The 115,343-nt window shown below is 61.2% G+C and carries 89 protein-coding genes and 8 pseudogenes (1 of these 97 cut by a window edge); 42 read left to right on the top strand and 55 right to left on the bottom strand.

Translation table 11 applies throughout. The features are described 5' to 3' along the window. From V1278_RS15010 to V1278_RS14995, 4 genes are all read left to right on the top strand, one after another. Positions 1–422 carry the end of an NAD(P)H-binding protein gene (locus V1278_RS15010; protein ID WP_334381291.1) on the top strand. 424 nt of this gene lie to the left of the window's left edge, so only the last 422 of its 846 coding nucleotides appear in the window; the start codon falls outside the window, past its left edge; it ends in the stop codon at positions 420–422. Between the two features lie 942 nt (positions 423–1,364). After that, positions 1,365–1,607 carry a hypothetical protein gene (locus V1278_RS15005; RefSeq protein ID WP_334381290.1) on the top strand — a complete coding sequence of 81 codons (243 nt, stop codon included), beginning with the start codon at positions 1,365–1,367 and terminating at the stop codon, positions 1,605–1,607. A 249-nt stretch (positions 1,608–1,856) separates the two neighbouring features. Next, on the top strand, positions 1,857–2,144 hold the full coding sequence (locus V1278_RS15000) for a hypothetical protein (RefSeq protein ID WP_334384337.1): 288 nt from the start codon (positions 1,857–1,859) through the stop codon (positions 2,142–2,144). A gap of 176 nt (positions 2,145–2,320) precedes the next feature. Then, the gene (locus V1278_RS14995; protein ID WP_334381289.1) at positions 2,321–2,455 is read left to right on the top strand and encodes a hypothetical protein; all 135 of its coding nucleotides are present in this window, start codon (positions 2,321–2,323) and stop codon (positions 2,453–2,455) included. 340 nt (positions 2,456–2,795) lie between these two features. Here V1278_RS14995 and V1278_RS14990 read toward each other — a convergent pair whose 3' ends face one another. Further along, a complete protein-coding gene (locus tag V1278_RS14990; RefSeq protein WP_334381288.1) occupies positions 2,796–3,092 on the bottom strand; it encodes an HU family DNA-binding protein in 297 nt (98 codons plus the stop codon). 538 nt (positions 3,093–3,630) lie between these two features. On the opposite strand from V1278_RS14990, the gene V1278_RS14985 reads away from it, so the two are divergent. Next, on the top strand, positions 3,631–4,257 hold the full coding sequence (locus V1278_RS14985) for a tyrosine-type recombinase/integrase (protein WP_334381287.1): 627 nt from the start codon (positions 3,631–3,633) through the stop codon (positions 4,255–4,257). 139 nt (positions 4,258–4,396) lie between these two features. On the opposite strand, the gene V1278_RS14980 is transcribed toward V1278_RS14985, so the two are convergent. Continuing rightward, on the bottom strand, positions 4,397–5,812 hold the full coding sequence (locus tag V1278_RS14980; RefSeq protein ID WP_334381286.1) for a cytochrome P450: 1,416 nt from the start codon (positions 5,810–5,812) through the stop codon (positions 4,397–4,399). 509 nt (positions 5,813–6,321) lie between these two features. Here V1278_RS14980 and V1278_RS14975 point away from each other — a divergent pair. After that, complete coding sequence (locus V1278_RS14975; RefSeq protein ID WP_334381285.1) at positions 6,322–6,528, top strand: hypothetical protein; 207 nt, start codon at positions 6,322–6,324, stop codon at positions 6,526–6,528. Between the two features lie 117 nt (positions 6,529–6,645). Here V1278_RS14975 and V1278_RS14970 read toward each other — a convergent pair whose 3' ends face one another. Beyond that, positions 6,646–7,557: a LysR family transcriptional regulator gene (locus V1278_RS14970; RefSeq protein WP_334356867.1), complete on the bottom strand. Its 912-nt coding sequence runs from the start codon at positions 7,555–7,557 to the stop codon at positions 6,646–6,648. Positions 7,558–7,674: 117 nt separating this feature from the next. Between V1278_RS14970 and V1278_RS14965 the strand changes: the two genes are divergently transcribed. The 5 genes from V1278_RS14965 (at position 7,675) to V1278_RS14945 (ending at position 11,608) form a co-directional block, all read left to right on the top strand. Beyond that, positions 7,675–8,607, top strand: a complete 933-nt coding sequence (locus V1278_RS14965; protein WP_334381284.1) for a ring-cleaving dioxygenase — start codon at positions 7,675–7,677, stop codon at positions 8,605–8,607. Continuing rightward, positions 8,607–9,272 carry an alpha/beta hydrolase gene (locus V1278_RS14960; RefSeq protein WP_334381282.1) on the top strand — a complete coding sequence of 222 codons (666 nt, stop codon included), beginning with the start codon at positions 8,607–8,609 and terminating at the stop codon, positions 9,270–9,272. The genes V1278_RS14965 and V1278_RS14960 overlap by 1 nt, the downstream gene beginning before the upstream one ends. Positions 9,273–9,564: 292 nt before the next feature. After that, on the top strand, positions 9,565–10,203 hold the full coding sequence (locus tag V1278_RS14955; RefSeq protein ID WP_334381281.1) for a hydrolase: 639 nt from the start codon (positions 9,565–9,567) through the stop codon (positions 10,201–10,203). 323 nt (positions 10,204–10,526) lie between these two features. Next, positions 10,527–10,748 carry a hypothetical protein gene (locus V1278_RS14950; RefSeq protein ID WP_334381280.1) on the top strand — a complete coding sequence of 74 codons (222 nt, stop codon included), beginning with the start codon at positions 10,527–10,529 and terminating at the stop codon, positions 10,746–10,748. A 389-nt stretch (positions 10,749–11,137) separates the two neighbouring features. Next, complete coding sequence (locus V1278_RS14945; RefSeq protein ID WP_334381279.1) at positions 11,138–11,608, top strand: MATE family efflux transporter; 471 nt, start codon at positions 11,138–11,140, stop codon at positions 11,606–11,608. A 618-nt stretch (positions 11,609–12,226) separates the two neighbouring features. Here the strand turns inward: V1278_RS14945 and V1278_RS14940 are convergent. Genes V1278_RS14940 through V1278_RS14930 form a run of 3 tightly spaced genes read right to left on the bottom strand, consistent with a single transcriptional unit; the run spans position 12,227 to position 30,566 of the window. Beyond that, the gene (locus V1278_RS14940; RefSeq protein WP_334381278.1) at positions 12,227–25,306 is read right to left on the bottom strand and encodes a beta strand repeat-containing protein; all 13,080 of its coding nucleotides are present in this window, start codon (positions 25,304–25,306) and stop codon (positions 12,227–12,229) included. A 26-nt stretch (positions 25,307–25,332) separates the two neighbouring features. Then, a complete protein-coding gene (locus V1278_RS14935) occupies positions 25,333–26,037 on the bottom strand; it encodes a calcium-binding protein (RefSeq protein ID WP_442894649.1) in 705 nt (234 codons plus the stop codon). Further along, positions 26,034–30,566: a beta strand repeat-containing protein gene (locus tag V1278_RS14930; RefSeq protein ID WP_334381276.1), complete on the bottom strand. Its 4,533-nt coding sequence runs from the start codon at positions 30,564–30,566 to the stop codon at positions 26,034–26,036. The genes V1278_RS14935 and V1278_RS14930 overlap by 4 nt, the downstream gene beginning before the upstream one ends. A 986-nt stretch (positions 30,567–31,552) precedes the next feature. Between V1278_RS14930 and V1278_RS14925 the strand changes: the two genes are divergently transcribed. Further along, the gene (locus tag V1278_RS14925; protein ID WP_334381275.1) at positions 31,553–32,212 is read left to right on the top strand and encodes a hypothetical protein; all 660 of its coding nucleotides are present in this window, start codon (positions 31,553–31,555) and stop codon (positions 32,210–32,212) included. A gap of 602 nt (positions 32,213–32,814) precedes the next feature. Here V1278_RS14925 and V1278_RS14920 read toward each other — a convergent pair. Next, entirely contained in the window at positions 32,815–33,201 is a 387-nt protein-coding gene (locus V1278_RS14920) for a response regulator (RefSeq protein ID WP_334381274.1), read from the bottom strand. 504 nt (positions 33,202–33,705) lie between these two features. Between V1278_RS14920 and V1278_RS14915 the strand changes: the two are divergent. The 7 genes and pseudogenes from V1278_RS14915 to V1278_RS14880 all read left to right on the top strand — a co-directional run. Then, positions 33,706–34,737: pseudogene (locus V1278_RS14915) on the top strand (transposase); the annotation flags it as partial. A gap of 550 nt (positions 34,738–35,287) precedes the next feature. Next, on the top strand, positions 35,288–37,333 hold the full coding sequence (locus V1278_RS14905; protein ID WP_442893655.1) for a PAS domain S-box protein: 2,046 nt from the start codon (positions 35,288–35,290) through the stop codon (positions 37,331–37,333). A 470-nt stretch (positions 37,334–37,803) separates the two neighbouring features. Continuing rightward, positions 37,804–38,357 (top strand): annotated as a pseudogene (locus V1278_RS14900) (thioredoxin family protein). Positions 38,358–38,501: 144 nt separating this feature from the next. After that, a complete protein-coding gene (locus tag V1278_RS14895; RefSeq protein WP_334381273.1) occupies positions 38,502–38,738 on the top strand; it encodes an antitoxin MazE family protein in 237 nt (78 codons plus the stop codon). 6 nt (positions 38,739–38,744) lie between these two features. Beyond that, positions 38,745–38,825, top strand: a pseudogene (locus V1278_RS14890) (type II toxin-antitoxin system PemK/MazF family toxin); the annotation flags it as partial. A 101-nt stretch (positions 38,826–38,926) separates the two neighbouring features. Beyond that, positions 38,927–40,180, top strand: coding sequence for a radical SAM protein (locus V1278_RS14885; RefSeq protein ID WP_334381272.1), 1,254 nt, complete (start codon positions 38,927–38,929; stop codon positions 40,178–40,180). A 530-nt stretch (positions 40,181–40,710) separates the two neighbouring features. Continuing rightward, complete coding sequence (locus V1278_RS14880) at positions 40,711–41,172, top strand: nucleotidyltransferase domain-containing protein (protein ID WP_334381271.1); 462 nt, start codon at positions 40,711–40,713, stop codon at positions 41,170–41,172. Positions 41,173–41,844: 672 nt separating this feature from the next. On the opposite strand, the gene V1278_RS14875 is transcribed toward V1278_RS14880, so the two are convergent. The 5 genes and pseudogenes from V1278_RS14875 to V1278_RS14860 form a co-directional block, all read right to left on the bottom strand. Then, entirely contained in the window at positions 41,845–42,462 is a 618-nt protein-coding gene (locus V1278_RS14875) for an alpha/beta hydrolase family protein (protein WP_334381270.1), read from the bottom strand. 128 nt (positions 42,463–42,590) lie between these two features. Next, positions 42,591–43,097, bottom strand: coding sequence for an agmatine deiminase family protein (locus V1278_RS14870; protein ID WP_442893764.1), 507 nt, complete (start codon positions 43,095–43,097; stop codon positions 42,591–42,593). A gap of 80 nt (positions 43,098–43,177) precedes the next feature. Then, positions 43,178–43,240: pseudogene (locus V1278_RS36960) on the bottom strand (hypothetical protein); the annotation flags it as partial. After that, a pseudogene (locus tag V1278_RS14865) lies at positions 43,232–43,691 on the bottom strand (NAD(P)H-binding protein); the annotation flags it as partial. The pseudogenes V1278_RS36960 and V1278_RS14865, both read right to left, overlap by 9 nt. A 42-nt stretch (positions 43,692–43,733) precedes the next feature. After that, positions 43,734–43,820 (bottom strand): annotated as a pseudogene (locus V1278_RS14860) (carboxymuconolactone decarboxylase family protein); the annotation flags it as partial. Between the two features lie 1,407 nt (positions 43,821–45,227). On the opposite strand from V1278_RS14860, the gene V1278_RS14855 reads away from it, so the two are divergent. Continuing rightward, on the top strand, positions 45,228–45,443 hold the full coding sequence (locus V1278_RS14855; protein WP_334381268.1) for a hypothetical protein: 216 nt from the start codon (positions 45,228–45,230) through the stop codon (positions 45,441–45,443). 495 nt (positions 45,444–45,938) lie between these two features. Here V1278_RS14855 and V1278_RS36955 read toward each other — a convergent pair whose 3' ends face one another. After that, positions 45,939–46,418: a recombinase family protein gene (locus tag V1278_RS36955; protein WP_442893656.1), complete on the bottom strand. Its 480-nt coding sequence runs from the start codon at positions 46,416–46,418 to the stop codon at positions 45,939–45,941. Between the two features lie 270 nt (positions 46,419–46,688). Then, a complete protein-coding gene (locus V1278_RS14845; protein WP_334381266.1) occupies positions 46,689–46,973 on the bottom strand; it encodes a hypothetical protein in 285 nt (94 codons plus the stop codon). A gap of 197 nt (positions 46,974–47,170) precedes the next feature. On the opposite strand from V1278_RS14845, the gene V1278_RS14840 reads away from it, so the two are divergent. Then, positions 47,171–47,392, top strand: a complete 222-nt coding sequence (locus tag V1278_RS14840) for a hypothetical protein (RefSeq protein ID WP_334368965.1) — start codon at positions 47,171–47,173, stop codon at positions 47,390–47,392. Between the two features lie 8 nt (positions 47,393–47,400). Here the strand turns inward: V1278_RS14840 and V1278_RS14835 are convergent, their stop codons facing one another. Continuing rightward, positions 47,401–47,754: a phasin gene (locus V1278_RS14835; RefSeq protein WP_057844519.1), complete on the bottom strand. Its 354-nt coding sequence runs from the start codon at positions 47,752–47,754 to the stop codon at positions 47,401–47,403. Positions 47,755–48,038: 284 nt separating this feature from the next. Between V1278_RS14835 and V1278_RS14830 the strand changes: the two genes are divergently transcribed. Continuing rightward, complete coding sequence (locus tag V1278_RS14830; RefSeq protein WP_334363923.1) at positions 48,039–48,224, top strand: hypothetical protein; 186 nt, start codon at positions 48,039–48,041, stop codon at positions 48,222–48,224. On the opposite strand, the gene V1278_RS14825 is transcribed toward V1278_RS14830, so the two are convergent. From V1278_RS14825 to mddA, 5 genes and pseudogenes are all read right to left on the bottom strand, one after another. After that, positions 48,225–48,431 (bottom strand): hypothetical protein, encoded by a 207-nt coding sequence (locus V1278_RS14825; RefSeq protein WP_334363924.1) that lies wholly within the window; start codon positions 48,429–48,431, stop codon positions 48,225–48,227. It lies immediately after the preceding gene. 165 nt (positions 48,432–48,596) lie between these two features. Continuing rightward, positions 48,597–49,737, bottom strand: a pseudogene (locus V1278_RS14820) (alpha-hydroxy acid oxidase). Between the two features lie 142 nt (positions 49,738–49,879). Next, on the bottom strand, positions 49,880–51,142 hold the full coding sequence (locus tag V1278_RS14815; protein WP_334381265.1) for a CaiB/BaiF CoA transferase family protein: 1,263 nt from the start codon (positions 51,140–51,142) through the stop codon (positions 49,880–49,882). Positions 51,143–51,434: 292 nt separating this feature from the next. Next, positions 51,435–51,857 carry a GFA family protein gene (locus V1278_RS14810; RefSeq protein WP_334368966.1) on the bottom strand — a complete coding sequence of 141 codons (423 nt, stop codon included), beginning with the start codon at positions 51,855–51,857 and terminating at the stop codon, positions 51,435–51,437. 36 nt (positions 51,858–51,893) lie between these two features. Continuing rightward, the gene (mddA, locus tag V1278_RS14805) at positions 51,894–52,670 is read right to left on the bottom strand and encodes a methanethiol S-methyltransferase (RefSeq protein ID WP_334384181.1); all 777 of its coding nucleotides are present in this window, start codon (positions 52,668–52,670) and stop codon (positions 51,894–51,896) included. Positions 52,671–52,808: 138 nt separating this feature from the next. Between mddA and V1278_RS14800 the strand changes: the two genes are divergently transcribed. Then, a complete protein-coding gene (locus tag V1278_RS14800; RefSeq protein WP_334381264.1) occupies positions 52,809–54,365 on the top strand; it encodes a winged helix-turn-helix domain-containing tetratricopeptide repeat protein in 1,557 nt (518 codons plus the stop codon). 20 nt (positions 54,366–54,385) lie between these two features. Here V1278_RS14800 and V1278_RS14795 read toward each other — a convergent pair whose 3' ends face one another. After that, positions 54,386–55,438 carry a hypothetical protein gene (locus tag V1278_RS14795; RefSeq protein WP_442893657.1) on the bottom strand — a complete coding sequence of 351 codons (1,053 nt, stop codon included), beginning with the start codon at positions 55,436–55,438 and terminating at the stop codon, positions 54,386–54,388. Between the two features lie 237 nt (positions 55,439–55,675). On the opposite strand from V1278_RS14795, the gene bamA reads away from it, so the two are divergent. After that, the gene (gene bamA, locus V1278_RS14790; RefSeq protein WP_334381263.1) at positions 55,676–58,021 is read left to right on the top strand and encodes an outer membrane protein assembly factor BamA; all 2,346 of its coding nucleotides are present in this window, start codon (positions 55,676–55,678) and stop codon (positions 58,019–58,021) included. On the opposite strand, the gene V1278_RS14785 is transcribed toward bamA, so the two are convergent. Genes V1278_RS14785 through V1278_RS14775 form a run of 3 tightly spaced genes read right to left on the bottom strand, consistent with a single transcriptional unit; the run spans position 58,002 to position 59,322 of the window. Continuing rightward, positions 58,002–58,577, bottom strand: a complete 576-nt coding sequence (locus V1278_RS14785; protein ID WP_334381262.1) for a DUF6456 domain-containing protein — start codon at positions 58,575–58,577, stop codon at positions 58,002–58,004. The two genes, bamA and V1278_RS14785, sit on opposite strands and share 20 nt — an antisense overlap. A gap of 47 nt (positions 58,578–58,624) precedes the next feature. Further along, positions 58,625–58,795, bottom strand: coding sequence for a hypothetical protein (locus V1278_RS14780; protein WP_334381261.1), 171 nt, complete (start codon positions 58,793–58,795; stop codon positions 58,625–58,627). Beyond that, positions 58,792–59,322 (bottom strand): GcrA family cell cycle regulator, encoded by a 531-nt coding sequence (locus V1278_RS14775; RefSeq protein ID WP_334381259.1) that lies wholly within the window; start codon positions 59,320–59,322, stop codon positions 58,792–58,794. The genes V1278_RS14780 and V1278_RS14775 overlap by 4 nt, the downstream gene beginning before the upstream one ends. 132 nt (positions 59,323–59,454) lie before the next feature. On the opposite strand from V1278_RS14775, the gene V1278_RS14770 reads away from it, so the two are divergent. The 3 genes from V1278_RS14770 (at position 59,455) to V1278_RS14760 (ending at position 61,889) form a co-directional block, all read left to right on the top strand. Then, positions 59,455–60,093 (top strand): S24 family peptidase, encoded by a 639-nt coding sequence (locus tag V1278_RS14770; protein WP_334381258.1) that lies wholly within the window; start codon positions 59,455–59,457, stop codon positions 60,091–60,093. A 167-nt stretch (positions 60,094–60,260) separates the two neighbouring features. Continuing rightward, entirely contained in the window at positions 60,261–60,536 is a 276-nt protein-coding gene (locus V1278_RS14765) for a hypothetical protein (protein WP_057844512.1), read from the top strand. A gap of 177 nt (positions 60,537–60,713) precedes the next feature. Then, on the top strand, positions 60,714–61,889 hold the full coding sequence (locus tag V1278_RS14760) for an OpgC domain-containing protein (RefSeq protein ID WP_442893658.1): 1,176 nt from the start codon (positions 60,714–60,716) through the stop codon (positions 61,887–61,889). A 42-nt stretch (positions 61,890–61,931) separates the two neighbouring features. On the opposite strand, the gene V1278_RS14755 is transcribed toward V1278_RS14760, so the two are convergent. Further along, the gene (locus V1278_RS14755; protein WP_334381256.1) at positions 61,932–63,233 is read right to left on the bottom strand and encodes a glycoside hydrolase family 3 N-terminal domain-containing protein; all 1,302 of its coding nucleotides are present in this window, start codon (positions 63,231–63,233) and stop codon (positions 61,932–61,934) included. Positions 63,234–63,402: 169 nt separating this feature from the next. On the opposite strand from V1278_RS14755, the gene V1278_RS14750 reads away from it, so the two are divergent. Genes V1278_RS14750 through V1278_RS14740 form a run of 3 tightly spaced genes read left to right on the top strand, consistent with a single transcriptional unit; the run spans position 63,403 to position 67,347 of the window. Further along, positions 63,403–65,019, top strand: coding sequence for a DUF4153 domain-containing protein (locus V1278_RS14750; RefSeq protein WP_334381255.1), 1,617 nt, complete (start codon positions 63,403–63,405; stop codon positions 65,017–65,019). Positions 65,020–65,053: 34 nt separating this feature from the next. Further along, a complete protein-coding gene (locus V1278_RS14745; RefSeq protein ID WP_334381254.1) occupies positions 65,054–65,758 on the top strand; it encodes a response regulator transcription factor in 705 nt (234 codons plus the stop codon). Then, on the top strand, positions 65,758–67,347 hold the full coding sequence (locus V1278_RS14740) for an ATP-binding protein (protein WP_334384178.1): 1,590 nt from the start codon (positions 65,758–65,760) through the stop codon (positions 67,345–67,347). Before V1278_RS14745 ends, V1278_RS14740 begins: the two co-directional genes overlap by 1 nt. A 36-nt stretch (positions 67,348–67,383) precedes the next feature. Here the strand turns inward: V1278_RS14740 and V1278_RS14735 are convergent. The 9 genes and pseudogenes from V1278_RS14735 to urtA form a co-directional block, all read right to left on the bottom strand. After that, positions 67,384–68,227: pseudogene (locus V1278_RS14735) on the bottom strand (aldo/keto reductase). 236 nt (positions 68,228–68,463) lie between these two features. Continuing rightward, positions 68,464–69,504, bottom strand: a complete 1,041-nt coding sequence (locus V1278_RS14730; protein ID WP_334381253.1) for an aliphatic amidase — start codon at positions 69,502–69,504, stop codon at positions 68,464–68,466. A 43-nt stretch (positions 69,505–69,547) separates the two neighbouring features. Continuing rightward, positions 69,548–69,895 (bottom strand): FmdB family zinc ribbon protein, encoded by a 348-nt coding sequence (locus V1278_RS14725; protein WP_334363940.1) that lies wholly within the window; start codon positions 69,893–69,895, stop codon positions 69,548–69,550. A gap of 88 nt (positions 69,896–69,983) precedes the next feature. Further along, positions 69,984–71,213: a formamidase gene (gene fmdA / locus V1278_RS14720; protein ID WP_334381252.1), complete on the bottom strand. Its 1,230-nt coding sequence runs from the start codon at positions 71,211–71,213 to the stop codon at positions 69,984–69,986. 38 nt (positions 71,214–71,251) lie between these two features. Further along, the gene (gene urtE / locus V1278_RS14715; protein WP_334381251.1) at positions 71,252–71,941 is read right to left on the bottom strand and encodes an urea ABC transporter ATP-binding subunit UrtE; all 690 of its coding nucleotides are present in this window, start codon (positions 71,939–71,941) and stop codon (positions 71,252–71,254) included. Positions 71,942–72,007: 66 nt separating this feature from the next. Then, positions 72,008–72,763, bottom strand: a complete 756-nt coding sequence (urtD, locus tag V1278_RS14710; RefSeq protein WP_334381250.1) for an urea ABC transporter ATP-binding protein UrtD — start codon at positions 72,761–72,763, stop codon at positions 72,008–72,010. A 67-nt stretch (positions 72,764–72,830) separates the two neighbouring features. After that, on the bottom strand, positions 72,831–73,976 hold the full coding sequence (urtC, locus tag V1278_RS14705) for an urea ABC transporter permease subunit UrtC (protein ID WP_334381248.1): 1,146 nt from the start codon (positions 73,974–73,976) through the stop codon (positions 72,831–72,833). Positions 73,977–73,994: 18 nt separating this feature from the next. Beyond that, positions 73,995–74,921, bottom strand: coding sequence for an urea ABC transporter permease subunit UrtB (urtB, locus tag V1278_RS14700; RefSeq protein ID WP_334381247.1), 927 nt, complete (start codon positions 74,919–74,921; stop codon positions 73,995–73,997). 120 nt (positions 74,922–75,041) lie between these two features. After that, positions 75,042–76,301: an urea ABC transporter substrate-binding protein gene (gene urtA / locus V1278_RS14695; protein WP_334381246.1), complete on the bottom strand. Its 1,260-nt coding sequence runs from the start codon at positions 76,299–76,301 to the stop codon at positions 75,042–75,044. A 171-nt stretch (positions 76,302–76,472) separates the two neighbouring features. On the opposite strand from urtA, the gene V1278_RS14690 reads away from it, so the two are divergent. Both V1278_RS14690 and V1278_RS14685 read left to right on the top strand, forming a co-directional pair. Beyond that, positions 76,473–79,844 (top strand): hybrid sensor histidine kinase/response regulator, encoded by a 3,372-nt coding sequence (locus V1278_RS14690; RefSeq protein ID WP_334381244.1) that lies wholly within the window; start codon positions 76,473–76,475, stop codon positions 79,842–79,844. After that, a complete protein-coding gene (locus V1278_RS14685; protein WP_334363947.1) occupies positions 79,834–80,763 on the top strand; it encodes a response regulator transcription factor in 930 nt (309 codons plus the stop codon). The genes V1278_RS14690 and V1278_RS14685 overlap by 11 nt, the downstream gene beginning before the upstream one ends. Before the next feature lie 161 nt (positions 80,764–80,924). Here the strand turns inward: V1278_RS14685 and V1278_RS14680 are convergent, their stop codons facing one another. The 6 genes from V1278_RS14680 to V1278_RS14655 all read right to left on the bottom strand — a co-directional run bounded on the left by V1278_RS14680 (position 80,925) and on the right by V1278_RS14655 (position 89,246). After that, positions 80,925–83,630, bottom strand: coding sequence for a molybdopterin-dependent oxidoreductase (locus V1278_RS14680; protein WP_334381243.1), 2,706 nt, complete (start codon positions 83,628–83,630; stop codon positions 80,925–80,927). A 13-nt stretch (positions 83,631–83,643) separates the two neighbouring features. Continuing rightward, entirely contained in the window at positions 83,644–84,861 is a 1,218-nt protein-coding gene (locus V1278_RS14675) for an NAD(P)/FAD-dependent oxidoreductase (RefSeq protein ID WP_334381242.1), read from the bottom strand. Positions 84,862–84,894: 33 nt separating this feature from the next. Beyond that, the gene (locus V1278_RS14670; protein ID WP_334363950.1) at positions 84,895–85,689 is read right to left on the bottom strand and encodes an ABC transporter ATP-binding protein; all 795 of its coding nucleotides are present in this window, start codon (positions 85,687–85,689) and stop codon (positions 84,895–84,897) included. Between the two features lie 13 nt (positions 85,690–85,702). Next, a complete protein-coding gene (gene ntrB, locus V1278_RS14665) occupies positions 85,703–86,611 on the bottom strand; it encodes a nitrate ABC transporter permease (protein WP_334381241.1) in 909 nt (302 codons plus the stop codon). 62 nt (positions 86,612–86,673) lie between these two features. After that, complete coding sequence (locus V1278_RS14660; RefSeq protein ID WP_334381240.1) at positions 86,674–87,993, bottom strand: CmpA/NrtA family ABC transporter substrate-binding protein; 1,320 nt, start codon at positions 87,991–87,993, stop codon at positions 86,674–86,676. A gap of 338 nt (positions 87,994–88,331) precedes the next feature. Then, positions 88,332–89,246 (bottom strand): intradiol ring-cleavage dioxygenase, encoded by a 915-nt coding sequence (locus tag V1278_RS14655; RefSeq protein WP_334381239.1) that lies wholly within the window; start codon positions 89,244–89,246, stop codon positions 88,332–88,334. Positions 89,247–89,373: 127 nt separating this feature from the next. Here V1278_RS14655 and V1278_RS14650 point away from each other — a divergent pair, with 127 nt between their 5' ends. Further along, the gene (locus tag V1278_RS14650) at positions 89,374–90,648 is read left to right on the top strand and encodes a serine hydrolase domain-containing protein (protein ID WP_442894112.1); all 1,275 of its coding nucleotides are present in this window, start codon (positions 89,374–89,376) and stop codon (positions 90,646–90,648) included. A gap of 139 nt (positions 90,649–90,787) precedes the next feature. After that, the gene (locus V1278_RS14645; RefSeq protein WP_334384177.1) at positions 90,788–92,296 is read left to right on the top strand and encodes a sensor histidine kinase; all 1,509 of its coding nucleotides are present in this window, start codon (positions 90,788–90,790) and stop codon (positions 92,294–92,296) included. Here the strand turns inward: V1278_RS14645 and V1278_RS14640 are convergent, their stop codons facing one another. From V1278_RS14640 to V1278_RS14630, 3 genes are all read right to left on the bottom strand, one after another. Next, the gene (locus tag V1278_RS14640) at positions 92,297–93,619 is read right to left on the bottom strand and encodes a TRAP transporter large permease (protein WP_334381237.1); all 1,323 of its coding nucleotides are present in this window, start codon (positions 93,617–93,619) and stop codon (positions 92,297–92,299) included. It lies immediately after the preceding gene. Next, complete coding sequence (locus V1278_RS14635) at positions 93,616–94,131, bottom strand: TRAP transporter small permease (RefSeq protein WP_334363955.1); 516 nt, start codon at positions 94,129–94,131, stop codon at positions 93,616–93,618. Before V1278_RS14635 ends, V1278_RS14640 begins: the two co-directional genes overlap by 4 nt. 81 nt (positions 94,132–94,212) lie before the next feature. Then, positions 94,213–95,211, bottom strand: a complete 999-nt coding sequence (locus V1278_RS14630; RefSeq protein WP_334363956.1) for a TRAP transporter substrate-binding protein — start codon at positions 95,209–95,211, stop codon at positions 94,213–94,215. 902 nt (positions 95,212–96,113) lie between these two features. Here V1278_RS14630 and V1278_RS14625 point away from each other — a divergent pair. Both V1278_RS14625 and V1278_RS14620 read left to right on the top strand, forming a co-directional pair. Further along, the gene (locus V1278_RS14625) at positions 96,114–96,509 is read left to right on the top strand and encodes a helix-turn-helix domain-containing protein (RefSeq protein WP_028347342.1); all 396 of its coding nucleotides are present in this window, start codon (positions 96,114–96,116) and stop codon (positions 96,507–96,509) included. Between the two features lie 408 nt (positions 96,510–96,917). Then, positions 96,918–97,739: an enoyl-CoA hydratase gene (locus tag V1278_RS14620; RefSeq protein WP_334381236.1), complete on the top strand. Its 822-nt coding sequence runs from the start codon at positions 96,918–96,920 to the stop codon at positions 97,737–97,739. A 96-nt stretch (positions 97,740–97,835) separates the two neighbouring features. Here V1278_RS14620 and V1278_RS14615 read toward each other — a convergent pair whose 3' ends face one another. From V1278_RS14615 to V1278_RS14580, 8 genes are all read right to left on the bottom strand, one after another. After that, positions 97,836–98,918 carry an isocitrate/isopropylmalate dehydrogenase family protein gene (locus tag V1278_RS14615; RefSeq protein ID WP_334363958.1) on the bottom strand — a complete coding sequence of 361 codons (1,083 nt, stop codon included), beginning with the start codon at positions 98,916–98,918 and terminating at the stop codon, positions 97,836–97,838. Between the two features lie 129 nt (positions 98,919–99,047). After that, positions 99,048–100,118, bottom strand: coding sequence for an alcohol dehydrogenase (locus tag V1278_RS14610; protein ID WP_334384176.1), 1,071 nt, complete (start codon positions 100,116–100,118; stop codon positions 99,048–99,050). A gap of 119 nt (positions 100,119–100,237) precedes the next feature. Continuing rightward, the gene (locus tag V1278_RS14605; protein WP_334381234.1) at positions 100,238–101,218 is read right to left on the bottom strand and encodes an ABC transporter ATP-binding protein; all 981 of its coding nucleotides are present in this window, start codon (positions 101,216–101,218) and stop codon (positions 100,238–100,240) included. After that, on the bottom strand, positions 101,215–102,195 hold the full coding sequence (locus V1278_RS14600; protein ID WP_334381232.1) for an ABC transporter ATP-binding protein: 981 nt from the start codon (positions 102,193–102,195) through the stop codon (positions 101,215–101,217). Before V1278_RS14600 ends, V1278_RS14605 begins: the two co-directional genes overlap by 4 nt. Before the next feature lie 11 nt (positions 102,196–102,206). Beyond that, positions 102,207–103,079, bottom strand: a complete 873-nt coding sequence (locus V1278_RS14595; protein WP_334381231.1) for an ABC transporter permease — start codon at positions 103,077–103,079, stop codon at positions 102,207–102,209. Next, positions 103,066–104,016 (bottom strand): ABC transporter permease, encoded by a 951-nt coding sequence (locus V1278_RS14590; protein ID WP_334381230.1) that lies wholly within the window; start codon positions 104,014–104,016, stop codon positions 103,066–103,068. The genes V1278_RS14595 and V1278_RS14590 overlap by 14 nt, the downstream gene beginning before the upstream one ends. 7 nt (positions 104,017–104,023) lie before the next feature. Then, positions 104,024–105,565, bottom strand: coding sequence for an ABC transporter substrate-binding protein (locus V1278_RS14585; RefSeq protein WP_334381229.1), 1,542 nt, complete (start codon positions 105,563–105,565; stop codon positions 104,024–104,026). A 150-nt stretch (positions 105,566–105,715) separates the two neighbouring features. Continuing rightward, a complete protein-coding gene (locus V1278_RS14580; RefSeq protein ID WP_334381228.1) occupies positions 105,716–106,921 on the bottom strand; it encodes a CaiB/BaiF CoA transferase family protein in 1,206 nt (401 codons plus the stop codon). 199 nt (positions 106,922–107,120) lie between these two features. Here V1278_RS14580 and glgA point away from each other — a divergent pair, with 199 nt between their 5' ends. Continuing rightward, positions 107,121–108,548 carry a glycogen synthase GlgA gene (glgA, locus tag V1278_RS14575; RefSeq protein ID WP_334381227.1) on the top strand — a complete coding sequence of 476 codons (1,428 nt, stop codon included), beginning with the start codon at positions 107,121–107,123 and terminating at the stop codon, positions 108,546–108,548. A gap of 6 nt (positions 108,549–108,554) precedes the next feature. Here glgA and V1278_RS14570 read toward each other — a convergent pair whose 3' ends face one another. Continuing rightward, positions 108,555–109,718: a patatin-like phospholipase family protein gene (locus V1278_RS14570; protein WP_334381226.1), complete on the bottom strand. Its 1,164-nt coding sequence runs from the start codon at positions 109,716–109,718 to the stop codon at positions 108,555–108,557. 28 nt (positions 109,719–109,746) lie between these two features. Next, positions 109,747–110,571, bottom strand: coding sequence for a 3-hydroxybutyrate dehydrogenase (locus V1278_RS14565; protein WP_334381225.1), 825 nt, complete (start codon positions 110,569–110,571; stop codon positions 109,747–109,749). Positions 110,572–110,759: 188 nt separating this feature from the next. On the opposite strand from V1278_RS14565, the gene V1278_RS14560 reads away from it, so the two are divergent. The 5 genes from V1278_RS14560 to V1278_RS14540 all read left to right on the top strand — a co-directional run bounded on the left by V1278_RS14560 (position 110,760) and on the right by V1278_RS14540 (position 113,998). Continuing rightward, on the top strand, positions 110,760–111,662 hold the full coding sequence (locus V1278_RS14560) for a LysR family transcriptional regulator (protein WP_334363968.1): 903 nt from the start codon (positions 110,760–110,762) through the stop codon (positions 111,660–111,662). A gap of 118 nt (positions 111,663–111,780) precedes the next feature. Further along, the gene (locus V1278_RS14555) at positions 111,781–111,966 is read left to right on the top strand and encodes a hypothetical protein (protein ID WP_028347356.1); all 186 of its coding nucleotides are present in this window, start codon (positions 111,781–111,783) and stop codon (positions 111,964–111,966) included. 514 nt (positions 111,967–112,480) lie between these two features. Continuing rightward, positions 112,481–112,807 (top strand): antibiotic biosynthesis monooxygenase family protein, encoded by a 327-nt coding sequence (locus V1278_RS14550; protein WP_334363969.1) that lies wholly within the window; start codon positions 112,481–112,483, stop codon positions 112,805–112,807. Positions 112,808–112,837: 30 nt separating this feature from the next. After that, positions 112,838–113,407, top strand: coding sequence for a NuoB/complex I 20 kDa subunit family protein (locus V1278_RS14545; RefSeq protein WP_334363970.1), 570 nt, complete (start codon positions 112,838–112,840; stop codon positions 113,405–113,407). Between the two features lie 72 nt (positions 113,408–113,479). Continuing rightward, positions 113,480–113,998: a hypothetical protein gene (locus V1278_RS14540; RefSeq protein WP_334381224.1), complete on the top strand. Its 519-nt coding sequence runs from the start codon at positions 113,480–113,482 to the stop codon at positions 113,996–113,998. A gap of 33 nt (positions 113,999–114,031) precedes the next feature. Here V1278_RS14540 and V1278_RS14535 read toward each other — a convergent pair whose 3' ends face one another. Both V1278_RS14535 and V1278_RS14530 read right to left on the bottom strand, forming a co-directional pair. Beyond that, the gene (locus tag V1278_RS14535) at positions 114,032–114,748 is read right to left on the bottom strand and encodes a peroxiredoxin-like family protein (RefSeq protein ID WP_334381223.1); all 717 of its coding nucleotides are present in this window, start codon (positions 114,746–114,748) and stop codon (positions 114,032–114,034) included. 80 nt (positions 114,749–114,828) lie between these two features. Beyond that, on the bottom strand, positions 114,829–115,113 hold the full coding sequence (locus V1278_RS14530) for a hypothetical protein (RefSeq protein ID WP_334381222.1): 285 nt from the start codon (positions 115,111–115,113) through the stop codon (positions 114,829–114,831). Positions 115,114–115,343: the final 230 nt, after the last annotated feature.

Here is a 115,343-nt window from a genome sequence, read left to right as displayed (position 1 = left end):
GGGCCGCGTTCGTCGAGACACCTTTCATCCGCCCGGCCGTGATGTTCGGACCGGATGACGCGTTTCTCACGACCATCCTCAAGCTCCTCCGCCACCTTCCAGTCTATCCGATGTTCGGCCGCGGCGTGACCAGATTGCTGCCGGCCTATGTGGAAGAAGTGGCGGAGGCGATTGCTCGGGTCATGCAGCGAGCAGAGACGCCTTCGACTTCGAGTTCGGCGGCCCTCGCGTCTACACTTACGAGGAGTTTCTCAGAGCCGTTGCGCACCAGGCTGGACCCGACCGATTCCAATCCCGCTTGCCGTTTGGCATGCACTTGCGTGGGCGTCCGAAATGTTGCCGAGTCCGTTCCTCAGGCGCAATCAAGTGGAACTGATGCAGATCGACACCCTGTCTTCGCCGAAGATGCCCGGATTTGGTGAACTTGGGATTTCGCCGCACTCGGTCGAGACCACACTCTAGGAGATGCTGTCAAATTGCGGATGAGGAGGCTCCTCGGTCAATCCGCTTCAACGGATGACGGTGTCACGCGCTACATCCGCCGGCATTCCGCATTGGGTCTTGGCTGTGTGAAAACGCGAAGACGCTCAATCGCGATAGAAGAAGTTATTCGTCCAAGACCGCTTTAGGCCTTCAATTCGAAAGCGCATTCAATTTAGAAATCGAACTGAAGAATGTCATTCTCGTCGCTCTTCGATTTTTTTGCGTTTTTACACAGCCAGGGTCAAACTCTGAAGTCCGAATGCTCAACAAGGAGGTCGGCTTTGCTCTCAATAACGGACATCAGCCAAGCCTGTCAGGTCCGAAAAGTGCCAGCAACGGACTCCTGCACCGCAGCAAGCAGCACCTTTTTCGGCGCGCCACGGCGCCACAGTTCCTACGGCCGGATCGACGCGAGTGGGTCGCTCATGTGGAGGTCAGGATCTCGCCGCCGGGCTTGTTACTTCGCGAACGCACCAGAGCGCGCCATGGTCACCTCGCTATTCTTTCAAGTGCAAAACCAGGCTAGAACCATATCACAGGAGGGTGATATGTAGAGGCCTAGGCCACCGATGCCCTTCTTATAGAAGTTGCCGTCCTCGAATACGATGTCCCACTGGTAGCTGTTAGCCACAGCTTAGTCTCATACGCGGCAGCAAGATTCTCCTGTTCGACATGATCTTTGCTGTAGATTGCGGGATCGCTGAATATTGTCGAGCTAGGCGGCCCTCAATTTAATTTAGAGAACCGCTCGCGTGTGAACCGGTTGCCCCACCCTCATCCTCCCGATGGCGCGCATAAGACATGATTTCGCGAGCGTAGTCTAGTTGCGATTCGGTCCCGGCGGGAGGATGCTCTCGGCTGTGAGCACAATGGAGAGCAGCATGAGCAAGGCAGGTCTCGACAATCGGCACCGCAACAAGGATGGCGAAATTAGCGGGAAATACGGAAACACCCTTGTCCGCACGCTGCGAAAAATTTACGGACAGGGTTTTGCCGCCGGGTATCCGGAAACCACGCAACTCAGCGAGGTAATGCTTCAACTCAATGAGACTTCGCTAAGCCAGCTCCGCCGCGATCACGAGACGCACCATTTAAAGCAAAAGATCGCTCGTGTAGCGGAATAAAGACGCCGGCTTGTCAAACTGGGGTTGAAGTTGAGGGCACAAAAATGAACCAGGTGAATGCCAGGCACGAGATTATTCGGGAATGGCGTTCGCTTCCGAAGGATCTGAGAGAAACGGACGAACAAGCCGCAGCGTTCGCGATGCAGATAAAAGACAAATACAAATTCTCTAGCGGCAGCACTGACCCTTACCAAACCGTCAGAGATTGGCTGCTGCATTACCTATCGATTACGCGCCGGCTGGAGCGAAATGCTGAAAGCGAAAATGAGCGGCGAGAAAAGCAGCGATGCCGACCTCTCGGCTGCTGAGCGGAAAACTCTCAGAAGCCGCGAGGCAGAAGAAGCCATCGCGGAGCATGAAAGCGCTCAGAAGGCATTTCATGAAAATCGGGAGCGGCTGCGGGAAGAACGTCTCAGGCGGGAAGCAGCCGCGGGGCCGATGCTTTATCCGGCCCCAGAGCTTCCAGGCGACACCCCCGTCGAGAACGTCCGATTTACCACCAGGATACGGGGAAAACACTCCATGCCGCGGGCTTGAAGACGATTGGGGACGTGCGTGAAGTTTCCGACGCTGCGCTGCTTAGCCTGCCAGATTTCGGCAGCGGTTCGCTATCTTATCTTCGTGAGGCCCTTGGTCTCCCGTCAATCGATGCCGTGCGTCCAAAGATCAAAAAGCCAACCTGATTTGCGAGAATTGCTAAGCCGCTCGGCGGCTTGCGCTGGCAGGTTGTGCCCACGGCCCTCGGCCGTTACCTGAGCGATCCCGATCGCAAAAGGCCGATCGCGCAGACCATGATGAAGATGAAAAAAATTGCCATCGCCAACCTCGACAAGGCATATGCCGGCTGATCCCCGAAAAATCTTCACGGGACATGGCGACCGGTTCCCCCAGAATTCGGATGGATAGCAACGATCTCCAAGCCTAGCCGCTCCGACGAAGGCGGCCTAAAATCACTGTCTGTTCACGGAGAACGAACAGAGTCCGTATTTTTACGGTCAGACAATCGTAAATAAAAAACAGAAGGCCACGCGGGCATTACACCGCATGGCCTTTGCGAGGCTGTCTCCCTAGGCCCTCCAGAGATTCCGTCTCGGGGCGCACAGCGTGCGGGTGGAGGTGTCTGTCTAGGGTGTGATGGAATTACCCACAGTTCAGACAAACGAACACGCCTCGACCAACCCGCCCGCTTCAAACAGCGTCTTTAGCAACCTTCAGGGGTGACGACTTGACCGACTTGCTGGCTGGCTTGGCCGCGAACTCCATAGGCTCTTTCGTGAAAGGATTTACACCGCTGCGGGCTTCAGTAGCAGGCTTGTTCACGACCGACATTTTGACGAAGCCGGGAATGACGAACTCGCCGAATTCATTCAGCTCCTTATAGCCTACAGTCGCCATCTGCTCGATGACGGCCTTTACGTCTCCCTTAGAAACCTGCGTTCCCTCTGCAATTGCATCAATCAACTGATTCTTGGTCATCTTGGCCATGATGGATTCCTTTGCGGAGGCTCAGAACAATCTAAAGCGCATGAGCGACGCAGAGTGCGTCACTCTGCTTAAAACGCGGCAAAGCCACGCAGCTCGCTTCTCGTTCATGCCTATGGTCATGAAGTCACCGGGCTTAAAACCTATCGAGGCCCAAAACGCAAGGAGCAACTCGGCGTGTATTCCATACCTGGCTTCTACTCACCTACGCTTTCCTTTGATGAACCATCGCCCAAATCTCCGCTTCGGATTAATGGCCCACAGGCGTGACAATCAAATTACTGCAGGTGCCATTGCGCGTGCTAGACGTACCGAAGCGATTACACGGTACGTGCCAAATCACTTCTCTTAGGACCTAACGAACTGATCGAATGATATTGCCTGTTGGCACTTAGCTGACACAGCTTTTCAGCGAACGTCCGCTTTGCGCCAAACCTGTCGTCCTGAAATCGCAGCTGGGTGAGATGAAGACGCATTCGTCGCTATAATACCGTGCTCGCTATTGAGCGACGCGGCCGGGCGGGTTGGCGGAGAACCCACCATGCACGTTCGTCCTGTTTGCAAAAGCCGTCCAATACCATGGAATAAGGGGTTGCTCGTCGGCCAGAAAAAGCCTCTTCAGCCCAAACACGTTTGGTCCATTCGCGTTCGATTGGAGGTCGCCCAGATGTGGCGAGACCTTTCCCTGTTCAATCTGGCGATAGATAGCAAACTTCGCGCTTGTGATTTGGTCAAACTGCGTGTCGACGAAATATGTTCGAGCGCTAGGGTCCGAGTTCGAGCGACGGTCGTTCAAAAGAAGACAGGCCGACCCGTGCAATTCGAGATTACGGAGCAGACAAGGACTTCCTTGGAGATTTGGTTACGATCGATCCGGACGACCGGCTCTCGATATCTCTTCCCCAGCAGACTGCATGCACGCCCTCACCTATCCACCCGACAATATTCTCGACTGGTGCATCGCTGGGTTGATGGCATCGGTTTGGAATCAATCTCCTATGGTACCCATTCGATGCGGCGTACGAAGGCCACTCAGATCTACCGCAAGACAGGCAACCTTCGCGCTGTTCAACTCCTCCTCGGCCATACGAAGCTGGAGAGCACCGTCCGATATCTTGGAATTGAGGTGGATGACGCTCTAAATATTGCGGAGCAAATCGAGCTCTGATCGTCGACCACCGGCAGCACGAGCGGTGGTCGCTTCCGCGCCAAGACCGGACGCACCGGTCCGGCGTAGCAAGTTCGGCCGCAGCTTCTGCAAGCTCTGCTGGCACGTCGAAGGAGCAATCAACGACGCTCGATCCCCGTCAATTTAGCACCCGTAGGCGTAGCGGCACGGAACTCGGCTTCATGGTAAAGGAAAAGATCTCACGAACCTCGCTCGGGTCGCCGACGAACTCGATCGAAAAGTTTCGTGACAGCATAGAAAGCACCATCCGAATCTCACGTATGGCGAGCGACCTTCCCGGGCAGACTCGAGGGCCTCCACCGAACTGGGTAAAGGCCTGACGGGAGGAAGTCCCCTCGGCTCGGCGCGACCATCGGCTAGGCTCGAACGCCTGGGCGTTGGTGAAGTACTTGTCATCCATCATAGCTGGCCGCGCGCAAAGAAATACCTGCGTACCCGCGGGCAATAAGATGCCATCTAGAACGAAGTCTCGATTTGTTTCTAGACCAAGCAGCGGGGTAACTGGCTTGAAGCGCATAGCCTCAAAGGCGACCCCATCGAAAAGCGTCAACTTTGCTGTTGTTTCGTAATCCGGAGCGATTGCGGCTTCGCCAAGCGTTTCCTTGGCCTCACCCCGAAGCAAGGCCTGCAGGTCGGACCGTTGCGAGAGAAAATATAAGGTCCACGCCAGCGCATGCGCCGTGGTGTCTTCGCCAGCAAGAAGGAGCGTCAATACGTTCGCATAGACGTCTCTATCCGTAATGCCAGAGTTTGGCTCAGCCGCGGCGCTCAACATCGATTGCAGCAAATTCTTTGGAACACCGGACTGAGCTTTCAGGTCCGCGTGAGCGCGGTTAATTATATTCTGGATGTGCGCTCGAATTTCCCCGAGCGACCGTTCTAGTTTTCGATCGCTCGGCAATCTCACGTATTGCCAGTAAGGCACCGGACTGAAGATTCGAGAGGTAAGCTTAGGAAAAATCACTCCAAGATGCCGTTGGACTGCATCCTCTTCACGTTCAAGTGTGTTGACATCCTGACCGAAGGATAAGCTCGAAGTTACATCGACGGTGTACCGGGTGAGATCCTCAACGACGTCTGTGACCCCGCCGATTTTCGCGACGCGTTCCCATCGGCTGCGCAGCCGCCCTGTGATCGTGCGGAGTGTCGGAAAGAACTCTGGCAGCTGGTTTGGAGCAAGTGCCTGGAGGATCAAGTTGCGTTGTCGAAACCAAGCCGCTCCTTCGACCGAAAATAGGCCGTTCAGACCCAATTCGTCGGCAACTGTCTGAATGGTCGATAGCCGCCGAAACGCCTCTGGTCTCTCGTGCAAAACAATGTCAGCGAGCTTGGGGTCTGAAGTAACCAAAACCAACTTTGAAAACATGCGAAAGGTGAAGGACTGTCCAAGCTCTGCTTCCCAGCTCTCAATGCGTCTATGCAACTCTTCAAAATTGAGTAATTGATGAAAATTGCCGACTAACGGCAGCCCGCGCGGTGACGGGAGATCCTCAAGGCGCCTAACAGAATCCGTCTCGGGTGAAGCTATCGCCAAGGTACCCTCCTCCGTTGCACGCTCGACTATATTAGACCGTTGCAACGTGGGAAGATCGGAGCTGAGTTGGCTTCCGTGCTTCCCTGCCCTTACACAAGGGCCGCCAGGTCAGTCGGGGTGCAGTTCGAACTAGTGTCACTGTTCCCCGTTCTGAGCGCCCGATGGCGCGTTGGGGAAGCTCTATGGAAGTTGAGACATCGGCCCTTAGAAGGCACTGTAGCTCTTAGTAAGCTGCTCATTTGTGAGCTGACTCACACGGTTCTTCTCTCGGCTGTCCGCTTTGCGCCAGAAGAGGTCGTTCGCCAGAGGGCAGCTTATGACCCACACCGAGGCGTTTGACAGTTCAGGTCGGATTCTGTTGGGCGACTGGTACTTCGCTTCAAATTGCCGCCGCTAAGGCGCCCGCGGCTATGTCGAAGATGGTGGCTGACTGTGAAGTACTTTATATCCCTGTGTTCTCGGCCCAGGCTAAGATTGGGTAAGGCTTCTTACTTTGAAGGAGGCATCCGATGCTCGCGACAATCAAATGGAACTCCCGATACAACGTTCGCGAATGGATGATGATGGCTGGAGCTCTCGTCGTCCAACTCAGCGCACTGAATGCGTTACGACAGAGGGGTGAAAGCAAACCAAGGCGGCCGCTCTGGAAACACTTCGACGACACCCATCATTGGGACTCAACCGCGGAGGAATGGGTGCCCAACGTTGATCAGTGATCGTGCAAGGTGTTAGGCGTCCCGAAGGCCAGATTCCAAGACTTCAAGATCCTCTCGCCGACGGGCCAGTCGAGGGCTTGCGGTCGCGTACCTAGGCTCGTTCGATCGGATGATGGATCATGGTTCTACTAGATCCCCTGGTGGCTGGCTCGCGAAGCGTTCGACCAGAAAATCGATGAAAAGTCGCACCTTGACTGCCAAGTGCCGCGTCGGTGGATAGATCGCGTAAAGGTGCAGTGGCGGTGCCTGATATCCTTCGAGGAATCTCTGTAGCGCGCCTTCGCGCAGGGCATCGCCGGCGATGAAGGTCGGCAGCAACGCAACGCCCCTGCCCGCGATCGCGGCGTCGCGCAGCACCTCGGCGTTGTTGGCGCACAGCGTCCATTCCGGCTGAACCCAGTGGTCCCCATCGGGGCCAGTCAATTTCCACTGATTGCCGGTCAGCAGAAAGCCATAGGTCAGCAGCGCGTGACTCCGCAATTCGTTGGGATGTTTCGGCGTGCCATACTGCTCAAGATAATCCGGCGCCGCGCAGATTGCCCGATCGATCGCCAGGATCTTGCGCGCAATCAGGCTCGACGATTCAAGATCAGCGATGCGCAAGGTGACGTCATAACCACCCTGCACCGGATCGATCTGCTCGTCGCTGAGCACAAGGTGAATACGGAGCTCTGGATACAGCGCCATGAAATCCGCGACGGCCGGGCCAAGCTGGAGCGTGCCGAAGGACATCGGCGCATTGACGCGCAACAGGCCGCGCGGCGTCGCCTGCGCCTGCGCGACGGCGTGATCGGCTGCGTCGAGGTCGGCAAGAATCACGAGTGCGCGCTCGAAATAGGCCTGGCCGTTTTCGTTCGGGCTGGCGTGCCGGGTGGTGCGGTTCAGGAGTTGTACGCCGAGGTCCTGCTCAAGATCGCTGACATACTTGCTGATCGCTGAGCGCGAGAGCCTGAGTTGCCGGCCGGCTTCCGAGAAACTGCCGAGTTCGACCACTTTGACGAAGGCGCGGAGGCTGCTGAGCTTATCCATGATTGTCATCAAATCATAGACAGTCATGTCATGAAAGACCGGATTGTCTTTGAATTAGCCTACGCCAATTATCCCTGACAACGGAGGCCGGGCGCCTCCTAATCCAGGAGAAAGACCTTGTCAGGCATCCATCATGTCACCGCCATCGCAGGTAACGCCCTGCGAAACTTCGACTTTTACACCCGGTCGCTCGGTCTCCGCTTCGTCAAGAAGACCGTCAATTTCGACGACCCCGGTACCTATCACTTCTATTACGGCGACGAGACCGGCCATCCCGGCACAATCCTCACCTTCTTCCCGTGGGAAGGCGCAGCGGCAGGCCGCGGCGGTGTCGGCCAGACCCAGCAGACCGCGTTCCGCGTGCCGGCTCGCTCGCTCGGCTATTGGACGCACCGTTTCATTGAAAAGGGCATCGCCCACGAGGCACTGGAGAAGCGCTTTGGCGAAGCCGTGCTGCCCTTCACCGATCCGGACGGCATGAGCCTCGCACTGGTCGGCGTCCCCGGCGCCGAGAACGAGGCCGGCTGGAGCAACGGTGACGTGCCGGGGGAACATGCGATCCGCGGTTTTCATGGAGTCACGCTGCTGCTTGAGAATGCCGCCAAGACCAGTTCGATCCTGACCGACGTGTTCGGCTTCAAGGAAACCGTCCGCGAAGGCTCAATCATCCGTCTCACGGCGGACAATGCCGCCGGTGGCATCGTTGACATCTATGAGGCAAAGGGTTTCCTGCCCGGACGCCAAGGCGCCGGCTCCGTGCATCACGTCGCCTTCCGCGCCGCCGACGACGCCGACCAGGCCGAGATGTCGCGCAAGCTCGTGGAGACCCACGGCCAGCATCCGACTGAACAGAAGGACCGCAACTACTTCCGTTCGGTCTATTTCCGCGAACCCGGCGGCATTCTGCTCGAAATTGCCACCGACATCCCCGGCTTTGCCGTCGACGAGCCTGTCGAGTCGCTCGGCGAACATCTCAAGCTGCCGGCGTTCCTCGAGCCGCACCGCAACGACATCGAAGGAGTATTACCGCCATTGGAAAGGGCTGCGTAATGAGCAACGACCTCACCTTTATTCACCGCCTTGAGCCGGGCAACCGGCTAGAGGCACCGCCTCTCCTGCTCCTGCACGGCACCGGCGGCGACGAAAACGATCTGCTGCCTCTCGGTCGGGCCGTCGCGCCCGCCGCACCGCTGCTGTCAGTGCGCGGTCAGGTTCTGGAGCAGGGCATGCCGCGCTTCTTCCGCCGGCTGGCCGAAGGCGTGTTCGACGAAGACGACGTGCGCCGCCGCGCCAACGAACTGGCGGATTTCGTTGTCGCCGCGCGTAGTCGCTACGGCCTCGCGGCGCCGATCGCACTCGGCTACTCCAACGGCGCCAACATCGCCGCCGCGGTCGTGCTGCTGCGCCCGGACGTGCTCGCGGGCGCCATCCTGCTCCGGGCAATGGTGCCCTTGCGCCAAGCGCCGACGACCGATCTCGCCGGCAAGCCTGTACTGATCGTGTCGGGGAAATCGGATCCGATCATTCCGCGCGACAACTCGGCACGTCTCGCCACAATGCTGCAGCAGGCCGGCGCCGAGGTGCAGCACCGTACGCTGCCAGTCGGACATCCGCTTTCGCAGGCTGATCTCACCCTGGCAAAGGCATGGGTACAAGGTCTACGGCACTTCTCGGTCCGGCGTGATCCTGAAAAGCCTGTTGCGGCGTCCGGTTAGGAAAATCGATGGCTGAGATGTCCAACGCCGATATGGGGACGCTGTTGCCTACTGAACGACGCTCCGCTGCTTGCCACACGTTGTTCGTCGCTTCCCACTCGCAAGAAATCTGCGTAAGCACCGCGTAAGCAAAAAGATGCACGTAGAGCGCCACCCTCCGAAGGTGGAGGTCAGGTTCGAATCGTGTCGGGTGCGCTGGAGAGGAGGAAACAGGAACCGCTATGTGATTGTGTCTGATATAGGTTTAAATCATCAATGACGACCGCTTCACTTCGTCTCGAAGGAGAACAACGTGGCAAAGACCCAGCCCGAGCCCGTCCGCGACCCCAAGGCAGATCATCTTCTGACCCCGCAAAACTGCGTTCTGGTTCTGATCGACTACCAGCCTGAGCAATATTCGACCGTGACCTCATCCTCCCGTGAGGAGATCACCCTCAATGTGGTTGCGCTGTGCAAACTCGCGCAAGCCTACAATATCCCCGTGGTGCTCTCGACGGTCGCAGTGGACATGGGCGTGAACGAAGGCACGATTCCGGCGATCCGCGAGGCTCTGCCGGGAGTGGAAGAGATCGACCGCACGGGCGTCAATGCCTGGGAGGACGAGGACTTCCGCAAGGCCGTCCAAGGCACGGGGCGGCGCAAGGTCGTCATCGCCGCGCTTTGGACCGAGGTCTGCCTGACCTTTCCGACCCTCGACATGCTGGCCGAAGGCTACGAGGTCTATCCGGTTGCCGACGCTGTGGGCGGCATCTCGCCCACCGCACACGAGCGCGCGTTTGACCGAATGATTAAGGCGGGGGCAAAACCCATCACTGCGATCTCCTTCGGCTGCGAGATCATGCGCAACTGGGCGCGCGGAGATTCGGACAGTCTGCGACACGTCATGCGGTGGTATTTCCCCGAGCATCGCCGTCTGCACAAATCAGCTTGAGGGACGCGGAGGTTGTGCTGCGGGCATGATGTGGCGCGCCAACAACATTGAGCCCCGATCTGGATGCCTGCTGACAATCAGAAGCGAAGCTCATCACGGACTCACCAAGCCTCGGACAACGCAGGGCACGAACGGCTGTTTAGATCGCCGCCTATGCGCGTTGCGCACCACGGTGAGACCCGATCGAAGGATCAGCTGCACAACGCCATCGACTGACAGGTTCAAATCAGGGACGCGCAACCACCGATACCGACATTCGCTGATTGTGGCGATTTGAGATGCGATTGGACCCGCCCTCGAAATCGCCTTGCGGGATTGGCGCGGTGGGCTTTTTCGCGAGCATGACCAATCCGGAGGACGTGGCCTATTTCAGCGACAGCGGTCCCGACCCGACCGCAGACCACCAGTGGCTCATCATCTCCGCCTACTTCCTCACCCACTTCGAGGCCGTCATCGAACGTATTGAAGCGGAGGCAGCGGCGTTGAGTGCGGTTGGCGCCGCCCAGGCACCGAAAAAGCAAAACCCCACTTCTCCGGCGACCTGAACCATGGTCACCAAAGACAAGTTCAGCCATTTCGGTTGGTACAGTTCCACGACGGGTCGCCTTGCTAGGCCGTTGAAATCTCTCACCTAGTTTTGCAAACCCCCAACATTTTGATCCGGCTATTTCCGGCCACTTCTGAGACATTTGCAAAACTCTTCTTGTTATCCTCGGCAGATGCAGTTTGCGCCTATAGGTGCTTTCAAGGCCGCGCCAGAGCTGAACGAAGTTCGGGCGCCGCGCCGTTTCAGGACGCCGCGCGTCGCCATCGACCCGCCGACAGGAGCGGTCTTCCGGGACGACATTGGTGGACGCCGCCCGCTATTGGAACTGACGCCGACCCTGATCGAAGGGTGGTCCGGGCTGCCGAAGCTTGCGGTGACGAGCGCCCCGTGGGCCAATCTCGTGGCCTGCGCGATATCGCTTCCAGCCCTCATGGCCTACCACAGATGGCGATGGCCTCGCTGTCCGAAGTGGTAGTGGTCTTTCTCGTTAACGCTTTCGGATCGAGCGCGAAGGCCGCTTACGGGGCCGTCAACCAGGTGGTCGGGTATCTGCTTGCGCCGATGCAGGGTGTCGCGCTTGCCGCCACGGCGTTTGCGGCGCAAGCGATCGGTGCGCGACGAGCCGATCGGCTCGGAGCAATCACGCGGATTGCGACGGTGCTGAACGTTCTGATTGGAGCGCCGGTGATCTGCCTCATCTGCCTGTACCCGCAGATTGTGCTTTCGTGGTTCATGACCGATCCCGATACGCGGTCGATCGCCAGCCGCGCCCTGCTGATTGCGCTCTGGAGCTATCTGTTGTTCGGAATCGGCAACGTCCTCGCGGGCGTCATGCGATCGACCGGCGTGGTGCTGTGACCGGCGGGCATTACGATTGCCGCGATCTGGCTGGTCCAACTGCCCATCGCGTATCTGCTCTTCCGCTGGATCGGGCTGGACGGCATCTGGATCGGCTACCCGGCCGGCTTCATTGCCGCGCTGCTTGCTCAAGTGATCTATTACGGCTTGGTTTGGTGGCATCGGCCCCACCAATGAGCGCACATCAGCAGGGTCTTGAATGGCCGTCGCGAGAGGTCCCCAGGCCTTTGAAGGGCTTGGTGGGTGCACCAGGGCTCGAACCTGGGACCCGCTGATTAAGAGGCGTATGACTTCTATGCCTATTCCAAATGCATCGTCCAACCTGCATTGAACCGGCAATGGGTTTTCTCCTTGTCAGAATAGCAGTTCCGAGGCCGGCGAGGCAACGAGCCGACAGTTTTCCTACTTTGGTGCAAACAGCGACGCTGCAGAGCGGAGCGAGACTGTGGGCCGTTGAGACGAATCAGGGGAGCGCTGCCGCCTTTTCCCACCAGCCGAACCTACGATACCTGATCCAATCCTTCGCATTAGGACCGTTCGTCAACCCTCGCAATCAGGCGAAGCCACCATGCGGCAGCCCGCAATGCGGGCCTCCCAGGAACGAGCGAGGTCAGCAGCCTAGTTCAAAAATTGGTAGTCACTCGCATGGATACTGCCATTGAGAGTGATGATCTCATCGTGCCCATCCAAACCAGAGTGCACCTGCCATTGATTGCCTGAAAGGAACGTAAAGGTCGCGCCATCCGCCGCCAGGCCAAACCCGTGGAACTCGAGCGTGTCTCCAGCAGCGCCGCCATTACCAGCAAAGTCTGTGAGGGTTGCACCTGCCGTCGAATATGCTGCGAACACAAAGTTATCGTTGCCCGCCCCGCCGTTCAGGTTGTCATTGCCGCCGCCACCGTTGATGGTGTCATTGCCGCCGTTGCCGTTCAAGAAGTCGTTGCCACTGCTGCCAGTAATCGTATCGCCGAAGTTCGATCCGAAGACATTGTTGACCCCGCCGATAATGGTGTCGGTGCCGACCGAACCGTCGCCGGTGGCAATGCCGGTCGCCAGGTTGACGTTCACCCCGGATGTGGCGCTGCCATACTGGACCTGGGTGCTGCCGTTGCCGGTGATGGTGTCGTTGCCACCCTGCCCCTGGAACGAGTTGAACCCGACGAAGCCGGTGGCATCGTAGCTGTCCGCCAGGTTGCCGCCGACCGCGCTGTTGACACCACCGGTGAAGGTATCCGTGCCAACCGAGCCATCGCCTGCCGCCGAGCCGGCGCCGCCGGCACCGATCGCGATCGTCACGCCGGAAGTGGCGTTGCCGTACTGGACCTGGGTGGCGCCGTTGCCGGTGATGGTGTCGTTGCCGCCATTGCCCTGGAACGAGTTGAAGCCGTTGTTGAAGCCGGAGGCGTTGTAGCTATCGGCAAAGTTGCTGCCGATGGCGCTGTTGACGCCGCCGCCGAAGCTGTCGGTGCCAACAGTGGCTGTATCGCCTGCTGCCGTCCCCTGCGCCGAGCCCGAGCCGCCGGCGCCGAGTGTAATCGTCACCCCGGCCGTCGCGTTGTTGTAGAGCACCCGCGTGCTGCCGTTGCCGGTGATGGCATCATCGCCGCCAAGACCCTCGAACTGGTTGAAGTTGCCGTTGCTGGTGCTGACGTTCAGTGCACCTCCAAGGCCATAGCCGGTGGCATTGAAGCTGTCGGCCAGCATGGTGCCCTGCACACCCTCGATGTTGCGCAGCGTGTCCGCACCGATCGAGGCATCGCCGGTGGCGGTACCCGCCGCCAGGTTGACGTTCACCCCGCTGGTGACGGTGCTGAGGCTGTTGTAGCTCGCGGTGTCGAACCCGCCCCGGCCGTCGATGAAGTCGTCGCCGCCAAGCCCGGTGAACGTGTTGCTGAAGCTGCTGCCCCGCAGGGTGTCGCCAAACATCGAACCCTGTGCGGCGTTGACGCCGGTGAAGGTATCGGTGCCTTCCGTGGCCCCCGTAGCCGAGCCGGCGACCGTGATGGCCGTGCCGGCGCTGGTCTCGAGGTCGACCGTGACGCTGGCCGCCGCAACCTGGTAATTGAGGCGGGTGTTGCCGTTGCCGATGATCGTATCGTTGCCGCCGGCTCCGCCAAAATCGTTGAAGTTGCCGTTGGTGGTGCTGACATTGAGCGCGCCGGCAAGGCCGTAGCCGGTCGCATCGAACACGTCGTTGAAGTTGGTGCCTCGCGCTGCCTCCACGTTGCGGATGGTGTCGGTGCCGACAGAGGCGTCGCCGTTCACCGTTCCGGCTGCCAGGTGGACAACGATGCCCGACGTGATCGCCGGATCGTTGTTGTAGGTCACCGAGTCATAACCGCCACGGCCGTCGATGTAGTCGTCACCAACCCGGCCCTCAAACGTCTCATAGGTGAAGTTGCCATTGTTGCTGCCGTAGATGGTGTCGTTGGAGGCAGAGCCCCAGACCGTCGCCACGTTCGAGAACGTGTCGTGGCCAACCGAGGCATCGCCATCAGCGGTTCCAGCCGCAATATCCACCGTCACCGCGCCCGTGGCACTGAGATAGTTGATCCGCGTGACCGACTGCCCCAGCGCGTTGATGTAGCCGATGATGACGTCGTCGCCGCCCAGGCCCTCGAAGTCGGTCTGGCCGGCCGCCACACCCGGCTGGCCGGTGGAGCCGGTAAACCCGGCGGCATTGAACGTATCGGCAAAGTTGCTGCCGATGACGCCTTCGACCCCCGTCAGCGTATCGCTGCCGACGCCGGCCCCGGTGACCGTGCCGGCCGCCAGGTTGGCCGTGATGCCGCCGGTGGCATCACTGTAGATCGCTCGGTCGAAGCCCGTGCCGCCATCCAGCGCGTCGTTGTCGCCCAGACCCTGCAGGCGGTCGTTGCCACCAAGCCCGTTCAGCGTGTCGGCCTCTGCCGTGCCGACCAGCGTGTTGGTGTTGCCATCCCCGTTCAGCGTCACGCCGGCGACATCGGTCACCGCGATAGTGAAGGTCTCGTCGTAAGTGTTGTTGGCGGAATCCGTCACCCGCACCGTCACCTGGTGCGAGGTTGCGCTCTCGTAGTCGAGCGCGCCGGCCACCACCAGATTGCCGCCCTCGATCGCAAACAGACCGCCGGCATCGTCGAGCAGCGTGTAGACCGCCGTGTCGCCCGTATCCGGGTCGACATCCGACAGCGCACCGACCACCGTGCCAGCCGCGCTGTTCTCCGCCACGCTGGTATTCGACAGCGCAATGTCGGTCGGCGCGCCATTGGCCGCAAACACGAAGTCGCTGGCGACCAGGCTGCCGACCGCGATGTTGGCCAGCGTAATGGTATCGCCATTGCCGAAGTCGATCAGGGTGTTCGAACCCTGCTGGCTGGCACGGGACTGCACATCCGCCAGGCTGTAGATGCCGGCCATCCCGGTCAGGTCGATCCGGTCGCCCTGACCGCGGTTGAAGTCGCCGACAAAGTCCGACCCGCCACCCGTCGCATACACAAACGTGTCCGCGCCGACGCCGCCGAAGAGATTATCTGCACCACCGCCGCCGTTGATGGTGTCGTTGCCGCCGTTGCCGTTCAGGAAGTCATTGCCTGAGCTTCCGGTCAAGGTATCGCCGAAGTTCGAGCCGAAGACGCCGTTGACGCCACCGGTGATGGTGTCGTGTCCGACCGAGGCATTGCCATTGACGTTGCCAGTGGCGAGATCAACCGTCACGCCGCCAGTAGCATTGGAGAAGACGATCCGCGTGTTGCCGTTGCCAGTGATGGTGTCATCGCCGCCCTGGCCCTTGAATTGATTGAACGTGCCGAACGAGCCAGCGGCGCTGGTACCGGTAAATCCGGTCGCCACATAGGTGTCGTTGAAGATCGACCCAATGACGCTGTTGACGCCGATGAACGTATCGTGTCCGACCGATGCATCGCCGGTGGCCGAGCCGGCCTGCAGATCGACCGACACATTACCCGTTGCATTGAAGAAGGCCACCTGCGTGTTGCCGTTGCCGGTGATGGTATCATCGCCGCCAAGGCCCTCGAACTGGTTGAAGTTGCCGCTGCTGGTGCTGACGTTGAGCGCGCCGGCAAGGCCGTAGCCCGTGGCATCAAACGTATCAGCAAAGTTGGTGCCCTGGACGCCTTCGATGCTGCGCAGCGTGTCGGTGCCGATCGAGGCATCGCCGCTTGCAATGCCGGCGGCCAGATTGACGTTCACCCCGGCTGTTGCAAGGCCCAGGCTGTTGTAGCTTGCCGTATCGAAGTTTCCACGGCCGTCGATATAGTCGTCGCCTCCGAGACCGGTGAAGGTGTTGTTGAAGCTGCTTCCCAGCAGCGTATCGGCAAATACCGAACCCTGTACCGCGTTGACGCCGGTCAGGCTGTCGGTCCCCTCGCCGGCCGCTGTGGCGGTGCCGACAACAGTAATCGCCGTGGTGGTACCGATGGCGCTCGTTTCAAGGTCGGCCGTGACTGCGCCGATTGAGTTCGAATAGTTGAGACGGGTAAATCCGTTGCCGATGACCGTATCGTTGCCGCCTCCGCCGGCGAAGTCGTTGAAGGTCCCGGACGATCCGACATTGAGAGCATCGGCCCCCCCGAAGCCCGTCGCATCGAAGACGTCGTCGAAGCTGGTGCCGCGCACGGCCTCGACACCACGAATCGTATCGGTGCCGACCGTGGCATCGCCGGTCACGGTTCCCGCTGCCAGAAGGGCGGTAATCCCCGACGTGGTGGCCGTATCACTGTTGTAAGTCACCTGGTCATAACCGCCGCGGCCATCGATAAAATCCTCACCGCCACGGCCTTCGAACAACTCATAGGTGGCAAAGGCGTTGTTGCTGCCACGCAAGGTATCGTTGAGATACGATCCCCAGATCGCGTTGACATTCGAGATCGTGTCATGACCGACCGAGGCGTCGCCATCCGCCGTTCCGGCCGCGATGTCCACCGTGACCGCGGCCGTCGCACTGAGATAGGACACCCGCGTCAGCGCCTGGCCCTGCCCGTTGATGCCACCGATGACGACATCGTCGCCGCCGCCGCCCTCGAACTCGTTAAAGCCGATGGTCGAACCCGGGTTGCCGTTCACGCCAGTAAAGCCCGTTGCATTGAAGGTATCGGCGAAGTCGCTGCCGACGGCGCCTTCGACGCTGTTCAGCGTGTCATTGCCGACACCCGCGCCGGAGACCGTGCCGGCGGCCAGATTGACGGTGATGGCGCCAGTGGCGTCGGTATAGATCGCCCGGTCAAAGCCAAGCCCGCCGTTGAGCTGGTCGTTGCCAGCAAGACCCTGCAGCCGGTCGGTGCCGCCAAGTCCGTTCAGCGTGTCGGCTTCCGCCGTGCCCACCAAGGTGTTGGCATTGCCGTCGCCATTCACCGTGAGGCCCGCCACGTCGGTGACGTCGATCGTGAAGATCTTGTCGTAGCTGTGGTTGGCGGAATCCGTCACCCGTACCGTTATTTGGTGCGAGGTCGCGGTCTCATAGTCGAGCGCGCCGGCAACGACCAGGTTGCCGCCGTTGATGGCGAATAGGCCATTGGCGTTGTCAACCAGCGTGAAGCTGGCGGTATCGCCGGCGTCCGGATCCACCGCTGACAGCGAACCCACGACCGTATTGGCCGCGCTGTTCTCGGCCACGCTGGTGGCTGACAGGCCGATGTCGGTCGGCGCGCCGTTGGCCGCAAAGATGAAGTCGCTGGCAACCAGGCTGCCGACTGCGACGTTGGCCAGCGTGATGGTGTCTCCATTTCCGAAGTCGATCAGGGTGTTCGGACCCTGCTGCGTGGCGCGGGACTGGATGTCCGCCAGGCTGTAGATGCCGCTCACACCGGTGACATCGATCCGGTCGCCCTGACCGCGGTTGAAGTCGCTGACAAAATCCGACCCGCCGCCCGAGCCGTACACAAACGTGTCCGCGCCGATGCCGCCGGAGAGATTGTCAGCACCGCCGCCGCCGTTGAGGATGTCGTTGCCGCCGTTGCCGCCATTCAAGATGTCGTTGGCGCTGCTGCCAACAAGGATGTCGCCGAAGCTGGATCCGAAGACGTTGTTGACCCCGCCGGTGATCGTGTCAGTGCCGACCGAGGCGTCGCCGGTAACGATACCGGTCGCAAGATTGACGTTGACCCCGCCGGTGGCGTTGTTGAACTGGATCTGGGTATTGCCGTTGCCGCTGATGGTGTCGTTGCCGGCCAAACCCTGGAACTGGTTGAAGGTGCCGTTGTCGCCGACGTTGGTGCCCGAGGTGCCATAGCCGGTGGCGACATAGATATCGTCAAAGTTGGTGCCCTGAATCGACTCGATCGACAGCAGGGTATCGGTGCCAACCGACGCATCGCCGGTCACTGTGCCGGAAGCCATGTCGATGTTGACACCGCCTGTCGTATTGAATCCGTTATAGATCGCGGTATCGAAGCCACCCCGGCCATCGATGACGTCATTGCCGGCAAGACCTGTAAAGTTCTCTCCGTTTCCGCTTCCGGACAGCACATCGGCAAATGCCGAGCCGGTTGCACTGTTGACGCCGGTGAAGGTATCGGTGCCGACCGAGGCATCGCCGGTGGCGGTGCCGGCGGCAAGATCAACCGTCACCCCCGCGGTGGCATTGGTATACATCAGCCGCGTGTTGCCGTTGCCGGTGATGCTGTCGTTGCCAGCAAGCCCCTCGAACTGGTTGAAGTTGCCGCTGCTGGTGCTGACGTTGAGTGCGCCGGCTAGGCCAAAGCCGGTGGCATTGAACGAATCGGCAAAGTTGGTGCCCTGAACGGCTTCGATACTGCGCAGCGTGTCGGTGCCGATCGAGGCATCACCGATCACCGTGCCGGCAGCAAAATTGACACTTACCCCGGCCGTCGCAAGACCCAGGCTGTTGTAGCTTGCCGTGTCGAAGCCGCCACGGCCGTCGATATAGTCGTCGCCGCCGAGACCGATGAAGGTGTTGTTGAAGCTGCTTCCCAGCAGGGTATCGGCAAACGTTGATCCTTGAACAGCGTTGACGCCGGTAAGGCTGTCGGTCCCCTCGGTCGCACCAGACGCGATGCCGACTACGGTAATCGCATTGGTGGTGCCGATCACACTGGTCTCGAGGTCAACCGTGACGCTGGCGGCCGCGAGCGAGTAGTTAAGCCGGGTGTTGCCGTTGCCGATAACCGTATCGTTGCCGCCGGCGCCGGCGAAGTCGTTGAACGTCCCGGACGAGCCGACATTGAGAGCACCGGCGCCCCCGAAGCCCGTCGCATCGAATACGTCGTCGAAGTTGGTTCCCCGCGCCGCCTCCACGTTGCGGATCGTGTCGGTGCCGACCGTGGCGTCGCCCGTCACGGTGCCCGCGGCTAGCTGAACAGTAATCCCGGATGTGGTCGTCGGATCGTTGTTGTAAGTGACCTGGTCATAACCGCCGCGGCCATCGATGTAGTCATCACCGCCGCGGCCTTCGTAAGTCTCAAAAGTGGCGAATGCATTGTCACTGCCACGCAGCGTGTCGTTGAACGCCGATCCCCAGACCGTGGAAATATTGGAAATCGTGTCATGGCCGACGGAAGCATCGCCGTCCGCCGTCCCGGCAGCGATATCCACAGTGACCGCACCCGTTGCGCCGAGATAGGCGACCCGGGTGAGCACCTGGCCCTGCGCATTGATGGCACCGATCACGAGATCGTCGCCGCCACGGCCCTCGAACTCGCTGGTGCCGGCAGCTACGCCGGGCAGTCCAGTCAACCCCACAAAGCCCGCAGCGTTGAAGGTATCGGCGAAGTCGCTGCCGACGATGCCTTCGACATTCGTCAGCGTGTCGTTGCCGACCCCCGCCCCAGAGACGGTGCCGGCCGCCAGATTGACGGTGATGGCGCCAGTGGCGTCAGTATATATCGCCCGATCGAAGCCCGTTCCGCCATCGAGCAGGTCGTTGTCGGCGAGGCCCCGCAGCCGGTCGTTGCCACCAAGCCCGTTCAGCGTGTCGGCTTCCGCCGTGCCCACCAAGGTGTTGGCATTGCCGTCGCCATTCACCGTGAGGCCCGCCACGTCGGTGACGTCGATCGTGAAGATCTTGTCGTAGCTGTGGTTGGCGGAATCCGTCACCCGTACCGTTATTTGGTGCGAGGTCGCGGTCTCATAGTCGAGCGCGCCGGCAACGACCAGGTTGCCGCCGTTGATGGCGAATAGGCCATTGGCGTTGTCAACCAGCGTGAAGCTGGCGGTATCGCCGGCGTCCGGATCCACCGCTGACAGCGAACCCACGACCGTATTGGCCGCGCTGTTCTCGGCCACGCTGGTGGCTGACAGGCCGATGTCGGTCGGCGCGCCGTTGGCCGCAAAGATGAAGTCGCTGGCAACCAGGCTGCCGACTGCGACGTTGGCCAGCGTGATGCTGTCTCCATTTCCGAAGTCGATCAGGGTGTTCGGACCCTGCTGCGTGGCGCGGGACTGGATGTCCGCCAGGCTGTAGATGCCGCTGACGCCGGTGACGTCGATCCGGTCGCCCTGACCGCGGTTGAAGTCGACGACAAAATCCGCCCCGCCGCCCGAAGCATAGACAAACGTGTCCGATCCTGTGCCACCCGTCAGGTTGTCATTGCCGATGCCCCCGCTCAGCGTATCGTTGCCGCCATTGCCGCCGTGAAGGAAATCAGCGCCCGAGCCGCCGATCAAGGCGTCGTCGAAGTTCGACCCGAAGACGTTGTTGACGCCGCCGGTGATGGTATCGGTGCCGACGGAGGCATTGCCGGTGACGATACCCGTGGCCAGATTGACGTTCACCGCCCCAGTGACGCTGCCATAGAAGATTTGGGTGGAGCCGTTGCCGGTGATGGTGTCGTTGCCGCCCTGCCCCTGGAACGAGTTGAACCCGATAAAGCCGGAAGCATCGTAGCTGTCGGCGAAGTTACCGCCGATCGCATTGTTGACACCACCGGTGAAGGTGTCGATGCCGACCGAGCCGTCGCTCGACGCCGAGCCGGCACCGCCAGCGCCGATCGTGATCGTCACGCCGGAGGTGGCATTGCCATACTGGACCTGGGTGGCGCCGTTGCCGGTAATGGTGTCGTTGCCGCCATTGCCCTGAAACGAGTTGAAGCCGTTGTTGAAGGCGGAGGCGTTGTAGCTGTCGGCAAAGTTGCTGCCGATGGCGCTGTTGACGCCACCGCTGAAGCTGTCGGTGCCGACCGAGCCATCGCCGGACGCCGAGCCGGCGCCGCCGGCGCCGATCGTCACCGTTACCCCCGCCGTCGCGTTGTTGTAGAGCACCCGCGTGCTGCCGTTGCCGGTGATGGCATCGTCGCCGCCAAGACCCTCGAACTGGTTGAAGGTGCCGTTGCTGGTGCTGACATTGAGCGCGCCGGCAAGGCCATAGCCGGTGGCATTGAAGCTGTCGGCCAGCATGGTGCCCTGGACGCCCTCGATGTTACGCAGTGTATCGGTGCCGATCGAGGCATTGCCGGTGACCGTACCAGCGGCGAGACTGACGCTGATCCCGCCATTCGACAGGTAAATGTTGTTGTAGCTTGCCGTATCGAATCCGCCGCGACCGTCGATGAAGTCGTCGCCGCCAATGCCTGTAAAGGTCTCATTGCCGCCGGAACCCGAAAGCGTGTCAGCAAACATCGAGCCCTGCACGGCGTTTACGCCGGTGAAGGTGTCGTTACCAACTGACGCATCGCCGCTGGCGAACCCGCCAGCCAGGTCGACCGTAACCGCACCTGTTGCGTTGTTAAAGCTAAGGCGCGTGTTGCCATTTCCTACGATGGTATCGTTACCACCATTGCCCGTGAACTCGTTGAAGGTACCGAAAGATCCATTGGAGTACCCGCTGGCGTTATAAGTGTCGTCCGAGTTTGTCCCACGAACGGCCTCAACTGAAATGAGGGTATCCGTGCCTGCGCTGGCGTCGCCGGTTACGGTACCCGCTACCATGTTTGCCACGATGCTTCCCGCTGCGTCCGTGTAGTCGGCTCGATCGAATCCACCGCGACCATTGATAAGGTCATTGCCCGCGCGCCCGTCGAATACCTCGATCGTGCCAAACGCGTTGTCGCCGCCATAAATCGAATCGTTAAAGGCGGAGCCCCATACGGCCAGAATGCCCGATCCAACGAAGGTATCGTGGCCGACGGATGCATCGCCATCAGCGGTGCCAACAGCGAGATCAACGGTGACGCCGGAGGTCGCCTCGACGTACGAAACGCGAGTTAGCGCGGCACCATAGCCGTTCACCGCGCCGACGATGATGTCGTCACCTCCCCTGCCTTGAAACTCGTTGAATCCGGCCGGCGTACCGGGTACGCCGATATCGACGGCAAACCCTGCCGCATCGAAGGTGTCGGCAAAATCGCTGCCGATGATGCCTTCGACGTTGGTCAGCGTGTCGCTGCCGACGCCGGCGCCGGTCACCGTGCCGGCGGCCAGATTGGCCGCAATGCCGCCGGTGGCGTCGCTGTAGATCGCGCGGTCAAAGCCCGTGCCGCCATCCAGCGCGTCGTTGTCGCCCAGACCCTGCAGCCGGTCGTTGCCGCCAAGCCCGTTCAGCGTGTCGGCTTCCGCCGTGCCGACCAGCGTGTTGGCATTGTCGTCGCCGCTCAGCGTCACGCCAGCGACATCGGTCACCGCGATGGTGAAGGTCTCGTCAAAGGTATTGTTGGCGGAGTCCGTCACCCGCACCGTCACCTGGTGCGAGGTCGCGCTCTCGTAGTCGAGCGCGCCGGCCACCACCAGATTGCCGCCCTCGATGGCAAACCGCCCGCCGGCATCGTCGAGCAGCGTGAACGTCGCCGTGTCGCCCCCATCCGGATCGACCGCCGATAGCGAGCCCACGATCGTGTTAGCCGCGCTGTTCTCGGCCACGCTCGTCCCCGACAGCGCAATGTCGGTCGGGGCGCCGTTGGCCGCAAACACGAAGTCGCTGGCGACCAGGCTGCCGACCGCGATGTTGGCCAGCGTAATGGAATCGCCATTGCCGAAGTCGATCAGGGTGTTCGGACCCTGCTGCGTGACGTGGGCCTGAATGTCCGCCAGGCTGTAGATGCCGCTGACGCCGGTGACGTCGATCCGGTCGCCCTGGCCGCGGTTGAAGTCGCCGACGAAGTCCGCCCCGCCACCCGAGGCGTACACAAACGTGTCCGCGCCAATGCCGCCGGTCAGGTTGTCATTGCCAATGCCGCCGCTCAATGTGTCGTTACCGGCGTTGCCACCGTGAAGGAAGTCGTTGGCACTGCTACCAATGATCGTATCGCCGAAGTTGGATCCGAAGACGTTGTTGACGCCGCCGGTGATGGTGTCGGTGCCGACCGAGGCATCGCCGGTGGCAATGCCGGTCGACAGGTTGACATTCACTGCGCCGGTGGCGCTGCCATACTGAAGCTGGGTGCTGCCGTTGCCCGTGATGGTGTCGTTGCCGCCCAGTCCCTGGAAGGTATTGAAAGTATCATTGCTGCCGCCATTGGCGCTTGAAGCGCCAAAGCCGGTGGCGACAAACGTATCGGCAAAGTTGGTGCCCTGAACCGATTCGATCGACAGCAGCGTATCGGCGCCGACCGATACATCGCCCGTAACGACGCCGGAAGCCAGGTCGATGCTGACGCCACCCGTGGTGTTGAAGCCGTTATACTGGGCGGCATCGAAGCCACCTCGGCCATCGATGGTGTCGTTGCCGGCGAGGCCCAGGAAGCTTTCGCCATTGGCCGTGCCCAGCATCGTATCGGCAAACGCCGAGCCATTGACGCTGTTGACGCCGGTAAACGTATCGGTACCGACCGAGGCATCACCGGTGGCGGTTCCGGTTGCAATGTCGACCGTCACACCCGCGGTCGCGTTGGTATAGACCAGCCGCGTGTTGCCGTTGCCGGTGATGGCATCGTCGCCGCCAAGGCCCTCGAACTGGTTGAAGTTGCCGTTGCTGGTGCTGACGTTCAGTGCACCTCCAAGGCCATAGCCGGTGGCATTGAAGCTGTCGGCCAGCATGGTGCCCTGCACGCCTTCGATGTTGCGCAGCGTGTCGATGCCGATCGAGGCATCGCCGGTGGCGGTACCGGCCGCCAGGTTGACGTTCACCCCGCTGGTGACGGTGCTGAGGCTGTTGTAGCTCGCGGTGTCGAACCCGCCCCGGCCGTCGATGAAGTCGTCGCCGCCAAGCCCGGTGAACGTGTTGCTGAAGCTGCTGCCCCGCAGCGTGTCGCCAAACATCGAACCCTGAGCGGCGTTGACGCCCGTGAAGCTGTCGGTGCCTTCCGTGGCCCCGGTGGCCGAACCGGCAACCGTGATGGCCGTGCCGGCGCTGGTCTCGAGGTCGACCAAAACGCTCCCGGCCGCACCCTGATAGTTGAGGCGGGTATTGCCGTTACCGATGATGGTGTCGTTACCTCCGAGACCGCCGAAGTCGTTGAAGTTGCCGTTGGTGGTGCTGACGTTGAGCGCGCCGGCGAGGCCGTAGCCGGTCGCATCGAACACGTCGTCGAAGTTGGTGCCCCGCGCTGCCTCCACGTTGCGGATCGTGTCGGTGCCGACCGTGGCGTCGCCCGTCACGGTTCCCGCGGCAAGGTGAACGGTGATGCCCGACGTCGTATCCGGATCGTTTTGGTAGTTCACCTGATCAGAACCGCCGCGACCGTCGATGTAGTCGTCACCGCCGCGACCTTCGTAGGTCTCATAGGTGAAGTTGGCATTGTTGCTGCCGTAGAACGTGTCGTTGTACGACGACCCGACAATCGAGTTGACGTTCAAGAGCGTGTCGTGGCCCACGGATGCATCGCCGTCCGCGGTACCCGCGGCGAGATCCACCGTCACTGCACTGGTCGCGCTGAGATAGGAGGTCCGCGTCACCGCTTGACCTAACGCGTTGACACTTCCGATTATCAGGTCATCGCCGCCTCGGCCTTCAAATTCGTTCTGACCGGTAACTATGCCCGCCACCCCAGTCGAGCCGGTAAAGCTGGCCGCATTGAAGGTATCGGCGAAATCGCTGCCGATGATGCCTTCCACGCCCGTCAGCGTATCGCTGCCGATGCCGGCGCCGCTCACCGTGCCGGCGGCCAGATTGGCCGTGATGCCGCCGCTGGCATCCCTATAGACCGCCCGGTCGAAGCCCGTGCCGCCATCCAGCGCGTCGTTGTCGCCCAGACCCTGCAGCCGGTCGTTGCCGCCAAGCCCGTTCAGTGTGTCGGCTTCCGCCGTGCCGACCAGCGTGTTGGCATTGTCGTCGCCGCTCAGCGTCACGCCAGCGACATCGGTCACCGCGATGGTGAAGGTCTCGTCGTAGGTATTGTTGGCGGAGTCCGTCACCCGCACCGTCACCTGGTGCGAGGTGGCGCTCTCATAGTCGAGCGCGCCGGCCACCACCAGATTGCCGCCCTCGATGGCAAACCGCCCGCCGGCATCGTCGAGCAGCGTGAACGTCGCCGTGTCGCCCCCATCCGGATCGACCGCGGACAGCGCACCAACCACCGCGCCGAATGCACTGTTCTCCGCCACGCTCGTGTTCGACAGCGCAATGTCGGTCGGCGCGCCATTGGCCGCAAACACGAAGTCGCCGGCGACCAGGCTGCCGACCGCGATGTTGGCCAGCGTGATGCTATCGCCATTGCCGAAGTCGATCAGGGTGTTCGGGCCCTGCTGGCTGGCACGGGACTGTACATCCGCCAGGCTGTAGATGCCGGCCATCCCGGTCAGGTCGATCCGGTCGCCCTGGCCGCGGTTGAAGTCGCCGACGAAGTCCGCCCCGCCACCCGAGGCATACACAAATGTATCCGCGCCGACGCCGCCCGTCAGGCCGTCAGGCCGTCATTGCCAGTACCGCCAATCAGCGTGTCGTTGCCGCCTGCCCCGTTTAGCGTGTCATTGCCGTCGCCACCGGCGAGTTCGTTGGCAGCGGTACTGCCGGTCAAGGTATCGTCGAACGCGGATCCCGACAGATTTTCGAACCCGCTCAGGATGTCGGTACCGGCGCCAACCGTGTTCTGCGCAGTCGTCAATGCAAGGCTGACCGTGACCCCTGCTCCGGCGTGGAGATAGGAAACCGTATCGGTGCCCGCACCACCTGCGAGCGTGTTATTGCCGCCGTTGCCCTCCAGGGTATCGTTCTGGCCAGAGCCAGTCAGATTCTCGATTTCGAACAGCGTGTCGCCTTCGGCATCACCGCCGCTGCCGACGCCCATTGCCAGACTGACATTCACGTCGGCGAGCGATGCGGCATAGGTCGCCGTATCCGATCCGGCACCACCATCGAGATGGTCGGCGCCGGCAAGACCGGCAAGCACATTGTTGCCGTCGTTGCCGACCAGGATGTTGTTTTCGGCATTACCCGTCGCGTTCACATTGCCGGTTCCGACCAGCGACAGATTTTCGACATTTGCGCCGAGCGTGTAACTGATCGACGAATGAACCGTATCGCTTCCCTCGCCCGCCGCCTCCGTCACTACATCGCCGGTGCTATCGACGACATAGACGTCGTTGCCGGCGCCGCCGATCAGCGTATCGTTGCCAGCACCACCATCCAGGATGTCGTTACCTTCAAAGCTGGTAATGCGTTCGTGCCGGCCGAGCCGGTCAGCACGTTGTCAAAGTGAGAACCGGTGAGGTTCTCGATATTGGTCAGCGTATCGCCTTCGGCATCACCGCCGCCGCCAACACCCGTCGTCAGATTGACATTGACGCCTGCAGCCGACGCTGCATAGGTCGCGGTGTCGGTACCCGCGCCACCATCGATGGCGTCGGCTCCCCCAAGACCAGCGAGGATGTTGCTTCCGGTGTTTCCGGTGATGATGTTGCTGTCGGCATTGCCGGTGCCGCTGAGCGCGCCGGCTCCCGTTAGCATCAGGTTCTCGAGATCATCGCCCAGCGCATAGTTCATCGACGACTGGACTGTATCAGTGCCTTCGTTGACCGCCTCGGTCACGACATCGCCGACGTTATCAACAATGTAGGTGTCGTTGCCGGTACCACCGATCAGCGTGTCGGCGCCGGTGCCGCCATTCAGCGTGTCGTTGCCCGCCCCACCGGTCAGGACGTTGGCCGCCGTGTTGCCGGTCAGCGTGTCGTCGAAGGCAGAGCCCGTCAGGTTCTCGAAGCTGCTCAGCGTATCGGTGCCGGCGCCGACCGTGTTCTGCGCCGCCGTCAGCGCCAGGCTGACTGTGACCCCGGCCAGCGCATTCTCGTAGGACACCGTGTCAATCCCGGCACCGCCGGTAAGCACGTTGTTAGAGCCGTCACCTTCCAGCGTATCATTCAGGCCCGAGCCGGTCAGATTCTCGACGTTGGAGAGCGTGTCGCCATCGGCATCGCCGCCGCTGCCGGTACCCGTGGTGAGGCTGACATTGACGCCCGCGAGCGATGCCGCATAGGTTACCGTATCGGTGCCGGAGTTGCCGATCAGCGTGTCGGCGCCGCCAAGGCCGGCAAGCACGTTGTTGCCGACATTGCCGGTGATGACGTTGTCGTCCGCGTTGCCGGTGCCGTTGAGGTTGCCTGTTCCGGTCAGGGTCAGGTTCTCGACATTAGCGCCAAGCGTGTAGCTGATCGAGGATTGAAGCGTATCAACGCCTTCGTCGGCCACTTCGGTGACAACGTCTCCCGCATTGTCGACGACATAGGTGTCGTTGCCGGTGCCTCCGATTAGCGTATCGGCGCCTGCACCACCATCCAGAATGTCATTGCCTTCAAAGCTGGTTATGACGTTGGCGCCCGAAGAACCGGTCAGGACGTTGTCAAAATGCGAACCAGTCAGGTTCTCGAAGGTGCTCAGCGTATCGGTGCCGGCGCCGATCGTGTCTTGTGCTGTGGTCAACGCAAGGCTGACCGTAACGCCAGTCACAGCGTGCCCATAGGATACCGTATCGTTGCCGGCGCCGCCGGCAAGCACGTTGTCGCCGTCATTGCCTTCGAGGGTGTCATTCTGGCTAGAACCGGTCAGATTCTCGATGCTAATGAGGGTATCGCCCTCAGCATCACCTCCGCTGCCGGTACCCGTCACCAGGCTGACATTGACGCCTGCCGAAGAGGCGGCGTAGGTCGCGGTGTCGGTGCCCGCACCGCCGTCAAGGAGGTCCGCCCCCCCGAGGCCGGCAAGAACATCACTGCCGTCAAGGCCAAGGATGATATTGGCGCCCGCATTGCCGGTCAGGGTGTCGTTGAATTCCGAGCCCGTGAGATTCTCGAACCCGGTCAGCGTATCGCTGCCGGCCCCTCCCGTATTCTGCGCATTGGTTAGCGCCAGGCTTACGGCAACGCCAGCCAGCGTGCGCTCATAGGTGACCGTGTCGGTGCCGGCGCCGCCTCCCAGCACGTTGTTGCCGCCACTGCCTTCCAGCGTGTCATCGAACGCCGAACCGGTCAGGTTCTCGATATTAGCGAGGCTGTCAGCCTGGGCGTCGCCGCCGCTGCCAAGCCCGGTCGTGAGGCTGACGTTGACGCCTGCAGTTGATGCCGCATAGGTCGCCGTGTCGGTCCCTGCGCCGCCATCAAGACTGTCGGCGCCGCCGAGACCTGCGAGGACATTGCCGCCGCCGTTGCCAGTGATGACATTGTTGTCGGCATTGCCGGTGCCGCTGAGTGCGCCGGTACCCGTCAGCGTCAGGTTTTCGACATCATCGCCGAGTGTATAGCTCACCGAGGACTGAACCGTGTCCGTCCCTTCGTCCACTGTCTCCGTCACCACGTCGCCGGTATTGTCGACAACATAAAGATCGTTGCCGGTGCCGCCGATCAGCGTATCGGCGCCCGTGCCGCCGTTCAGCGCATCGTTACCCGCTTCGCCGCTCAGGACGTTGGCGGCCGTGTTGCCGGTCAGCGTGTCATCGAAGGCAGAACCGGTCAGGTTCTCAAAACCGCTCAGCCTGTCGGTGCCGGCACCTACCGTGTTTTGTGCCGTCGTCAGCGCCAGGCTGACTGTGACCCCCGCCAGCGCATGTTCATAGGACACCATGTCCGTGCCGGCGCCACCGGCGAGCACGTTGTCCCCGCCGTCGCCTTCAAGCGTGTCGTTCAGCGCTGATCCGGTCAGGTTCTCGATATTGGAGAGCGTATCGCCTGCGGCATCGCCGCCGCTGCCGGTGCCCGTGGCCAGGCTGACATCGACGCCCGCAGCCGATGCGGCATAGGTCGCCGTGTCGTTACCGGAATTGCCGATCAGCGTGTCGGCACCGCCAAGTCCAGCAAGGACGTTGTTGCCGACGTTGCCGGCGATGACGTTGTCGGCCGCATTGCCGGTGCCGTTGAGATTGCCGGTCCCGGTCAGGGTCAGGTTCTCGACATTGGCGCCGAGCGCGTAGCTGATTGAGGATTGAACCGTGTCGGTTCCTTGGTCTGTAGCCTCGGTTACCGCATCTCCGGTGTGGTCGACGACATAGATGTCGTTGCCGGCACCGCCGATCAGCGTGTCCGCGCCTGCACCGCCGTCAAGGATGTCGTCGCCTTCAAAGCTGGTAATGACGTTAGCGCCCGACGAGCCGGTCAGGAAGTTGTCAAAATGAGAACCCGTGAGGTTCTCGAAGCTGCTCAGCGTATCCGTGCCGGCGCCGACCGTGTTCTGCGCGGTCGTCAGCGCAAGGCTGACCGTGACGCCGGCCGCGGCATGCTCGTAGCACACCGTGTCGAAGCCGGTGCCGCCGGCCAGCACGTTGTCGCCGCCATTGCCTTCCAGCGTGTCGCTCTGGCCTGATCCGGTCAGATTCTCGATGCTGATTAGCGTGTCGCCTTCGGCGTCGCCGCCGATGCCGGTGCCGCTCACCAAGCTGACATTGACGCCAGCCGAAGAGGACGCATAGGTCGCGGTGTCGGTACCCTCACCGCCATCGAGGACGTCCGCACCGCCAAGGCCGACCAACGTATCATTGCCGTCAAGGCCAAGGATGATATTGGAGTCCGCATTGCCGGTCAGAGTGTCGTTGAATTCTGAGCCGGTGAGGTTCTCGAACCCGTTCAGCGTGTCCCTGCCGGCGCCTCCGGTGTTCTGCGCACTGGCCAGCGCCAGACTGACCGCGACGCCAGCCAGCGCGCGCTCATAGGTGACCGTATCCGTTCCGGCACCGCCGGCGAGGACGTTGTTGCCGCCATTGCCTTCCAGCGTGTCGTCAAATGCAGAACCGGTGAGGTTCTCGATATTGGCAAGGGTATCGCCCTCGGCGTCGCCGCGACTGCCAAGCCCGGTCGTCAGGCTGACATTCACCCCGGCAGCCGAGGCCGCATAGGTCGCGGTGTCAACGCCAGTATTGCCGATCAGCGTGTCCGCTCCACCGAGTCCGGCAAGCAAATTATTGCCGCTGTTGCCCGTAATGACATTGTCGGCAGCGTTGCCGGTGCCACTGAGATTGCCGGATCCCAACAGCGTCAGGTTCTCGACGTTGTCGCCGAGCGTATAGCTGACCGAGGACTGGACCGTGTCGATTCCCTCATCCACGACTTCGGTGACGACGTCACCGACGTTGTCGACGACATAGCTATCGTTGCCGGTGCCGCCGATCAGCGTGTCGGCACCCGTGCCGCCGTTCAGCGTGTCATTGCCGGCGCCGCCGCTCAGGACGTTGGCTCCAGTATTGCCGGTCAGCGTGTCGTCGAACGCAGAGCCGGTCAGGTTCTCGAAGCCGCTCAGCGTATCGGTGCCGGCCCCAATAGTGTTCTGCGCCGTTGTCAGCGCCAGGCTGACCGTGACCCCAGCAAGCACATGCTCGTAGGACATCGTGTCCGTGCCGGCGCCGCCCACGAGAACATTGTTGCCTCCGTCGCCTTCCAGCGTATCGTTCTGGCCCGAGCCGGTCAGATTCTCGATGCTGACGAACGTATCGCCTTCCGCGTCGCCGCCTGCGGCGGCGCCGATCATTAAACTGACATTCACTCCTGCGAGCGAAGCCGCGTATGTCGCGGTGTCGGTACCAGTCCCTCCGTCCAGAAGGTCTGCGCCCCCAAGACCTGCAAGGACGTCATTTCCTCCCAACCCGAATATCTGATCATCACCGGCAGTACCGTTGCGCGTATCGTTTCCATTGGTGCCGTTGATGATCGCCATTGCGAAATTCCTCATAAAAAAGGGCGCAAGAGTTCATGCCGCGGCATGCCTTTGCGCACGACGCAGCTCACGAATCGAATACCCAGATTGATTTACGGCGGCTGAGCCCCCAGCCAAAATGAACCAGTAAGTGAGTTAAATCGATTTTCTTCCTATAATTTCTCCGATGGTAGGAGAAAGGAGATTGTCTCGTCAAGCGGGGCGCTACGTTGTCCGTCGATCTCTCTGCCCAGATACCGCAACATAGGGGCCCGTAAAGCTACGGATCGCGATTCTCTGCAGCCAGCCACCAATCACGAGCTGCTTTGAGAGGACGCCTGATGTTCGGATCTTCCGAGCCCGTTTCAGCTTCATATAGCTTGCGAGTTGCACCTGATATCCGGACTTCAGCCGCTGGACTCATTCGCTAAATGCCTTGCGGCAGTGCGAGCAGACTGCTGTGCGACCGTTGATCCGCACAACGCCGCTATCACGAAGCAAATAGATCGATTCCCATCGACGACGCGGTCGAAAGTGCTGGCCGACCTGTGGCATTTCAGCGGCGACAACTTCCGTAAACTCACGCTCGAACTCGGTCGCAGCGGCGACACTACATGCTGCTGCTCAACGGGCGCGCCGCCTGATCTAAGGCCTGTTTCGCATCAGACGAGCCAGTATCATCATCTGCCATCGTGAGCCGCATCCGTCGGTGCACCATGTGACTGAATTCAGATCTAGTCTAGTGTAGAGAGCGGTTTCGATCGCGATCACGCCACAAAAGTCCTCTCTTTTGTCGGTCACTCAGAGCATCCACGGTCGGTCGTGACGCACCGCAAGAATGCAAATGAAATGAAGAAGAGCGCGCGGATCGCGGGGTTGGCTTCCCGATCGAACAGATTGTCTGATCACCCCCCAGACTCGGCTCTAGGTGCCGTCGTACTTCGCCAGGATCACCTTCCTCCAGCTCGCTATCGTCGCCCTCGTCCTTCGGTTCGCGATCGATCGCCATGGTTCTCGGTATCGTCGAGAAACCAGATAAGCCAGCCAATCTCGTCTCTGACCTCCTTACGGAGCCTGCCGATCGCTGGGAAAATGTCCTGCGGCGAAACGTCGACTTGGCGTCGAGTAGGCTTACATGCCGGAGCAGCCCGCATCACCACCTGCTGGTCAAGAAAGAGCGAAACGAAGCGGCAGTCATTGTCCACGCCCTTTCTTGGCAGGTTGCGGCGGGTTGGGCGGCGCTGCCGCATTCGATCCTTGAAGGATGTCCACGCGAGCGGAAAGCCCTCCCATTGTTCCGAAAGCAACTAACGCCCGCCCTGCACCGCCGATATCTGCCGCTCGAGACCGCTGATCTGTTCCGCGACACGCTGCTGTTCTGTCCGAAGCTCCTGGATCGTTTGCTGGAGATTAGCCACAGCTTCTCTAGCCGTCTTGTCGGCGATCTCCGCACCCGCAGACAGTTCAGCCTTGGGCTGAACAACAGCTACTGGCGAGGAATCGTATCCAATACGATTGCTGGCCCAAAGCACTGCAGCGACGGCAACCGCGAGAAGAAGAAGGAGAATCCACGGCAGTATGCGGCGCGGTCGTCTTGGCTCGCGGTCGACGCGATTACTTGGGGTGAAGTCGCTAATCCAGCTAGTAAACCGACAACGATCGATTAGTTCCCATCACTACGAACCGGTGATAAGCGCGGCGTCGCTTTCGCCTGACCCTCGCCTCCGATTGGCTGTTCCCGAGGCGGAGAAATGTCAGAGCGTTCTTCAGGTTGGGGCCGCGAACTCAACGAGTCGATCGCGTTGCCGCACCTACGCAGGCTCGCCAGCTTCCGCGATGCCGCAACCTATAGGCTGGATTTGTCCGCCAAAGAACGCCAATTGCCGGAATGGCAAGTCGCGGCCGAAGCTCTGCTGCTGGTGGTGAGTTCGGCGGCCACGGCGGCGGCGAAGGGTGGCGTGCATCCGCTTTGTCGGCCCGAGCATCGTCAGGCCGCCTGGCGTAACGCTTACTTCTTCTGCTCCTTCAACAGATCCATGTTTTGGTCTTCGAGCCAGGCCTCGTGCGGTTCGATGCTCAGTACGCGAACGAGCCGCAAACAGCTATTCTCTTTGCGCGAAGGACCGCCACCTACCGGGCAGACGCGCTTAAGAAACCGGTATCTATTCAGGCCGGTGGTGCCGGAACATTGCCGTACCGCATCACATTGCCAGCCCCCGGCACCCCGGTTCGCTCGAGCGACCGGGGTGTTGCTGTTTCTGCTGCGGCTCTACGCTGTCGGCGTGCCCATATTGAGCAGATTGGAAACGGCGGTGACAAGCTGAGCGGGCGCGAACGGCTTTTGCAGAAGAACGCTGTTGGGGACTCCTTGCGACGCCCATTCGTCCGCAGCCGCTCCCGTCATGTAGACGACCGGAAAGGCAGGGACTTTTTCCCTGATCTGCCTCGCGACCTCCCAACCGCTCAAGCTACCCTTCAAGCTAACGTCGGTGACAAGCGCCTTGTAGTTCTTGCGTCCGCTCTTGAACAAGGTCAGGGCTTCTTCCGCAGAGGAGAGAATATCGGTTTCAAAACCGCCTTCGGTAAGCGCATCTTCAACGATGCCCTGCACCTGATATTCGTCCTCAATGACGAGAATTAGAGGCAACTCGGACACGATTTCCTCGCGCTTGAGGGCATGAACATATGTAGGGGTCGGTGTGCCCTTGGTTCAAAAGTGGATGTTAGCCGAGTGTGACTCTCGCCGAGGGTCGACCAGGCGATCATGGTGCTATACTTGGCTTGAGATCGCCTGTTCGCGTTGCCGCACACCGCGTACCATCGACTTTGCATCGCTCCCACACGTGCCAGCTACCTGCGTGCACCACCTCGCCAGCCGACTTCGCTTGCGAGAAATGCCGCAAGGCCGGCAAGCGTCCGTCGGCGGAGCTGCGGCAACGGGCGAAGCGGCGGCGTCAGGAGCCGGAAGCAACACCATGAGCGAACTCACCCGCCGCCCGCGCGCCTAATACCGCCGACTGCTGGCTGATCTTGTTTGGCGACGTCCAGGTTGGCACCATCAGCCGGCGCGCCGGCGTTCCGGCGACGGCGGAACAATGGGTCGGCGCTGCGGCTTCGTACCGCCAGCGCATCTGCGCTCACGCGGGTACCGCTGAAGACTTTCTGCGAGGGAGATGTTTTTCGCCGCGTGTTCGAACGGGTCGTCGAGGCGTGCATTGCGGCCGGACTAGTTGGCGGTGAAGGCTTCGCCGTCGATGCGAGCCTGATTGCGGCCGATGCCGACAAGCAGCGCTCGATCGCTGGTCAGGATTGGCGCAAGGATCGCGATCCGGCAAGGTCAAGCCGCGCTGTGAAGGAGTATCTGGCGACCCTTGACGATACGGCGTGGGGCGCCGCCAGCGAGGTTGTCCCGAAGTTCGTCTCGCCATCTGATCCTGCAGCGCAGTGGACCGGGGCTCACAAGGGGCCGGCATTCTTTGCTTGCTCCGACAACTATCTCATCGATGTGAAGTTCGGCGTTATCGTTGACGTCGAGGCCTCTCGCTCCATTCGGCAGGCCGAAGTCGGCGCGGCAAAGACCATGATCGAGCGGACAGAGGAGCGCTTCGGCCTCAAGCCAGAGCGGCTTGTCGGCGATACGGCTTACGGTGCGGCTCCGATGCTGAACTGGCTGGTCGAGGAGAAGGGCATCGCGCCACACATCCCCGTGTTCGACAAATCGAAGCGGGACGATGGCACCTTCTCGCGTGGTGACTTTCGATATGACCCGACGAGCGACGTTTATCACTGCCCTGCGGGTAAGACCCTGACTACAACCGGGACATTGGTGAATGACGGAACCACGCTGCTCTATCTGGCGAGGAAGCATGATTGCGACAGCTGCGAACTCAAATCGTTATGCTGTCCGAAGGTTCCGTTTCGCAGGATTCCGCGCGACATCCATGAGCACGCCCGAGACGTTGCCCGGTCTCTCGCGGACACCGAAGCCTTCGAGCAATCACGGCGTGAGCGCAAAAAGATCGAGATGCGGTTCGCCCACTTGAAGCGTATCCTGAGGCTTGGTCGGCTTCGATTGCGCGGGCCTCAAGGTGCTCAGGATGAATTTGTTCTGGCCGCAATAGCTCAGAATCTCCGACGGTTCGCTTCGCTGGTCGCTCGACCACCACCCACTACGGCTCTGTGTGCCGCGTAGCGTTGGAGTTGCGTAAACCGCGTAACGGCCGGCAGATCAAAGCCGGTCATCCTAAGCCGAATGCTCACGGTCATCCATCGGCCGTGGCCGACTTTTGCAACAAAATCGGCCAAGAGCGGAAGTCGGAATCATTCGATCACCTCGTCGGGGCTCAGTCTGAAAGAAGCCGCCAACCGAGGTGGTTTTCTGTTCGTTCAAGTAGAGGGCAGTTCTACTTCCCTGATAGTCGCCGCCTGGCGCGTGAGTAGTGCCTACCGACCATGATGGTTCTTGTCTCCCGATACGGGTCCGAAGGCGGGTACATTAGGTTGGTTCCAATTCGACGTTGTTTCTAGCGAGCGGTCAGAGATAATCCCGCGTCAGAGTGCGAAGGTCTAGCTACTCCCATACATAAGTATAGTGGTCACGCGATATGCCCTGATCGATCATTCGCTGCTGGGACGAAGAGCTACCGGCATCCAATGCTCAAGACCGGTTGGGGAGGCAATCTGCCGCTGCGGGACGCGCAGCGGCGAGCTACTCGTCCCAAAATATGATTCGATGAGATCAATTGTTCTCGGCAACAGAATCGACCATGCCACATCCTGCTCAATTACCCTCTGAGATCGTCAGCAAGTGGCAGGAGATCGTGGATCTACTTGCCGAGATCGTGCACGTCCCTTCCGCGTTGATCATGCGGGCAGAGCCGCCCAGCATCAAGGCCTTCCTATCAAGCAATGCCAAGAGGGATCCTTGGGGCGTCGTGTCGCCCGATACGGGATTCTGTTGCGAGACCGTGATGAAGACCCGCCAATCGCTGCTTATCCCTGACGTCCGCGAGGACGAACGGTGGAAGTTGTGCCCTGACAGTAATCTGAGATTGATTTCTTACCTTGGTGTTCCGATCGCTTGGCCCGACGGCGAGATGTTCGGAACTCTCTGTGTTTGTGACAATAAAAGGAACGAGTATAGCGGGCTTTACATCAGACTCATGCTGCTGTGGCGCGACGTATTGGAGGCCGACTTGGAAACGTTGGCAGCGCGCCAGCGTGCGGAAGAGGCGCTGCAGGAGAGCCAGGAGCGCTTTCGCATCCTCATGCAATTCTCCTTCGGGGTGTACTGGGAGACCGACGCTCAGCATCGCTTTATCCGCCAGGAGTTCGCCGACCGCCTTGCCGACGCGCCGGCGCCGGGCTCCGAGATCGGTAAGACGCGCTGGGAAGTGCCGTACCTGGAGCCGGACGCAGAGGCCTGGCGCAAGCACCGGGAGACGCTTGATGCGCATCTCCCGTTCCGCGATTTCGAGCTCGCCCGGCCGACGTCCGGCGGCGGCAAGCGCTACGTGTCTGTCTCGGGGCTCCCGGTGTTTGACAAGGCGGGGCGCTTCGTCGGCTATCGCGGCGTCGGGCGGCACATTACCGAGCGCATGCGCACCGACCAGGCGCTACGGGAGAGCGAGGCGCGTTTCCGCACCTTCGTAGACCACGCGATCGACACGTTCATGCTTCACAACCAGGATGGAATTGTTCTCGACGTGAATCGAAACGCCTGCGAAAGCTTGGGCTATAGCCGGGACGAACTGATCGGGATGACTCCGTTCGATTTCGATGCGGATCTGAACACAGTGACGTGGCAGCGTTACGGCGATCGCCTCAAAGCGGGGGACATCGTAACGTTCGAGAGTCGCCATCGCCGAAAAGACGGCACGGTGTTCCCCGTCGAGATTCGCGTGCGAGAGTTCTGCCAAGACGGCGGCCGGCGACTGTTCATTTCCCTAAGCCGGGACATCACCGAACGTAAGCGAGCCGCTGAGGCTTTCCGCGAGAAACAGGTGGAGCTGACGCACGCCAGCCGTGTCGCAACGATGGGCCAGCTTACCGCCTCGGTCGCCCACGAAGTCAGCCAGCCCATCGCCGCGACGCTTACCAATGCCCAGGCCGCGCTGCGCTGGCTCGGTTCTCAACCTCCGAATCTGGAGGAGGTGCGACAGACGCTTGCTCGCATTGTCAATGACACCAAGCGAGCCGGCGAGGTGATCAATCAGATCCGTGCCCTCATCAAGAAAGCACCCGCGCGGAAAGATAGCATGGACGTCAATAACACTATCCTCGACGTCATCGCCCTGACCCGAAGCGAAGTGCTCAGACATGGCGTCTCGCTGCAAACAGACCTCGCGACCGGCTTGCCGCTCATCAAAGGCGTTCGCGTCGAGCTGCAACAGGTAATTCTCAACCTGATCCTCAATGCGGTCGAAGCAATGAGCTGCCTCAACGAAGGGGCGCGGGAGCTACGAATCAGCACTAACACGGATATCTCGAACGGTGTGCTTTTCGCGGTGCGGGATACCGGTCCGGGGCTGGACCCGACGAGTGAGGATCGCCTCTTCGAGGCATTCTACACCACCAAGCCGGACGGCATGGGTATGGGTCTATCCATCTGCCGTTCGATCATCGAGACGCACGGAGGGCGGCTGTGGGTCACCGCGAATGAACCGCGGGGCGCAGTGTTTCAGTTCACCCTGCCTCCCGAACAAGACGAGCCCGCCGCGCGCGCGATGGTTGGACCGGATCCCTCCATGGCACCACTGCGTGCCGAAACGCCATTCACGGTAGCGTAGTCGCGCGCCGTGTCGATTTCCCAAAGCAATCGTGCGTCGGCAGTGGCCTAGGCGCGCAGATAACCGCTTACCTCGCCCGAGAAGACAACTCCAGCAATCTCGCGTCTGACAAGCAACGAAAAAAGAGGATTGTCGCTAGACCGCTGGTGCGTCCGGGACCAGTACGGCCAGGGTCAATGTCCGCTCCGCAATTGCCGCGTTGGATCCCGCGCTTGACCACGTGGCGAGGTCGTCGGTAGCGGCTGTAGCGTATAACCTTAGCGCTGATTATTTATGGGCTTCTCCTGAAGGCTCTTCAGCAAAGTTCCGAAAGTGGCCCGCACCGACGAAATCCGCGCTCGTCCAAATGCCGGCTGTTAAGGATCGACGGAATGGCTGACGTATGGCCAAAACGACGACTGGCGAGCAGGCTTTGGAAACTTTGCCCGGCAGGCCGTCGTCAGCATATAATTGGCACAAGGAGGTGCGATATGGCGACAACGGCTACCCAACTCGTTCTTGATACGCCTGCGGCGGAGTTCCGGCTTCCGGCCACGGACGGCAAGACTTACACACTGGACGACGTTGCGGGCGAAAAAGGCACGGTCGTCGTCTTTATCTGCAACCATTGTCCCTATGTTAAAGCAGTGATCGACCGCATGGTTTCGGACGCCCGCGTGCTGATGTCGGAGAGCGTAGGCTTTGCGGCGATTTGCTCGAACGATGCGGCGAGCTATCCCGAAGACTCATTTGAGAATATGAAGCGCTTCGCGAAGGTTCATGATTTCCCGTTTCCATATCTCCACGACGAGACCCAGACAGTCGCACGGGCGTATGGGGCGGTCTGTACGCCGGACTTCTTCGGTTACAATGCCGACCGCAAGCTCAAATATCGCGGCCAGCTCGACGAAGGCCGCACAACTCCGCCTCGCGCGGGGGCGCCCGAGAGCTAGTCGAGGCCATGCGTGCGATTGCGACCACCGGTGTGGCGCCGGCTGAGCAAACGGCGTCTATTGGCTGCTCGATCAAATGGAAGGACGAATAAAGGGCTTTCCGGATTTTCGTGTTGAAATGCGACCATCCACGACAGGAAAGCTCGGATTATCGTGTTGAGAGGTATTTGAGCAGCCCTCAAGGCATCGGCAAAGGCCAATCGGATGCGATTATGCTAGGTTACATGTAACCAAACATGGAGGGACAGATGGCGACGGCGTCAAGGCCCAAGCCTGGCCGGATGAAGGTCCGGGAACATCGTGAGAGGTTGCGGGCACAGGGCTTGCGACCTATCCAGATTTGGGTGCCCGATGTGCGGTCTTCATCCTTCCGCAAGCAGGCTCATCGTCAGTCACTTGCTGTTGCGGCCAGCAGTCATGCCCGCGACGATCAGGCTTTCATCGACGACGTGTCCGATCTGGACGATGAATGAGACGCGGTGAGATCTGTCGCGGGCGGCAAGGATTACGCAGGCAAGCCGCGCCCCGTCGTCATCGTGCAGGACGACAGGTTCGACGCGATCGTCATCGCTAGACACGACCGTGCGACCCGCTTGTCCCCGAATAAAACGATCCACAATTCCAAGGCAGGGATGTAGGCTGGCGTGACCGGAGCCCGCGCATGAGCGACTTGGCCCAGCTGAGAGTGTGGGACGATCCAGCGATTCGTGCCGCGCTGTCGTGGTACCTTGACGTCGCGGAAAACCGATGCCCGGCCAAGTTCCGTATTGCCGCCACGGTTGCTCTGCAGTTCGATCCTGCAGCAAGTAGCGAAGATGCCCTCTGGGCCGAGCTCGACGACCTGACGCCGATTTTTATCGCGCGGTGGCAGGCGATCAGGGCGGGCGCGCCGTTGCCACCGGCGGCGGATGGCCCAAGTCTGCTGGAGCTGTGCCGCGAACTCGCCTACCGCATGCTCACCCACTGCAATTTCTGTCCGTGGGATTGCCGCATCGATCGCGCGGCAGGGACCAAATTTGGCGCCTGCAAGCTCGCCGCCGGCTCACGGGTCAGCTCCCATTTCCATCATACCGGCGAGGAGCTATTCTATCGCGGCACGCAAGGCTCGGGCACGATCTTCTTCACCTCGTGCAACATGCGCTGCGCTTTCTGCCAGAACGGCGACATCAGCACCGACAAAGACAACGGTGAGGAGACGGATCCGCGTACTCTTGCGGCGATGGCGTGGACGCTGCGCCGCGAAGGTTGCCACAACATAAATTGGGTCGGCGGCGAAGTCGTCATTCACCTGCACGCCATCGTCCATGCGATTGCGCTGTTGGGCCGCGATTACGCGCCGACACGAGCGGAGCTGGCTCGCGCGCGCAAAACGAAGGCTGACCGCTTCTTCTGGTTCGACGAGGTACCCGGCGCCGCTGTCTATGACGGTAAGTTCAATGCGCCGATGCTATGGAACAGCAACTTCTTCATGACGATCGAGAGCATGAAGATCCTGCGCATCCTGACCGACGTTTGGCTCCCTGATTTCAAATTCGGTCCCGGCCGTTGCGCGATGACACTGGCGAAGACACCTTGGTACTGGGAGACGGTGACGCGCAACATTGCGCTACTCGACGAGTGGGGAGAGGATTTTTCCATCCGCCACCTGGTGATGCCCAATCACGTCGAGTGTTGCACGTATCCGGTGCTGGAATGGATTGCCTCGCGCGTGCCCGCAGCGCCCGTGAACGTGATGGAGCAATTCCATCCCGACAATTTCTGTGATCCCGCGAGTGCCAAGTACCGGGACAAATATGCGGAAATCGCTCGCCGACCGACGCACGCGGAGCTGGAGGATTCGTGGCGCCGCGCTCGCGAATTGGGCCTCCAATTCGAGATCACTTCGTTCGAGCACCACAATGCTTTTGGTATGTGATCGGGGGGTGGCGAGCTCAATTTATGCCGAAGCGGCGCGCCGCGACTGATGAAGATGGGCACTATTCCCTCGCGCTTCCCCTATGATGCCGCAGCCTGTCAATTGGCGCAGACGTAGCGCTGCCGCCCCTCGGCGGTATCGTCGGGCGCCGCGGCCATCGGCTTGCCGCACGCCGGGCACGCCTTCCGGTTCGGATAGACCGCAATCATCTGAATTCCCCCTGCCCCCTGAGCTTAGTTCGGTCGCCGGCGGACTCAAGCGCTTGGCGGAAAGTTGCTTGGGGCACACTGACGCCGAACGATGTGGTCGGGCTCTTGACTTGGCCGGCGTCGGCGTCGTGAATTGCGCGGCAGGCGATGTCGTTGTGGGGGTGCGTCATGGATCGGGAGTTCTACCGGGCAGCAGGCGCAGCGCGTCCGCGATCTGGCCGAGAAGGCAGATCCGTTCACCAAACAGCGCTTGCTGAACGTCGCCGATCGGTATGATGCTAAGGCCGGCAGGCGCGGTAGCGCACTGAAGGAGAGATCTCTTTGAGCTTACAACACCATATTCCAGAAAAGGCATCATCCGTTCGCGCGAACACTGGTCCGTTTGCGTCGGAGCAAGTGGCTCTTGATGAGGTGGTGAAACGGCTCGTGAGTGGTCTCGATCCCGAGCAAATTTGGTTGTTTGGAAGTCGAGCAGAGGGCCGCCATCGCCCGGACAGTGATTTTGATGTCATGGTCGTCACGAGGACGAATTCCGGCGACAGCGGCTTTGACCATGATGCAGTGTATGCGCCGATCGTAGGTCTTGGCGTAGGGTGTGATGTCGTCCTTTGTCGCGCGGATGACTTCGAAGCCGAGCGAAACGATCCGACAAGCCTCTCTGGGCATGTCGTGCTCACCGGCAAAATGCTCTATGACCCTTCGATGGCGTCGAGGATGATCGAACGGCCGCGGCCGCGCACAACGCCGCCCGTCTCTGCCTTCCTCGGGGCTGGCGAGGCATGACGAAACCGGCCGGCCTCGAAATCCGCTGCGATTCCTGCAACGGCACGGGCTCGGCGCCGGCCCGTGAGCCGGAGCCCGGCCGCAGGATCTATCCAGGCCGCTGCAAAAAGTGCGGAGGCAAGGGTCGGATCCTCAAGTCCGAGTAAGCGGCCGAGACGTGCCGCTCTACCCCGGTTGGATCCACTCGAGACGGAAGCCGCTGCACAGCGTCTGGCGGTAGCGAAACCGCGGCCCTCGCATCGAACGGCCTCGTAGTGCTCAATCTTGGCGTCGAGTTCTTTGCAGGCTTCGCACATGGCCTGACCTCCTCAGCGGAAACCAATCTGAGGAGGGTCTGCCCGGGTCCTGATAAACTACCCGGCGCAAGCCGAGCATTCAGACCGAGCCTAACGTCCATCAACGTACCTCCACCCCGGGCCCTAAAGGCTTCCTTTGATTTCATCACGGCGAGTGATCGATTAATGGTCTCTTTGTCGGCGTTGGCGTTGTACTCCATTCGCCATCCATTGCTCATGACGTAGGCCGGTCCCCTGTCTTCGTACCCGTGGTGAACGCCTTTGAACAGCACGAGTTGAACCTTGTCGCTAACAATTTCTTGGCAAACTTTCGGATCGTTAGCGTTGTCCTTGTCGCCCGTAAAAATGATTAGCCGCGTCGAGAACTTTACCCTGGTCAGACCAGCACAACCCGGCGAGACCCAAAGACAGCGGCGAAGGTGTTGCGGTGATTGGATGAGTAGTGCGAATGGCTGATCATCATCACTGCGGTACCGCCATTGCTCCGACCCATCACGTAGACTTCGCTGGGGACTGCAAGCTTGTTTTCGATCAGATAGTCGAGCGCCGAGTAGGCGTCTTCGGCTCGCCGCCAGCCCCAGTGGTAATTGGCTTCGCCGCAAGTCCGTTCAACGTTGCGTGGCTTGAAGCTGTCGAGGATCACCACGCCGATGCCATTGTCGAGAAAAACCTTGGCCTTTTCCTTGGCCCAAATGGCGACCGCCTTGGACAGGCCGGTGCAGCCGTGCATCAAGATGATGAACGGCACCTGGCCGGTGCTGCCCTTAGGCTTGATGATTTCAGCACTGAGCACACCGTCCTTCTGCACCTTGCCCCCTTCGTCCGGAGCACCATTGAGAAGGTTCTTTGACAAGCCTGAGCGGTGCTTGTTGTCGGGGGTGTAAACTGCATCATAATTGTGCGCGTAGTCACCCTTCCAAGGTATCTTGACCATTTCGGCTGACGCTGCCGTGGAGATTAGCGTCAGTATCAGCATCGGGAAAATGCGTTTCATTTCTTTGATCCGTGTCCCCGCGGAAAATAACGGAGTCAGTCTAAGGCTGATCGAGGGTTGAGGAAACTCCGGACCGAGAGGACTCGGCGTTGCGGTTAATCGACACGGCGCGCCAGCCTACCACTTCGCTAGGAACGGCAGCGGATGCCGCCGCCGCGCAGGATGGCGTCGACCGCGAGCATCCTGATGTCGCGGCCGGGAAACAGTTCGGCGAGATGGTGACGGGCCGCACCGTCGCCGGGATCGCCGAAGCGGGCGGTGATCACCGAGCGTCGCGTCACGAAGAAGTTGAGGTAGGTGGCGGCGAAACCGTCGGGCTCGGCGGCGACGCGGCTTGAGTCCGGCGGCGCGATCCGCCGGAGAGACGAAAGCCGGCCATGGGCGACCGCCCCGCCGAGCGCGAGGATATCGCGCTCGCGCTTCTGACGCCCGCGGCCGCGTTCGATGGGCTCGGCCAGAAGGGTGCCGCCGGGGGCGAAGGCGAGATAGCCGTCGGGATGCCCCGATGTGATCGGTTCGTCGCGGTCGCCGTCGAGCCAGATCGTCGCATGCAGGCCGAGGGACCGGAAGGCGGCCGAAAGGTCGGTCTCGGAAAGGTGCGGGTTGCGGGCCAGAAGACAGCTCCTGGTCGCGATCGCGAGGCCGCGGCGCCGGCGAGGTCCGGCGGCGCGAGCAGCGTCACCGGTTCGTCCTCGGCGATGGTCCTGATCACCGTCTCGAGCTCGCGCTCGACGCGGTCGCGGTCGCTTCCCCATTCGAGGTGGACCGCCCAGGCCATGATCGTGCGCGCGTGCGGCTCGAAGTCGGCCGGGATAGGGCAAGGCTCCGAGTTTGCCTTGAGCCGCCCAGACGAAGTGTCGAGAAAGAAGCCACGCGATTGCATCATATAGCGTGCGACCCCCAACTCCTCCGCCGCGGCAAACAGATTGTCGCCGCCCTCTTTATCGAGCCGCGTGTCGTTTGGCATGGACTTGATGATATCTGCGGGATTGGGCGGCAGCCAGGTGAGCTGGTCGATCACTACATCCGGGGCGGCGGCCGCGATCGCATCGCGTACTGCCTGGCGGTCGAAAGCATCGGGGGTGGAGGCAGACGCGCCCAGCTCGCGCAGGCGATCGACGCCCGGTCCGGCCCGCGTTCATCCCGACGACCTGATGACCAAGGGTGCACAGGTCGCGCACCAGCGGAAGGCCAACCGCGCCGGTGGCGCCAGCAACAAAGATTTTCATGAGAGGAACTCCTTGTGAGCGCCCCGGTGCGCTGCGCTTCGCTTAGTTCATGATTGCCGCCTGGGGTGTGTTGCGAAAGCTGACTGCCATGCGGTTGTAGGCGTTCATCAGGCTGATCGCGATCGTGAGTCCATATCGCTTTGCTGGCGATGGTATCCGCGCCTACGCCGAAAGGCTTCGCAAAGACATGGACCGACGGCGGCTCAGGTTCACACCGATTGATTGGGCCAGCGAACCGACGCCGATGATCGATACGGGCCATGTATTCCGCATGATGTACCTGACGATTTTCAGCGTTTAACTCATCGACCATTAATGGTCGGCGCGTAACATTGGCGAATGCCCAATAACAGTTACAATTTTCGTCAAATGAAGTGGACCGATCCAAAGAGATTCAAGTCAACCGCTGACTCCAAACCAAGGCGGCAAGGTTCGCGTTACCTTTCTGGCCTCATCTTTATTTGCGTGCTTTTTGGTTTCGTGGCCGTTCAGGCATGGCCAAGGATATTCTCTGATTTCAAGCTTGAAGCAGCCAAGCCGATTCCTGCCCCCGCTTCCATTTCTGTGCGCGTAATCGACGGAGACACCATCGGTCTAGAGGACGGTCGGCCGAATATCCGTCTAGTTGGACTCAACGCGCCAGAAACGGGAAGTCGAGCCAGGTGCGAGGCAGAGCGCCAGAAGGGCGAAGCTGCCAAACAGCGACTTCGCGAACTCGTTAGCGGCGGCCGGGCGGACTTTCATCAAGTTGCATGTTCCTGTCCACTGGGCACGGAAGGCACAGATGCCTGCAACTTCGGTCGCCGCTGCGGCACTCTGCGAGTCAATGGCGTGGATGTAGGGTCAACGTTGATCAACGAGGGCTTGGCCGTTCGCTTCGTATGCGGCGCAACAAGTTGTCCGACGCTTCCTCGGCCTTGGTGCTAAACGTGCGCGGGACTCGTTAAGGCGGGCGTGGCCGGATGTCCCTAACGACTATGAGGAAACTGGCGGCGTACCGTGGTCGCTATTTCCCGATCTAACTCCGCCTTGGTCGTGAAGCTTTCTAGTGAGTGCCGCACCATGCCCTTGGCATCGGCGGCTACCTTCACAGCCCGACTTTCCTTAACTCGATTTCGCTTCTCGTCCGGCAGGAAAAGAAGCACCAATCCGACTATTGGTGACAAAATCAGGCAGGCAAGTATCCAGCCGACGGCAGATCGGCCCTTAGCCAGCGCCACCAATCCGATCACAACTGAAAAAATCGCCCATGCGATTGCGTAGGCGGAATAGGAATAGAGATTGCGAACATTGCCCCCGCAAATACCATGTCAGCATTGAGGTTATCGGCAGGCTTGCAGATGCCTTGAAGGCCGAGCCGGAAGAGTTTCTAAAAAGGGCAAAGAGAAATCGCAGCTAGGTACTCAAACATCGTGGTCATGCCGATCGGCTTCGCAGCTTTCTTTTCCGTTTTTTCTATTTCGGAATTTCAGAAATCGTATTGACTCGTCCCCCAGTTGTCTATAGGCCGCCTGGGTTGTTTCCAGGAGGCCGCAAATGTCCGATCAATCTTCGGAACTCGTCGAGATATCGAAGCTCAATGGCGAGTTCAGAAAAAACTACGGCAAGCTGCTCGGTGCGTATCTTTACCTTCGCTCAGTCAGTGCGGCGCGCGGCCGCTCCTGGTTTTGGGCCGGGTTAGTTTCTTTCGCCTGTTCTGTAGCGCTGGCTTGGCTTGCGCGACATGGCTGGTCCTTATCAATCTCGCCCTGATCTCTCGGATTAGTTCGTCCAAGGTCTCGACACGAACCGAATTGAGACGGGCCAAGGCCGCATCCGAAAGCGTCACATAGGGTTTCGCGATGTCTGAAGCAGGAACCAGCACATAATCTTGGATCACCTTGTTAGTATCATCAAGCCGCAGGACGATGTTCAGCTCCGAACGTACCTTGCGCCAATGGGTTCTCCACTGCGCAGCGTTGTTTGTGTTCCTCTTTCGCGTTTGACGAACTACCTGAAATGCAATGGTCTCGCATCTTCCGTTCAGCGTCAGCCCTCGACCATCCTCTGTGAGGCTCACCTGGAGGCCACGGTTGATTCTCAGCGTGTCCGCAACCCGCGCTGCCCAGTGATGCCGTGCATCAAACCAGTCGCAATCGCGCGAACCTTCATAGCCGATGAGCGCGTAGGCTTTCCGCAGTGAGCCAAAATGCTTGACATACGAAGTGACGGAGGGAAGTCCGGGTGTATCGGTGATGATGCGGGAATTTAGCTTTCCTTTGCGACTAAGCGTGAGTCGTAAGGCGCAACATCTGGTCTTCTGGGATAACGATGTACCGCTCGGCCATGATTTTTTGGGGCACGTGCGAAGAGGTCTTGATCAACCACCGGATTTACCGCTTCCGCGCTGCGTATGCACAGGTGGTAAGGATTGTTTACCAGCTTCTGTCCGAGACGGCGGGACATGCGATTGTAGACGAGAGTTCCGGCATAGTTCTCGTTCTTGAGAATAGCCTGGATCATGATGTCGGTCCAAGGACGCTCATGATGATTGGCGATGTTCGCCAAATTGAGCTGTCGTGCAATTTCAACGTTCGTTTTTCGCTCGACAACAAACTGCTGAAATATCCATCTCACGACCGCGACCTCTTCCTCAGGTCCAAGCCGAAGTCGCACGCGGTCCGTTTTCAGAGCTTTGCACTCTCCCTTCGCCAGCTTGCCTTTCGAACGTTGCTTCTCATCGATCATCTCCCTGTGGAATCCGAACGTGAGCGGGCCACCAACGCGATAGCCGAGCCCCGCTATCTGGCAGTGAGTCACGAGATGGGCTCGCTAGGCGATGTGCCAATATGGCAGCCCGTTCTGTGACAATCCGCTGCTGGTATTGATGGCGGCAGGCTTGGCCGTATGCTGGGCGTGTTCGTCAGCGTGCGCTCATGTGCTCTTTCGGAGGCCCTCCGAATTTCCGTGATGATGCCGCTATGCCGGTGATTTGCCCAGCGGGTCAAACGGCACGCTTTATTGCGGCGCCCGATTAGCCGGGTGAACCGGCTTTGGTACGGGCGGTTCAGGCTCCACCTCAAGCTTCGGTTCGGTTGGCATGACCTGCGCACCGGCCGCCCGTGCAGCTTCGCCGGTCGTGCTGTAATTGGCGATCGTTGGGTGCTGTACTTTCGGCTTGTTCCACGGCCCATGGTCAACGATCAGCATGCCGAGCACGCCGAGAATGGCGACCCCAATCGCAACCTTCAATGGCGCGCCACCGCTTCTGATCAATTGATCTTCAGTCAATTCTTTCGCCATCGGAAAATCCGCGTTGCTTCCCTCTTACCAAATCAAATCCGGACGATGCCGAAAGTTCCCATCGATCTGCCAGAGGCGATTGGAACAAATGTATTGGCCCCGCATTGTCGGAAACGTCAGCCATCGGTCGGCGAACGCCAAAGCGATCGAGTGAGTTGCAAATTGTGAATGAAATCTCAGGACCATCCCAGCCCGGCATGGCGGAACGCGCCGTTGATACCGCGACCGACGTGTCACGCACTCTGACAGAAGTGTCCGCCGCGCTGCAGGCCGCGGTCGGCCGGCTAAGCGATGCCGTAACGGCGGCACGGAAGCCGGGAATGCCGCTCTCGACCATCAGCGCGATCACTCGCGAAGCGCCGCTGGCCAGTCTGTTCGTCGCCTTTTTGTTCGGTGTCGCGATCGGACGTCGCCGCTAGCAGGCGCCTCAGAACTTGCCCTTCGTCGAATCCTTTGCGGCGGACATGACGCCGCCGGTTATCTGTCGCATATGTTCGCCGGCGTTGGTGAACTGGCTGCGCAGGAATTCAGACTGGATCTGCATCGCTTCCTGGAGATCGGTCGCATGGACCAGTTTGCGGGCATGCTCGAACGCAGCCTTCATATTCTGTTCGGTAAACGACAGCGCCTGCTTGGAAATTTCTGTACCCGCCCCCGGCATCGACGTCATGGACTTTCCGGCGGCATCGAAGAACATGCCGAACGCCTTTTCTGCCTGATCGATGGTTCTCTCGGCCAGCTCACGCAGCTCGGCCGGGACTTCGAGTTTCGGTTCGGTCATGGTCGCTTCTCCAATGTCGACATTGGCAGGTTAGCATAATTCCCGGCTGCGTCTGCGCCGTATTAGACCGAGCTCCGATATATGCCAGGGCGGCCGGAGTGGGCCGGCCCAATTTCAGAGAGACCCCAAGGAATGATTTCCTTCCCTCACGGCCCGTAGCCGTACGGGTGCGGTGCCCGATTCCAATGGTGGCAACAGTGTGGCATAGTGATTCGGGCTTAGGGATCGGCTGTCGGTGGCGTTGCGTCTCTGGTTTTAAGTCTCTCTTGGGACATGGAGATAAGATGCTGCAAACATTTCGACCGACGCCGACCTGCACGCGCTTTCAAACCAGCATAGAAATGCCGTGCATGAAATGCGGGGCACAGATGCGGCTCGCCGCGATCGAGCCACGCGACCAGAATTACGACGTGCTGACCTACCGCTGCACACCTTGCGATTCCGGCGAGAGCTTCCTGAAGGCGCGCTGATTACGACCTGTTCAGCGCGGCGATTCCCGCCTGCGTTAGCACGATCCCCTCGTCGCGCACTTCGACCAGGCCGAGACCCGTCAATGTTCGCAAGTCTTCGTCGCTGACCGGCGACAGTTTCAGTCGGCGTGCCTGAATGTCCCGCAACGTCCAGCGGAGATCGATAGCCTTCTCGAGGCTAAACTCAGCGAAAGGATCTTCTGCCATTCGCTTCGCTTCCAACTATTGGACCATTGAATCAGATCTGTCGTGGCTGCGGCGCCCCCTGGACGCGCCTTGATAATGCGGTAATCGACGTCAGGTTCCCGACGATGCGAAGACAGCACCGACCAAAGGTATTCGCGCTCCGGACCGGCCGCAGCTTTCGGCTCCTCAATAGCGGTAGGGCTCGATGTCCAGCAACGGAAAAGCGCTGAACACACTGGGTGGATTGGTCGCCGTAGCTGAATGCAGATAGGACTTGTCGAGCTCGCCCAAGCGGGTGACGCCGAGCAGCCCGAGGCAGCGGATCACTTCGTCTTCCAGCAATTCAAGCATCCGCACGATGCCACGATGCGACCTCGCCTGCGGCCGCGAGTGCCCAGCATTGCAGACGGCCGATGCCGACCAGATCGGCGCCGGAGGCAATCGCCTTTACGATGTCAGTACCGCGGCAGAACGACCCGTCAACCATGATCCTGGCGCGACCGGCAACGGCGTTGACGATTTCCGGCAAGACGTGCATCGCGCCGCGTCCGTGGTCGAGCTGGCGGCCGCCATGGTTCGACACATAGATCCAGTCCACGCCATGATCGAGCGCGATGGCTGCGTCTTCCGCGGTGGCGATTCCCTTGATCACCAGCGGAATTTTATACTTGTCCTTGATCAGCTTCACCGTGCGCCATTCCAGCCCTTTCTGGAAGTCGCCGCCGGTGGCCCGGATACGGCTTTCGCGAACATACCGTTTGGCGATATCGCGCTCGCGCCGGCTGTAATGGGCGGTGTCAACCGTCAGGCAAAAGGCGGCATAACCATTCTCGATAGAACGGCTGACAACGTCTTCAACAAAGGCGTCGTCGCCGCGGACATAGAGCTGATAGATACGCAATGCGCCGGGTGCGGCTTTGGCCGTCGCTTCCAGCCCCGGCTCGGACACCGAGCTCAACATGTGAGCGGCGCCGAACTGCCCTGCTCCGCGCGCGACCGCGGCGCCTGAATCGGGATCGAAAATCTCCAGCGCGCCGACCGGCGCAATCATGACAGGCAAACGCAGACGGCGGCCGAAAACCTCGGTCGAGGGGTCGACTTCCACGACATTGCGCAATACCCGAGGCCGGAATGCAATCTCGTCGAGCGCCATGCGGTTGCGACGCATGGTGGTCTCCGTTTCGGAGGCCCCGACGATATAGTCCCATGCGTTCTGGTTGAGGCGAGCGCGCGCTTTCCGGACGAATTCGTGGAGATTCTGGAATTCTTCGCCGCTCGCGCCGAGCTCGACATTTCTCGCCGACCGTATGGGGGTCCCGTCGTTCATGATGTTTCTCTCCCGCTTTGGCAGCACATTAGCCGCAGAAGAACGGAAAAAGCTACCGCTTTGAATGGGTTAGGCGTGGTGCAAACGCAGAGATGTCATTCGTTTGCGAGATACGTCGGCATAGAACGAGGATCAGCGCCGCTCAAGCCGCGTTACCCGTTTTCCCGAAAGCCCCCGCCTCGGCCAGAGCCGCAATACGTCGCTCATCGTATCCGAGCGTCTTTTGGAGCACCTCCCTGGTATGCTCACCCAGCAGCGGCGCCGCCACGGGATCGACGGTTGGCGTCAAGCTCATCTGCAACGGCGTTTCAATATTGGGGACGACGCCCGCGGTCGGATGCGGGATCCGGCTGAGGCGATGACGGTCGCGCACTTCCGGCGCGTTGAATCCTTCCTCTACCGTGCGCAGATAGCCAACCGGTATGTTGGCCTTCTTCATCTTCGCCATCCAGTTCTCAAGACTGTCTGTCGCAAAGACACCGGCGATGATGGCACGCAACTTTTCTCTGTTGGCAGTTCGGTTTTTCCTGTGCGCGAACTCGGGATCCGTGACGAGATCCGGCCGTTCAAGCACGTCCACTACAAGCCGGCGGTAGAGCCGATCATTGGCGCAGGCCATGTAAAGCGGTCCATCGGATGCCTGATAGACGCCGACGGTGGGCGAGCCGTTCGGCGAATTTCCGAAGCGGCCCGGGTTCGCGCCACTGATGAGATAGGCCATGCCATAGAAACCGGTCATCGACACGGCGGTATCGATCAGCGCGATCTCGACCTGCTGGCCGCGGCCGAGCCGGTCGCGGGCGATCAGCGCCAGCAGGATTGCGTTGCATGCCGACATGCCCGTCGCCATGTCGACGATCGGCGGACCGGTCCGCACCGGTTCCCCATCCGGAAAGCCGTTCAGCGACATGAAGCCGCTTTCGGCCTGCGTGATCGGATCGAAGCCCGGACGCAACGCGAACTCACCCTTGCGGCCATAGGCCGAGATCGAGCAATAGATCAACCGCGGGTTGGTCGGCGCGACGGAGGCATAGTCGAGGCCGAACTTCTTCATCACGCCGCCGGAGAAATTCTCCACCACGACATCCGCTTTCGCGATCAGTTCGCGAGCGACCTCGAGCGCCGCAGGATTGTTGAAATCGAGCGTGATGCCGCGCTTGTTGCGATTGAGGCTGAGGAAGGCCGCGCTCTCGCCGCCGATTTCCGCATGTTCATAGTGGCGGGTATCGTCGCCGCCATCGGGGTTTTCGATCTTGATCACCTCGGCACCGAAATCGGCCAACGTTTGCGTACAGGCCGGACCGGCAACGACCCTGGTGAAGTCGACGACCAGTAGACCGTCCAGTGCGGTCGGCACGCCCTTTGCGCGCGGCGTTCGCTCCGGCAATTGCGGTCTGGCAGTCATTTCCGGCATTTCCTCTTGTTTATTTTGCCTGGCGAAATGAAGGTTTTCGCCGCGACTTCAAGGCTTTCTTATCGGAACCGGATGGGCAACGCCAAACCCGATTTTGCAGGGCGGGACCTGCCGCTGACATAGCTCTCAGGGCGAAAGACAGACGTGCAGCGTTGCCCGACCGTGACGGGCACCCAAAGGCCGCCGCCCGCCCCCGGATCGGGTCCGGGAGACGGGCGGCGTCTTATCGATGAGAGGCGCAGCGAACAGCGTCCGCGGAGCCGTTACGAAAACGCCGCTTCGCCTACTCGGCAATCATTTCACCGGAGCCGCCAAACTCAGCCGGGAAATCTTTCAGTTTTGGCAACCCATCCCGCATTGGCAGCACCGTCTCGGCGTAGTTGATGTGCACGCCGGGCGTGAAAGGTAGCGTCGGAAGGGTTGCGGCAAAGACATCGACCAGCCCGAGCGTCGGGTGGTTTGTCATCAGATGACCGCCGCATTCCGCACAGTACTTGCGCTGGCTCATCGGCGTCTTCTCGAACGTCGAAACATGTTGCGCACCTGCCGTGATCCGTACTGCATCCGGCTTCCACAGCGTGAACGCATTCACGGGTCCTCCGGACCACGAACGACAGGAACGGCAATGACAATAGCCCATTCCTTCCGGCGCCCCCGTGACCTGGACTTCAACCACACCGCAAAAACAGCTTCCAGTATGCTTCATCATTCTCCGTCTCCTATCCAGCCACTTGAAAAGTGGTTAGGTTGGTTTGTGCCATGGAAACAGCATAGAAACGCGCTCTCGATAACGGCGATATTCGTCGCCGAACATGCCGACGAGGTCGCGTTCCTCAAGCATTATACCAATAAAGATGTAGGCTGTGGTCACCGCTGCGAACAGCAGATGCCCGGCGCTCATCGTCGGGGCCGCCCAGAACGCGATGATAAAGCCGAGATAGATCGGGTGCCGGACAAACCGGTAGAAGAACGGCGTCCGGAAGACTGGTGCCGGCATCTCGCGGCCGACGAGATTGTTGGCGACCTGATGCAATCCGAACAGTTCGAAATGATTGATCAGGAAGGTGCTCGTGAACACGATGATCCAACCCACGAATGACAGCGTCGCGATCACCATGGCCATTTCAGGCTCTTGGACATTCCAGATGACGGCCGGTATCGGACGCCATTGCCAGAACAGCAACAGAAGCGTCAGGCTTGCACACAGCACATAAGTGCTGCGCTCGACAGATCTCGGAATAAACTGCGTCCACCAGTGTTTGAACGATTTGCGCGCCATGACGCTATGCTGAATGGCAAATAACGACATCAGCCCGAAATTGACGACAATTGCCTCCAATATCCCCGATTTCGCGCCGGTATCGATCGTCTTCGGCACCGCGAGGCCCGAGACGAACCCGATCGCGTACAGAATCGTGAATAGAAATGTGAGATAGGCCACACCTCCGAACAGAAATGCAGTGAATCTTAGCACTCGATTGCCCGGCATCGACGGGCTGAGGGTTTGAGTTTCCGTCATGAAAATGGCTCCGCTCCGGGCTGGTTGGACTCCCGGCTTTGGCAAGATGCACGGAAAATGGCGACAGGTCTTTGCCTGACGCTTGATCTCGTCATGAGACGGACTTGATTGTTTCTTGAGAACAGATGCGGCGGGCAAGTGAGATTCAATTTCGACAATCACATACTGGACACCGATCGTCGCGAGTTGCGCCGTGGCGGCGATCTGGTTGCGATGCAGCCCCAAGTATTCGACTTGCTGGTTCACCTGCTGAAGCACCGCGATCGCGTGGTCAGCCGGGATGATCTCATTGCGCTGGTGTGGGGTGGGCGGGTCGTCTCGGACTCCACGCTGGACAGCCGGATCAACGCTGCCCGCAATGCGATTGGCGACAACGGAAAGGCACAGAGACTCATCCGCACCATTCCCCGCAAAGGGATTCGTTTCGTCGGCGACGTGAATGGGCCGTGTGATGCGCAGGCCGCATCATCGGTAGAGGCAGAACAGCCACGTGCGGGGCTCGCGCTGCCCGACCGGCCGGCGATAGCTGTGCTGCCGTTCGATAATATGAGCGGCGACCAGGAGCAGGAGTATTTCTCCGACGGAATTAGCGAGGACATCATCACTGCGTTGTCGAAATTGCGCTGGTTCTTCGTGATCGCGCGCAACTCGTCATTCACCTACAAAGGCAAGCCGGTGCATATGAGGCAGGTCGCTGCCGAGCTTGGCGTGCGCTACGTAGTCGAAGGCAGTGTGCGAAGAAGCGGCGACCGCGTACGCATCACCGCGCAGCTCAACGACGCGGCAACCGGCAGCCACATCTGGGCGGAGCATTACGATCGGGACCTGACCGACGTATTCGCGGTACAGGACGAGATCACGGACGCCATTGTCACCGCGATCGAGCCGCAGATTTACGCCGCGGAGAATTTTCGCAGCCGGCGCAAGCCGCCCAACAGCATCGATGCATGGGACCTGGTGATGCGGGCGCTGTCGCATCACTGGCGTGTAACGCAACCCGACAGCCTCGCCGCGCGAGCGCTGCTGGAACGCGCCATTGCGCTCGATCCGGACTATGGCCAGGCGCTGGCGCTGTTCGCGACCAACCATATGTTCGGCGTGCATCTGGGCTGGACGGATCTTGCAACCGCAGCACCCGTCGCCGAGCAGGCAGCATTGGCGGCGATTGCCGCCGACAGCGAGGATGCCTGGGCCCATACGGCCCTCGGCAGCGTGTATTTCTCCACGCGCCGGCTCGACCATTCGCTCGCCGAGTTCGAACTGGCACTCCAGCTCAACCCGAACTTCTCCCTCGCGCAGGGGTACTATGCCCTGGCGCTGTCTTATACCGGGCGTTGGACCGATGCCTATGCGGCGACACAACGCGCCATCCGCCAGAGTCCCCGCGATCCTTCTTCCGCGATTTATTACGGCGTTGCCGCCTACGCCCAGTTCGTGGGACGGAACTATCAGGAAGCCATTGCACTGGCGCGCGAGGCGACGCGTCAGCGTGGCGACCTCACCGGCGCCTATCGGGTGCTGACGGTCGCCGCCGGCATGACCGGCCAGATCGAACTCGCGCGCGCTGCGCTGCAGGAATTGCGCCGGACCCAGCCGAATATCTCGCTCGCCTGGATTGCAACGCAGTTACCCTGGAAGCTCGATGCCGATCGCGAGCACTATCTCGAAGGCTTTCGCCGCGCCGGCTTGGAATGAGCTTCCGCGACCGGCCTCGATTACTGCTGCTTTTCCCAGAACGACAGCAATCCCTGCGAGGCCGAGCCTCCGATCACGCAGGGAATGCCGACTGCGACTTGCCCTAACGCAGCCGCAGAGACGCAACCGAGCGCAACCGCGCCGACGCCGACCTGACCCCAGAAGCTGAGATCGCGGCGGCTATCGGAGCCCTTGGTCTTGAGTTCATCCACGGCGGTCAGGGCATCCTTGCGGAGAGCAGCGATCTGCACTGTGTCCGCCGCCTCAACCACTTCGGTAAGCGGTGCCTTGACTGCCGCCGGTTGCCTTGCAAGTTCACTACGGAGATATTCGCGCAAACTTGCATCACGAATCGCGTAGCTTGCCAGCGTATAGCGCGCCATGCTTCCGACCGTCAGCTTGTCGATCGTGTCGCGGCTCTTGCTCCATGGCAGCATCTGGATAATGCGCTGGATCGGGGCATGCGAGCCGGTTGCAAAATAGTAGCCCCACAGCGTGTCCAGCAAATCCTGGTTGCTTGCCAACGTGAGCGTCGTGTTCAGCTTGCGCTCTTCCTTGGCAAACGGATTCTTGGTGAAGGCGCCGCGCAACTTGTCCATCATGCCGGGCTTTACTTCTTCCAGCGGGATGTCGGTCAAGGTCGGCAGCTTGCCCGCCAGATAGCTGTCGATCATGACCCGCCTGCCCGGCATTCGTGGCGCGACCCGGCGCAAAACGTTTCTCCAGTCGGGCAGCCCCGAATAGGCGATGGCGCGGACGATCACCCATTCGTCTTCCGGCCGAACGGGGAAGAAACTGGCAATGAGTTGCTCGGCCTTGGCGGGGTTGGAGCCGATCGCACCGGCGATAAAGCCCAGGTAAATGCCGGCGTTCTCCGGCTCCTTGAATGTTTGCGAGTGAAACAGCACCCGCACGGCTGCGGGGACATGTGCATAGTCTGGCTTGGCGCGGTAGTTATAGATCCACTGCTGGACTACCCCAAGCGAGGCGCGCGGATCGACCTCCGGCGCCTTCTCTGCGTGCGCGGGCTGAATCAGCATGAGCGCAGCGGCAATGAAGGCGACATATCGCATGTGATGCTCCTGCGAGCGTCGATGCCTGCGCGGTTCCTGCGCGAGCGTCCGAGGCTCTCTCGATGGCGAAGCATGAAGCGTGCATTGCGACAATTCTGAGAAAATCGGCATTAACAGAAGGCGTCTAAATTGTGGCGCGTCGCGAAAAACTCGCCCGCAACTCACCTTATCCCAGACATTTTTTCGCCCCGCGCCGGCAATTCGATCTCAGCCGATTAACTGGGAGTCCGGCGGGACGTGGAGATCAGACGCATCACGCAGCGCAACCGATCGTTCCGATCGGGGGCGGCCGTTTGCCGGCTTGCCGGCGCCCTCGGCTTGATTTTCGTGACGCCGGTCGTCACCGAAGCCGCGCCGCCATCGCAAGATACGATCATCGTCGAAGGCAACCGCCGCGTCGACGCCGAGACCGTACGCTCACACTTTCACGCAAACCCTGATGGGCATTTCGATGACGCTGCGCGTGATGCGGCGCTGAAAGCACTGATCGCAACCGGCCTGTTCGAGAAAGTTTCCATCGAACGCGCCGGTGATCGGCTTGTCGTGCATCTGTCCGAAGCGCCTGTACTCGACCGCGTCGCATTCGAAGGCAACAGGAAAGTCAAGGACACCGACCTCGCCGCCGCCATCGAATCCAAGCCGCGCGGCTCGCTGCAACGCGCCACCGTGCAGTCCGACGTCGGCCGCATCATCGAGGCATATCGGCGTGTCGGTCGCGCCGAGGTCAGCGTCGATCCGCAAATCATCGACCGCGGCAACGGCCGGGTCGACCTCATCTATGCCGTAACGGAGGGCGCAAAGACTCCGGTACGGCGGATCGATTTCACGGGCAACAAGGCGTTCGGCAAGCGACAGCTCAGCGCCGTAATCAAGACCTCCGCCACCCATATGCTGAGTTTTCTGACCGGCGGTAACGTCTACGATCCCGACCGCGTCGCGCAAGATCAGGAACAGCTACGGCTTTACTACCGCAGCAAAGGTTACGCCGATGTCAGCGTCTCATCGGCAAAGGCGGAGTATGATCCGGCGGCGAAGGGGTTCACGCTGAACTTCGCAATCGACGAAGGCCCGCTTTATCACTTCCGGGAAGTCAGCGTCGCCTGCAACGTTCCGGGAATGGACTGCGACAAGCTTCGTGGCCTTCCCACCGCCCATCCAGGCGCGGTGTTCGACGGCAACGCCCTGGACAAGACCACGGAGCTGCTGGCGATCGAAATGGCAAAGCTCGGCTATCCCTTTGCCCAGGCGACGCCGCAACTCACCCGTGATGCCGCAGCGCAACGCATCGACGTTACCTTCGTGATCGAACAGGGGCCTCGAGCCTATGTCGAGCGGATCGAAATTCACGGCAACACGCGGACCCGCGACTACGTGATCCGACGCGAATTCGATATCGCCGAAGGCGATCCATACAACAAGACATTGATAGATCGGGCCGAACGGCGCCTGAAAAACTTGAACTACTTCAAGACGGTGAAAATATCGAACCGGCCGGGCTCGGCGCCGGATCATGTCATCCTCGATGTCGAGGCGGTTGACCAGGCAACCGGTGATTTCAACATCGCTGGCGGCTACTCGACTGTCGATGGTGCGCTCGTCGAGGTCAAAGTAGGCGAGCGCAACTTCTACGGCACGGGCAAGAATGTGCAGGCCACCTTCACGTACGGCCAATATGCGCGCGGCATCAACCTGGCCGCGTCCGAACCGTATTTTCTCGGCACCAAGGTCGCCGCGGGAATCGAACTTTTCGGTCGCCAGAACGACGCCAATAGCTACCAATCCTACGGCAGCACCACCTATGGCGCGAGGCTGCAACTGGGCACCCCGATCAACGAGGAGCTCGGGGTGCAGTGGCGCTACTCGATCTACAATCAGAACATCACGCTATCGCCGAACAGCTCCGGCCTGACGCCCTCGTTGGCCGTCCGGCAGGCGGCCGCCGCCGGCCCGACCTGGGTATCCGCCCCCGGCAGTACGACGACCTACAGTACGCTCGACAACACAAAGAGCCCGACCAGCGGAATCAGATCGCAGCTCAGCCAGGATCTGGCCGGACTGGGTGGAGACGTGAAATTCCTGAAGACCACGGAAGACGTGCGCTATTACAAATCGCTCAGTAGCGACCTGGTCGGCATGGTGCGCGCCCAGGGCGGCTACGTTACCGGTTGGGGCGGCCAGCAGGTACCGCTGATGAACAACTTCTTCGGCGGCCCGACCATGGTGCGAGGCTTTGCCCCGAACGGATTCGGCCCACGCGACCTGACGCCGGGCACCACGATGGATAATGTCGGCGGCAGCGCCTATTGGGCAACGACCGCCGAACTGCAGAGCGCGATCCCCGGCGTACCCAACGAATACGGCCTCAGGGCCACGGCCTTCGTCGACGCCGGCAGCGTATTCCGCTACAGCGGGTCGACGGCATCGCTTCAGGTCGCCAACAAGAATGTCGTGCGATCGTCGGTCGGTGCCGGCCTGACCTGGGCCTCGCCATTCGGCGCCTTGACCGTCGACTACGCCGTACCGTTGACGAAGGCAGCTTATGACGTGGTGCAGCCTCTGCGCTTCAGCGCGGGAGGATTTTGACCGGAACGGGATGCTCCGTCGCGAACCCGTACAACAGCGCCAACCGGTCGAGGCATTCGCGCAATCGCCTTGAAAAATAGTCATGCCATCGCTTGGTGCGCAGCCCCCTCCGCTCGCCGACCTGTTCCATGGTCATTCGCTGGACCAGGACGTCATGCACCAGCGCCGAGCCGTCCGCCCCAAGTTCGCGCTCGGCACGGTTCAACCGCAGCACGGCCTTGCGTTGACCCTCGGTGATCGGTTCGCGTCGCTGCCCGCCATCGACATATTCCCGGCTCGGATCGACCGCGCGCGGGCCGCGCTCCGCCTTCTCCCAATCGCTCTGGAACGCCCTCCCCGCCTGGTACTGCGCCTCGTCGATCTGGCGGTGGGAATGTAACCGAGCGAGGGGATCGTTGCGAATCGAACGCAAGGCAACAATCTTCTCGCCCGGCTCCAACGCCAGCGGGTTGTCGACCTCGACGGTTGCGACTTCGGCATTGCGTGACAAATCGCGCGACCTTCGGTCATGCGCCTTGGCGGGATTGTATGGCTTTCGGCGTTTGGCTCTCGGCATCTGATGGACTCCTTGAAAGCAGTAGAATTCGGTATCGACCGGAAGATCTATTCGTTTGATGCGCTCGATATCTCGTCGCGCAGCAATTCGGACAATGCATCCCGCCAGCCGCAGCCCTCCGGCTGAAGTCCGATCAGCGCACGCAGGTGAGCGATCCGGTGGCGACGCGGCAGCCGTTTCAACCTGTCGGCCACGCATGTGACTGCAGCGTTCGTCATGCTGTCTCCAACATCCGCAGCAAAGCGCTCACCGCGTGTTCGGACGGCACGACCGGGTTGCGACTCAGATGAAAATGCGGCGTGCAGTAAGCCGAACCCGGGCGGCGCGGATGACCGCAGAAAGTAATAACCTCGCTCTCCTCATCGCCGCCGTAGGGGTAGCGGCAGTCACCACTCTCCAGCTCGGTCAGGGAGATATGCCGTGGCTCGATCGCCGCGCAGCGCAGCTTGAGCGGCTTGATCTCCTTAAACAACGGCACCGGCCAGACAAGCGCAGACGTCCTGGAATCACTGGCCCGAGGTTCTCCGATGTCGTGCGGGTCCGCCGGCTTGGTGGGCATAGACGGTTGCAGGCGATGGTCAGCTCCTAGTCCGAGGCGCCGTGCGCGCCCGAGCGCTGCACTGCGAGTGTAGAAGGTACTGAATCGTGAATTGATCGCTCGTGCGGCCTCCGAATAGCTCATGCCTTTGGCAAGAAATTCCCGCAGCGCGTCCGAGTGCTCGGGCGCCCAGTTCGACAGTTCCATCCTTGTTGTCCTTGCTCTTGTCAACGCCGCCCGACGCCGGCAATTAATTTCTGATATTCCGAAATGAAAAGTCAAGCTTGATTTCTGGTAATCGGAATTGCTATTGTTTCTGAAATTCGGAAAGGTGTGATCATGCTGGACATCAGGTTGATCGAGCGAGGCCTGGAGAAGCCGGGCAAGACCAAGGGCGGATTGGCCGCCGCGATGGGCGTTCGTCCCGGCGCGGTTTCCGAAATCCTGTCCGGGATTCGGCTGATCAAGGCGTCTGAAATCGCGCCGATCATCGAATATCTCGAACTGAATTCGGTCCCGATCATGGGTCGGGTGGGTGCCGGCGCCTCGATCGAGCCGGAACATGAGCAGGTGCCGCCGGAGGGCCTCGGTGAAGTCGAATTGCCGTTTCCGATCGCGGAAGAAACCATTGCCTTCGAGGTGGCCGGCGATTCCATGCTGCCAAAGTACGAAAATGGCGACGTTATCGTCGTCTATCGCCAGCAGCGCCATCCGCTGTCGAGCTTCTACGGCGAGGAAGCCGCGGTCCGCCTGAAGACCGGCGAGCGATATCTGAAGACGATCGAGCGCGGAAAATCCCCAGCGTCGGTCAACCTGACGAGCTTCAATGCCAAGCCGATCACCGGCGTAAAGCTGGAATGGATCGGCGAGATCTGCGTCACCCTGCCGAGGGGCCAGATCGAACGATTGCGCAACAAGGCGGCGGCCCGCTCGCGCAAGGCAGCAAGGGCGACCGGCGGACGCACGCTGGAAAAGTAATCAAGGCAGCTTGCGACTTCCGAATCAACAAATCCTGCTAAGGTGTGACCGCCTCGCCGACCTCGCCCAATTTCTGTTTTTCGGAATTTTTGCTTGACTTATTTCCGATTTTCAGAAATACTCTTTCTCGTAGATTCCGGCGCGCGGGATAAGGTCAGATCGCCAACATGCAATATTTCGTCGTGATGATCGACTACGGCCGCCGCGGTCGCGAGGCCATCGTCGATCCGGAAATCACAAGGCGCGAGGTCATCTCCCGGGTGGCGTCGGGCGAGTATAAGAATATCAGCTTCATCCACGAAATCGCAGATTGCTCGGTCGAGGACATCACGGCCGATATTCTGAGCGAGGCGGCCCTTCCCGACATCGGCGCGACGGGCGCCGATCTGCAGGCCAGCCATTTCGATCACATCCGCGATCTGCGCAAGCACGAGAGAGCGTGATCACGTTCGGTCACGCTATTCCCTCAAAACATTGTGATTACCGGGCGGGCTTTAATCGCCGACAACTTGCTTAATTATTCTTCACGCAAAGTCTATTCCGACGGCGCGGACGATCGCACTAGATTCGCGATTCGATTCCTCCGACATGTAAAGTCTTAGCCAAAAATGCATCCGTCAATGAAGGCCGAGCTCGCCGCGCGCGACCGCGATTTCCGACTCTGTCTCCTGCTTGGTATTGCGGCCTGGTTTCTCTTTCTAGATCATGTCCCGCACAATGCGGTGAGCCTGCTGACCATGCGCAATTTCGGCTTCAGCGGCGCCACCGATCTGTTTGTATTCATCGGCGGCTACACGGCCGCGATCCTCTATGGAAAGATGATGCTGGAGCGCGGTTTCGTGGTGTCGGCGACGCGCATTTTCAAGCGCCTGTGGCAGCTTTACGCCGCTTACGTCGTTTTGTTCGTGATCTATATCGAACTGATCGGATATGTCGCGCGCAGATCCCGCGCCCCCGAACTCATCGGCGAGTTCAATGTTACGGGGATCGTCGACCACGCGATCCGGACGCTGATTCACGGCCTGCTGCTTCAGGCCAAGCCGCTCAATCTCGACGTGCTGCAACTGTTCATCGTGCTGATGGCGTTCTTTCCGATCGTGCTGTTCGGCGTGATGCGGCGACCGAACCTTACGCTCGCCGGATCGATTGGTCTCTACTTCGCATCCCGCCTGCTCGACTGGAATCTGTCTTCGTTTCCGGACGGACGCTGGCATCTCAACCCGTTCTCCTGGCAGCTCCTGTTCGTGCTCGGCGCCTGGTTTGCGCTAGGCGGTGCCAGACAGGTGCACGCCATACGCACCCTTCAGGGCCTCGCAATCCTGCGCACCGCGGCATGGCTGTACCTGCTCTTTGCGCTGGTCGTCACCGTTGCAGGGAAGTTTCCGCAAGCTGGAATTGTGCCGGATTTCCTGCGCGACGCCTTTCCTTCCAACGATGGGGAAAACCTTGCTCCCTACAGGGTGCTTCATTTCCTGGCGCTGGCCTTTCTCTTTACCTACATGGTGCCGCGTAGCTGGCGCGGATTCCGATGGCAGGCGTTACAGCCGATCATGAAGTGCGGCGAGGAATGGCTGGCCGTGTTTTGCGCCGGGGTGTTTCTCTCGTTTGCCGCGCATCTCGTCCTGATCACAGGCCCGGATTCGCTTGCCCTGCATGTCCTGGTCAGCTTCGCCGGGATTTCGATCATGACAGCCATCGCCTACTATGTGTCGTGGTCCAAGCAGCAGGATCACAAGCCCGCATTCCGGACCCGGGGAATGGCGGAGCTGCCCAAGGAAAGCCGGTTCGCGAAGTAGTTCGCGCCGGCATCTTGCCTTCCCGCTCTGCATCGCGGTCCCTCAATCCACAGGGAACGCCCCTTTCAGCCGCATCTCACTGTCGCCCAACATGGCGGCGTCGAGCCTGCCTTCGGCCGACGCCGCCATGGCGCAGGTGAAGATGCGATAGAACTGCGCCCCGTCGAAGGCGACCAGCAGCAGATCGACGCCGGCATTGAGCGCCTCGACCACTGCCGTGCAGACATTGCGTTGATAGATTGCTCCCATCACGAGGTCGTCAGTCATGATGACGCCCTGATAGCTCCATTTTTTGCGAATGATGCCGTCGACGACGCGTTTGGAATGTGACGCGGCGCGGTCCGGGTCGACCGACGTCAGCGTCACATGCCCGATCATCAGTTGCGCTTTCGTGCCGGCCAGCACCTTTCTGAACGGAATCCAGTCCGACGCTTCGAGTTCATCGAGCGGCGCATCCAAGCCGGCGCTGAAATGATGAGTATCGGATCGCACGCGGCCGAGCCCCGGAAAATGCTTGACGACCGCTCCAACACCGGACGCTTCGAGGCCATTCACATAAGCTCGTCCGATCTCGGCGACGACCGCCGGATCATCGGAAATCGCGCGGCGGCCGATCAGAGTGTTGAAGTCGAGCCGGTTGCGCTTCAGTTCGGGTCGCAAGTCCAGCACCGGCGCAAGATTCAGGGTAACACCGAGCGCCGCCAGCTCCCGCCCGTGAGCGCGCCCGAATGCCTGTGCTTTCCCGGCGCGCACATCCGGCGCCACGCTCGCAAGCGTCGATAGAGCCGGCAGCTTGGTCAAAGGCGGCGCCAGATGCGATACGATGCCGCCTTCCTGGTCGGCCGCCACGATCAAGGGCGGCAGGCCGGCAGCGCGCCGCTTTGCCTGCAGCGCCGAAATCTCCTCTTTCAGATGCGTCGCCGACGATCCCGCGACATTGTGCTTGGTGATGTAGACGCCGGAGATCAGGCCCTTCTCGGCGAGAACTGAAACCTCCGGGAATGACGAATACCCAACGATAAAATGTTTTCCAAGGCTGCGCACCTGTGCAGCATCGGTCCGCAGAACCCGTTGCTTGCGCCATTCAAATGCAGCATGCGCACCAAGCATCGACAGCGATGGCAGGCACCACAGCAGTATGAGCGCCCTTCCCGCGATGCCTCTTCTCCAATAGCCGCGGCGGATGAGCAATACGGCGACAACCACGCTCGCGGTAGCCAGAGCGATGTTTCCCCTTCCCCGCAGCGAAATCAGATAGGGATCGTTTTTGTTCGCAGCAGCGAAAACGAAGGCTATTCCAGCGAGCCAGACCAGGATCAGGCCGATACGTTTGAGACTTTGCATGAGAATGATGGGAGTTTGGACAAGGGGGATCAGACGAGACCATTGCCCGTATCAAACTTGTCTCGCCGGCGCGAGCGCATAACCGCACCTGCACGGAAACTGCAGAAAAATCCTGAACTCTTGCAGACGGCGGTCCAACCAATTGCACAACCACGCCAGATAGTCCGTCTTGCAACTCAGCGGCGGTCTTCGAATGCCTGTTCCCACAAGATTAGCTAGCGACGGGTGGTGGCTATGCGAGCGACCCGCGACGGCGCTGATTTGCAATTCTCCCCTCCAGACAGGTAGCGGACCAATGACCGACCTCTCCACGCCGGCATCCGATGCAGGCTCCGCTCAGGCGAGCCCGATCCCGGTCAAACCCGCGATTGCCGTGGCGCTGGCGGCTCTGGCCGACTGGTTGTTCTACGGCCAACAAATCGGGATTTCTACGATCGTCTTTGCGCTCGCGCTGGCTCTGGGGTCACTCACCGCCAATTTCGCAACGTTGAACAGAAGTCGGATGCTGCTGGCCGGCGTGCTCGTGTTGGCCGGACTTGTACCGGCTGTCGAGGAATTCAACGCGGCTTCTCTGGCCTTCATGATTCTGGCGCTCGGCGTTGGTCTGTTGCTGACCACCAATCTGCAAAGCTACAAGCTCGGTGAACAGGCGGCGGCGCTATGCGATCTATTTCTGGTCGGCCCCTTCAGGTTTTTTCGGGACGCCATCGGCTTGTTCAATCTGCCGACACTGAAGACCGGTCTTACGATTTGGTTCATTCCCGTCGCCTTCGGCGGCATCTTCGTTATTCTGCTCGTCTCGGCAAATCCATTGTTGGAGAAGTGGATCCGGCTGATGAGCCCGGGCGACGCCGCCTCTTATCTGAGCCTGAGTCGGATATTGTTCTGGGCTACGGCTCTGTCGATCATATGGCCCTTCATCCATGTCTGGTGGCGTAGCAAGATGGCGGTTTCGTCCGCCTTGGTCGAACCGGCGGTTCTGGACCAGACGCCACGATCGGACCGAATGGAGCTTTTCGGCGTCGCGACGATCCTGCGTTCGCTGGTCCTGTTCAACGTGTTGTTCGCCGTTCAAACCATCCTCGATGCGATCTATCTCTGGGGCAACGTCGCCTTGCCCGCCGATATCAGCTACGCCACCTACGCCCATCGAGGCGCCTATCCTCTCATTGTCACGGCGCTTCTGGCGGCAGGCTTCGTTCTGGCCGCGATGAGACCAGGTGGGCCGGCCGGGCAGTCGAAAGTGATTCGGCCGCTGGTCTATCTATGGGTGGCGCAGAATGTTCTGCTGGTGATGTCGTCGATCCTGCGCCTCGATCTTTATGTCCAAATCTATCTGCTGACCTGGTGGCGCGTCGCGGCCTTCATCTGGATGGTACTGGTCGCGTTGGGCCTCGTGCTCATCGTCGCCCGCATCGTGCTGAACCGCTCGAATGATTGGCTGATCCGCGCCAACCTCATCACCCTGACGGCGACCCTCTACATCTGTTCACTGGTGAATTTCGCCGCCATCATCGCTGACTATAATGTCAGCCATAGCCGCGAAGCAGGCGGCAAAGGAGTGTGGATCGATATGAACTATCTGCTATCCCTCGGGCCGCAGGCATTGCCTGCCATCGACCGGGCCATCGCCCTTCGCGGGTTCGAACCGGCCCTTGTTTCCCGCCGTAGTTGCCTTGTAGAACAGCAAGCGAAAGAGACCGCTTCCTGGCGCTCCTGGGGTTTTCGGAGTTGGCGCCTCCAGCGTGCCCTGGAAGCCCAACCGAAGAGTTCGACCACAGGTTAGTTCGACTGCAAGCCGATTGCGCCGGGAGAGACGTTTGACGCACCGCATTCTCATCGTTGACGATGACCTTCATATACGCGAGGTCATCCGTGTTGCACGAAAGAAAGCCGGAATGACCGTCTTTGAAGCGCGCGACGGCAAGGAGGCTTTGACCCGCTTTGCTGCCGACAAGCCGGATCTGATCATTCTGGATATCGGCATGCCGGAATTCGACGGCCTGGACGTCTGCCGCGAAATAAGAAAAACCTCAGACGTTCCGATCCTGTTTCTCTCCGCGCGCGACGACGAGATCGATCGCGTACTGGGCCTGGAGATCGGCGGTGACGACTATGTCACCAAGCCCTTCAGCCCGCGCGAACTCGTAGCGAGGGTAAACGTCATCCTGCGCCGCATCACCTCGCGCGGGCAGGACGCAAAGGCGTCCTCGGCCACGCTGTCGCAGGGCAAGTTGCTCGTCGATCCCGGCCAGCATATTGCCGAGTTTGCGGGCAAGCCGCTGCGCCTGACGGCCATCGAGTTTGGAATCCTCAGGGCATTCCTGACACGGCCTACGCTCGTTTTCAGCCGCGAGCAGATCATGAGCGCCGCCTATCAGCTCAACATCCAGGTGTCGGACCGCACCATCGACAGCCATATCCGCAATATCCGCGCCAAGCTGTCCGCCGTGAACTGCGACAACGTCATCGAAACCATTCACGGTGTCGGCTTCAAGCTCGGGCGATGCGAGCTCCAGGCATGATGCCTCACAAGGCTCAAAAATGGCGGCCGTCGGTGGGACAGGTCATTTTTGCCGCGCTCGCCGCTGCGGCGACACTGCCGCTGGTCGGGCTATTCTTCTTCCGCCTCTATGACAATCAGCTCATTCACCAAACCCAGGCCGAACTGATCGCGCAAAGCCGGGTGCTTGCCGCGGTCTATGCCCGGGAAGTGGAAACCCGCCTTAACGCCGGCATTGCGCTCGGCGCCGAAATTCCGCCCGAGGCGCGCCTGGCCCGGGAAGACCAGCTTACGCCGATCCGACCCGCGCTCGATCTCGCTGCCGGCGCAGACCTGCTTCGGCGGCGGCCTGACGCACTTCCAGCAAGCGCGCCCGCATCGCAACCCTATGTCGAGATCGGCTCGCGGCTGACGCCGATTATCCGGGAAACCCAGAAAGTCACGCTGGCCGGCTTCCGCATCCTCGATCCCCAGGGTGTCGTGATTGCCGGCCGCGACGAGGTCGGCCAATCGCTCGCCCATATCGAGGAGATAGCCACAGCGCTCAAGGGACAATACCGGGCGGCCCTGCGGATTCGCAAACCCGACAAGCCTCCTCCTCCGATCTACTCGATCAGCCGCGGCGTCGGCGTCCACGTGTTCTCGGCAATGCCTGTTGTCGTCAACAACCGCGTCGCAGGGGTGATCTATACGTCGAGGACCCCGAGCAACATCTTCGACCACCTCTATCAGGAACGCGGCAAGTTCATTCTGGCGGCGCTTGCGGTTGTTTTCGCGACCATCGTTATCGGCCTGGTATTCTCCCGAACCATCACCCGCCCGATGCGCGAGCTGGTCGATCGCGCCGCGCGCATCGGGCGGGGCGATCGCGATGCATTTCGGCCCCTCGCCCATTACGGCACGCGCGAGTTTGCGCAGTTGTCGCACAGTTTTCTCGACATGGCCGAACAATTGTCGCGGCGGTCGGATTACATCGCGACCTTCTCAGCGCACCTTACCCACGAATTGAAGTCGCCGCTGACATCGATCAAGGGTGCCGCCGAACTACTGCTGGATTCCCTGCAGAGCAAGACAGACACCCTCACCCGGATGGAGCAGAAGAATTTCATATCGAACATTCTGGGGGACACCGGGCGCCTGGAAGCCATGACCCAGCGCTTACGCGAGCTGGCGCGCGCCGAGGCCGCGCCGCAGAATGAGCAGACCGGGCTTTCGCAGGTGATTGGCGGGTTGAAGAGCCGGTTTCCGGCACGCGCGATCGACGCAACGGGGTGCCTGGACCGCTCGATCGGCATGTCCAGCGAAAAGGCGCTGATCGTGTTGTCGCATCTGACCGACAACGCCATCCGTCATAACGCCAAGGCCGTGCGGCTCGAAGCGGCCGAGGAAAACGGATCCGTCAGGATGATAGTCAGCAATGATGGCGATCCGATATCCGAAGCGAACCGGGAGAAGATCTTCGACGCTTTCTTCACCACGCGCCGCGACACCGGCGGCACGGGAATGGGACTCTCGATCGTCCAGGCTATCATGACCAGCCACGGCGGATCGATCCTGCTCCTGCCGTCCGACAAGGGCGTCGCGTTCGAACTGCAGTTTCCGGCCGCCTGAAGTCCGTCAGACGCGCGAAGCGCGGGAAGAGAGAGGCTACAGCATCGGCAAACCCCGCGGCTTGGGGCCGCGCGGAAAAGCCTTGTCGAGCGCGGCAATATCGGCCTCGCTCAACTTCAAGTCCCCCGCCCGCGCATTCTCGGCCGCGTGTTCCGCGCTGGAGGCTTTCGGAATCGCGAGCACCGATGCCGTGCGCGTGAGAAACGCCAGTGCGACCTGGCGCGGGGTTGCCTTGTGTGCATCGGCGATCGCCTGCAGCACCTCGCCGCCCTTGCTGCGCGGCGATGGAAAGTCATTGTGGCCGAACGGCGAATAGGCGACGACGGCGACGCCATGCCTCTCGCACCACGGGATCACGGCGTGCTCGATCGCGCGCTCCTGCAGATGATAGAGCACCTGGTTGCAGGCGATCTTGCCCTCGCCTGCGATATCGACGAGTTCATCGAGATCATCTGAATCAAAATTGCTGACGCCCCAAGAACGGATCTTTCCGCTCGCCACCAGCTCCTCGAACGCCGCCACCGTCTCCTCGAACGGATAGGAACCGCGCCAGTGCAGCAGGTAGCAGTCGAGATAATCGACCTTCAGCCGCTTCAGCGAGCGCTCGCAGGCGGTGATGGTGCCGCGGCGCGAGGCGTTGCTCGGCAACACCTTTGAGACCAGGAAGAGCATTTCCCTCGGCAGCTCCGCGATCGCGTCGGCAATCAACCGGCTCAGCATCGCCATACATCTCGGCGGTGTCGATATGGGTCATGCCGGTTGCGATGCCACGGCGCAGGGCGGCAATCGCGGCCTTGCGGTCGCCGTGGTCGAGATACCAGGTGCCCTGCCCGATCACGGAGACGTCGGGGCCGTTGGTGCCGAATTTTCTTGTTTGCAAGGTCGCCTCGCTCGTCAAAAGTCGCAGGCGCGGATTTTAGACGAAACGGGCTATGATGTCTCCACAACGTCGTCCCTGCGAAAGCAGGGATCCATAACCACGAAGGTCAGATATGAAGGAAACTGCGGCCGCAGCGCCGCGCCACAACCCACATTTGTGATTATGGGTCCCGGCTCCTGATGCGCAATTGCGCATGAGGGCCGGGACGACATTCGAATGTGTGGCACGCTGACCGGCTAGTAATTACTCGCCGTCGCCTCGTTCGGAATCCCCTCGATCGGGCATTCGTCGGTGCCGACGGTCGAACGCGTCATCGCCTCGACCATCTCACGCGTCCCTTCGGGGTCGGCGATCCACTTCGCATAGAAATCGTAGGGACAGGCCGCGATGCCGCGCGCGCCTTCGCCGGAATTGATCATGCCGGTATAGCCGCGGTGCAGTAGCTTGAAGAGATGGTTCTGCGACTGGCCGTTGCGGCGCGCGTCGCGGATCAGACTCTTCGACAATCCCGCGTACTGGATGCCGTATTCCTCCTCGCCGGTCTCGCCGAGCGTGCGGCCGTCGAAGCCGATGATCGCGGAGTGGCCGAAATAGGAGTAGACGCCGTCAAAGCCTGCAGCGTTGGCGACCGCCACATAGACATTGTTGGCCCAGGCCATCGCCTTGGAAATCAGGATCTGCTGTTCCTTGGCGGGATACATGTAGCCCTGGCAGCGCACGATCAGCTCGGCGCCCTTCATGGCGCAGTCGCGCCAGATCTCCGGAAAGTTGCCGTCGTCGCAGATGATCAGGCTGACCTTCAGGCCCTTGGGGCCTTCGGAAACATAGGTCCAATTGCCTGGATACCAGCCTTCGATCGGCACCCACGGCATGATCTTGCGGTATTTCTGGACGATCTCGCCTTTGTCGTTCATCAGGATCAAGGTGTTGTACGGTGCCTTGTGCGGGTGCTCCTCGTGGCGCTCGCCGGTCAGCGAGAACACGCCCCAGACTCTTGCCTTGCGGCACGCTTCGGCGAAGATCTCCGTCTCATCACCCGGGACCTGCGAGGCGGTCTCGTACATCTCCTTGGAGTCGTACATGATGCCGTGGGTGGAATATTCCGGGAAGATCACGAGATCCATGCCCGGCAAACCGAGCTTCATGCCGACGATCATGTCGGCGATCTTACGTGCGTTGTCGAGCACCTCGGCCTTGGTGTGCAGACGCGGCATTTTGTAATTGACGACGGCGACGCCGACGGTGTCGTTGCTGGAAGATATGTCACCATGAAGCATTGGGATCGCCTCTTGTTCTGGTTTGAGTTGGAAGGATCGAGCCTCAGTGGCTGATCATCCAGGGGCGCGCGGTTGGAAAGCCCTTGGCGCCGCCTCTGGTCTTGGTCATGAGCCGAGCCGACTTCTTCTTGCCGCTTGAACAGCACCCACAGCCGGGGCCGTGCGAAGCCTTGTATTCCGCCACCGTCTTCGGCGCATGGGCGCTGCGCTCGTTAGTGGCGATCGCCTTGCGCTTTTCTGACGGCATGCAGAAGAACGCCGGTGCGGTCAGGATCACGCGCGGTGATTCATTTTCGCAATTCGGACAGTCCTGCGGGTCGTCGCATTCGGCCATCGGCCGCATGTCCGTGAACGGGCCGCAGTCGTTACAGAGATATTCGTAGACAGGCATCTGGTTTCCTCGCGATGTCTCCTTGCTCCGCGACGGATGCGGGGCGACGTGATACCCGGCGCCGTCCCGCACCCTTCTCGCGCGGGAATCACTTGTCCGGCGAGATCGGCATCTGGATGTCGCCCTTGATGTGTTTGATCGGTCCGGCCGACGACGGCATGATGTCGAAGTCGAATATCTCGGTCGGCAGCCACAGCGTGGCGCAGGCGTTGGGAACGTCGACGACGCCTGAGATGTGGCCCTGGCACGGCGCGGTGCCGAGGATCGAATAGGCCTGCGCGCCGGAATAGCCGAACTTCTTAAGATACTCGATCGCGTTCAAACACGCCTGGCGATAGGCGATGTGGACGTCGAGGTAATGCTGCTTGCCGGCCTCGTCGACCGAGATGCCCTCGAAGATCAGATAATCCTTGTAGTTCGGCGTGATCGGCGATGGCTTGAACACGGGATTCTTGATGCCGTATTTGGCAACGCCATCCTTGATGACATCGACCTTCAGATGCAGCCAGCCGGCCATTTCGATTGCGCCGCAGAAAGTGATCTCACCGTCGCCCTGGCTGAAGTGCAAATCGCCCATCGAGAGTCCACCACCCGGCACATAGACCGGGAAGAAGATCTTCGAGCCGCGCGACAGATCCTTGATGTCGCAATTGCCGCCATGCTCGCGCGGCGGCACGGTGCGGGCGCCTTCGGCGCCGACCTTGGCCTTGGCATCGCCTTTGGCGCGGCCGGCATGCGCGGTCGCGGCGAACGGCGGATTGGCAAGGCCCGGCACGCGCGTCGGATTGGTCGTGATCAGCGCGGTCTCGCGCTCGTTCCAGGTCGCCAGCAATTTCGGATCGGGCAGGCAGCCGATCAGGCCGGGATGGATTAAGCCAGCAAAATTCACGCCGGGCACGTGGCGCGACGAGGTGTAGAGACCCTTGATGTCCCAAATCGATTTCTGCGCCAGCGGGAAATGGTCGGTCAGGAAGCCGCCGCCGTTCTGCTTGGAGAAGAAGCCGTTAAAGCCCCACAGGCTTTCCTTCAACGGACCGACATCGAGCAGGTCGACCACAAGGAGATCGCCAGGCTCGGCGCCCTTGACGCCGATCGGGCCGGACAGGAAGTGCACGATCGAAAGATCGATGTCGCGCACGTCATCGGCGGAATCGTTGTTCTTGATGAAACCGCCGGTCCAGTCATAGGTCTCGATGATGAAATCGTCGCCCGGATTGACCCATGCCACAATCGGAATATCGGGATGCCAGCGGTTGTGGATCATGTCGTTGTCGTAGGCCGATTTCGAAAGATCGACCTTGATCAGTGTCTCTGGCATCGATAGCTCCCCTTTTTTTGACAGCACGGTTTGCGGGTTTACACGGACAGGAATTTCGAGACTTGCGCGGCATCGACGCTGTCGCGCGGCTCGTCGCGGACGATCTCGCCGTTCTCGATGACCAACACGCGGTCGGCGATGTCGAGCGCAAAGCTCAACACCTGTTCGGAGACGACGATCGACAGGCCGCGCTCGTCGCGAATGCGCTTCAGGGTGCGCGCCATGTCCTTGATGATCGACGGCTGGATACCCTCGGTCGGCTCGTCCAGCAGCAGCACTTTTGGCTTGGTGACGAGCGCGCGGGCGATAGCGAGCTGCTGCTGCTGTCCGCCGGAAAGATTGCCGCCGCGCCGGCCTTTCATCTCCAGCAGCACCGGGAATAATTCGTAGATGTCCTCAGGCACCTCCGAGCCGCCCGACACCACGAGGCCGGTCTCGATGTTCTCCTTCACCGTCATGGTGGAAAAGATCATGCGGCCCTGCGGCACGTAGGCGAGGCCCCTGGCGACACGCTCGTAGCTCGGCAGCGTGCTGAGCTCTGCGCCTGCCATGCTCACCGAGCCGCTCTTGGTCGGCACGATGCCCATCAGCGACTTCATCAGCGTGGTCTTGCCCATGCCGTTACGGCCCATGATCGCGACGATCTCGTTGGGCGCGACCGAGACGTTGAGGCCGTGCAGAACTTCGCTCTGACCGTAGGCGACGTGAAGATCCGAAATAGCCAGCATGAGCGCTCCTTATTTGTTGCGCATGATCTTGTCCGGAAACCGGACGCCACTTTCCGGGATCATGCGCTAGTGCCCGAGGTAAACTTCGATCACCTTCGGATCGTTCTTGACCTTCTCCATCGTGCCCTCCGACAGGATCTGGCCCTGGTGCAGCACCGTGACCTTATGGGCGATGTCCTCGACGAATTTCATGTCGTGCTCTATCACCAGCACTGAGCGGTCCTTGATGATGCGGTTCAAGAGTTCGGCGGTCTTCGCCCGCTCGCTGACGCTCATGCCGGCGACGGGCTCGTCGAGCATCAGGAGTTCCGGATCCTGGATCAGCAGCATGCCGATCTCGAGCCATTGCTTCTGGCCATGGCTGAGCTGATCGGCATAAGTGTCGAGACGATCCTTCAGGAAGATCATCTCGGCGACTTCCTCGATGCGCTGCTTGACAGCATCATCGCGCTGGAAGACGAGCGAGCCGAACACAGTGCGGCCGCGCGGATAGGAAATCTCCAGATTCTCGAACACGGTCAGATCCTCGAACACCGACGGGGTCTGGAACTTGCGCCCGACGCCGGTCTGTACGATCTGGTTCTCCTTCAGCTTTGTCAGTTCCTTGCCGCGAAACTGGATCGAGCCTGAGGTTGCCTTAGTCTTTCCGCAGATCAGGTCGAGCACGGTGGTCTTGCCGGCGCCGTTGGGGCCGATGATGACGCGGATCTCGTTCTCCTCGACATAAAAGGAAAGATTGTTCACCGCCTTGAAGCCGTCGAACGACACCGTGAGCGCTTCGACCGCGAGCAGGAAGGGCTTAGGCTGGTGACCGATGAGCATGATCTATCTCCTCATTTCGCCAGTGTGGCATCGGCAACCGATATGACCGACGAGCATGATGTCCTCCTCACTCTGCCGGCGCGCCGTCGGCGACCGAATTGCTGGTCCAGTCGCCGGACTTCTTCTTGATCGAGCTGATCAGGCGATCGATGCGCGACTGGACGTGATCCGCCCAGATGCCCGACAAGCCGTTCGGGAAGGCCAGCACGACCGCGATGAACACCGCGCCGAGGCCGAACAACCAGAGCTGCGGGAAGGATTCCGAAAGGCCGGTCTTAGCAAAATTGACCAGCAGCGCCCCCCACACCGCGCCGAAGATCGACGTCCGTCCGCCGACGGCAGTGTAGATCACCATTTCGATCGACGGCACGATGCCTACAAAGGACGGCGACATGAAACCGACATTGAGTGCGAACATGGCGCCCCCTATCGCTGCGAAGATCGCAGCCATGCAGAAGGCGAAAATCTTGAAATTGGCAACGCTGTAGCCGGAGAAGCGGACACGATCTTCCTGCTCGCGCATCGCCACCAGGATGCGGCCAAGCTTTGTCAGCCGGATGAACTGCGCGATGAGGATGCAGCCGAACAGCAGGAACACTTCAAAGAAGTATAAAACGACCTTGGCGTGGTCGGGCCTGATGTCCCATCCCTTCAGTGTACGCAGGTCGGTCATGCCGTTGATGCCGCCGGTATAACCCTGCTGCCCGACGATCAGAATGGTGAGGATGGCGGCGACGGCCTGGGTGATGATCGCGAAATAGGTGCCGCCGACGCGGCGCTTGAACATTGCCGTGCCGATGATCAGGGCGAAGAGGCCTGGGACCAGGATGATGGCGAGAACGGTGAAGGTGAGACTGTGGAACGGCTGCCAGAACAGCGGCAGCGCGGTGATCTGATTCCAATCCATGAAATCCGGAATGCCGGGCGTGGACTGGATCTTGGTGTTCTCGACGCTGGATGCCTCCAGCTTGAGGAACATCGCCATGCAGTAGCCGCCGAGGCCGAAGAACACGCCCTGCCCCAAGCTCAGGATGCCGCCATATCCCCAGCACAGCACGAGGCCGATCGCGACAAAGGCGTAAGTCAAATATTTCGCGACCAGATTGAGACGGAACACATCCAGCGACAGCGGCAGGATCACGAGCAGGACCAGGCCCAGTGCAACGAAGCCAATGAGCTCGGATCGATTGAAGAAGCGCGAGTTGATGATCATGATCGTGCTTTCTTGTTCTTACTTGCGAACCCTGAGGCTGAAGAGACCCTGCGGCCGCAACATCAGGATTCCGACGACGGCGAGCAACGTGAGAACCTTGGCCATCGAGCCCGACATGAAGAATTCGAGCGTCGATTGCGTTTGCGAGATCGAGAAGGCCGACGCGATGGTGCCGAGCAGGCTCGCGGCGCCGCCAAACACGACAACCAGGAACGTATCGACAATGTAGAGTTGCCCCGAGGTCGGACCGGTCGAGCCGATCATGGTAAAAGCGCTCCCCGCTATCCCGGCGATCCCGCAACCGAGACCGTAGGTGTAGCGATCGACTTTTTCGGTATTGATGCCGACGGCGCCGGCCATGATCCGGTTCTGTACGACCGCGCGGACCTGTCGGCCCCAGCGCGACTTGTAAATGACGTAAGCGACCGCGCACGTGATCGAAACGGTGAGACCCATCACGAAGATGCCGTTGATCGGCACCTCGATGCTGTCGGTCACCTTGAGCGAGCCCAGCATCCACTGCGGCAGCTCGACGCCGACCTCGCGCGCGCCGAAGATGGAGCGATAAGCCTGCTGCAGTATGAGGCTGAGGCCCCATGTGGCGAGCAGCGTGTCGAGCGGGCGCTTGTAAAGGTGACGTATCAGCACCCACTCCACCAGCATTCCGAGCGCGCCGGAGGCGAGGAAAGCCAGCATCATCGCGAGAAAGAAATAGCCGCTGAAAAGACCTGGCAAATAGCTCTGGAACAGATTCGACGTCATCCAGGTGACGTAGGCCCCCAAGATCATGAACTCGCCATGCGCCATGTTGATGACGCCCATCTGGCCGAAGATGATGGCAAGGCCGAGCGCCATCAGCACGTAGACGGAGAACAGGATCAGGCCCGCAAAACCCTGCATGACGAAGATGGAGCCCAGATCGCCAATCGAATAGTCGCCGAACATCTGACTTCTCCGCCGAAGGAAGGTCCCGCGTCGCGAGCGAATTCGCGACGCGGGGTCGTGAAGCGCGGATTGACGGTCCACGCCAGGGAGCGGTTGGAACGTTGCGGGAAGGCTCCGGGCTTATTGGTAGCCCTTCGGGAACGGATCGGGCTCGATCAGATCCGCGGTCTCGAAGATCAGCTCGAACTGACCATCGAGCTTGGCGCGCCCGACGCGGGTCTTCGACCAGAGGTGATGGTTTTCGTGGATGCGCACGTAGCCTTCGGGCGCCTCCTTGAATTCCACGCCGGGCGAAGCGGCTGCGATCTTGTCGACGTCGAAGCTACCGGCCTTCTCGCAGGTCAGCTTCCACAGCCACGGGCCGAGATAGCCGGCTTGCGTCACGTCGCCGATCACGGTCTTCTCGCCCCACAACTTCTTGAACGCCGGAACGAACGCCTTGTTGTTGGCATTGTCGAGCGACTGGAAGTACTTCATGCAGGCATAGGCGCCCGCGATGTTCTCGCCGCCGATGCCGTCGATTTCATCTTCGGTCACCGAAATCGTCAGCAGCGCCTGCTTCGACAGGTCGACGCCGGCCGCCTTGAGCTGCTTGTAGAAGGCGACGTTCGAGCCGCCGACGACGTCGGTGAAGATGACGTCGGGCTTGGTCAGCTTGATCTTGTTGATCACCGAATTGAACTGGGTGCTGCCGAGCGCGTAATATTCCTCGCCGACGACCTTGCCCTTCAGTACGTTCTCGACGTGCTTGCGCGCGATCTTGTTCGAGGTGCGCGGCCAGATGTAGTCCGAGCCGATGAAGAAGAACGATTTGGCGCCCTTCTCCTTGGCGATCCAGTTCAGGCCGGCGAGGATCTGCTGGGTCGCTTCCTGACCAGTATAGATGACGTTCTTGGACTGCTCGAGACCTTCATAGAAGGTCGGATAGTACAGCATGCCGTTGTACTGCTCGACGACCGGCAGCACCGCCTTGCGCGATGCCGAGGTCCAGCAACCCATGATCGCTGCGACCTTGTCGTTGACGAGAAGCTTCTTGGCCTTTTCCGCAAAGGTCGGCCAGTCGCTGGCGCCGTCTTCCTGGATGAACCTGATCTTGCGCCCGAGCACGCCGCCGGCGGCGTTGATCTGTTCGATCGCGAGCTTTTCGGCTTGGATTGAGCCCGTCTCCGAGATCGCCATCGTGCCGGTGGCCGAGTGCAGGATGCCGACGGTGACCTCCGTATCGGTGACCGCGAGCCCCGTGGTGTTGACGGTGGCGGTTGCGGGACCTGCCCCGAATGAGGGCCGAGGAAGAATCGAGACGAGCGGCAGTGCCGCCGCGCCCATCAGCAGTTTGCGGCGAAGCGGAGACTGCAAGCCCTTGTTTGGTTCGTCTGACATGAGCACCCCATTTTTGTTCGAAAACGCTTATCGGTCAGGCGAGGATTGCCCAGAATTGTGCACCGCACAGATACGTGGGATTGCGTATATTGCACCGCAAAATAGCGACGTAGTTTTTGGTACGGAGTTTGCTGGGCCAAGCGGGTCGGTCGAACTGGGCAGGAGCAGCAAGTGGCAGGGCGGCAGCGGATAGACCGCGTCAGGCGCCAATATAACCAATGGGTCGCCAACCAGACGCTGGAAGACTACGCGCTGCGCTTCACCGCCAAGAGCGCGCGACGGTGGTCTGCCGCACGCGTCGCCAATACCGCGCTTGGCGCGATCTCCTTTCTGGCGCTGGAGGCGATCGGCGGCACCATTACGCTTAATTACGGCGCGGCCAACGCCACATCAGCCATTCTTGTCGTCAGCGTCATCATCTTCCTCTGCGGCCTGCCGATCGCCTATCATGCCGCAAAATGCGGCATCGATATCGATCTGCTGACCCGCGGCGCCGGCTTCGGCTATATCGGCTCCACCATCACCTCGCTGATCTACGCCTCCTTCACCTTCATCTTCTTCGCGATCGAGGCTGTTATCATGGCCGCGGCGCTCGAGATGTGCTTCGGCATCCCGCGCCCGATCGGCTATCTCATCAGCGCCGTCGTCATCATTCCCTTGGTGACCTACGGCATCACCCTGATCAGTCGCTTTCAATTGTGGACGCAGCCGCTCTGGATCGTGCTTCACATCCAGCCCTTCGTAGCGATCGCCTACGCCAACCCGCAGTCGTTCACGGAGTGGCGCAAATTCGCGGGCGAACATGGCGACGCCGGCGGCCATCTCGATCTGCTGCTGTTCGGCACCGCCGCGTCGGTGGTGTTTTCGCTGGTTGCGCAGATCGGCGAGCAGGTCGACTTCCTGCGGTTTCTGCCCCGCGATCGCCGCACCTCGCGAACGTCGTGGTGGATCGCGCTGCTCAGCGCCGGCCCCGGCTGGATCATTTTCGGCGCGCTCAAGTTGCTCCTGGGCTCGTTTCTCGCCTACTTCGCGGTGAGCCATGGCGTCTCCAGCGAGCAGGCCGCCGAGCCGGCGCACATGTATCTCGAGGCCTTCCGCTACGTGCTGTCGCAGCCGGACATGGCGCTGGCACTGACCGGCACCTTCGTCATTCTCTCGCAGATCAAGATCAACGTGACCAACGCCTATGCCGGCTCGATCGCCTGGTCGAACTTCTTCTCGCGGCTGACCCACAGCCATCCCGGCCGTGTGGTGTGGCTCGTCTTCAACGTTCTAGTGGCGCTGCTGTTGATGGAAATCGGCGTCTACAAGGCGCTCGAGCAGACATTGGCGCTTTATTCCAACGTGGCGATTGCCTGGGTCGGCGCGCTGGTTGCCGATCTCATCGTCAACAAGCCGCTCGGCTTGCGCCCGCAGCACATCGAGTTCAAGCGCGCGCATCTCTGCGATATCAACCCGGTCGGCGTCGGCGCGATGACGATCGCGACCATCGTGTCGATCTCTGCCTTTTACGGCCTGTTCGGCCCGACGGCGAAGGCGCTCTCCGCCTTCGTGGCGCTCGCGGTTGCCTTCGTCACCGCGCCCCTGATCGCCTGGGCGACCGACGGCAAGTATTACATCGCGCGCAAGCCGAAGCGGAGCTGGCAGAACCTCGAATCGATCCAGTGCTGCATCTGCGAGCACTCGTTCGAGCCGGAGGACATGGCCTCCTGCCCGGCCTATGCCGGCCCGATCTGTTCGCTGTGCTGCTCGCTCGATGCGCGCTGCCATGATCTCTGCAAGCCGCATGCGCGCGCCGGCGCTCAAGCCTCGGACATGCTCGGGAAACTGTTGCCGGAGGCGATCTACGCGCGGATCAATTCGCAGTTCGGGCACTATCTCGGCGTGTTCGCGGTCTCCGCGGGTCTGGTCGGGCTGACGCTGGGGCTGATCTACCTGCAGACCTCGGCGGCAATGCCCGTCGAAAATTTTGCGCTGTCGGACGTACTGTGGAAGGTGTTCTTCGCGCTCACCATCATCATCGGCGTGGTGACATGGTTGTTCGTACTGGCGCAACAGAGTCGCCGCGCGGCGGAAGCGGAGACGCGGCGGCAGACCGCGCTCCTGATCCAGGAGATCGATGCGCATAAGCGCACCGACGCCGAACTGCAACGCGCCAAGGAAGTCGCGGAATCGGCAAACCTCGCCAAGAGCCGCTATGTGGTGGGGCTGAGCCATGAACTGCGCTCACCGCTGAACGCCATCAGCGGCTATGCGCAATTGCTGGAGCAGGATTCCAGCATCCCCGCAAAGCCCCGCGACCAAGTGCGCGTGGTCCGGCGCAGCGCCGACCATTTGTCGGGACTGATCGACGGCATCCTCGATATCTCCAAAATCGAAGCCGGCCGGCTTTATCTGTCGCGCGACGAGGTCCGCCTGAGCGAATTTCTCGATCAGCTCGTCGGCATGTTTCGCGTTCAGGCCGCCGCCAAAGGTATCGACTTCATCTTCAAACGGCCTTCGGTGCTGCCGCTCGTCGTCTATGCCGATGAGAAGCGGCTGCGGCAGGTTCTGATCAACCTGCTGTCGAATGCACTGAAGTTCACGCAGACCGGGAACGTGCAGTTCGTCGTGCACTACCGCAGCCCCGTTGCGGAGTTCGAGGTGATCGATACCGGGCCCGGCATCCAGCCCGACGACCTCGAACGTATCTTCGCACCCTTTGAACGCGGCGCGCTCGGCGTCTCGCAGCCGCAGACCGGCACCGGGCTTGGGCTGACCATCAGCCGCCTCCTGGCGGGCGTCATGGGCGGCGACATCAAGGTGACCAGCCAAGTCGGCAACGGCAGCACGTTTCGAGTGAAAATCCTGCTGTCGGAAGTCACGAATCCGACGCGGATCGCGCCGGTGGGGGCGCCGATCTTCGGCTATCACGGCCCCCGCAAGACGATCCTGATCACCGACGACGATCCGACCCACCGCGATCTCCTGCGCGAGGTGCTGACGCCGCTCGGCTTCATTTTGCTCAGCGCGCCCGATGGACCCGGCTGCCTCGCGCTGGCGCAGCATTGCCGGCCGGATTTGTTCCTGCTCGACATCTCGATGGCCGGAATGGATGGCTGGACGGTGGCGGAAACGCTGCGCGCAAGCGGCCATCACCAGGCGCGTATCCTGATGGTGTCGGCGAGCGCGCTTGAAGCGCATGGCGCGCCGCTGGCGCAACCGTTCCACGACGGCTATCTGATGAAGCCGATCGATATTCCCAAGCTGCTCGAAACCATCCGGCAATTGCTCAAGATCGAATGGCAGTATGAGGCAGGCGATGTCCCTGCTCCGCATTGGAGACCGGAGACCGGTTCGCGGCCGCCAGTGAAACATGTCGAGGAACTGATCGGGCTCGGGCAACTGGGCTACATCCGCGCGATCCAGGTCAAGCTCGACGAGATCGGAAATGACTACCCCGAACATGCCGACTTCGTGTCGCAAATGCGCGCCTTGATCGACCGCTTCGATCTCGATCAGTACATGGCGACCCTGAAAGCCCTGCACAGCTATGATCATTGAACCCAAAAAGCGCGACGTCGCCCTCGTCGTCGACGACTCGCCCGAGACGCTGCGGCTACTGACCGATGCGCTCGACGGTGCGGGCATGACCGTCATGGTCGCGCTCGATGGTGCTTCCGCCATGCGGATCGTCGACCAGATCACGCCCGACATCGTGCTGCTCGACGCTGTGATGCCGGGGATGGATGGGTTCGAGACCTGCCGGCGGCTGAAGCGCGACGCCGGGCTCGACCATGTTCCGATCATCTTCATGACGGGGCTGGCCGAAACCGAACACATCGTGCGCGGGCTCGAGGCCGGCGGCGTCGACTATGTGACAAAGCCAATCGCGGTCGAGGAGATGCTGGCGCGCATCCGCGTCCATCTCGCCAATGCCCGCCTGACCCAGAGCGCGCGCGCCGCGCTCGATGTCTCCGGCCGCTATCTGCTCGCCGTGAATGCCGCGGGCAAGATCATGTGGGCAACACCGCAGGCGCAGAAGCTGCTCTCCGACTCGCTCGCCGCCGACGGTGACGATGACGTCGTGCTGCCCGAGCCGATTCCGCGATGGCTCGATGAGGCGCGCAAGGGTAAAGCCGCGGCAAAGGCCGCGGCCATGCCGACGCGTCACGGCACCGAGCAGCTTCGCCTGCAATATATGGGGAAGCTCGGCACTAACGAATTCCTGCTGCGGCTGGCGAAAGATTCCGGCACGGAGGCGCCAGTGGAATTCTCCAGCGAGTTGGGGCTGACGACGCGCGAGGGCGAAGTGCTGTCATGGCTGTCCAAGGGCAAGACCAACCGCGACATCGCGCAGATCCTGGGACTCTCCCCGCGCACCGTCGACAAGCACCTCGAGCAGATCTACTCCAAGCTCGGCGTCGAGAACCGCACCGCCGCGGCGGCGATCGCGGTGAATGCGAAGAATAGGAGGGGGTGAAGGGCTGGCTGCCGCTCCCTCTCCCCGCAAGAGCAGGGCGAAGGAGAAGAGCCGGCGCGTCCAATGTCCGTCATTGCGAGCGCAGCGAAGCAATCCATCGCTCCACAAGCGGAGGCATGGATTGCTTCGTCGCTTCCCTCCTCGCAAATGACGCGGAGAAGTCAATGCGTCGCCGCTAGCTTCCGCCGTTCGGCATCGCTCGGCGCCATCTGCGTAATCAACCGCTTCAACTCCGGAATGCAGGAGCCGCAATTGGTGCCGGCTTTCAGCTTCGTCCCGATATCGGCCGCCGAACGCGCACCCGCTGCGATAGTGTCGCAAATTGTGTTGCGGCCGACGCCGAAGCAGGCGCAGACGATCGGGCCGGCGTTGGCGAGGCCGTCGATCGATTTGCCCGACAGCAGCATGCGGCGCTCGTCGTGGTTCAGCGTATCCGCGGCAAACAGGTCCTTGACCACGTTCCAGTCGCCGGCGTCGCGCGCCGGGCCGATGAACAGGCTGGTGTCGATACGGTCGCCGTCAAAGGATGCGGCGCGATAGACGCCGCCGCCAAAGTCCTTGTATTCCGCGAGGTCATCGTGCGCGATGGATTTCAGCCAGGATTGCCAGCCTGCGACATCGGCATTGTCGGCGAACAGGTAGCCATGGCCGCCTTTGACGGCAACGCGCGCCACCCAAGCATGCGCGGGCAGTTCGAGTGGCTTGCGCGACAACGCAAAGCCGCGGAAGACATATTCGTAGGGCACGATCGAGGCCGGCGTCGCCTTGTTCTCGGGCTGGCCCGAGAACGGATCGGTGACGGGCGCCACCAGCGAGCCGACGCGTGCGCCGGTCGCATTGGCCTCGCTCCAGTGGATCGGCGCGAACAGCATGCCGCGCTGCTGGCGTTCGCTGACGATGACGCGGAGCGTGCATTGCCCATAGTCGGTGGTGACGCGTGCGAAGTCGCCGTCGGCGACGCCGTATTTTGCGGCATCGTCAGGATGCACTTCGACGAACGGCTCGGGCAGATGCTGGCCGAGCCGCGGGCTTTCCCCCGTGCGGGTCATGGTGTGCCACTGGTCGCGGATGCGCCCGGTGTTGAGCCGCAACGGCCGCGCCGCGCTGGTCTCGGTCCGCAGCGCCGGAATCTCCGGCGCGATGAAACGGGCTCTGAAATCGTTGGCGAAGAAACCGCCTTCGGCGAAGAAGCGCGCTTGCGGCTCGGTCCCCTGCCGGACCGGCCATTGCACCGGCGCCATTGCGTCGAAATCGCTGTCCGACAGCGACTGCAGCGCGCCGATATCGAAGTCGCGCGCGCCCGCGTTCTCGAAGGCCGAGAGCGCGGCGTGCTCGCGAAAAATATCCGCCGCCGAGGTGAAGCTGAAGGCCGCGCCGAAGCCGAGGCGCCTGGCGACTTCGCCCATGATCCACCAATCGGGCTTGGCCTCTCCTGGCGAGGGAAGAAACGCGCGCTGCCGCGAGATGCGCCGTTCCGAGTTGGTCACCGTGCCGGATTTCTCGCCCCAGGCCTGCGCCGGCAGCAGCACATGCGCGCCCGCGTCCACCGTGTCGTTCGAGATCACGTTCTCGGAAATCACGAACAGCTCGAGCTTCTTGAGGGCTTCGCGAACACCGTCCGCGTTCGGCAGCGACACCGCCGGATTGGTGCCCATCACCCACAACGCCTTGATCTCGCCGCGCGCAATCGCCTCGAACATCTGCACCGCCTTCAGGCCCTCATGGGTGGCGATGCGCGGCGCCTTCCAGAACCGCCGCACGCGATCGATATCCGGCGGCGTGAATCCCATATGGGCGGCGAGCTGGTTGGCGAGCCCGCCGACCTCGCGGCCGCCCATCGCGTTGGGCTGCCCGGTCAGCGAGAACGGCGACGCGCCCGGCAGGCCGATCCGCCCGGTCGCGAGGTGGCAATTGAGGATGGCGTTGACCTTGTCGGTACCCTGCGCCGACTGGTTGACGCCCTGCGAATAGAGGGTGACGACGCGCGGCGTATTGGCAAACATCTGGAAGAATGTTGCGACGTCCTGCTCGGACAGGCCTGTCGCCAGCGCCGTCGCGCCGACGCTGCCGGTGATGCTGCGCGCGCGGGCGATGGCATCGTCGAAACCGGTGGTGTGGAGTTCGAAGTAGTCGCGGTCGAGTACGCCGTTGTCCGCGAGGTAAACCAGCAACCCGCTGAACAGCGCCGTATCCGTGCCTGGCCTCAATCCCAGGAACAGATCGTCGTCGCCGACGGTGTCGGTCCGGCGCGGGTCGATCACGACGATGCGCGCGCCGCGCTTCTGCTTGTTGGCGATCATGCGCTGGTACAGCACCGGATGGCACCAGGCCGCGTTGGAGCCGACCAACACCAAGAGGTCGGCCTCGTCGAGGTCCTCGTAACACCCCGGCACGGTGTCGGCGCCAAAAGCGCGGCGGTGGCCGGCGACGGAAGAGGCCATGCACAGCCGCGAATTGGTGTCGACATTGGCGCTGCCGACAAAGCCCTTCATCAGCTTGTTGGCGACGTAGTAGTCCTCCGTCAGCAACTGGCCGGAAAGATAGAACGCGACCGCGCCCGGACCGTCGCGCGCGATGATGTGCTGAAACCTATGCGCGACATGGTCGAGCGCGTCGCTCCAGGCGACCCGCTCCATGGTTCCTTTGCCGCAGCGGATCATCGGATAGAGCAGCCGGTTCGTCAGCCCGAGCGTCTCGCCAAGCGCCGAGCCCTTCGAGCACAGCCGGCCGAAATTGGCGGGATGATCGGGGTCGCCCGAGATCGCGGCCCCACCCCGCCCGTCCGGCGTCGCCAATATGCCGCAGCCGACGCCGCAATAGGCGCAGGTGGTTTTGACAGCGCGGAGATCGGGATCGACAACCGTCATGCCAGCAATCCAATCATGCCGCCTCGGAACGGATCGCGAGCGATCGGCCGAACATCATATCGGCGCGAATTCGGGCCGTCGGCTGACGCGTCCGGATCAATTCGAGATACCAGAGCGCGTCGGCGACATCGCCGATCAGCACCGCGCCGGTCAATCGCCCATCCGCGATCACGAGCTTCTTGTAAGTGCCGTGGTTGATGTCGGAGAGCACGATGGCCTCGCTGCCGTCGCCGCCCATAAAATCGCCGGCGGAGAACACGCTGACGCCGGAAACTTTCAGATTGGTCGCAACGATGCTTCCGCTGTACGACGCTTCACGCCCGGCGAGATGCCGCGCCAGCACCCTCGCCTGTTCATAGGCCGGCTCGACCAGGCCGTAGCAGAGGCCGCGATGCTCGGCGCACTCGCCGATCGCGAATACGTCGGGTGCGCCGGTCCGCAGGTGATCGTCGACCACAATACCGCGGTTGACAAGGATACCGGCTTCCCTAGCGAGCGCGATGTTCGGACGAATGCCCGCGGCAAAGATCACGGCGTCGGCTTCAAGCCGGCGTCCGTCCGCCAGTTCGACGCCTTCAACCCGCGTCTCGCCATAAATGCGCGCCGTGTTGGCGTTGAGCAAGATTTCGATGCCCTTGCTCTCGACGAGGGATTTTAATAGCGCCGCCGCGGGCACATCTAACTGCCGCTCCATAAGGCGGTCCATGAGATGCACCAGCGTGACCGGCGCGCCGGCCTTGGCGAGGCCATAGGCCGCCTCAAGGCCCAATAGTCCCCCGCCAACCACCACCACGCGCTTTTTCTGCGCGGCCAGCGTCAGCAGCAAGTCAACGTCGCGGCTGTCGCGGAACGTATGCACGCCGGCGAGATCGGCGCCGGGTACATTCAACCGCAGCGGCGACGAGCCTGTGGTCAGCACCAGTTTCGAGAACGGAATGCTCTCGTCGTTCTCGATCTTGAGTTCGCGGCGACCGACATCAATCTCGGTCGCCACGCAACCATACTTCAGGGTGACGCCGCGGTCGCGCCACCAGGACGCCGGCCGCAGCTCAATGTCCTGCGAAGTGGTTTCGCCGGCCAGCACCGACGACAGCAGCACGCGATTATAGGCAAGCCGCGGTTCGTCGCCGATCACGGCGACGGCGTAGCGGCCCAAGGCCACCTTGGCGAGTTCATCGACCAGACGGGCAGCGGCCATTCCGTTGCCGACGATGACAAGCGGTTCGCTCATGGCACGTCCTCACCTAGCCGCTTTCGTACGGACCTACGCCGCCTCGACGAAGCGATGCCGCTCGTAGAGGAATTCGAGCACGCGCTGCCGGCACTTGAGGTAGCCGGGGTTGGTCGCGAGCTCGAGCCGCTTGCGCGGACGCGCCAAAGGCACTTCCAGCACCTCGCCGATCCGCGCGCTCGGGCCGTTAGTCATCATCACGATGCGGTCCGACAGCAGCACAGCCTCGTCGACGTCGTGCGTGATCATCACGATGGTGTTGCCGAGCTTCTGGTGCAGCGCCATCACCGAGTCCTGAAGATGCGCACGCGTCAGCGCGTCAAGCGCGCCGAACGGCTCGTCGAGCAAAAGCACCTTCGGCTCCATCGCCAGCGCACGGGCAATGCCGACGCGCTGCTTCATGCCACCTGAAATTTCCGACGGGCGCTTGTCCTTGGCGTGCGCCATCTGCACCAAATTGAGATTGTGCATCACCCAGGCGTCGCGCTCCGTGCGGCTCTTGGTCGACGAAAACACCTTGTCGACGCCGAGCTTGACGTTTTCGTACACCGTCAGCCACGGCAGCAGGCTGTGGTTCTGGAACACCACCGCGCGATCCGGTCCCGGCGAATTGACCTCGCGGTTCTCCAGCAGCACGCCACCATTTGTGGCGCCGGTGAGGCCGGCGACGATATTGAGCAGCGTTGACTTGCCGCAGCCGGAATGGCCGATGATCGAGACGTACTCGCCCTTCTCGATCGTCAGGCTGATGTCCTTCAGCACCTCGGTCGTGGCATTACCGCGAGTGAAGGTCTTGTCGATGTGGTCGAGCTTCAAATAGGCCTGCATGACATGTTTTCCTTCAATTCGCCGCGGTACCGTGGGTCACGAACTTGGCTAGTCCCGCGATCATGCGGTCGAGCACGAAGCCGATGATGCCGACATAGAACAGCGCCAGGATGATTTCGCTGATGTGCGAGGAATTCCAGGCGTCCCAGATGAAGAAGCCGATGCCGACGCCGCCGATCAGCATTTCCGCCGCGACGATCGCAAGCCACGACAGGCCGATGCCGATGCGCAGGCCGGTGAAGATGTAAGGCGCCGCCGCCGGGATCATGATCTTCCCGAAAAATTCCAGCGGATTGAGCTGCACCACCGCCGCGACGTTGCGGTAGTCCTGCGGGATGTTGCGGATGCCGACCGCGGTGTTGATGATGATCGGCCAGACCGAGGTGATAAAGATGACGAAGATCGCCGACGGCTGTCCATCACGGAACGCGGCCAGCGACAGCGGCAGCCAGGCCAGTGGCGGAATGGTGCGCAGCACCTGGAACAGCGGATCGAGTCCGCGCATCGCCCACACCGATTGTCCGACCAGCGTACCCAGCGCGATGCCGACGATGGCGGCGATCGAATAGCCATACGCGACGCGCTGCAGCGAGGCGGACAGATGCCAGAACAGGCCCTTGTCGATGCCGCCATTGTCGAAGAACGGATCGAAGATCAGTTCCTTAGTGTCTTTGAAGACGCGCGACGGCGGCGGCAGGGTCGAGCCGGTGCGACGGCAGACCAGCTCCCAGAACAACATCAGGAGCGCTAGCACGATCAGCGGCGGCACGACGCGTACCGCGATCTCCTTGCCCACCTTGACGTATTTTTCGGCACGCGGCGCCGGCTTCGGCGTCATCGTCACCACCGGCGCCGCAGAGGTCGGCGAAGCGGTCGGAATGGCCACCGCGGTGGCTTCAGCTTTGATCGCAGGCATCGTCATTGAAAATGCATCTCCGTGTTCAATGAGCGGGCCGCCCGCAACCGCGCGCAGCCCGGGCTTGATCAGACTTCAACGCGCTTAATCGAAAGGGACTTCAGGTACGCAGCCGGGTTTTCCGGATCGAACACCTTGCCGTCGAAGAAGGTCTCCTTGCCGCGCGAGGTCGAAGTCGGAATCTCTGCGGCGGGGACGCCCAGCGTCTTGGCGGCTTCTTTCCAGAGATCCTCACGGTTGACCTTGGCGACCAGCGCCTTGCTGTCGAAGCCCGCTTCGTATTTGCCCCAACGGATATCTTCCGTCATGAACCAGAGATCGTGGCTCTGGAACGGATAGGAAGCGAAGTCGCGCCAGTACTTCATGATGTGCGGCGAATTCTCGACGACCTTGCCGGGGATGCCGTAGTCGAACTTGCCCGCCGAACGGTCATAAACGTCGTCGACAGGACAATTCATCCACTGCCGCTTGCCCATGATGGTGGCGAGCTCTTTCTTGTTCTCAGCCTTGTCGGCCCATTGCTGCGCCTCCATCACAGCCATCAGGATCGCCTTGGCGGCCTTTGGATACTTGTCGACCCAGGCTGCGCGCATGCCGAGCGACTTCTCCGGATGCTTGTTCCAGAGCTCGCCGGTGTTGATCGCGGTGTAGCCGATGCCCTGGTTGATGAGCTGCAGATTCCAGGGTTCGCCAACGCAGAAGGCATCCATCGTGCCCACTTTCATGTTGGCAACCATCTGCGGCGGCGGCACCACGATGGTCTCGACGTCCTTGTCGGGATCGATGCCGCCGGCGGCGAGCCAGTAACGGATCCACAGATCGTGCGTGCCGCCCGGGAAGGTCATCGCAATCTTGGCCGACTTGCCGGCGGCCTTCTTCTGCTCGAACACGGCTTTGAGCGGTGAAGAGTCAGTCCCGATCTTGAGGTTGGCATACTCCTTGGCAATCGAGATGCACTGCGCATCGAGATTGAGCCGAGCCAGAATGTACATCGGCGTCGGCACGTTGTTTTGCGTCACCTTGCCGGCCGAAATCAGATAGGGCATCGGCGTCAGGATGTGCGCGCCATCGATGCCGTTGCCTTCCGAGCCGAGCACGAGGTTGTCGCGGGTGGTGCCCCACGATGCCTGCTTGGCGACCTCGACGTCGGGCATGCCGTGCTTGGCGAAGAATCCCTTGTCCTTGGCGACGAACAGCGGCCCGGCGTCGCTGAGCGCAATGAACCCGAGCGTCGCCTTGGTCACTTCCGGACCCGCGCCTTGCGCAAACGCGCCGGCCGGGAAATTCAGCTTCGCCGCGGCGAGTAACGCCGCCGTGCCGCCGGTGGCCTTGAGGAGCTGGCGGCGGCTGAAACCGCGGCGTGAGGTCGGATGGGTAGGCTTCGTCATGGGCGTCGTTGTCCTTTGCGTCGGTGCGTTGAACGGGGCCGTCCGATTGGTGTCACCGCGCCAGGCGCAGAAGGGCGCGTTCCAGGGAGGCCCCGGAATGGCGGCGTCACAATTCGGATGAGTGGTCTCGAGGGACGGCTTCAATGGCGTCGACACAAGCTATTCAAGCTTCGTGCCAAGCCTCCCGCAGCGCAAAAATTATAATTATATCAATGTATTATTCATCTACCGCCGCTAAATCCGGCAACCAAAGAGAAACCGGTTCCGCATCCAAAATTTGCGATTCGCCCAATTCTTGTGCGGCGCACAAGAATTGGGCAAGCACAGAAACAGACGGCTTACGCGTCCTCTGAGGTCTTCGCCATCATCGGTTTCGGCGCGCTTCCCTCGCCTGGCTTCATGCGGAATTCGTAGCTCATCAGGTGCCACGGCTCGCCCGCGGGCTTGCCGTCCGGCATCGTCGGATCGGTACGCTTTTCGATTCTGGCGACCAGCTCGTCCTTGACCCCGAACACCACGTCGGAATCGAGATATTTGTCGCCGTCGATGAAGACGTGGGTGATCAGCGGCTGATAGCCGGGCGCATCGACCAGGAAATGCACGTGCGCCGGCCGCATCGGGTGACGGCCGGTCTGCACGATCATCTCGCCTACCGGACCGTCGGTCGGAATCGGGTAGCTGCACGGCAGGATGGTGCGGAAGAAGAACCTTCCATCGGCATCGGTAATGAAACGCGCCCGCGACGACGGCCCTTCAGTCGCATAAGCCGGCTTCTGGGAATCATAGAAGCCGTCATCGTCGGCATGCCAGATGTCCACCGGCACGCCGGCCAGCGGCTTGCCCTCGAGGTCGGTGACGCGGCTCTGCACGAACATCCGCTCGCCGGGTAGCGTCGCCGAAATATCGGTGCCGTGTGGCATCACCTTGTGCTCGCCGACATAGAACGGGCCGAGCACCGTGGTCTCGGTGGCGCCCTCGCGCTCCCGGTGGTTCACGGCATCGACCAGCATCGATACGCCGAGCACGTCGGACAGCAGAATGAACTCCTGCCGGATCGGGGTGCACTTCTGGCCGGTCCGCGTTAGAAAATCGATCGCATATTCCCATTCCTCGAAGGTGAGGTCGGTCTTGCGGACATAGTCGTGGAGTGATTTCACCAGTTCCTGAAGCAGGAATTTGGCGCGCGTATCCGGCGTATTGTCGAAGCTGCGGATGACGGCGGCGGTCAGTTCGGTCTCGCTGAATTGGCGCATTTTTGCTGTCCTGCGGAGATATGCGATGGCTGGAGTCAGCCTATATCACCCTTCCAGCCCACAGAAGCACGGGCCGTTGGAACACGGGACACTTTTCGGCTATCAAGGCCGCAGTCGCCAGCCGGAGATGCCGATGTTAGCCCCCGCCTCGCCCGAATCCGCCGGAATGTCCAAGGCGGCCCTCGATCGCCTCGAAAATCATCTGAAGCAGCGTTACATCGATGCCGGCCGCTTCCCGGGGACTCAGCTCCTGATCTATCGCCGCGGCAAGGTCGTCCATTCGTCCGCGCAGGGCTTTGCCGATCTCGAGCGCAAGGTGCCGGTCAAGGACGACACGATCTTCCGCATCTATTCGATGACCAAGCCGCTCACCTCCGTCGCCTTCATGATGCTGGTCGAGGAAGGCCACGTCGCGCTCGATGAGCCCGTGCACAAATACATTCCGGCATGGAAGAACCTCGGCGTGTTCGTGGCCGGTACGCACCCGGCCTTCCTGACCCGACCGCCGTCACGGCCGATGCTGATCGTGGATCTGTTGCGGCACACCTCCGGCCTGACATACGGCTTCCAACAACGCAGCAACGTCGATGCGGCCTATCGCGAGAACAAGATCGGCGAAGTCATCAAGGCCGGCACGCTGCAAAGCATGATCGACGACCTTGCAAAAATTCCGCTGGAATTTTCGCCGGGCGAGGCCTGGAATTATTCCGTCGCCACGGACGTGATCGGCTATCTCATCGGTTTGATCAGCGGCAAGCCGTTCGAGCAGTTTCTGAAAGAGCGCATCCTCGATCCGCTCGGGATGAATGATACCGACTTCTTCGTGCCCAAGGACAAGGCGCATCGGTTCGCGGCGTGTTACTCGGCCGATCCGCAAGGCGGCTTCAACCCGCTCGCCGCCGAGCGCAAGGGCACGTTGACGCTGCAGGACGACCCGGCGACGAGTTCATTCCTGTCGCCGCCCTCCTTCATCTCCGGCGGCGGCGGCCTGTGCTCGACCACGGCCGACTATCTCACTTTCTGCCGGGCGCTGCTCAATGGCGGCGAGCTCGGCGGTATCAGATTGTTAGGTCCGAAGACGCTGAAGCTGATGACGTCCAACCATTTGCCCGGCGGGGTCGACCTGCCGACGATGTCGCGCTCGCTGTTCTCGGAAGCGGCCTATAACGGCATCGGCTTCGGGCTCGGCTTCGCCGTCACCATGAACCCGGCGCAGACCTTGATTGCCGGCAGTCCCGGCGAGTTCAACTGGGGCGGTGCGGCGACAACGTCGTTCTTCATCGACCCGGTGGAAGAACTGATCACGATCTTCATGACTCAGGTGCTGCCGTCGAGCGCCTATCCCTTGCGGCGCGAGCTGCGCACCATGGTGTATGCGGCGATCACCGACAGCAATCTTTGAGGTCGGCGGCCGGGCCACACGGCGGAACCCGGCCGCTTCTCCAGTCGGCTGAATATCTTACTTATCCTCTTATTATTCTTGGCGAAGTTCGGCGGCTTCTCCTATGCTTGCCCCGATTGGCGCCGATCCGGGGCTTGCGTTGCCGAAACTCTCACTGCCAGTGCGTCTTGTTCTTCTGGTCGCGGGAACAACGCTGCCGTTGATTATTTTCGCCGCCGGCATCGTCTTCAACCATTACAAGCAGGACCGCCAGAACGCGACGCAACGGGTCCTTGAAACGGTTCGCAGCATTCGCCTCGTGCTCGACTCGGAGATGCAGCGGATCACCGGCGCACTCCAGGTGCTATCGCTGACAAACGCACTGCGCGACGGGGATTTCGAGGCATTCCGCCGCATCTGCCAAGGCTTCCTCGACCAGTATGGCGAAGGCGGCGTCGTGCTGGTTGCGAACCGCGAAGGCCGTCAGGTGTTCTCTTCGCTGACGACTGATACGGCAAACCTGCCGTTGCGCAACAACCTCGCCCTGGTCGGGAGGGTCTTTGCGGAGAAGAAGCCGGTCTATTCCAACCTGTTCTTTGGGTCGGTGAAGAAGCGGCTGATCGTAACGGTCGAAGTGCCCGTCATCGTCGATGGCGAAGTACTCTACGACATTTCCTTCAGTCCACCGATCGAGATTTTCCAGGCGATGGTCGAGCAGCAGCGGCCGAGCAAGGACTGGACGATCTCGATCTTCGACGGCGAAGGCACCAATTTCGCGCGCGTGCCTAACCCACAGGATACTGTCGGCAAGCGTGCATCGCCCTCGCTCTATACGGAGATGTTCAACAATCCGGAAACCACCCTGCCGACGGTATCGCTCGAGGGCGTGCGGCTGATTACGAGCTTTACCCGCTCCTCGCTCACCGGCTGGACCGTTGCCGCCGGCGTGGCCGAAAGCTCGCTGGTCGCGCCGCTCTGGCGCAACCTCGCGATCACGAGCGTAATGGGTGCCATACTGCTGATGGTTGGGCTCGCGTTCGCGGTGCGGATGGCAACCCAGATTGCCCGCGGCGAGATGCTCCACAATCTCCTGATCGAGGAACTCAACCATCGCGTCAAGAATACGCTCGCGGTCCTGCAGTCGATCGCCACCCAGACCTTCCGCAGCGCCAGCCGGGCGGAGCGCGAGAAATTCGAGGGAAGGCTCGGCGCGCTGGCGGAGGCACATAATTTGCTCAGCCAGGAGAAGTGGCAGGGCGCGGAGCTGCGGGAAGTGATTGCGCGGGTGCTGCAGCCCTACCTGCTCAACAATCCGGAGCGGGTGCGGATGTTCGGACCGCGGGTCCCGCTGTCGCCGCGGCTCGCCGTCGTGCTGTCGATGATCGTGCACGAGATCGCAACCAATGCCGCTAAATACGGCGCGCTATCGAACGACACCGGGACCCTCGCGGTGGACTGGGAAATCCTCGAAGAAAGCGACGGGCGCAAGTTGCGGTTGATCTGGACCGAGGCAGGCGGCCCGCCCGTCACGGCACCGGTGCAGCGTGGCTTCGGCTCGCGGCTGATCGAGCGCAGCGCGCGCGACCAGCTCGGCGGCGAAGCAACCGTCGACTTCCTGCCGCGTGGCGTCGTCTACACCGTAAGCTGCGCGCTCGACAGAGAAGAATAGCTACTTAAGCATCTCCGGCACGATCAGGCGCGGCAGGAACAGCGATACGCTGGGCCAGATAATGACGGCGGCCAATACCAGCAGCATCGGTATCAGCATGATCACCGTGTCTTTCAGCGCGTAGCGCAGCCGCACGCCGGCGATCGAGCACGCGATCATTAAGCACAGGCCATAGGGTGGCGTCACCAGTCCGAACGCCAGCGACACGATCGAGATGATCGCAAACTGAACGGGGTGCAGGTCGACCGACTTCGCCAAGGGTTCCAGCACGGTGCCGACGATCACGATCGCCGGAATGGCGTCGAGGAAACAGCCTACGACCAGGAAGCAGAACGCGATGAAGAAGCCGGCCGCGACCGCGCCCATGCCCCAGGTCGAAACGTTGGCCAAGAGCTCCTGCGGTATCTTGTAATAGGCCAATAGCCAGCCGAACGCGCTCGCGGTGCCGACGCAGAACAGCGCAACGCCTGCCAGGCGCCCGGTGTCGAGTAGCGCCTTGTAGAGTTCGCGCGGTCCGGTTTCGCGGTAAAAGAACGCCGACAGCACCACGGAATAGAGCACGGCGACGCAGGCGGATTCGGTGGCGGTAAACCACCCGAGCAGGATGCCGCCGACGATGATGAACGGCGTCATCAGCGCCGGTATCGATCGCCAGATGGCGTAGCCGATGTCGGCCCAGCTCGATTTCGGGTAGGTCGGATAGCCCCGGCGCACCGCGTAGACATGGACGGTGGCCATCTGCGCGCCCGCGATCAACAGGCCAGGGACGATGCCGGCCAGATACATCGCTGCGATCGAGGTCGAGATCAATCCGCCCCAGACGATCATCAGGATCGAGGGTGGGATGATGACGGCGAGCACCGCCGATACCGCCGTGATGGCGATCGAAAACGAGAGGTCGTAACCTTCCTTGATCTGGGCATCGATGAATATCTTGGACTGGCTCGCGGCGTCCGCAGTGGAAGAGCCGGAAATGCCGGCAAAGAACACCGACAGCACGACGTTGATCTGCGCCAGCGAGCCCGGCCAATGCCCGACCATCGAGCGCGACAACGCCACCAGGCGGTCGGTGATGCCGCCGATGCCCATCAGGTTGGCGGTCAAGAGGAAGAAAGGCACGGCGAGCAGGATGAACGAGTTGTAGGCGTTGAAGGTCTCCTGCGCGAGCGACATCATCGACAGGCGGGGCTCGATCAGCAGGATCGGTACGCAGGCAAGACCGAGCGCAAACGCCACCGGCACGCGCACGATGAGCAGGCCAACGAAAACGCCAAACAGCACCAGTGCGGCCTCTCCGGCGGAAAGTACATTACCACCGTTCATCGGCTCGCCCCGACCAGAATTTTCAATTCGTCGACGATCTGTTCGCCTGCAAAGACGATCCACGTCACACCCGCGACGGGCCATGCGACATGAATCATCCAGAGCGGTAGATCGGCCAGTTCCGACGTTCGGTTCCAGGCGAAGCGCGTGAATTCAAGGCCAGCCCACACGAATACCAGCGCCATCGCCAACACGCCGAGACGCGCGACGATCCGCACCGCGGCTTCCGCCCGCCGCGACAGGGTGGGCCAGACGTCGACCTCGAAATGCTGCGCCTCCCTGATCCCGACCATGGCGCCGATCATGATGGTCCAGATGAACAGGAAGCGCGCCATCTCCTCGGTCCAGATGTAGGACGGAATGAACGGCGTGTAGCGCGAGATGACCTGCAGGGTGACCGGAACGACCAGAATGCCGACACATGCCGCGAGCAAGATTTCGAGTAATTTCGCATAGACCGCCGTCGCTCGTCGCCATAGCGACGGGTTCGGCGGCATCGACATTTCAGTCATCATGGCTCCGGAAGGTAACGATCACGGAATGGAGCAAGCCGCATGGCTTGCCCCAGTTCCTGTCGCTCGGCGCGACAAATATCAGGCGACGTTGATCTTCTCGAAGATGGCTTCGGCGCCGATTTCCTTGGCATAGGTGGCCATCACGGGATCGGCGAGCTTCTTCATGGCATCGCGCTCTTCGAACGGAACGCGCTTGAGCTTGCCGGCCTTTTCCAGCGTATCGAGCTTGACGACCTCCTCGCTCGACTCGAGCTGACGGCCATAATCGCCGGCTTCCTTGCCGGCCTTCATGATCGCGTCCTGCAAGTCCTTCGGCAGGGTCTTCAACGTCTTCACCGAGAAGCAGATCGGCCGGATCGATACTGCGTGCTGCGTCAGATTGAGGTGCGGGGCGACTTCGTAGAACTTCATCGCCTCGACGCCGGCGGCCTCGTTTTCGCCCGCCGAGATCACGCCGTTCTGGATGGCGTTGTAGACCTCGTTGTAGGCGATCACCGTCGGGCTCATGCCGACGGCTGCAAACGTCTTCGACCAGATCGGAGCGCCCTGCACGCGCACCTTGAGGCCTTTGAGATCGGCGAGGTTCTTGAGCGGCTTGTTGGCGAAGATGTTGCGAATGCCGCCGCCCGCATAGCCGATCAGGACGACCTCCGCCTTGGTCGCGATTTCGTCGGCCACAGGTGCCAGAATATTCTTTTCGACTACCTTATTCATGTGCTCGATGCCCTTGAACACAAAGGGTGCATCGATGAAGGGAGCCGCCTTGGCGAAGGTCGACATGTGGGCCGGCGAGACGATGCCGTAATCGACCGCCTTGCCCTGCGACATGTACTCGAAATACTGCTTCTCGAGACCGAGCGACGAATTCTTGTGCAGCGTGAAGTTGACCGGCTTGCCGTAGTACTTCTTTACCAGCTCTTCGAACCTGGTCAGCGCCTTGGTGAAGGCGTGATCGTCGTTGAACTGCACCGCCCCGTTGAGGGTAACGGGCGCCTGTGCCCTGACGATCGATGGCACGCCCAGGACGCCGGCCGCAGCCGTCGCACCAAGGCCCGCAAGTAGGGTTCTTCGTTTCATAGCTTCCTCCCCAGTAACGCCTGTCCCTTGTAAGCGGGACTTTGGCCTGGCCGACGACGCGGCCACTACCGCAAAGCGTATGCAAAACGGTGCGATGGTGGAAGCCAATTTAAGTAGTACCCCAGGCCAATAAGCCGCAGACGGCCCGGCCGGTGATTGCGACCAATTTGGGCAAATCCCGGCTCGAGCCGAACCTTGGGTCCCCCGGCCAGTAGCCGTAAGCGCCCCGACACAGCTTCGCGGGATGCGCGTCGCTGCGCGACATCGGTCTATCCGTGGATGCCGCCGGCACGGTGCAACCGACACGCCGCAAATATTGCGCGATGTCGGATCCGGCCCGTCCCGCGTGCAAGGCGTTCCCGTTCGAATGAGGCTGCGCCATATCGATTTGCAGAATTCCGATAGCGTGGCGAGCGCGCGGCTTGCTGCTATTTCCCAGCACGCCAGATCCGAAAGCGGAGCTGAACTCTGCTGCATTTTATCAGGCATCAGTGTCCGCGGAAACTTTTAGCAACAACCGCCGATGCGCTGCGAACGACTGCACGATCAGCCCGCGCTCCCCGTAGAAATCCGGTACTTGATCCCGACACAGTAAGCATGCCGGCCAAAATCTGTGGCCTTTGAACTCGCGGTGGTTGTGGTTTGTCGAATATTTTGCCAAATGTAATGGGCGGGGTTTTGCCAACACGCCCCGGGCGCCGACAGCTTTAGGTAGTTGGCGGCGCCGGTATCAGGATGCTTCCCATGCGCAAAAGCGTTTGGCTACCATCCCGCAATCTCTCAGGAATTCCGTGGTTCCCTATACCAACTCACGGACCGGACTGACTTTAACGCGGTACATATGGATGAACCCCTGACCTACTTTTGCCAGGGTTTCCCGATCGAAGGACGGTAAAACCAGAATGAACAGATCAGCAGCGAAAAAGATGAAACAGCGCAGCGCCGGCAAACCCGATATCGAATTGGGCAAGCGGATTCGCCTGCGGCGTGTGGAACAGAAAATCTCGCAAGCGGAGCTTGGCGACAAGCTCGGCGTCAGCTTCCAGCAGGTTCAGAAGTACGAGAAGGGCGTCAATCGTGTCGGCGCTGCTCGTCTTCAGCAAATCGCTACCGCGCTCGACGTGCCGGTGACGTTCTTCTACGACGGCGACGGCAAGGCGCGGGAAGTCGAGAGCCTGCTCTTCCTGGACAGCGCGTTCAGCCTGAGGCTGCTTCGTGCCTACAGCAAGATCAAGGACCAGACTGTACAGCGTCAGTTGGTGTCGTTGATGGAATCGATCGCCGCCAACGAGGGCTAGGCATAATCTCGCCTGGATCGCAGCACCGCGGACCCGATCATTCGCGCGAGAAATCGCCGGGTAGCCTGTTGCTGCGCTGGGCCAAATCTTGAGCTGGCCGGGACCATACCCGTGCGACGCCATCAGGATGGGGATGGCGGAGTCCGGACGCACCGCAGCGAAAAGCCGACGCGGCAGGTCTCTGACGACTACCGCCGGTTCGACCATCAACAACGACTGCATCACCGTCACGCCGATATTCCCTCACACGCAATGCGCGTGAGCCCGCTCCTGCCCTCACGACCGCGCCTGACGACCTCCCCCATTGCCCCGCGGCCTCTGCTGGTCGCACGTGCAAAGGCGGCAATTGACCTCGGCGCGACGCTTGTCCGACAATGGACGAAGCCTCACGCGTGAAAGCCGCAACCGATGCTCGACATCGCCAAAACTGCCGAAATGTCCTATGCCGACGGCAAGATCCTGCAAAGCGTCAGCGATGGCGTCGGCGTCATCACCTTCAACAATCCCGACAAGCGCAATGCGATGTCGCTCGAAATGTGGGAAGGCCTGGGCCACGCGCTGACCGAACTGCGCGACGACGCCGACGTGCGCGTCGTGATCCTGGTCGGCGCCGGCGACAAGGCCTTCGTCTCGGGCGCCGACATCAGCCAGTTCGAAAAGACTCGCCATAATGCGGCGGCGTCGGAAGAATATTCCAAGCGGAGCGAGGCGCAACGCGCGCTGCTCGCAAGTTACCCCAAGCCGACGATTGCCTGCATTCGGGGATTTTGCCTCGGCGGCGGCATGCAGGTCGCGATGCTCACGGACATCCGGATCGCCTCCGACAACAGCCAGTTCGGCATTCCAGCCGCCAAGCTCGGCATCGCCTATGGCTATGACGGCCTCAAACATTTGGTCTCGCTGGTCGGGCCGTCCTGTGCGCGGCTCATCATGTACACGGGCATGCGGATCGAGGCCGCCGAAGCCCTGCGGATCGGGCTGGTCGACCGCGTGCTGCCGGACGGCGAATTATGGGACGCCACCATGGAGATCGCGCGCACCATCTCCGGCAATGCGCCGCTGGCGATCAAGGCCGCCAAGATCACCATCGCCGAGGTGCTGAAGGACGAAAGCAAGCGCGATATGGATGCGATCAAAGAGATCGGCCGCGCTTGTATGGATAGCGAAGATTTTCGCGAGGGCCGAACGGCTTTCATGGAAAAGCGCAAGCCGCAGTTCAAGGGGAAGTAACGCTCACAAAGGGCGAATGAGCGAAATCCTATCCGCGTCATTGCGAGCGAAGCGAAGCAATCCACTTCTCCGCTCCAACAACGGTGGGGCCGCCTTTTACAACGCAGCCAGCACCGCCTTCGTGATATCCGCCGTGCCGTTGTTGCCGCCGAACTCCATCGGCCTGATTCCTCCCGCATAGGCCTTGTCGACCGCGCGTTCGATGCGTTCACCGGCCTCAGTGGCGCTTTCCAGCCCGTGCTTGTCGGCGAGCCAGTCCAGCATCATCGCGGCCGACAAGATCATCGCGGTAGGATTGGCCTTGCCCTGCCCCATGATGTCGGGCGCGGTGCCGTGGCACGGCTGGAACACGGCGTAGCGGTCGCCGATATCGGCCGAGGGCGCCATGCCTAGCCCACCGATCAGGCCGGCGGCGAGGTCGGAGAGAATGTCGCCGAACATGTTCTCGGTCACCATCACGTCGAAATCCCAGGGCCGCTTCACCATCATCAGCGAGCAGGCATCGACATAGAGCCGGTCGGCCTTGACGTCCGGATGGCGCTTGGCGGCTTCATCGAACATCTCGCGAAAGAACGCGAACGCCCTGAACACGTTGGCCTTGTCGACGCAGGTCAGGCCGCCATTTGCCTTCCCGCGCGCCTTGCGGCGTTCGGCGAGGCGGAACGAGAATTCGAACAGCCGCTCCGAGGTCTTGCGGGTGATGACGAGCGTCTCGCGCGCCTCCGCGTCCGTGACGACGCCCTTGCCCATCGAGGCGAACAGGCCTTCGGTCGATTCCCGGATCAGCACGAGGTCGATGCCGCGCTGATCGGCGCCGACGATCGGGCTCGGCACGCCCGGGATCAGCCGCGCCGGGCGCACGCCGGCATAGAGATCGAAATGGAAGCGCAGTTCGATCTGCGGGGCGATCTCGGTGTTGTCAGGGTAGCGTACCGACGGCAGGCCGCAGGCGCCGAGCAGGATGGCGTCCGCCTCTTCGCACAGCCGCACGGTGCTGTCGGGCATGGATTTTCCGGTCGCGAGATAATTGTTGGCGCCGGCCGGTGCCTCGGTGAAGCGAAACTTCAGCTCGCTCGTCGCCTCGATCTTGCGCAGAACTTCCAGCGCCGGCGCCATCACTTCAGGGCCGATGCCATCGCCGCCGAGCACGGCGATGTGGAGTGCGTTATTCGCGGACATGGGGGTTCCTTAGAGTGTTCGGACAGAGGTATTCCCGTCATTGCGAGCGAAGCGAAGCAATCCATCTCGCGGTATCACGGATCGATGGATTGCTTCGTCGCTTCGCTCCTCGCAATGACGGCGGGGCTTCTACGGCGTCAGCACCGCGCGGCCGACCAGTTTGCCCTTCTGCAAATCGGCGAGCGCTTCGTTGGCTTTCGCGAGCGGCATCGTCGTCACTGGAATCGGCGCGATCATCTTGTTTCGAACGAGCTCGAGCAATTCCTTGGTCTCGCGTAGGTTGCCGACATAGCTGCCCTGGATCGTGATCGCCTTGATCGGGATCAGCGGCAACGCAAAGGTCGCGCCGCCGCCGAACAGGCCGACGATGACGAGCTTGCCGCCCTTGGTGAGGCAATCGAATCCAAGCTGCGTGGTCTGCGCGTTGCCGACGAGATCGATCACGGCGCGAATGGGTTCGCCGGCCTTTTTCGCGAGCTGCTCCAGCGCGTCCGGCGCCTTGCCGTCGACGGTTGCAAGCGCACCGGCGGCCTCGGCCGCTTCGCGCTTGCGCGCATCGATGTCGACGACGATGGCGCCCTTGCCGCCCATCGCCTTTAGCAGCGACAGCGCCATCAGGCCGAGGCCGCCGGCGCCGAAGATGACGATCGGCGAGTTGAACGCGAATTCGACCTTCTTCAGCGCGCTATAGGTGGTGACGCCGGAACAGGCATAGGGCGCGGCGGTGACGGGATCGAGTCCCTTCAGGTTCAACAGATATTTCGGGTTCGGCACCGTCATGTGGTCGGCATAGCCGCCGTCGCAATAGACGCCGAGCGAGTTCGGCTTGACGATGCACATGTTCTCGTCGCCGCCCACGCAGGTAGCGCATTTGCCGCAGCCGAGCCAGGGATAGACCAGCGCGACGTCACCGACCTTGAGATCGCCTTTGTCGGCAGCGGTAACGTCGGGCCCGAACGCCACGACCTCGCCGACCGTCTCGTGGCCCATCGTGCGCGGCAGCGATACGCCGCGGTCCTTCAGCGACAGCGGCTTGCGGCCATGGCCGAGATCGTAACCGCCTTCCCAGATGTGGAGATCGCTATGGCAGACGCCGGCGGCCTTCACCTTGATCAGCACCTGCGTATCCGTGGGCTGCGGCGTCTCCTGATCCACCTCTTTCAGCGGTGCGTTGAACTCAGCGACCTGAAAACTCTTCATCGCTTCTCTCCCGTCATTCTTGTTCTTGAACCATTTCTTGGGCGCTAGATACTTCTTGAGAACGGACATTGCCACGTCCGTCCCATCGAGACAAACGCGGACGGCGCTCCCCGGGGTATTCAGATCAGCGGGTGATGGCAAGCCACGAACTGGCCCGGCGCCACAGTGCGCAGTTCCGGCATCTCGTCGCTGCATCGTTGATCCGCGCGGGGACAGCGGGTGCGAAACCGGCAGCCGGACGGCGGCGCGATCGGCGACGGCGGCTCCCCCACGGGTACGGTCTCGGCGGGGCGCACATCCGGGTCGGGCATCGGAATTGCCTCGATCAGGAGGCCGGTATAGGGATGCGCCGGCCTGGCGAAGAGCTGCTCGGAGGGACCAACCTCGCAGAGACGCCCCAGATACATTACCGCGACGCGGTCGCTCACGGCTTTCACCACCGCGAGATCGTGCGCAATGAACAGCAACGTCAGCCCGAACCGGACCTTCATCTCCTCGAGCAGATTGAGGATCTGGGCGCGTATCGATACATCGAGCGCCGAGACCGGCTCGTCGCAGACGATGAACTCGGGATTGAGAATGAGCGCGCGCGCGATGCAGATGCGCTGGCACTGGCCGCCGGAAAATTCATGCGGCAGCCGTCCGACGACGAGCGTCGGGTCAAGCCCGACCGCGCTCAGCACCTCGTAGACAAGCCGCTTGCGCTTCTCCGGATCCTTCACACCCGCGATCACCAGCGGCTCGGCGACGATATCGCCGATCTTGCGGCGCGGGTTGAGCGAGGCGATCGGATCCTGGAAGATCAACTGCACGCGCCGGCGCATCAGCCGCAAGGCATCGCCTTGCATCGTCGTGAGATCGTGGCCATCGAACAGCACACGCCCGGCGGTTGGGCGGCGCAGTTGCAGGACGGCGCGGCCGAGCGTCGATTTCCCGCAACCGGATTCGCCGACCAGACCCAGCGTTTCGCCGCGGGCGATCTGCAAGGAGACGCCGGACACGGCGTGAACGATCCTGGAACCGACCGGATATTCGACGACGAGATTGTCGACTTCGAGCAACGCGTCAGACGAAATCGATGGAGCGGATTGCGGCATCATGCGTTGGCATCCGCGTGGGCTTCTATCGGGTGGAAACAGGCGAACTGATGGACCTTCGTCTCTGCCGCCTCGAGCTCCGGTTTCTCGTTCTGGCAGCGGGCCACCGCGTAGCGACAGCGCGGCGAGAACGAGCAGCCCTTCAGCGGCCGCGTCGGATCTGGCGGACGTCCCGATATCGCCGGCAGCGGCGTGTGAGGCGCGGCATCGAGTTTGGGGAGCGCCGCCAGAAGCGCTTCGGTATAGGGCATCCGCATCTTCTTGAACAAGGCAGGCGTCGGCGCGCGCTCGACCACGCGGCCGGCATACATCACCGCGACCTCGTCGGTACGCCCGGCGACGACGCCGAGATCGTGGGTGATGATGATCATCGCCATGTGCCGGCGGCGCTGCTCCCGCGCCAAGAGATCGAGGATCTGCGCCTGGATCGTGACGTCGAGCGCGGTGGTCGGCTCGTCGGCGATCAGGAGTTTTGGTTCGCACGACAGCGCGATCGCTATAGCAACGCGCTGCCGCATCCCGCCGGAGAGCTGATGCGGATACTGCGCCAGCCGCTGCTCCGGCGCCGGGATGCCGACCGCCGCGAGTAGTTCGACGCTGCGTCTGGTGGCGGCGGCGTCGTCCAGTTCGAGGTGCTCCTGCAATGTCTCGATCAACTGCGTCCCGATCGTGAGCACCGGGTTGAGCGAGGTCATCGGATCCTGAAATACCACCGCCAGCGACCGGCCGCGCAGCTTGCGCAGTTTCTCCGGCGGAAGCTGCAGCAGGTCCTGCCCGTCGAACATCACCCGGCCGGAGAGCTTTGCCTTCTTCGGCAGCAATTGCAGGACCGCCCGCGACAGCATGGTTTTGCCGCAGCCGGATTCGCCGACGATACCGAGCGTGCGCCCGGCGCCGACGGTGAGGTCGACATGATCCACCGCGCGCAGATTGCCGCGCGGGGTCGGAAGGTCGACGACGACATCTTCGACAGAAAGCAACACGTTGTCCGTCACAGCGCGCCCTGCCGTGGATCGGTAAGCGCACGCAGCGCGTCGCCGATGAGATTGAATGACAATACGGTCAGGAACATCGCAATCGCCGGAAAGAAGGCGAGCCGTGGCGCGACTTCGAGGCTCTCGCGCCCCTCCCCGATCATACTGCCCCAGCTCGAGATCGGCGGTGGCACGCCCAGCCCGAGGAAAGACAAGGCGCCTTCGACCACGATGAGGACTGCAACGCCGAGCAGGAAGAAAGCCAACAGCGGCAACATGACATTGGGCAAGAGTTCGCGCAGCAGGATGCGCGCATGTGTTGCCCCCAACGCCTGGGCCGCGATCACGAATTCGCGCCGCGCCAGCGTGAGAGTCGCCGCCCGCGCCACGCGCATAAAGGCGGGAACGCTGAGCACACCGAGAATGCAGGTCAGATAGAAGATCGATTGCCCGAGAAAGGCGGTCACGGCCAGCGCCAGGATCAAAGGCGGAAACGCCAGCAGCACATCCATGCTGCCGACCACCATCGTTTCGAACCGTCCACGGAAGTAGCCTGCGAGCATGCCAAGTGCGCCGCCGATGATGAGCCCAATCACCGACGCGCATATCCCGACCACCAGCGAAATCCGCGCCCCGTAAATCAATCTTGATAGCTCGTCGCGGCCAAGGCCGTCGGTCCCCAACCAATGCTCAGCAGAGATTGGCGCACGCCGCTCCAGCATGTCCATGTCGGTTGGGCTCGGCAGCGGCAGCACGGGCGCAAGGATCGCGACCGCGAACATAAAGACCACCCAGCCGATTGCGATCCAGAACAGCGCTCCCAGCCGGCGTCCCCGCTTTGCCGGTTGCGCAGCCGCGCCTTCGTCGATCGTGAGTTCAAGCGTGGCCATGGCGAATCCTGGGATCGAGAACGGCGTAGAGCAGATCGACGATGAAGTTCACGATGACGAAGCCGGCAGCGACCATCAGCACCACGCCCTGCAGGATGATGAGGTCGCGGGTATAGATGGCGCCGACCAGCAGCCGGCCAATTCCCGGAAGCGCGAAGATCGTCTCGACGATGACGGCGCCGCCGATCAGCCGCCCGATATTGATGCCGGTGATCGTAACCAGCGTAAGCGACGAAGGTTTCAACGCATGCACAAACAGGATGCGCGAGGCCTTCAAGCCCTTGGCCTTCGCCAGCGCGATATAGTCTTCCTGCAGGGTTGCGATCATGTCGGACCGCAGCACGCGCATGATGCCGGGCCATTCGGCGAGCGCCAGCGTCAGCGCGGGCAGCACCATGAAGCGTAGGTTTGCGGCCGGGTCTTCGGCAAACGGCACGTAGCCCGTCGCAGGCAGCCAACGCAGCTCCACCGCAAACAGATAGATCAGCAGGATCGCGGAGAGGAAAGCCGGCACCGAAAGCATGGCAAAGGCGCTGCCGGTCATGAAGCGGTCGAACGCGCTGCCGCTGCGGGCGGCGCACACGATCGCCAGGGGAACGCCGATGACGAGGCCCATGATCTCGGCCAGGATCATCAGTTCGAGCGACACAGGCAATCGTTCGGCGACGGCCTGCAACACGGTTTGCCCGGTGCGGAACGACCGCCCGAAATCGCCCTGCAGGATGTTACCGAGCCAGCCGAAGTAACGTATCCAGATCGGCTGATCGAGTCCCATGTCCTTGCGAAGCGCCGCAACATTCTCCGGCGTCGCCTGATCGCCGAGGATCGTATAGGCGAGATCCCCCGGCAGCAACGAGGCAATCAAGAACGTCAACAGCGATACAGCGATCAGGACCGGTATTAGGTACAGAAGCCTGCGCGCCACAAAGAGCAGCATGGAAAGATTATTCCAGCCAGGTGTTAGATACGTCGATCACTCCGCTGTACATTTTTGGCAAGCCCTTAAGCTTGGCGCTCGACAGCGCGTAATAGGTGTTCTGGAAGGTCCAGAACCAGATCGCTTCTTTGTTGATGATACGGCTGATAGCGCAATAGTCCTCGATGCGCTTGTTCGTATCGGCCGTGGTGCGTGCGCGCTCGAGCAGTTTGTCGAGTTCTGGATTCGAATAGTTGGCAAGCGCAACCGGGCTGCCGGTGCGGAAATTGGCATACATCTGGATGTCAGGATCGGCGAGATCGATGATTCGCCAAGGAGTCAGTTGAAACTGGCGCATGAACGCACGCGGCGGGATGGTGGCCTGATCGACCTGTTCTATCTCCATGTTCGCGCCAGCCCGCTTCCAGAACTGTTGCAACACCTGGCCAACGGTTCGCCCCCGTGGCGTCGCCGTAACGAGCATCTTGAAATCGACGGGCTTGCCATACTCCTTGATCAGCGCCTTGGCCTTCTCAAGGTCTTCGGGAAGTGCACCATCCTCTTTGCATTTCACCCAGGAGCCGTCGCCGTAGGGGTTGCTGGCAGGTTTTGCGAGGCCATTGGTGATCGCCTGCGACATCTTCTTGCGGTCGAGTGCCATCACCAGCGCCTGGCGCACGCGCACGTCGTCGAACGGTGCGACCTTGGTGTTGAAGGCGTAGACCTGCGCGCCGGAGCCGACATAGGTGTGCACGGTAAGCTTCGGATCCTTCTGCGCCTTCATGATGTTGTCGGCATCGTATTCGTCGTCCCAGATGATATCAGCTTCGCCGGATTGCAGGCTGGCAAAGCGTGACTGCGCGTCCGGCAGCGGCTTGAGGACGATGCGGTCGAGATAGGGGCGGCCCTTGTTCCAGTAGTCCGGATTTTTCTCAAGCACCATGCGGTCGCCCGCGCTCCATGACTTCAGGATATAAGGACCGGTGCCGACGGGATTGCGGTTGTAGTCATCGCCCTTGGTCTTCCACGCGGTTGGCGATTGCACCGAATTGTTGACGCTGGCAAAGCTCACAAGTGCCGGCATGTTCAGCTGTGGGTCGTTCAGATTATAGACCAGCGTCAGCTCATCGGGCGCCTGCACGTTGTTGACGTAGGCGATGTAAAAGGCACAGCGGCACTTGTTGGCAGGGTCTTTCTGCCGATCGAAATTTTCCTTAACCGCTTGGGCGTTGAAGGGTGTGCCGTCGTGGAATTTAACGCCAGGTCGCAGCTTGAAGGTCCAGGTCTTGAAGTCCTCGGAAGGAGTCCAGGACAGCGCGAGTTTCGGTTGCACAGCGCCCTTATCGTCCAGAGTCGTTAGCGTGTCGAAAATCGCCGCTGCTGCAGCTCCGGCCGAGGTATCGAATACGCCGACTTTCAGGGGATCGAAACCGGGGATATCAAGCTCGAGGCCGAAGGTAATGCTTCCGCCCTTTTTCTGCGCGCTGGCAGGCATTGCTGACAACGCCACAGCAAATCCCGCCACAAGAAATATTCGCGCGAGCGCGCTCGAACGGATCGCCGCTTTCATGGATGTTCCCTCCGATATGCCGTTCGTCCGGTATTCCGGATCGTCGATGTCTATCGGAGATTGTCCGGAAACGCCGTCGCGGGCAAGGGCGTTTGCAAGCCGCGGATGAAAAGCCGCAGCATCGACACCCTTGCGTCGCGACGCGCGCCGTCAGACGTTCGCAGACACCTGCGCCTTTCCGGCGAAGGATGCGATTTCATCCTCCGACAGACCGGTCTCTTTCAAGTAGGCACGCGTGTGCTCGCCGAGCGTCGACATGCGCTTCGCCGCCGACACGTTGGCGCCCGACATGCGGAACGGCAGATTGAGGACCTTGAAGGTGCCGCCACCGTCCTCGACCTCCGCCAACGCACCGCGATGGGAGATCTGCGGATCGCGGAGCGCCTCGGCGACCGTGCGATAGGCCGACGAAGGCACGCCGTACTCATTGAGCGCAGCAAGGCACTGGTCGGTCGTCACCGTGCGCGACCATGCCTCCACGCCTTCTATCAGGCTCGTCCAGTTTTCCCGGCGGTCGGAATATTTCGCAAAGCGCGGATCGCTCACCCACTCCGGATGACCGATCACCTGCATCAGGCTCTGGAAGGTTTTCTCGCTAGCGATCGCCATCATCACATAGCCGTCGGTCGTCTCGATCGGGCCGAACATCGGCCGCTGCGTCGGCTTCACCTCGAATTGCGACCATTGCAGTTCGTTCAGCGTCAAGCTCAGCATGGATTCCAGCATCGAGACATCGATATGCTGGCCCTGCCCGGTTGCCGTGCGCTGATACAGCGCCGCCGAGATCGCGCCGAATGCGTAGACGCCGGTAAGCACGTCGGCGTGATAGATGCCGCAATAGTCCGGCCGGCTTCGTCCCGGCTGGTAGGCCAGATGCGCCATCTCATAGCCTGATGCCGCGTGAATCACCGGCGCATAGGCCGGCAGCTCCGCCGACGGCCCGGTCTGGCCGTATCCGGAGATCGAGCAATAGACCAGTTTCGGGTTGAGGCCGTGCAGCGAGGCATAATCGAGCTTCAATCGCCGCATCACGCCGGGGCGAAAATTCTCCACCAGCACGTCAGCGGTCGCGACCAATCGGCGAACGGCCTCGACGCCCCTGGGCGATTTCAGATCGAGCACCAGGCTGTTCTTGCCGACGTTGAGCTGACCGAAGGCGGTCGAACAATTATTCCGCACCGGCGGACGAGTCCGCATCGTCTCGCCATCCTCGGTTTCAATCTTGATGACCTCGGCGCCCATATCGGCTAGCATGCGCGTGCAGTGAGGCCCGGCAATCGTGGTTGAGAAATCGAGGACGCGCAGGCCTGCGAAGCTGCCTGTCACATTCCTCTGCTCGTTACCGGCTATCGTCATTCTCGTGTAGCTCCTTGGGCCTAACGGCACTTGTTGTTGGCGCGGCGTGACCCTAATGGGCGCCGCCGCGGCAGGAAAGCCTTTCGCATTAGGAACCGATAGCTAGGGCCCGGCATTATCGACAGTAGACTGGACCCTTAGAGTAAACTGGACCCTTTCTTGCATTTCCTCTCATCAGAGGCTGGTAGAGGGCATTCCTTTGAGAGTCTTATTCATCACTACGGAAATGGATGATTTCGTCAGGGTAGGCGGGCTTGCCGCCGTGTCCGCCGCCCTGCCCCGGGCGCTTCGTCGACGAAGCGACGTCCGGGTCATGCTGCCCGGCTATCGGGACGTCGTCGAGCAACTCACCCACATTGATATTGTTGGACAATGTGACGTGCTGGCGGAGATGCCGGCCTGCTCGGTCGGGCGGGCAGCGACCAAGGACGGCCTGCCGGTCTACGTCCTGCTCTGCCCGCAATTGTATGACCGGCCCGGCAACCCCTACGGCGATGAATCCGGCCGCGACTGGCCCGACAACGACATCCGCTTCGGGCGTCTTGCATCTGCTGCCGCCGAACTTGCCTTGGGCAACGTGGACAAGAATTGGGCAGCGGATCTGGTGCACGCCAATGACTGGCAGGCTGCATTGACGCCGGCCTACCTGGCCTGGAAGGATGCAAAAGTTCCTTCGATCCTGACCATCCACAACCTCGCCTATCAGGGACTGTTTCCAGCGGACTCGCTGCGCCGCATCGGGGCGCCCGAAAGCTCCTTCCACATCGACGGGCTCGAATTCTACGACCACGTGTCGTTCCTCAAAGGCGGTCTCGTCTATGCCTCGCATCTGACCACCGTCAGCGCGACCTACGCAAAGGAGATCACGACGCGCGAGCTCGGCTGCGGGCTCGAAGGCCTGCTGAAGCGCCGCTCGGACGCCGACCAACTGACCGGCATCCTGAACGGCATCGACGAAAGCTGGGATCCGCGCGCCTGCGCACAATTGGCGCAGACCTTTGGCGCCGGCGATTGGGAGGGCAAGCAGGCCAACGCGAACTATGTCCGCAAGCAGTTTGGCCTGGCGGTGTCACGCGGGCCGATTTTTGCGCTTGTCGCCCGCCTCGTCCACCAGAAGGGCGTCGACCTCGTATTGTCAGCCGCCGACAAAATCATCGATGCCGGCGGCCAGATCGTCGTGACCGGCAGCGGCGAACCCCACATCGAGAAGGCGCTGGTCGAGGCACATCTGCGCCGGCCGGACGCGATCGGTGTCGTCATCGGCTTCAACGATGGACAGGCGCGGCGGATGTTTGCCGGCAGCGATTTCACGCTGATGCCGTCACGGTTCGAGCCGTGCGGGCTGAGCCAGATGTATGCGCAGCGGTTCGGATCGCTGCCGATCGGTCATCAGACCGGCGGGCTGGCGGAGACCATCAAGGACGGCGAAACCGGATTCCTGTTTGCGAAGCCGTCGCCGGAGTCGTTCCTCGGCGGCGTGCGGCGGGCGTTCGAAGCCTTCCGCGCCAAGGACCGCCTCGACACGATGCGACGCAACGCAATGGCACGATCGTTTAGCTGGGACCTTTCGGCCGCCTGCTACAACGCGCTCTACCACAAGACGGTCGCGCCTTCGATCGCCGCGTAACTCGAGCTACTCCGCCGCTTCCGGCATCGCCTCCGTCTGCTCATGGAGGATGACGCCGGAGAGCGGATCGAACTCGCCGACCCAGGGCTTCTTCTCGAGCACTGCTTTGGTATGGCGGTAACCGGCGTCCCAGCGCTGCATGATGCCGGATGGGCTGAAATCGATGTCCTTGGTGTGGTCCTCCCGGCTGAGCTGCGGCGCAAGCAGCCGCACCACATGCATCCGGGTCGGGCAGCCATAGCCCGTCAGTTCCCTCACCGCCTCGCTGTTGCGCTCGGCCTCCGGCAGGCGCGCGGCGAGCTGGTTGATGACGTGGCGCAGGCGATGGGCCTGCTGCTGTCGCGCGATGTGACTGGCGATCCGGCTTGAATACTGCACGTCCTTGTGCCGGTTCAGCACCTCCGCCATCGTGGTCGGCTCGGCGCCGGACGGATTCCAAAGATGCACGGCGAAGATCAGCGAGTTCTTGCGCGGATTATCGTCGAAGACAGCCTCCGTCGGCGTATTCGATAAGATGCCACCATCCCAGTAAAGCTCGCCGTCGATGCGGATCGCCGGGAATGCCGGCGGCAGCGCGCCTGACGCCATGATGTGCCTGATGCCAAGCTCGCAGTCCCGGCTGTCGAAATAGCGCATCTGGCTGGTGCGGACATGGGCGGCGCCGACCGTCAGGCGTGGCGAGCATTGATTGACCAGCTTGAAATCGACCAGCTCGCTCAAGGTTCGCTCCAGCGGCGCGGTCGAGTAGTAGCCGGCATTGTCGGCGCCGAGCGGATAGGAATCGCCGGCATGGGCCAACGGGTTGGGCCGAAAGAAGCCGGGAATGCCGTTGGTCACGGTCGACCAGTAGGAGAGCTTTTCGTTGAAACCTGGAAAGATGTCGCGAAAGGTCCAGACCGGACTCTGTTCCATCTTCTTCCAGAACTCGCGAAGGCGCGACAATCGGTTCTGCGGCGCGTTGCCGGCGATCAGGCCGGCATTGATCGCGCCGATTGAGGTGCCGATGATCCAGTCCGGTTCGATTCCGGCCTCATGCAGCGCTTGATAGACACCGGCCTGATAAGAGCCAAGTGCGCCGCCGCCCTGCAGCACCAGGACGATCTGACCCGACTCGGACCTGGCCAGCGATCGCAAGTTCGACGAAGAACTGAAATCCTGAACGTCCTTCATGTCACGCTCCCTCGGATTGTTTGTCGCGCTAGTGCGCGGTCCAGCCGCCGTCGACCGGCAGCGCGATGCCGGTGACCGAGGCCGCCGCGTCGCTGGCAAGAAACACCGTCAGCGCGCCGAGCTCTTCGACAGTGGCAAAACGCTTGTTCGGTTGCTGCGCCAGCAACACGTCGTGGATGACCTGCTCGCGAGAAATACCGTGCGCCCTGGCCTGGCCGTCGATCTGCGCCTCGACCAGCGGCGTGTAGACGTAACCCGGGCAGATCGCGTTGCAGGTGATGCCCTCTTCCGCGGTCTCCAGCGCCGCCACCTTGGTCAGGCCGACGATGCCGTGCTTGGCGGCAACATAGGCCGCCTTGAAAGGCGAAGCGACCAGGCCGTGCGCCGAGGCGATGTTGATGATGCGGCCGAACCTGTTCTGGCGCATCGCGGGCAATGCGAGCCGCATGGTGTGAAATGCCGATGACAGATTGATAGACAGGATCGCATCCCACTTCTCAACCGGAAACTGATCGAGCGGCGCGACGTGTTGAATGCCGGCATTGTTGACCAGAATATCGAGCCGGCCGTGACTGGCGATCGTGCCCGCGATCATCTCGGCGATTGCTTCCCGGCTCGTCATATCGGCCGCGGAATAGCTGACTTCGACGCCAAAATCGGCGGTAAGCTGATCGCGGGTCTTGGCGATCTCAGCCGCGGGGCCGAAACCGTTCAGCACCACGTCCGAGCCGGCTTCCGCCAACGCCCGGGCGATCCCGAGCCCGATACCGCTGGTCGAGCCCGTGACCAGCGAGACCTTGCCTGTCAGTGGCCGCAAGGCCGAAGCACCCTGTGTCTTGAGCTGAATATTCATGGGCCGCCCTTTCGTGTGGCTGGTCAACGTCGTAACGAAGCCATTTCCGCCGCAGTCTGCACGCTTGGCACGGCTTCAAGGAAATGCCCTTTGGCTTCCAAAACCATACGCCCGCGCTATGGCGGTTTGGGTAGTCATCGGGGGGCGCCATCGGGTAGCTTTCCTGCACGACAGACCGAGGCACGACCATGGAGATGCATCAGGTTCGCTACTTCCTTGCGGTCGCGCGCGTGCTCAACTTCACGCGCGCCGCCGACGAGTGCAACGTCACGCAGCCGTCGCTGACGCGGGCGATCAAGCAACTCGAAGCCGAACTCGGCGGCGATCTGTTTCGCCGCGAGCGTCCGGCCGCGCAATTGACCGAGCTCGGCCAGCGCATGCATCCGCTGCTCAAGCAATGCTATGAGGCGGCGACCGGTGCGCGCGAACTTGCCTCATCCTTCAAGAGCGGCGAAGTCGGCGCGCTCCGGATCGCGCTGACCCATTCGGTCGATCTGTCGCTGTTGATTCCGCATCTCGACCAGATCAAGCGGATGTTCAACCGTCTGGAGTTTCGTTTCTTGCGTGGCAACGCCCGCGAAGTCGCGGAATATCTCAAGAAGGGCGAAGCCGAACTCGGCATTGCCGCCGAAATCAGCGAAGAGTGGGACCGGCTCGATACCTGGCCGCTGTTTACCGAAAACTTTCAGCTCGTCATCAATCGGAAGCATCCGCTGGCAGACCGCGACAAACTCGACTTCGGCGATCTTCGCGCCGAACAATTGCTATCGCGGAACTACTGCGAGCATGTGGCGCGGGTGAACTCATCGCTTCGCGAACACGGCCTCGACGTCGATCGCAGCCACGAGATCGCATCCGAGCGCGATCTGATCGAGCTGTTGGAGGCCGATATCGGCGTCGCCGTGGTGCCCGATACAGCGTCGATCCCGCCGACGCTGAAGCGCGCCAGCATCGAAGGGCTGGATGCGCGGCGAACGGTAAATCTTTACGGCGTGGCCGGACGTGAACGGACTGCGGTGGCATCCGCCGTGATGCGGATGCTGCGCAGCACCAACTGGCAGCAGCTCATCGACAGGAATGGAACTCCCTGAGAGGCTCCGGCTGGATCGGTTCCCTCGCTTTCCGCCGCATTTGCGCTGAGCACGGATCCCCTTAAAATCCAGGACGGCCGCCCCATATTAAGGATCTGGCTGGGAGTTGGAGGGACCGATGAAATCTCATCCGCGCCCGAACCGCAAAGATTGGGAGCAGATCGCCGAGGATTTACAGGAGACAGCGGATAAGCTGCCGCCCGGCGATGACAAGGAAGCCGCCAAACGCAAGGCGTTGCAAATGAGGAAGGCAGTCGAAATCAGAAATTGGCTGACTTCCCCAGGCATGCAACCACCCCGCTGATGCGGTGCTCCGCCCGGCGGAACCGCGGCGCATGCCTGCTCGGTAGGGTGAATGTCTGCTCGATAAAGAGCGACCCCGCCATTTGAAATCGCAAAATGACGGGGCCGTCGGAGCATTTCATCTTCTATGAAGAAGATTACTTGCTCCTTGCGGATATAACCTTCGACGCGCGATCACGTTCCGGGTTTCTTCGAGATTTTTCTTTCCCGGAGATTTCTCTTCCCCGAAATTTCTCCACCGGTTCCACTACCAACGCTTTGCATCAGGTCGGCCGGTCACCGGCCTTGTGCGGCAGCGATCCTGTTCGCGCGAGCTGCACGCCCTCAGGCAACTCTCGGAACCGCTTCCCCTTCCCGGAATTTCTGTAGCTGAGGCGAGGTCGCCATGACTGGACTGCTCGCCGGCGTCGTCGAGCTTGCGGATACCGGCCCCGCGCCAGCAACGCCAGGGACCTGCGCCAGGCGCTGCGCCACAAAGCTGCGCTGAATTCGGTCTCGATCAAGGGAGATCAGCCATGCCGCAGATCCACGCCGATAAACAACCCGTTACCCAGATCACGATCGTCGAGTCGGAGCCCGAGAAGCAGGCGGAGGCGTTGTCGGTCATGACCGAGCGCGCCCGCTTCATGGCGCGTCAGCCGGGCTTCATATCGATCAGCCTGCATCGCAGTCTGGATGGGCGCCGCATCGTCAACTACGTGCAATGGCAGAACAGCGATCTGCTGCGATCGGCCCATCAATCGCCGGAGTTTCGCAGGCAGTGGGGCCACCTCGACGAAATCACCAGCGAGATCGATCCACATCTGTATGAAGTTTCTGTAGTCATGGACGGAAAAGCGTAAGCCTCGCAAACAACCCGTGGGAGCAGCCCGATGTCGGACTCCCGACCATTGATCACGCCCTCCGGAACGGGAATCTTGGACCCGGGGACCGGCGCTCCCATGCGTGACGAGTACTTTTTTGCTGGATTGAACAATGAACTCAGCGACAAGGGCTTCTTCGTTACCGCGGCCGATGACTTGATCACGTGGGCCCGCGGCGGTTCGTTGATGTGGATGACATTCGGCCTCGCTTGCTGCGCAATCGAAATGATGCAGATGGCGATGCCCCGCTACGACGCCGAACGGTTCGGATTTGCACCGCGTGCCAGTCCACGGCAGGCCGATGTAATGATCGTCTCCGGTACAGTGTGCAACAAGATGGCCCCCGCGCTGCGCAAGGTCTACGATCAGATGCCGGAGCCGCGATATGTGATTTCGATGGGTTCGTGCGCCAACGGCGGCGGCTATTATCACTATTCGTACTCGGTCGTGCGTGGCTGCGACCGCATCATTCCTGTCGATATCTATGTTCCGGGCTGCCCGCCGACCGCCGAAGCGCTGCTGTACGGCGTGATGCTGTTGCAGAAGAAGATCCGGCGTTCGGGCACCATCGAACGCTGACTCGATCACCCGGGAACCTTGCCAGAATCCTCGTGTTGACAATATGTCGGAACCAACAGTGAGGAGTTCACGATGGCAACGGCAAAGCAAAAGGCCGCAGCGAAGAAGAACATTCGCAAGGCGCGCACAGCATGGCGCGGCATGTCGGCGCAAGCCCATGCGAGGGCTCAGCCCGAGGGGCGCCGCCGCGCCAAGCCCGGAGCCCGCAGCAGCGGTGGTTTCTTCCATATCGAAGTGCGGCCGCGGCGCGAATTCAAGACGTTCCGGACCCAGGATATCGGAAAGAAAGGCGGGATCGAACGAGTCGCCGGTAAGCGCGTCAGCGGTTCCTGGGATACTCAGAAATGGCTGATCAGCAAGGAGCATGCCCATCGCGTCGGCGCCCGTCTGGTGCCGGATACCGCGGATGCGCGAAAGATTCTGAAAACGCTCGGCGCACCGCCCCGCCATCTTTCCGGCGACCGCTTCAAGGCGACGGATCGGCCCAACGTACCCGAACGCTCCAAGCCGACGCCGGCCATGCGGCGCGCGCGGACCCGCAATATACGCAAGGCTCAGGCGACGAAGCGCAAAAAAAGCTCCTCCCGCTAGGCGCAATGCGAAGACGGCCAGGATGGGCTCGGGCTATCGCTCCTCGCCTGCACTCCTCAACGCGGCGATCAGGTCGTCGATCTCCATGCGCTTGCGGAAATCGGGATCGACGAAGCGGGCTTTTACCAATCCATCGCGGCCAACCACGAAGGTAGCCGGGATCGGCAGCACCCAGCCGTCATTGCCCTGAAAACTCGCCATATCCTGATACGAAAGCAGCCGCTGGATTTCGGTGCCGAGCCAGATCGCGAGGTTGAGCGACAGCGCGTAGCCGTTGTCGAGATCGGTCAGCACCGGGAACGGCGCTGCGGCTTCGGATTTGAATTTCTCGGCATAGGTCTGCGTCTCCGGCATGATCGCAACTGTCTGCGCGCCCAATGCCCTGATCCGGTCCTGGGCCTGGATCACCGCCCTCACGTTCAGCCGGCAGTAAGGACACCAATGGCCGCGGTAGAACATCACGGCGACGGGCCCCTGATCGAGGAGCGAATTCAGGCTGACCAGCCGGCCGGTCTCGTCCGGCAACAGGAACGGCGGCATCACCTCGCCCGGCCTCGGTGCGTTTTCGCCGCCGCCGTTCGCATTGAGCCGCGCCACCAGCCGGTCGACCGCTTCGCCATAGGCCGGAAAGATTTCCCGCCCAGCCTCGGCGTAGGCCTCGAGCTGCTCGCGCAAGGTACCCTCCATGTCGCGGCATTGCTGGAACGCCTCCTTGAGGCGTTCGGCGTTCGCTGGCGATAGCGTCGTCATGGCTTGCTCCGGCATATCCGTATTATTTTCCGACTCGGGCCGCCCCGCAAGGGCGGCCCGAACGCTGCAGCGCTCCCGCTTCAGGGCAAGTAGAAATTGCCGGTCGGGTCGAGCATGCCCGAGGTCGAATAGAGCTGGCCCTTGTCCATGAAGAACACGGTGTTGTTCGGCACCTTCTTGGCGTTCTTCATCATTGCGTCGTGATTCTTGGGCGTCGCCGCCATGGCCATCGCCGACATCTTCCCCGGACCGGCATACATGTAGGCCATGCCCGGATTGAATTCCCAGGGAACCTGCGAGAAGGCGGTCGTTGCGACGGCAGCAAAGGCCGCGGCGGCAATCAGGGTCTTGGAAAGGGTGGTCATGGGAAATTCCTCAAGATTGACATCGCGCCCGCCAATCGGACGCTGGCCCATCAGAGGATGGACTTCCCTTGATTTGAAATGCCGTTGCACAATCGGTTCGATAGCCATGGCCTATTGAGGGGCACCGATAGTCCGCCGCTATCGACTTGAGAGCGGATGCGCATTTCATATCGGCCCGCCGAACGTTCATCCTGTCCTCGAAGGCATGCGGAGGGTGCGCCACCGACAGG

Origin of the sequence: Bradyrhizobium sp. AZCC 1577, assembly GCF_036924575.1 — a bacterium.
In the GTDB taxonomy this organism is placed as follows: Bacteria; Pseudomonadota; Alphaproteobacteria; order Rhizobiales; family Xanthobacteraceae; genus Bradyrhizobium.
This window is presented reverse-complemented; position numbering and strand designations above follow the sequence as displayed.

Coding starts and splice junctions, on each gene's coding strand:
- V1278_RS15005 (WP_334381290.1), top strand. CDS start 1,365: ATGAGCAAGGCAGGTCTCGACAATCGGCACCGCAACAAGGATGGCGAA.
- V1278_RS15000 (WP_334384337.1), top strand. CDS start 1,857: ATGCTGAAAGCGAAAATGAGCGGCGAGAAAAGCAGCGATGCCGACCTC.
- V1278_RS14990 (WP_334381288.1), bottom strand. CDS start 3,092: ATGGCCAAGATGACCAAGAATCAGTTGATTGATGCAATTGCAGAGGGA.
- V1278_RS14985 (WP_334381287.1), top strand. CDS start 3,631: ATGCACGTTCGTCCTGTTTGCAAAAGCCGTCCAATACCATGGAATAAG.
- V1278_RS14975 (WP_334381285.1), top strand. CDS start 6,322: ATGCTCGCGACAATCAAATGGAACTCCCGATACAACGTTCGCGAATGG.
- V1278_RS14970 (WP_334356867.1), bottom strand. CDS start 7,557: ATGGATAAGCTCAGCAGCCTCCGCGCCTTCGTCAAAGTGGTCGAACTC.
- V1278_RS14960 (WP_334381282.1), top strand. CDS start 8,607: ATGAGCAACGACCTCACCTTTATTCACCGCCTTGAGCCGGGCAACCGG.
- V1278_RS14930 (WP_334381276.1), bottom strand. CDS start 30,566: ATGGCGATCATCAACGGCACCAATGGAAACGATACGCGCAACGGTACT.
- V1278_RS14925 (WP_334381275.1), top strand. CDS start 31,553: ATGGTTCTCGGTATCGTCGAGAAACCAGATAAGCCAGCCAATCTCGTC.
- V1278_RS14895 (WP_334381273.1), top strand. CDS start 38,502: ATGGAGGGACAGATGGCGACGGCGTCAAGGCCCAAGCCTGGCCGGATG.
- V1278_RS14885 (WP_334381272.1), top strand. CDS start 38,927: ATGAGCGACTTGGCCCAGCTGAGAGTGTGGGACGATCCAGCGATTCGT.
- V1278_RS14875 (WP_334381270.1), bottom strand. CDS start 42,462: ATGAAACGCATTTTCCCGATGCTGATACTGACGCTAATCTCCACGGCA.
- V1278_RS14855 (WP_334381268.1), top strand. CDS start 45,228: ATGTCCGATCAATCTTCGGAACTCGTCGAGATATCGAAGCTCAATGGC.
- V1278_RS36955 (WP_442893656.1), bottom strand. CDS start 46,418: ATGATCGATGAGAAGCAACGTTCGAAAGGCAAGCTGGCGAAGGGAGAG.
- V1278_RS14845 (WP_334381266.1), bottom strand. CDS start 46,973: ATGGCGAAAGAATTGACTGAAGATCAATTGATCAGAAGCGGTGGCGCG.
- V1278_RS14840 (WP_334368965.1), top strand. CDS start 47,171: ATGGCGGAACGCGCCGTTGATACCGCGACCGACGTGTCACGCACTCTG.
- V1278_RS14835 (WP_057844519.1), bottom strand. CDS start 47,754: ATGACCGAACCGAAACTCGAAGTCCCGGCCGAGCTGCGTGAGCTGGCC.
- V1278_RS14830 (WP_334363923.1), top strand. CDS start 48,039: ATGCTGCAAACATTTCGACCGACGCCGACCTGCACGCGCTTTCAAACC.
- V1278_RS14825 (WP_334363924.1), bottom strand. CDS start 48,431: ATGGCAGAAGATCCTTTCGCTGAGTTTAGCCTCGAGAAGGCTATCGAT.
- V1278_RS14815 (WP_334381265.1), bottom strand. CDS start 51,142: ATGACTGCCAGACCGCAATTGCCGGAGCGAACGCCGCGCGCAAAGGGC.
- V1278_RS14810 (WP_334368966.1), bottom strand. CDS start 51,857: ATGAAGCATACTGGAAGCTGTTTTTGCGGTGTGGTTGAAGTCCAGGTC.
- mddA (WP_334384181.1), bottom strand. CDS start 52,670: ATGACGGAAACTCAAACCCTCAGCCCGTCGATGCCGGGCAATCGAGTG.
- V1278_RS14795 (WP_442893657.1), bottom strand. CDS start 55,438: ATGCGATATGTCGCCTTCATTGCCGCTGCGCTCATGCTGATTCAGCCC.
- V1278_RS14785 (WP_334381262.1), bottom strand. CDS start 58,577: ATGCCGAGAGCCAAACGCCGAAAGCCATACAATCCCGCCAAGGCGCAT.
- V1278_RS14780 (WP_334381261.1), bottom strand. CDS start 58,795: ATGACGAACGCTGCAGTCACATGCGTGGCCGACAGGTTGAAACGGCTG.
- V1278_RS14775 (WP_334381259.1), bottom strand. CDS start 59,322: ATGGAACTGTCGAACTGGGCGCCCGAGCACTCGGACGCGCTGCGGGAA.
- V1278_RS14770 (WP_334381258.1), top strand. CDS start 59,455: ATGCTGGACATCAGGTTGATCGAGCGAGGCCTGGAGAAGCCGGGCAAG.
- V1278_RS14765 (WP_057844512.1), top strand. CDS start 60,261: ATGCAATATTTCGTCGTGATGATCGACTACGGCCGCCGCGGTCGCGAG.
- V1278_RS14760 (WP_442893658.1), top strand. CDS start 60,714: ATGAAGGCCGAGCTCGCCGCGCGCGACCGCGATTTCCGACTCTGTCTC.
- V1278_RS14755 (WP_334381256.1), bottom strand. CDS start 63,233: ATGCAAAGTCTCAAACGTATCGGCCTGATCCTGGTCTGGCTCGCTGGA.
- V1278_RS14740 (WP_334384178.1), top strand. CDS start 65,758: ATGCCTCACAAGGCTCAAAAATGGCGGCCGTCGGTGGGACAGGTCATT.
- V1278_RS14730 (WP_334381253.1), bottom strand. CDS start 69,504: ATGCTTCATGGTGACATATCTTCCAGCAACGACACCGTCGGCGTCGCC.
- V1278_RS14725 (WP_334363940.1), bottom strand. CDS start 69,895: ATGCCTGTCTACGAATATCTCTGTAACGACTGCGGCCCGTTCACGGAC.
- fmdA (WP_334381252.1), bottom strand. CDS start 71,213: ATGCCAGAGACACTGATCAAGGTCGATCTTTCGAAATCGGCCTACGAC.
- urtE (WP_334381251.1), bottom strand. CDS start 71,941: ATGCTGGCTATTTCGGATCTTCACGTCGCCTACGGTCAGAGCGAAGTT.
- urtD (WP_334381250.1), bottom strand. CDS start 72,763: ATGCTCATCGGTCACCAGCCTAAGCCCTTCCTGCTCGCGGTCGAAGCG.
- urtC (WP_334381248.1), bottom strand. CDS start 73,976: ATGATCATCAACTCGCGCTTCTTCAATCGATCCGAGCTCATTGGCTTC.
- urtB (WP_334381247.1), bottom strand. CDS start 74,921: ATGTTCGGCGACTATTCGATTGGCGATCTGGGCTCCATCTTCGTCATG.
- urtA (WP_334381246.1), bottom strand. CDS start 76,301: ATGTCAGACGAACCAAACAAGGGCTTGCAGTCTCCGCTTCGCCGCAAA.
- V1278_RS14685 (WP_334363947.1), top strand. CDS start 79,834: ATGATCATTGAACCCAAAAAGCGCGACGTCGCCCTCGTCGTCGACGAC.
- V1278_RS14680 (WP_334381243.1), bottom strand. CDS start 83,630: ATGACGGTTGTCGATCCCGATCTCCGCGCTGTCAAAACCACCTGCGCC.
- V1278_RS14675 (WP_334381242.1), bottom strand. CDS start 84,861: ATGAGCGAACCGCTTGTCATCGTCGGCAACGGAATGGCCGCTGCCCGT.
- V1278_RS14670 (WP_334363950.1), bottom strand. CDS start 85,689: ATGCAGGCCTATTTGAAGCTCGACCACATCGACAAGACCTTCACTCGC.
- ntrB (WP_334381241.1), bottom strand. CDS start 86,611: ATGACGATGCCTGCGATCAAAGCTGAAGCCACCGCGGTGGCCATTCCG.
- V1278_RS14660 (WP_334381240.1), bottom strand. CDS start 87,993: ATGACGAAGCCTACCCATCCGACCTCACGCCGCGGTTTCAGCCGCCGC.
- V1278_RS14655 (WP_334381239.1), bottom strand. CDS start 89,246: ATGCGCCAATTCAGCGAGACCGAACTGACCGCCGCCGTCATCCGCAGC.
- V1278_RS14650 (WP_442894112.1), top strand. CDS start 89,374: ATGCCGATGTTAGCCCCCGCCTCGCCCGAATCCGCCGGAATGTCCAAG.
- V1278_RS14640 (WP_334381237.1), bottom strand. CDS start 93,619: ATGAACGGTGGTAATGTACTTTCCGCCGGAGAGGCCGCACTGGTGCTG.
- V1278_RS14635 (WP_334363955.1), bottom strand. CDS start 94,131: ATGACTGAAATGTCGATGCCGCCGAACCCGTCGCTATGGCGACGAGCG.
- V1278_RS14630 (WP_334363956.1), bottom strand. CDS start 95,211: ATGAAACGAAGAACCCTACTTGCGGGCCTTGGTGCGACGGCTGCGGCC.
- V1278_RS14625 (WP_028347342.1), top strand. CDS start 96,114: ATGAACAGATCAGCAGCGAAAAAGATGAAACAGCGCAGCGCCGGCAAA.
- V1278_RS14620 (WP_334381236.1), top strand. CDS start 96,918: ATGCTCGACATCGCCAAAACTGCCGAAATGTCCTATGCCGACGGCAAG.
- V1278_RS14615 (WP_334363958.1), bottom strand. CDS start 98,918: ATGTCCGCGAATAACGCACTCCACATCGCCGTGCTCGGCGGCGATGGC.
- V1278_RS14610 (WP_334384176.1), bottom strand. CDS start 100,118: ATGAAGAGTTTTCAGGTCGCTGAGTTCAACGCACCGCTGAAAGAGGTG.
- V1278_RS14605 (WP_334381234.1), bottom strand. CDS start 101,218: ATGATGCCGCAATCCGCTCCATCGATTTCGTCTGACGCGTTGCTCGAA.
- V1278_RS14595 (WP_334381231.1), bottom strand. CDS start 103,079: ATGGCCACGCTTGAACTCACGATCGACGAAGGCGCGGCTGCGCAACCG.
- V1278_RS14590 (WP_334381230.1), bottom strand. CDS start 104,016: ATGCTGCTCTTTGTGGCGCGCAGGCTTCTGTACCTAATACCGGTCCTG.
- V1278_RS14585 (WP_334381229.1), bottom strand. CDS start 105,565: ATGAAAGCGGCGATCCGTTCGAGCGCGCTCGCGCGAATATTTCTTGTG.
- V1278_RS14580 (WP_334381228.1), bottom strand. CDS start 106,921: ATGACGATAGCCGGTAACGAGCAGAGGAATGTGACAGGCAGCTTCGCA.
- V1278_RS14570 (WP_334381226.1), bottom strand. CDS start 109,718: ATGAAGGACGTTCAGGATTTCAGTTCTTCGTCGAACTTGCGATCGCTG.
- V1278_RS14565 (WP_334381225.1), bottom strand. CDS start 110,571: ATGAATATTCAGCTCAAGACACAGGGTGCTTCGGCCTTGCGGCCACTG.
- V1278_RS14560 (WP_334363968.1), top strand. CDS start 110,760: ATGGAGATGCATCAGGTTCGCTACTTCCTTGCGGTCGCGCGCGTGCTC.
- V1278_RS14555 (WP_028347356.1), top strand. CDS start 111,781: ATGAAATCTCATCCGCGCCCGAACCGCAAAGATTGGGAGCAGATCGCC.
- V1278_RS14550 (WP_334363969.1), top strand. CDS start 112,481: ATGCCGCAGATCCACGCCGATAAACAACCCGTTACCCAGATCACGATC.
- V1278_RS14545 (WP_334363970.1), top strand. CDS start 112,838: ATGTCGGACTCCCGACCATTGATCACGCCCTCCGGAACGGGAATCTTG.
- V1278_RS14540 (WP_334381224.1), top strand. CDS start 113,480: ATGGCAACGGCAAAGCAAAAGGCCGCAGCGAAGAAGAACATTCGCAAG.
- V1278_RS14535 (WP_334381223.1), bottom strand. CDS start 114,748: ATGACGACGCTATCGCCAGCGAACGCCGAACGCCTCAAGGAGGCGTTC.
- V1278_RS14530 (WP_334381222.1), bottom strand. CDS start 115,113: ATGACCACCCTTTCCAAGACCCTGATTGCCGCCGCGGCCTTTGCTGCC.